This window comes from Streptomyces sp. NPDC051907, assembly GCF_040681075.1.
Taxonomy (GTDB): Bacteria; Actinomycetota; Actinomycetes; order Streptomycetales; family Streptomycetaceae; genus Streptomyces.
On record NZ_JBFAYB010000017.1, the window covers coordinates 1 to 98,950 of the forward strand.

General features: G+C 71.3%; 94 protein-coding genes and 2 rRNA genes. 44 read left to right on the top strand and 52 right to left on the bottom strand.

Features of this window, described 5'->3' with window-relative positions; all coding sequences use genetic code 11:
• Positions 1-192: 192 nt before the first annotated feature.
• Together AB0M39_RS12725 and AB0M39_RS12730 are read right to left on the bottom strand one after the other, a co-directional pair.
• Positions 193-873, bottom strand: a complete 681-nt coding sequence (locus tag AB0M39_RS12725) for a response regulator transcription factor (RefSeq protein ID WP_142217884.1) — start codon at positions 871-873, stop codon at positions 193-195.
• Positions 870-2,156, bottom strand: coding sequence for an ATP-binding protein (locus tag AB0M39_RS12730; RefSeq protein WP_365363229.1), 1,287 nt, complete (start codon positions 2,154-2,156; stop codon positions 870-872). Before AB0M39_RS12730 ends, AB0M39_RS12725 begins: the two co-directional genes overlap by 4 nt.
• 199 nt (positions 2,157-2,355) lie before the next feature.
• Here AB0M39_RS12730 and phoU point away from each other — a divergent pair, with 199 nt between their 5' ends.
• Positions 2,356-3,033, top strand: a complete 678-nt coding sequence (gene phoU, locus AB0M39_RS12735) for a phosphate signaling complex protein PhoU (protein WP_365363231.1) — start codon at positions 2,356-2,358, stop codon at positions 3,031-3,033.
• Between the two features lie 259 nt (positions 3,034-3,292).
• Positions 3,293-3,442: a hypothetical protein gene (locus AB0M39_RS12740; RefSeq protein ID WP_365363233.1), complete on the top strand. Its 150-nt coding sequence runs from the start codon at positions 3,293-3,295 to the stop codon at positions 3,440-3,442.
• A 90-nt stretch (positions 3,443-3,532) separates the two neighbouring features.
• Here AB0M39_RS12740 and AB0M39_RS12745 read toward each other — a convergent pair whose 3' ends face one another.
• Positions 3,533-4,294, bottom strand: a complete 762-nt coding sequence (locus AB0M39_RS12745; RefSeq protein ID WP_365363235.1) for a phosphoglyceromutase — start codon at positions 4,292-4,294, stop codon at positions 3,533-3,535.
• Positions 4,295-4,436: 142 nt separating this feature from the next.
• Here AB0M39_RS12745 and AB0M39_RS12750 point away from each other — a divergent pair, with 142 nt between their 5' ends.
• A complete protein-coding gene (locus tag AB0M39_RS12750; protein ID WP_365363237.1) occupies positions 4,437-5,888 on the top strand; it encodes an MFS transporter in 1,452 nt (483 codons plus the stop codon).
• Here the strand turns inward: AB0M39_RS12750 and AB0M39_RS12755 are convergent.
• Complete coding sequence (locus tag AB0M39_RS12755; protein WP_365363239.1) at positions 5,875-7,479, bottom strand: MFS transporter; 1,605 nt, start codon at positions 7,477-7,479, stop codon at positions 5,875-5,877. The genes AB0M39_RS12750 and AB0M39_RS12755 overlap by 14 nt on opposite strands.
• A 321-nt stretch (positions 7,480-7,800) precedes the next feature.
• On the opposite strand from AB0M39_RS12755, the gene AB0M39_RS12760 reads away from it, so the two are divergent.
• Positions 7,801-9,390, top strand: a complete 1,590-nt coding sequence (locus AB0M39_RS12760; RefSeq protein WP_365363241.1) for a ricin-type beta-trefoil lectin domain protein — start codon at positions 7,801-7,803, stop codon at positions 9,388-9,390.
• 190 nt (positions 9,391-9,580) lie between these two features.
• On the opposite strand, the gene AB0M39_RS12765 is transcribed toward AB0M39_RS12760, so the two are convergent.
• Both AB0M39_RS12765 and mshA read right to left on the bottom strand, forming a co-directional pair.
• Positions 9,581-10,075 carry a YbjN domain-containing protein gene (locus AB0M39_RS12765; RefSeq protein ID WP_365363243.1) on the bottom strand — a complete coding sequence of 165 codons (495 nt, stop codon included), beginning with the start codon at positions 10,073-10,075 and terminating at the stop codon, positions 9,581-9,583.
• Positions 10,068-11,408 (bottom strand): D-inositol-3-phosphate glycosyltransferase, encoded by a 1,341-nt coding sequence (gene mshA, locus AB0M39_RS12770; RefSeq protein ID WP_365363245.1) that lies wholly within the window; start codon positions 11,406-11,408, stop codon positions 10,068-10,070. Before mshA ends, AB0M39_RS12765 begins: the two co-directional genes overlap by 8 nt.
• A gap of 218 nt (positions 11,409-11,626) precedes the next feature.
• Here mshA and AB0M39_RS12775 point away from each other — a divergent pair, with 218 nt between their 5' ends.
• From AB0M39_RS12775 to AB0M39_RS12785, 3 genes are all read left to right on the top strand, one after another.
• On the top strand, positions 11,627-12,409 hold the full coding sequence (locus AB0M39_RS12775; protein ID WP_365363247.1) for a class I SAM-dependent methyltransferase: 783 nt from the start codon (positions 11,627-11,629) through the stop codon (positions 12,407-12,409).
• Positions 12,410-12,716: 307 nt separating this feature from the next.
• The gene (locus AB0M39_RS12780) at positions 12,717-13,778 is read left to right on the top strand and encodes an NlpC/P60 family protein (protein ID WP_365363248.1); all 1,062 of its coding nucleotides are present in this window, start codon (positions 12,717-12,719) and stop codon (positions 13,776-13,778) included.
• Between the two features lie 310 nt (positions 13,779-14,088).
• The gene (locus tag AB0M39_RS12785) at positions 14,089-15,462 is read left to right on the top strand and encodes a SpoIIE family protein phosphatase (RefSeq protein WP_365363250.1); all 1,374 of its coding nucleotides are present in this window, start codon (positions 14,089-14,091) and stop codon (positions 15,460-15,462) included.
• A 145-nt stretch (positions 15,463-15,607) separates the two neighbouring features.
• Here the strand turns inward: AB0M39_RS12785 and AB0M39_RS12790 are convergent, their stop codons facing one another.
• From AB0M39_RS12790 to AB0M39_RS12800, 3 genes are all read right to left on the bottom strand, one after another.
• Positions 15,608-15,946, bottom strand: coding sequence for a DUF2516 family protein (locus AB0M39_RS12790; RefSeq protein WP_365363252.1), 339 nt, complete (start codon positions 15,944-15,946; stop codon positions 15,608-15,610).
• Positions 15,947-16,108: 162 nt separating this feature from the next.
• The gene (locus AB0M39_RS12795) at positions 16,109-16,744 is read right to left on the bottom strand and encodes a hypothetical protein (protein WP_365363254.1); all 636 of its coding nucleotides are present in this window, start codon (positions 16,742-16,744) and stop codon (positions 16,109-16,111) included.
• Positions 16,745-16,769: 25 nt separating this feature from the next.
• Positions 16,770-17,201 carry a helix-turn-helix transcriptional regulator gene (locus tag AB0M39_RS12800; RefSeq protein WP_365363256.1) on the bottom strand — a complete coding sequence of 144 codons (432 nt, stop codon included), beginning with the start codon at positions 17,199-17,201 and terminating at the stop codon, positions 16,770-16,772.
• 572 nt (positions 17,202-17,773) lie between these two features.
• Here AB0M39_RS12800 and AB0M39_RS12805 point away from each other — a divergent pair.
• Complete coding sequence (locus AB0M39_RS12805) at positions 17,774-19,258, top strand: AAA family ATPase (RefSeq protein ID WP_190126397.1); 1,485 nt, start codon at positions 17,774-17,776, stop codon at positions 19,256-19,258.
• Positions 19,259-19,679: 421 nt separating this feature from the next.
• On the opposite strand, the gene AB0M39_RS12810 is transcribed toward AB0M39_RS12805, so the two are convergent.
• From AB0M39_RS12810 to AB0M39_RS12820, 3 genes are all read right to left on the bottom strand, one after another.
• On the bottom strand, positions 19,680-20,888 hold the full coding sequence (locus AB0M39_RS12810) for a hypothetical protein (protein ID WP_229869432.1): 1,209 nt from the start codon (positions 20,886-20,888) through the stop codon (positions 19,680-19,682).
• Positions 20,889-21,419: 531 nt separating this feature from the next.
• A complete protein-coding gene (locus AB0M39_RS12815; RefSeq protein ID WP_365363259.1) occupies positions 21,420-21,605 on the bottom strand; it encodes a hypothetical protein in 186 nt (61 codons plus the stop codon).
• A 435-nt stretch (positions 21,606-22,040) separates the two neighbouring features.
• Positions 22,041-22,391 carry a helix-turn-helix domain-containing protein gene (locus tag AB0M39_RS12820; protein ID WP_365363261.1) on the bottom strand — a complete coding sequence of 117 codons (351 nt, stop codon included), beginning with the start codon at positions 22,389-22,391 and terminating at the stop codon, positions 22,041-22,043.
• Positions 22,392-22,440: 49 nt separating this feature from the next.
• Between AB0M39_RS12820 and AB0M39_RS12825 the strand changes: the two genes are divergently transcribed.
• The gene (locus AB0M39_RS12825; protein ID WP_365363263.1) at positions 22,441-23,328 is read left to right on the top strand and encodes an NAD(P)-binding domain-containing protein; all 888 of its coding nucleotides are present in this window, start codon (positions 22,441-22,443) and stop codon (positions 23,326-23,328) included.
• 72 nt (positions 23,329-23,400) lie between these two features.
• On the opposite strand, the gene AB0M39_RS12830 is transcribed toward AB0M39_RS12825, so the two are convergent.
• A complete protein-coding gene (locus tag AB0M39_RS12830; protein WP_365363265.1) occupies positions 23,401-24,033 on the bottom strand; it encodes an NAD(P)H-dependent oxidoreductase in 633 nt (210 codons plus the stop codon).
• Positions 24,034-24,263: 230 nt separating this feature from the next.
• On the opposite strand from AB0M39_RS12830, the gene AB0M39_RS12835 reads away from it, so the two are divergent.
• Positions 24,264-24,872: a DUF6461 domain-containing protein gene (locus AB0M39_RS12835; protein ID WP_365363267.1), complete on the top strand. Its 609-nt coding sequence runs from the start codon at positions 24,264-24,266 to the stop codon at positions 24,870-24,872.
• Positions 24,873-24,938: 66 nt separating this feature from the next.
• On the opposite strand, the gene AB0M39_RS12840 is transcribed toward AB0M39_RS12835, so the two are convergent.
• On the bottom strand, positions 24,939-25,766 hold the full coding sequence (locus AB0M39_RS12840) for an NAD(P)H-binding protein (RefSeq protein ID WP_365363269.1): 828 nt from the start codon (positions 25,764-25,766) through the stop codon (positions 24,939-24,941).
• Between the two features lie 209 nt (positions 25,767-25,975).
• Between AB0M39_RS12840 and AB0M39_RS12845 the strand changes: the two genes are divergently transcribed.
• Entirely contained in the window at positions 25,976-26,299 is a 324-nt protein-coding gene (locus AB0M39_RS12845) for a helix-turn-helix domain-containing protein (protein WP_365363403.1), read from the top strand.
• A gap of 101 nt (positions 26,300-26,400) precedes the next feature.
• Here the strand turns inward: AB0M39_RS12845 and AB0M39_RS12850 are convergent, their stop codons facing one another.
• From AB0M39_RS12850 to AB0M39_RS12865, 4 genes are all read right to left on the bottom strand, one after another.
• Positions 26,401-27,339 (bottom strand): sigma-70 family RNA polymerase sigma factor, encoded by a 939-nt coding sequence (locus AB0M39_RS12850; RefSeq protein ID WP_365363271.1) that lies wholly within the window; start codon positions 27,337-27,339, stop codon positions 26,401-26,403.
• A 3-nt stretch (positions 27,340-27,342) separates the two neighbouring features.
• Positions 27,343-28,188, bottom strand: coding sequence for an alpha/beta hydrolase (locus AB0M39_RS12855; RefSeq protein WP_365363273.1), 846 nt, complete (start codon positions 28,186-28,188; stop codon positions 27,343-27,345).
• A gap of 91 nt (positions 28,189-28,279) precedes the next feature.
• The gene (locus tag AB0M39_RS12860; RefSeq protein WP_365363275.1) at positions 28,280-30,493 is read right to left on the bottom strand and encodes an AAA family ATPase; all 2,214 of its coding nucleotides are present in this window, start codon (positions 30,491-30,493) and stop codon (positions 28,280-28,282) included.
• A gap of 43 nt (positions 30,494-30,536) precedes the next feature.
• Positions 30,537-31,175: a TetR family transcriptional regulator gene (locus AB0M39_RS12865; RefSeq protein ID WP_365363277.1), complete on the bottom strand. Its 639-nt coding sequence runs from the start codon at positions 31,173-31,175 to the stop codon at positions 30,537-30,539.
• A 121-nt stretch (positions 31,176-31,296) separates the two neighbouring features.
• Here AB0M39_RS12865 and AB0M39_RS12870 point away from each other — a divergent pair, with 121 nt between their 5' ends.
• Positions 31,297-32,271: a zinc-binding dehydrogenase gene (locus tag AB0M39_RS12870; RefSeq protein ID WP_365363279.1), complete on the top strand. Its 975-nt coding sequence runs from the start codon at positions 31,297-31,299 to the stop codon at positions 32,269-32,271.
• A 280-nt stretch (positions 32,272-32,551) separates the two neighbouring features.
• On the opposite strand, the gene AB0M39_RS12875 is transcribed toward AB0M39_RS12870, so the two are convergent.
• Positions 32,552-33,352 carry a TetR/AcrR family transcriptional regulator gene (locus AB0M39_RS12875; RefSeq protein ID WP_365363281.1) on the bottom strand — a complete coding sequence of 267 codons (801 nt, stop codon included), beginning with the start codon at positions 33,350-33,352 and terminating at the stop codon, positions 32,552-32,554.
• Between the two features lie 151 nt (positions 33,353-33,503).
• On the opposite strand from AB0M39_RS12875, the gene AB0M39_RS12880 reads away from it, so the two are divergent.
• Both AB0M39_RS12880 and AB0M39_RS12885 read left to right on the top strand, forming a co-directional pair.
• Positions 33,504-34,484, top strand: a complete 981-nt coding sequence (locus AB0M39_RS12880; protein WP_365363283.1) for an ATP-binding cassette domain-containing protein — start codon at positions 33,504-33,506, stop codon at positions 34,482-34,484.
• The gene (locus AB0M39_RS12885) at positions 34,477-35,286 is read left to right on the top strand and encodes an ABC transporter permease (protein WP_365363285.1); all 810 of its coding nucleotides are present in this window, start codon (positions 34,477-34,479) and stop codon (positions 35,284-35,286) included. The genes AB0M39_RS12880 and AB0M39_RS12885 overlap by 8 nt, the downstream gene beginning before the upstream one ends.
• Here the strand turns inward: AB0M39_RS12885 and AB0M39_RS12890 are convergent.
• The 3 genes from AB0M39_RS12890 to AB0M39_RS12900 all read right to left on the bottom strand — a co-directional run bounded on the left by AB0M39_RS12890 (position 35,267) and on the right by AB0M39_RS12900 (position 38,184).
• The gene (locus AB0M39_RS12890; RefSeq protein WP_365363287.1) at positions 35,267-36,463 is read right to left on the bottom strand and encodes a phosphotransferase; all 1,197 of its coding nucleotides are present in this window, start codon (positions 36,461-36,463) and stop codon (positions 35,267-35,269) included. The two genes, AB0M39_RS12885 and AB0M39_RS12890, sit on opposite strands and share 20 nt — an antisense overlap.
• A gap of 96 nt (positions 36,464-36,559) precedes the next feature.
• Positions 36,560-37,276 carry an HAD hydrolase-like protein gene (locus AB0M39_RS12895; protein WP_365363289.1) on the bottom strand — a complete coding sequence of 239 codons (717 nt, stop codon included), beginning with the start codon at positions 37,274-37,276 and terminating at the stop codon, positions 36,560-36,562.
• A gap of 2 nt (positions 37,277-37,278) precedes the next feature.
• Positions 37,279-38,184, bottom strand: a complete 906-nt coding sequence (locus tag AB0M39_RS12900) for a winged helix-turn-helix domain-containing protein (RefSeq protein WP_365363291.1) — start codon at positions 38,182-38,184, stop codon at positions 37,279-37,281.
• A gap of 279 nt (positions 38,185-38,463) precedes the next feature.
• On the opposite strand from AB0M39_RS12900, the gene AB0M39_RS12905 reads away from it, so the two are divergent.
• Positions 38,464-38,652 carry a hypothetical protein gene (locus AB0M39_RS12905; protein WP_365363293.1) on the top strand — a complete coding sequence of 63 codons (189 nt, stop codon included), beginning with the start codon at positions 38,464-38,466 and terminating at the stop codon, positions 38,650-38,652.
• Positions 38,653-38,827: 175 nt separating this feature from the next.
• Here the strand turns inward: AB0M39_RS12905 and AB0M39_RS12910 are convergent, their stop codons facing one another.
• On the bottom strand, positions 38,828-40,072 hold the full coding sequence (locus AB0M39_RS12910; protein WP_365363295.1) for a GNAT family N-acetyltransferase: 1,245 nt from the start codon (positions 40,070-40,072) through the stop codon (positions 38,828-38,830).
• Between the two features lie 305 nt (positions 40,073-40,377).
• Complete coding sequence (locus tag AB0M39_RS12915; RefSeq protein WP_365363297.1) at positions 40,378-40,965, bottom strand: ABC transporter substrate-binding protein; 588 nt, start codon at positions 40,963-40,965, stop codon at positions 40,378-40,380.
• A gap of 148 nt (positions 40,966-41,113) precedes the next feature.
• On the opposite strand from AB0M39_RS12915, the gene dtd reads away from it, so the two are divergent.
• Positions 41,114-41,539 (top strand): D-aminoacyl-tRNA deacylase, encoded by a 426-nt coding sequence (gene dtd / locus AB0M39_RS12920; RefSeq protein ID WP_365363299.1) that lies wholly within the window; start codon positions 41,114-41,116, stop codon positions 41,537-41,539.
• Between the two features lie 23 nt (positions 41,540-41,562).
• On the opposite strand, the gene AB0M39_RS12925 is transcribed toward dtd, so the two are convergent.
• The 6 genes from AB0M39_RS12925 to AB0M39_RS12950 form a co-directional block, all read right to left on the bottom strand.
• Positions 41,563-42,528 (bottom strand): folate-binding protein, encoded by a 966-nt coding sequence (locus AB0M39_RS12925; RefSeq protein ID WP_365363301.1) that lies wholly within the window; start codon positions 42,526-42,528, stop codon positions 41,563-41,565.
• A 10-nt stretch (positions 42,529-42,538) separates the two neighbouring features.
• A complete protein-coding gene (locus tag AB0M39_RS12930; protein ID WP_365363304.1) occupies positions 42,539-42,964 on the bottom strand; it encodes a transcriptional repressor in 426 nt (141 codons plus the stop codon).
• A gap of 122 nt (positions 42,965-43,086) precedes the next feature.
• Complete coding sequence (locus AB0M39_RS12935) at positions 43,087-43,659, bottom strand: FABP family protein (protein ID WP_365363306.1); 573 nt, start codon at positions 43,657-43,659, stop codon at positions 43,087-43,089.
• A 336-nt stretch (positions 43,660-43,995) separates the two neighbouring features.
• A complete protein-coding gene (locus tag AB0M39_RS12940; RefSeq protein ID WP_365363308.1) occupies positions 43,996-44,985 on the bottom strand; it encodes a hypothetical protein in 990 nt (329 codons plus the stop codon).
• Positions 44,982-46,091 (bottom strand): hypothetical protein, encoded by a 1,110-nt coding sequence (locus AB0M39_RS12945; RefSeq protein WP_365363310.1) that lies wholly within the window; start codon positions 46,089-46,091, stop codon positions 44,982-44,984. The genes AB0M39_RS12940 and AB0M39_RS12945 overlap by 4 nt, the downstream gene beginning before the upstream one ends.
• A 14-nt stretch (positions 46,092-46,105) precedes the next feature.
• Entirely contained in the window at positions 46,106-46,810 is a 705-nt protein-coding gene (locus tag AB0M39_RS12950) for a hypothetical protein (RefSeq protein WP_365363312.1), read from the bottom strand.
• A 149-nt stretch (positions 46,811-46,959) separates the two neighbouring features.
• Between AB0M39_RS12950 and AB0M39_RS12955 the strand changes: the two genes are divergently transcribed.
• On the top strand, positions 46,960-47,322 hold the full coding sequence (locus AB0M39_RS12955; protein ID WP_365363314.1) for a DsrE family protein: 363 nt from the start codon (positions 46,960-46,962) through the stop codon (positions 47,320-47,322).
• A gap of 66 nt (positions 47,323-47,388) precedes the next feature.
• Here AB0M39_RS12955 and AB0M39_RS12960 read toward each other — a convergent pair whose 3' ends face one another.
• The 8 genes from AB0M39_RS12960 to AB0M39_RS12995 form a co-directional block, all read right to left on the bottom strand.
• A complete protein-coding gene (locus AB0M39_RS12960; protein WP_365363316.1) occupies positions 47,389-47,655 on the bottom strand; it encodes a DUF3099 domain-containing protein in 267 nt (88 codons plus the stop codon).
• Between the two features lie 166 nt (positions 47,656-47,821).
• The gene (locus AB0M39_RS12965; protein ID WP_046498161.1) at positions 47,822-48,109 is read right to left on the bottom strand and encodes a DUF1416 domain-containing protein; all 288 of its coding nucleotides are present in this window, start codon (positions 48,107-48,109) and stop codon (positions 47,822-47,824) included.
• 30 nt (positions 48,110-48,139) lie between these two features.
• A complete protein-coding gene (locus tag AB0M39_RS12970) occupies positions 48,140-48,979 on the bottom strand; it encodes a sulfurtransferase (RefSeq protein ID WP_365363319.1) in 840 nt (279 codons plus the stop codon).
• A gap of 142 nt (positions 48,980-49,121) precedes the next feature.
• Positions 49,122-49,202, bottom strand: coding sequence for a putative leader peptide (locus AB0M39_RS12975; RefSeq protein ID WP_350203226.1), 81 nt, complete (start codon positions 49,200-49,202; stop codon positions 49,122-49,124).
• Positions 49,203-49,501: 299 nt separating this feature from the next.
• Complete coding sequence (locus AB0M39_RS12980; protein ID WP_365363321.1) at positions 49,502-50,191, bottom strand: DUF2993 domain-containing protein; 690 nt, start codon at positions 50,189-50,191, stop codon at positions 49,502-49,504.
• Between the two features lie 219 nt (positions 50,192-50,410).
• Entirely contained in the window at positions 50,411-51,709 is a 1,299-nt protein-coding gene (locus AB0M39_RS12985) for a hypothetical protein (protein ID WP_365363323.1), read from the bottom strand.
• A gap of 10 nt (positions 51,710-51,719) precedes the next feature.
• Positions 51,720-51,974, bottom strand: a complete 255-nt coding sequence (locus AB0M39_RS12990; protein WP_365363325.1) for a MoaD/ThiS family protein — start codon at positions 51,972-51,974, stop codon at positions 51,720-51,722.
• Between the two features lie 42 nt (positions 51,975-52,016).
• Positions 52,017-52,883, bottom strand: a complete 867-nt coding sequence (locus AB0M39_RS12995; protein ID WP_365363327.1) for an alpha/beta fold hydrolase — start codon at positions 52,881-52,883, stop codon at positions 52,017-52,019.
• A 223-nt stretch (positions 52,884-53,106) separates the two neighbouring features.
• Here AB0M39_RS12995 and AB0M39_RS13000 point away from each other — a divergent pair, with 223 nt between their 5' ends.
• The 6 genes from AB0M39_RS13000 (at position 53,107) to abc-f (ending at position 60,278) form a co-directional block, all read left to right on the top strand.
• Positions 53,107-53,898 (top strand): response regulator transcription factor, encoded by a 792-nt coding sequence (locus AB0M39_RS13000; RefSeq protein ID WP_365363329.1) that lies wholly within the window; start codon positions 53,107-53,109, stop codon positions 53,896-53,898.
• Between the two features lie 24 nt (positions 53,899-53,922).
• Positions 53,923-54,945 carry a LacI family DNA-binding transcriptional regulator gene (locus AB0M39_RS13005; protein WP_365363331.1) on the top strand — a complete coding sequence of 341 codons (1,023 nt, stop codon included), beginning with the start codon at positions 53,923-53,925 and terminating at the stop codon, positions 54,943-54,945.
• A 342-nt stretch (positions 54,946-55,287) separates the two neighbouring features.
• Positions 55,288-56,298, top strand: a complete 1,011-nt coding sequence (locus AB0M39_RS13010) for a trypsin-like peptidase domain-containing protein (protein ID WP_365363333.1) — start codon at positions 55,288-55,290, stop codon at positions 56,296-56,298.
• A gap of 32 nt (positions 56,299-56,330) precedes the next feature.
• The gene (locus AB0M39_RS13015) at positions 56,331-57,056 is read left to right on the top strand and encodes a response regulator transcription factor (RefSeq protein ID WP_365363335.1); all 726 of its coding nucleotides are present in this window, start codon (positions 56,331-56,333) and stop codon (positions 57,054-57,056) included.
• Between the two features lie 36 nt (positions 57,057-57,092).
• Positions 57,093-58,532 (top strand): HAMP domain-containing sensor histidine kinase, encoded by a 1,440-nt coding sequence (locus tag AB0M39_RS13020; RefSeq protein WP_365363337.1) that lies wholly within the window; start codon positions 57,093-57,095, stop codon positions 58,530-58,532.
• A 135-nt stretch (positions 58,533-58,667) separates the two neighbouring features.
• Positions 58,668-60,278, top strand: a complete 1,611-nt coding sequence (abc-f, locus tag AB0M39_RS13025) for a ribosomal protection-like ABC-F family protein (RefSeq protein ID WP_365363339.1) — start codon at positions 58,668-58,670, stop codon at positions 60,276-60,278.
• A 33-nt stretch (positions 60,279-60,311) separates the two neighbouring features.
• Here the strand turns inward: abc-f and AB0M39_RS13030 are convergent, their stop codons facing one another.
• Positions 60,312-61,199, bottom strand: coding sequence for a phosphatidylinositol-specific phospholipase C (locus AB0M39_RS13030; protein ID WP_365363341.1), 888 nt, complete (start codon positions 61,197-61,199; stop codon positions 60,312-60,314).
• A gap of 627 nt (positions 61,200-61,826) precedes the next feature.
• Entirely contained in the window at positions 61,827-63,665 is a 1,839-nt protein-coding gene (locus AB0M39_RS13035; protein ID WP_365363343.1) for a bifunctional metallophosphatase/5'-nucleotidase, read from the bottom strand.
• A gap of 172 nt (positions 63,666-63,837) precedes the next feature.
• Here AB0M39_RS13035 and mshD point away from each other — a divergent pair, with 172 nt between their 5' ends.
• From mshD to pstB, 8 genes are all read left to right on the top strand, one after another.
• Positions 63,838-64,764, top strand: a complete 927-nt coding sequence (gene mshD, locus AB0M39_RS13040; RefSeq protein ID WP_365363345.1) for a mycothiol synthase — start codon at positions 63,838-63,840, stop codon at positions 64,762-64,764.
• 528 nt (positions 64,765-65,292) lie between these two features.
• Positions 65,293-67,521, top strand: coding sequence for an RNA degradosome polyphosphate kinase (locus AB0M39_RS13045; protein WP_365363347.1), 2,229 nt, complete (start codon positions 65,293-65,295; stop codon positions 67,519-67,521).
• On the top strand, positions 67,508-68,743 hold the full coding sequence (locus AB0M39_RS13050) for a CHAD domain-containing protein (protein ID WP_365363349.1): 1,236 nt from the start codon (positions 67,508-67,510) through the stop codon (positions 68,741-68,743). The genes AB0M39_RS13045 and AB0M39_RS13050 overlap by 14 nt, the downstream gene beginning before the upstream one ends.
• A gap of 62 nt (positions 68,744-68,805) precedes the next feature.
• Positions 68,806-69,231, top strand: coding sequence for an NUDIX hydrolase (locus AB0M39_RS13055; protein WP_365363351.1), 426 nt, complete (start codon positions 68,806-68,808; stop codon positions 69,229-69,231).
• Between the two features lie 223 nt (positions 69,232-69,454).
• On the top strand, positions 69,455-70,591 hold the full coding sequence (gene pstS / locus AB0M39_RS13060; protein WP_365363353.1) for a phosphate ABC transporter substrate-binding protein PstS: 1,137 nt from the start codon (positions 69,455-69,457) through the stop codon (positions 70,589-70,591).
• Between the two features lie 103 nt (positions 70,592-70,694).
• A complete protein-coding gene (pstC, locus tag AB0M39_RS13065; protein ID WP_365363356.1) occupies positions 70,695-71,690 on the top strand; it encodes a phosphate ABC transporter permease subunit PstC in 996 nt (331 codons plus the stop codon).
• Positions 71,687-72,760, top strand: coding sequence for a phosphate ABC transporter permease PstA (gene pstA, locus AB0M39_RS13070; protein ID WP_365363358.1), 1,074 nt, complete (start codon positions 71,687-71,689; stop codon positions 72,758-72,760). The genes pstC and pstA overlap by 4 nt, the downstream gene beginning before the upstream one ends.
• A gap of 25 nt (positions 72,761-72,785) precedes the next feature.
• Complete coding sequence (gene pstB, locus AB0M39_RS13075) at positions 72,786-73,562, top strand: phosphate ABC transporter ATP-binding protein PstB (RefSeq protein WP_365363361.1); 777 nt, start codon at positions 72,786-72,788, stop codon at positions 73,560-73,562.
• A gap of 276 nt (positions 73,563-73,838) precedes the next feature.
• Here the strand turns inward: pstB and AB0M39_RS13080 are convergent, their stop codons facing one another.
• Both AB0M39_RS13080 and AB0M39_RS13085 read right to left on the bottom strand, forming a co-directional pair.
• Positions 73,839-74,837 (bottom strand): inorganic phosphate transporter, encoded by a 999-nt coding sequence (locus AB0M39_RS13080; RefSeq protein ID WP_365363363.1) that lies wholly within the window; start codon positions 74,835-74,837, stop codon positions 73,839-73,841.
• Between the two features lie 5 nt (positions 74,838-74,842).
• On the bottom strand, positions 74,843-75,463 hold the full coding sequence (locus AB0M39_RS13085) for a DUF47 family protein (RefSeq protein WP_365363365.1): 621 nt from the start codon (positions 75,461-75,463) through the stop codon (positions 74,843-74,845).
• Between the two features lie 267 nt (positions 75,464-75,730).
• Between AB0M39_RS13085 and AB0M39_RS13090 the strand changes: the two genes are divergently transcribed.
• Positions 75,731-76,072 carry a metal-sensitive transcriptional regulator gene (locus tag AB0M39_RS13090; RefSeq protein ID WP_365363367.1) on the top strand — a complete coding sequence of 114 codons (342 nt, stop codon included), beginning with the start codon at positions 75,731-75,733 and terminating at the stop codon, positions 76,070-76,072.
• Between the two features lie 149 nt (positions 76,073-76,221).
• Here the strand turns inward: AB0M39_RS13090 and AB0M39_RS13095 are convergent, their stop codons facing one another.
• Complete coding sequence (locus AB0M39_RS13095; protein WP_365363369.1) at positions 76,222-76,410, bottom strand: hypothetical protein; 189 nt, start codon at positions 76,408-76,410, stop codon at positions 76,222-76,224.
• 90 nt (positions 76,411-76,500) lie between these two features.
• The gene (locus tag AB0M39_RS13100) at positions 76,501-77,343 is read right to left on the bottom strand and encodes a hypothetical protein (protein ID WP_365363371.1); all 843 of its coding nucleotides are present in this window, start codon (positions 77,341-77,343) and stop codon (positions 76,501-76,503) included.
• Positions 77,344-77,760: 417 nt separating this feature from the next.
• On the opposite strand from AB0M39_RS13100, the gene AB0M39_RS13105 reads away from it, so the two are divergent.
• A complete protein-coding gene (locus tag AB0M39_RS13105; protein WP_365363373.1) occupies positions 77,761-79,335 on the top strand; it encodes an FAD-binding oxidoreductase in 1,575 nt (524 codons plus the stop codon).
• Between the two features lie 212 nt (positions 79,336-79,547).
• Here AB0M39_RS13105 and AB0M39_RS13110 read toward each other — a convergent pair whose 3' ends face one another.
• The 3 genes from AB0M39_RS13110 to AB0M39_RS13120 form a co-directional block, all read right to left on the bottom strand.
• On the bottom strand, positions 79,548-80,285 hold the full coding sequence (locus AB0M39_RS13110) for a phosphatase PAP2 family protein (protein ID WP_365363375.1): 738 nt from the start codon (positions 80,283-80,285) through the stop codon (positions 79,548-79,550).
• Between the two features lie 250 nt (positions 80,286-80,535).
• Entirely contained in the window at positions 80,536-81,543 is a 1,008-nt protein-coding gene (locus AB0M39_RS13115) for a bifunctional lytic transglycosylase/C40 family peptidase (protein ID WP_365363377.1), read from the bottom strand.
• An 85-nt stretch (positions 81,544-81,628) separates the two neighbouring features.
• Entirely contained in the window at positions 81,629-82,423 is a 795-nt protein-coding gene (locus AB0M39_RS13120; protein WP_365363379.1) for an SAM-dependent methyltransferase, read from the bottom strand.
• Between the two features lie 552 nt (positions 82,424-82,975).
• Here AB0M39_RS13120 and AB0M39_RS13125 point away from each other — a divergent pair.
• The 7 genes from AB0M39_RS13125 (at position 82,976) to AB0M39_RS13155 (ending at position 92,286) form a co-directional block, all read left to right on the top strand.
• Positions 82,976-83,284 carry a hypothetical protein gene (locus AB0M39_RS13125; RefSeq protein WP_005315450.1) on the top strand — a complete coding sequence of 103 codons (309 nt, stop codon included), beginning with the start codon at positions 82,976-82,978 and terminating at the stop codon, positions 83,282-83,284.
• A 162-nt stretch (positions 83,285-83,446) separates the two neighbouring features.
• On the top strand, positions 83,447-84,307 hold the full coding sequence (locus AB0M39_RS13130) for a hypothetical protein (protein ID WP_365363381.1): 861 nt from the start codon (positions 83,447-83,449) through the stop codon (positions 84,305-84,307).
• The gene (locus AB0M39_RS13135; RefSeq protein WP_365363383.1) at positions 84,297-85,619 is read left to right on the top strand and encodes a hypothetical protein; all 1,323 of its coding nucleotides are present in this window, start codon (positions 84,297-84,299) and stop codon (positions 85,617-85,619) included. Before AB0M39_RS13130 ends, AB0M39_RS13135 begins: the two co-directional genes overlap by 11 nt.
• On the top strand, positions 85,616-87,169 hold the full coding sequence (locus AB0M39_RS13140) for an SCO6880 family protein (RefSeq protein ID WP_365363385.1): 1,554 nt from the start codon (positions 85,616-85,618) through the stop codon (positions 87,167-87,169). Before AB0M39_RS13135 ends, AB0M39_RS13140 begins: the two co-directional genes overlap by 4 nt.
• An 18-nt stretch (positions 87,170-87,187) precedes the next feature.
• Positions 87,188-88,600 carry an ATP-binding protein gene (locus AB0M39_RS13145; RefSeq protein ID WP_365363387.1) on the top strand — a complete coding sequence of 471 codons (1,413 nt, stop codon included), beginning with the start codon at positions 87,188-87,190 and terminating at the stop codon, positions 88,598-88,600.
• Between the two features lies 1 nt (position 88,601).
• Positions 88,602-90,515 (top strand): type VI secretion protein, encoded by a 1,914-nt coding sequence (locus AB0M39_RS13150; RefSeq protein ID WP_365363389.1) that lies wholly within the window; start codon positions 88,602-88,604, stop codon positions 90,513-90,515.
• A 199-nt stretch (positions 90,516-90,714) separates the two neighbouring features.
• On the top strand, positions 90,715-92,286 hold the full coding sequence (locus AB0M39_RS13155) for an amidohydrolase family protein (protein WP_365363391.1): 1,572 nt from the start codon (positions 90,715-90,717) through the stop codon (positions 92,284-92,286).
• Between the two features lie 138 nt (positions 92,287-92,424).
• On the opposite strand, the gene AB0M39_RS13160 is transcribed toward AB0M39_RS13155, so the two are convergent.
• Positions 92,425-92,973 (bottom strand): GNAT family N-acetyltransferase, encoded by a 549-nt coding sequence (locus AB0M39_RS13160; protein ID WP_365363392.1) that lies wholly within the window; start codon positions 92,971-92,973, stop codon positions 92,425-92,427.
• Positions 92,974-93,105: 132 nt separating this feature from the next.
• Between AB0M39_RS13160 and AB0M39_RS13165 the strand changes: the two genes are divergently transcribed.
• The 4 genes from AB0M39_RS13165 to AB0M39_RS13180 are packed head-to-tail and all read left to right on the top strand — an operon-like array spanning position 93,106 to position 96,845.
• On the top strand, positions 93,106-94,032 hold the full coding sequence (locus AB0M39_RS13165; RefSeq protein ID WP_365363394.1) for an ABC transporter ATP-binding protein: 927 nt from the start codon (positions 93,106-93,108) through the stop codon (positions 94,030-94,032).
• The gene (locus AB0M39_RS13170; RefSeq protein WP_365363396.1) at positions 94,029-94,823 is read left to right on the top strand and encodes an ABC transporter permease; all 795 of its coding nucleotides are present in this window, start codon (positions 94,029-94,031) and stop codon (positions 94,821-94,823) included. Before AB0M39_RS13165 ends, AB0M39_RS13170 begins: the two co-directional genes overlap by 4 nt.
• Positions 94,824-94,848: 25 nt before the next feature.
• A complete protein-coding gene (locus tag AB0M39_RS13175) occupies positions 94,849-96,183 on the top strand; it encodes a histidine kinase (protein ID WP_365363398.1) in 1,335 nt (444 codons plus the stop codon).
• Entirely contained in the window at positions 96,180-96,845 is a 666-nt protein-coding gene (locus AB0M39_RS13180; RefSeq protein ID WP_365363400.1) for a response regulator transcription factor, read from the top strand. The genes AB0M39_RS13175 and AB0M39_RS13180 overlap by 4 nt, the downstream gene beginning before the upstream one ends.
• A 33-nt stretch (positions 96,846-96,878) precedes the next feature.
• On the opposite strand, the gene AB0M39_RS13185 is transcribed toward AB0M39_RS13180, so the two are convergent.
• From AB0M39_RS13185 to AB0M39_RS13200, 4 genes are all read right to left on the bottom strand, one after another.
• A complete protein-coding gene (locus AB0M39_RS13185; protein ID WP_365363405.1) occupies positions 96,879-98,024 on the bottom strand; it encodes a DUF6596 domain-containing protein in 1,146 nt (381 codons plus the stop codon).
• A gap of 8 nt (positions 98,025-98,032) precedes the next feature.
• Entirely contained in the window at positions 98,033-98,440 is a 408-nt protein-coding gene (locus tag AB0M39_RS13190; RefSeq protein WP_365363402.1) for a YciI family protein, read from the bottom strand.
• Positions 98,441-98,678: 238 nt separating this feature from the next.
• A 5S ribosomal RNA gene (gene rrf, locus AB0M39_RS13195) occupies positions 98,679-98,795 on the bottom strand.
• Between the two features lie 81 nt (positions 98,796-98,876).
• Positions 98,877-98,950, bottom strand: a 23S ribosomal RNA gene (locus tag AB0M39_RS13200); the annotation flags it as partial.

The window sequence follows — 98,950 nt, forward strand, 5'->3', positions numbered from 1 at the left end:
CGGGGGGGCGGCGCCGCCCGCGGCGCGCCGCCCGCGCCGCGCGCGGGCCCCCCCCCCCCCCCGCCCGACCCCCCCCCCGGCCGCCGGGGGCCCCCCCCGGCGGCCCCCGCCCCCCCCCCCCCTTCTCGTATCCGCTTCCGTGCGGCTTCCGTGCCGCGTCGGGCTGGCAGCCCGCGCAGCACGGCGTGCTGTCTACGGCTCGAACTTGTAGCCCAGGCCGCGCACCGTCACCAGATACCGCGGCGCGCCCGGGTCCGGCTCGATCTTGGCGCGCAGGCGCTTGACGTGGACGTCGAGCGTCTTGGTGTCGCCCACGTAGTCCGCGCCCCAGACCCGGTCGATCAGCTGCATACGGGTCAGCACCCGGCCCGCGTTGCGCAGCAGCATCTCCAGCAGGTCGAACTCCTTGAGCGGGAGGTCGACCTTGCCGCCCGAGACCGTGACGACGTGGCGGTCCACGTCCATGCGGACCGGGCCGGCCTCCAGGGCCGCGGGGGTGACCTCCTCCGGCTCGCCGCGGCGGCGCAGGACCGCGCGGATGCGGGCGACCAGCTCCCGCGAGGAGAAGGGCTTGGTGACATAGTCGTCGGCTCCTATTTCCAGCCCGACGACCTTGTCGATCTCGCTGTCCTTGGCGGTCACCATGATCACCGGGACGTTGGAGCGGCCGCGCAGCTGCCGGCAGACTTCCGTGCCCGGCAGCCCGGGCAGCATCAGGTCGAGGAGGACGAGGTCGGCGCCGTTGCGCTCGAACTCGTCGAGCCCCTCGGGCCCGGTGGTCGCGATGGCGACCTCGAAGCCCTCTTTGCGGAGCATGTAGGACAGGGCGTCGCTGAAGGATTCCTCATCCTCGACGACGAGCACTCGGGTCACGGAAGGACCTCCGGGGCAGGGATTTCGGCGTTCGGATCAGTGTCGTAAGGCCGGTCGTCGTCCTCCTCGACGCGATCCGGACCGGTGGGTGAGCGGCGGTCCCGGCCGGCGCCCGCTTCGGGCAGCCGCAGGGTGAAGGTGGAGCCCTGTCCCTCCGAGCTCCACACGGTGACCTCCCCGCCGTGCGAGGCGGCCACGTGCTTGACGATGGCCAGGCCCAGGCCGGTGCCTCCGGTGGCGCGGGAGCGTGCGGGGTCGACGCGGTAGAACCGCTCGAAGATCCGCTCGCGGTCCTTCTCGGGGATGCCGATGCCCTGGTCGGTGACGGCGATCTCGATCAGGTCCCCGCCGGGGGCGGTGACGCGGCGCGCGGATATGCCGACGCGCGTACGGGCCGGGGAGTAGTTGACGGCGTTCTCCACCAGGTTGCCCAGAGCCGCGGCGAGCTGGCCGCGGTGGCCCCAGATGCGCAGGTCGGAGCTGCCTGAGGCGGTGCCCGAGCCGGAGGCGCCCCCGACGGCCATGTTGATCTGCTTGGTGGAGGCGGGGTGCCGGGAGCGGTCGATGGCCTCGGCGACCAGCTCGTCCACGCTCACCGGCTCGGCGTCCTCCAGCGGGTCGTCGTTCTGCACCCGCGAGAGGTCGATGAGCTCCTGTACGAGATTGGTGAGCCGGGTCGCCTCGATCTGCATCCGGCCGGCGAAGCGGGTGACCGCCTCGGGGTCGTCCGAGGCGTCCATGACCGCCTCGGAGAGCAGGGAGAGCGCGCCGACGGGGGTCTTGAGCTCATGGCTGACGTTCGCGACGAAGTCGCGCCGTACCGCTTCGATACGGCGGGCCTCGGTGAGGTCCTCGACCAGGAGGAGGACGAGGCGCGAGCCGAGCGGGGCCACCCGGGCGGAGACCGCGAGGGCCTCGCCGCGGCCGGTGCCGCGCCGGGGCAGATCCAGCTCCACCTGCCGTATCTCGCCGTCGCGCCGGGTGTCGCGCGCCATGTGGAGCATCGGCTCGACGGCGAGCTTGCCGCCGCGCACCAGCCCGAGGGCGTACGCGGCGGAGCTCGCCTTGACGACGGAGTCGGACTCGTCGAGGACCACGGCGGAGGATCGGAGCACGGACAGCACTGTGTCGACGCCGGGCGGCAGCACGGCGTCGGTGTGCAGGGAGGTGCGGGTGGGTCTCGCCTGGTCGCGTTCGCTCCAGCGGAACGCCAGCATGGCGATGACGCCGGTGCACAGCCCGGCGATCGCTGCCGCTGCGGCGACCGCCGCGTTCACGTCCATGCCTCCAGGTTATGCGTGCTCCCAGACGCTCTCCCAGCCAAACGGGTGGCGTCTCGAACAGTCGTCGCTCAGAGTTCACCAAGGGGATAGTGCCGGTTCACTTGGGAGGGAGGCGACGGACGCGTTTGCGCCACACCGTGGGAGCGTGGGGGGACGGAAGCCCCACCCGGACCCCGGTCGCATCGAGAGAGGGACACCCATGCGGGACGCGTACCACGAGGAACTGGACTCGATCGGCGAGGGCCTGGTCGAAATGGCCCGGCTGGTCGGGTCGGCGATCGGGCGCGCCACCACGGCCATGCTCGACGCCGATCTCAAGCTGGCCGAGACCGTGATCGCCGCCGACCAGAAGGTCGACGACCTCCAGCACGACCTCGAGGCCCGGGCCATCGCCCTGCTGGCCAGGCAGCAGCCGGTCGCGACGGACCTGCGGATCGTGGTGACCTCGCTGCGGATGAGCGCCGACCTGGAGCGCTCGGGCGACCTGGCCCAGCACGTGGCCAAGCTGGCCCGGCTCCGCTTCCCCGACACCGCCGTGCCGGACGACCTGCACGCCACCATCCTGCAGATGGGCCAGCTGGCCCAGCGGCTGATGGCCAAGGCGGCGGAGGTCATCATCACCAAGGACGTCGACCTCGCGCTCCAGCTGGAGACGGACGACGACGAGATGGACCTGCTGCACCGCGCCCTGTTCCAGCACCTGATGGACGACCGCTGGAAGCACGGCATCGAGACGGCCGTCGACGTGACGCTGCTCGGCCGCTACTACGAGCGGTTCGCCGACCACGCGGTGTCGGTGGCCAAGCGTGTCGTGTACCTGGTCACCGGCGAGCACGCGGACGAGCTCCAGCCGCCGACGCCGGTCGAAGGCGCCTGAAGCGCGGGTCGCAGGGCCGGGCAGCGGGGCCGGGCTGTGGGACCAGGCTGTGGGACCAGGCTGTGGGACCCGGCAGCGGGCCGGGCTGCGAGGCCGAGCTGTCGGGGCGGGCCAAGAGGTCGGGCCAAGAGGCCGGGCCGAGGGGCGTGATCGGGGCGCGGGGGCGCATACGTGCCTCCGCGCGCTGTTGATGCGCCCGTCGCAGCGGGCATGCAATGGGCAGAGGCGGCACATCTCGTACGCCCATGAGGAGGGACCCATGGCTGAATCCCCCGCGATCGAACCGCAGCAGGACACACCGGTCGAAGCGGTGTTTCTGCCCGTCCTCGGCGCCTGCGGCTGCGGCTCGGGCTGCGGCTGCGGCTGCCAGTCCGGCGCCCCCTGCCAGTGCGGCGGCTGCTGCGGCTAGCCGAGCCCTGTACAGACGCGAAGGGGCCCCGTCCGCATCGGACGGGGCCCCTGGTGCGCGCCTGAGCCGGTGCGCGTCGGACGGCTCGGGCTACTTCTTCTTGCCCTGGTTCTTGACCGCCTCGATCGCGGCCGCCGCCGCCTCCGGGTCGAGGTACGTGCCGCCCGGCTTGACCGGCTGGAAGTCGGCGTCGAGCTCGTAGTAGAGCGGGATGCCGGTCGGGATGTTCAGACCGGTGATGTCCTCGTCGGAGATCCCGTCCAGGTGCTTGACCAGCCCGCGCAGGCTGTTGCCGTGGGCGGCGACCAGGACCGTGCGGCCCGTGAGCAGGTCCGGGACGATGCCGTCGTACCAGTACGGCAGCATCCGCTCGACGACGTCCTTCAGGCACTCCGTGCGCGGACGCAGCTCGCCGGGGATCGCGGCGTAGCGCGGGTCGTCGCTCTGCGAGAACTCCGTGCCGTCCTCGAGGACCGGCGGCGGGGTGTCGTACGAGCGGCGCCAGAGCATGAACTGCTCCTCGCCGAACTCGGCCAGGGTCTGCGCCTTGTCCTTGCCCTGGAGCGCGCCGTAGTGGCGCTCGTTCAGCCGCCAGGAGCGGTGGACCGGGATCCAGTGGCGGTCCGCGGACTCCAGCGCGAGCTGCGCCGTGCGGATCGCGCGCTTCTGGAGCGAGGTGTGCAGCACGTCGGGGAGCAGGCCGGCGTCTTTGAGCAGCTCACCGCCACGGACTGCCTCCTTCTCGCCCTTCTCGGTGAGGTTGACGTCCACCCAGCCGGTGAACAGGTTCTTCGCGTTCCATTCGCTCTCGCCGTGGCGGAGGAGGATCAGCTTGTACGGTGCGTCGGCCATGCGTACGAGACTAATGGACGCGCGTGACGGGTGACGGACCCGTTCAATTGACGGACTGCGTCAATTGACTGGCGACCGAGAAGACAGCCCTTGTAAGTTGCCGATGCCTGGTAAGGCACTTACAAGCTCTGGGGGAGTCCGTATGTCAGTCGCCAGTCTGAGGCGCGCCGCGAGAGACAGCGTCTCAGGGCTTCCGCCCGCGTTCTGGTGGCTGTGGACGAGCACCCTCGTCAACCGGCTGGGCGCCTTCGTCGCCACCTTCATGGCGCTCTATCTGACGCTGGAGGGCGGCTACTCCGCCTCGTACGCGGGACTCGTCGCCGCTCTGCACGGGCTCGGCGGCGTCGTCTCGTCGCTGGGCGGCGGGGTGATGGCCGACCGGCTCGGACGGCGGCCCACCCTGCTGATCGCCCAGACCTCGACGGCCGTGTCCGTCGCGGTGCTCGGCTTCGTGCACCACCCGGTCTCCATCGCCGCCGTGGCCTTCGTCGTCGGCATGGCGAGCAACGCCTCCCGCCCGGCGGTGCAGGCGATGATGGCGGACATCGTCAAGCCCGAGGACCGGGTGCGGGCCTTCTCGCTCAACTACTGGGCCATCAACCTGGGCTTCGCGCTCTCCTCCGCGGGGGCCGGCTTCATCGCCGAGTACAGCTATCTCGCCGGCTTCCTGGGCGAGGCCGCGATGACGCTGATCTGCGCGATCGTCGTCTTCGTCAAGCTGCCCGAGTCGCGCCCGGAGCGGCCGACGACGACGAAGGGCGAGCCGGACGAGCCGCAGGTGAGCATGGCGACCGTGCTGCGCGACAAGCGTTTCATGAGCGTCGTCTGCCTCTCCTTCCTGATCGCGCTGATCTTTATGCAGGGCCATGTCGGGCTGCCGCTGGCCATGGGCGCGGACGGGTTCTCCAGCGCGGACTTCGGCCTCGCGATCGCGGTGAACGGCGTGCTGATCGTCGCCCTCCAGATCCCCGTCACCCGCTTCATCGAGCACCGCGACCCGCGCCTGCTGCTGGTCGTCTCCGCGGTGCTGGCGGGGTACGGCTTCGGGCTCACCGCCTTCGCCGGCTCGATCGCCGTCTACGCGCTGACCGTCTGCGTCTGGACGCTCGCCGAGATCGTCAACGCGCCGACCCAGACCGGACTGGTCGTGCGCCTCTCCCCCGTGCACGGCCGCGGCCGCTACCAGGGCATGTACACCCTGTCGTGGTCGGTGGCGGCGCTCGTCGCCCCGCTGATGGCCGGGTTCGTCATCGACCGGTACGGGGCTGAATGGCTCTGGGGCATGTGCGCGGCGCTGGGAACGGTCGCGGGGCTCGGGTACTGGCTGCTGATGCGGGGGCTGGAGCCGGAGGAGTCGATGCCGGAGGCCGGGCAGAAGGTCGCTGAGGACGTCGCGCAGGGGGTCGGGCCGGAGAAGTCGGCGCCGGAGGTCGGGCTGGAGCTTGGCAAGGGCGCCGACGGCATCGCGCCGGAGCTCGGCAAGGGCGTCGAGGACGTCGCGCCGGAGCTCGGGCCGGAGCTCGGGAGCCGTGAGAGCCGCGAGGGCGAGCAGGCCGCGGCCGGCAAGGACGACCGGGCCGTCACTCCTGCGTGACCCGCGTCCCCGGGTGCAGCAGCGCGCACCCGAACGCGACGGCGAGCGCTATGGCCATCCCGTAGAACACCCACTGGTTCGCCTCGGCGAAGTCCAGCTGGATCGCCTGCATGGACTCGCGGATCGACGTCGCGACCGGCCCCTCGCCGCTGGGCTGCTGCCCGTCCGGGTTCCCGGTGACGGACTCCGAGATGCTGCGGGCGGCGTCCTGGGCCGCCGCGTCCGGGACGCCCTTCGCGGTCAGCGTCTGCACGACGCGGTCGGTCGTCACATGCGTGAGGATCGTTCCGAAGACCGCCATGCCCACGCAGGCCGAGTAGTTGCGTACGGTCTGCGTGATGCCGGTGACCTCTCCGTACGACGCCCCGATCGAGCGGTTGACGGCGTCGGTGGAGGCCGGGGCCAGCAGGAAGCCGATGCCGGCGCCCGCCATCGCCGCGTACGGCCACTGGTCGTGGATCGAGAGGTCCGTCAACTCCCCCGCCCAGAGCGCGAATCCGATCGCGCCGAGCGCCGTCCCCAGTTTCATCGCGGGCCGCGCGCCCCGCTTGTCGAGGATCCGGCCGCCCCACTGGGAGGCGATGCCGAAGCCCGCGAAGAAGTACAGCAGGAACAGGGCTGCCTGGTTCGGCGAGCAGCTGAGGGAGACCTGGGCGTAGACGGAGGCGAAGAAGAACACCGGGACGAACGCCAGCATCGCGAAGAAGAGCACCAGGGTGTCGGCGGTGAAGGCCCGGTCCTTGAAGACCTGGAGCTTGACGAGCGGCTCCTCGACGCCGAGTTCGTACCGCCAGAACACCACGAGGACCAGCAGGCCGCCGGCGATGCACGCCCAGGTGGCCACCGAGCTCCAGCCCCAGGCGGACGCCTGCTGAAGTCCCAGCACGCTCAGGCCCATGCCGACGGCGACCAGGACCGCGCCGGGGACGTCGAGGCGCTCGCGGCGGGGGTTGTTCGGGATGTGGGCCAGCGCCGTCAGCACCAGGGCGACGATCGCGACGGGGACGTTGACCCAGAAGATCGCCCGCCAGGTCCAGCCGGTCAGCCAGCCGCCGAGCAGCGGGCCGATGGCGGTGAGCAGGCCGGAGACGCCGAAGAAGAGGGCCAGCGCGCGCCCGCGGCGCTCCACCGGGAACACCGCGATGACCACGGCCAGCGCCGCCGGGAACATCAGCGCCGCGCCCACTCCCTGCGTCCCCCGGAAGATGATCAGCCAGCTCTGTGCGAAGTCGCCGCTCGGCACGCATCCGCACAGGACGGAGGAGATCACGAAGACCAGCGTGCCGACGAGCATGATCCGGCGGTGTCCATAGATGTCGGCCAGCCGGCCGCCGAGCGCGAAGAACGCGGCCAGGCTGAGCAGATAGGCGTTGACCACCCACTGCATCCCGGAGGCCGAGAGGCCGAGTTCGTCGGTGATGCTGGGCGCGGCGATGGAGACGATCGTCTGGTCGATGAACGTCATCGACACCGCGAAGAGCATCGCCGCCAGGGCCAGCGTCTGGTTCGGCGCTCCCCCCTTGCCTCCCTTGCCCGCGGCGCCGGGGGGAGGGGCCGACCCGGGACTTGAAGGGTCCCTTATGTCGCTCATGGGTTGATTGTCGGCTGTACAGAAGTGTCTCGCATGTCCAGCCATGCGCTGCTCTCGCGGCAGGGACGAGGCGGGTGTCGGCGCAGGTATGGAGGCAGGTACCGAAGCACGTACCGAGGCAGGTACCGAAGCACGTACCGAAGCAGGTAATTCGGCGCTAGTCGTCGGCCGGACCGCATGGCCACTGTGTGTCAGCACGGGCTCCGGCACTCCTGCCGTCCACAGACGCCGAGCGGGCCGCCGCATCCGACCACATCCGACCCGGCAGACCGCTCACCGCGACCAGCGCAACCGCCCGACAAGGAAACGAGGCTACGCCCTGTGACAATCGATCCATCAGCAGACAGACCATACGCACGAGCGGTCAGCAGGATCCTGGCGCTGTGCCTGGTCGTCCTCGGCATCACGTTCTCGCCCGTCACCACGGAACGGGCGCAGGCCGACCCGGACTGCGAGCCGCTGCAGTGCCTGACGATCTACAGCAAGCTGGAGGCTCCCAACTGGCGGGCGCTGGACATCGCGCGGGGATGGGGCGGCGACGGCGCCAGCAACTATGGACACCTCAACGTCTGGCCCGCGAACAAACAGAGCAACCAGAAGTTCGCGTTCAAGGACGACGGCGACGGCAGCTTCCAAATGGTCGTCCACGACGGCAGGAAGTGCGTCTCCGCCGAGCACCCGGGCTGGTTGGGCGAACGGGCGTGCCAGAACACCGCTGACCAGAAGTGGTATCTCCAGCCGACGCCGTCCGGTGGCTTCATGATCCGCTCGGTCGCCAACGACAAATGCCTGAACGCCCGCGGTGGGCACAGCGGACAGAACTTCGTCTTCCGCTCGAACCAGACCCAGCTCCATGACTGCGAGATGGGCGACCAGGCATCGTTCTGGAGCATCCACGACCACTCGGGCGCCGGCGAGGCGCAGGCGAACACCTTGACCATGAAGGCCCTCGCGGCCAAGTACGCGATGACCAAGTGCGACAAGGACAAGACGTACTGCAAATGGAAGGTCGACAAGACCGGCGAGCCCGAGTATGGGACTCCGGTCTGCCGTGGGTTCTCCCGGAACGGCTCCGCCAGAGACGTGCCCACGAAACTGACCGCGACGGAGACCAGCCTCCACTCCGAGACCGTGGGAGGCAACGTCCAGGACACCAACGAGATCGGTGTCACCGTGAAGCTGAACTTCGGCGACCTCGGTGTCGACCTCGCCCAGAAGTTCATCCACAGCTGGGGAAGCAACTGGTCCCGCTCCGACACCAAGTCCACGACCTGGACCCAGGACTTCACCCTCACGCTGCAGCCGGGCGAGTGGGGCTGGATAGAGGAGACCCCCTTCGTCCAGGATCTGACCGGTCACTTCACCTTCGACCGCAACAACTGGGCGGAGTGGAGCTTCGGCGACACCGGCAGCCCGATGACCGTCAGCGTCGCCCGGGGCTCCGGCACCGACGCCAAGAGCGCCGGAATGTACGAGGTCAGGAGCTCGAAGGAGCAGCCCGACTGCGGCGGCGGCAGCCGCTCGGCCGTCTCCGCGACCAGCACCCTGGTCGGCGCCCGCTCAGGTCGCTGCCTGGACGCTCCCGACTACCGGACCGCGCCCGGCACTCGGCCGGTCGTCTGGGACTGCACCAAGGGCGACAACCAGAAGTGGACCCGCACCACCGATGGCTCGCTGACCGTCCTGGGCAAGTGCCTGGCCGCCGAGGGCGGCGGCAAGTCCGCGAGCACCAGAGCAGTCCTCGCCGAATGCGACGGCTCGGACAGTCAGAAGTGGGCTTTCGAGTCCGGCAACACGGTCCGCCAGTCGGGCCTGTGCCTGGACGCCGTCAACGGCGCCACCGCCAACGGCACCGAGCTGCAGCTGTGGCCCTGCTCGCAGAGCGACAACCAGAAGTGGAAGAGGGTGTGACGCCCCGCCACGGCAGGTGAACGGCCGTACGCCCCTCCCGCTGCACGTCACCTGGGCGCCCGACGCACAGCGGGAGCGGGCCTCCCCGAGGCGCACCGCATGCGGCCGGCCTCACCGAGGCGCACCGCATGCGGCTGCGGCCGGCCCGCACAGGCGCCGTGCGTGACTGACCCGCTCGCGGCGGAGCGGCTCAGTCGCGCGCGGTCAGATGTGTGAACGCGTCGAGGTTCCGCGTCGACTCGCCCCGCGACACCCGCCATGCGTACTCCTTGCGGATGGCGCTCGCGAACCCCAGCTCCAGCAGCGTGTTGAACGCGCCGTCCGCCGCCTCCAGCACCGTCCCCAGGATCTGGTCCAGCTCCTCGGGCGTCACCACCGACAGCGGGAGCTTGCCGACCAGATAGACGTCGCCCAGGCGGTCGACCGCGTAACTCAGCCCGTACAGCCGCAGATTGCGCTCCAGCAGCCACCGGTGCACACCCGACTCGTTCTCGTCCGGATGGCGGATCACAAAGGCGTTGACTGACAGCGAGTGCTTCCCGACCAGCAGCGAGCACGTCGTGGACAGCTTGCGCGTGCCCGGGAGCGTGACGGCGTACGAGCCCGGCGCCGCGCTCTCCCACTCCAACTCCGCGTCGTTGAGCGTCTGCTCGATGACCTGCGAAATCCGCTGTACGTCAGCCATAGAGCGAGCGTACCCGGCGGCGGTGTTCGTACATCGCCGCCGTGTAGACGTCCGCCGTCGCCGCCGCAGCCGTGTCCCAGCCGAAGGACTCGGCGTGCCGCGCCGCCGCCGCGCCCATCCGCCCCTCCAGGGAGGGGTCGGCGACGAAGCGGTGCAGGGCCGCCGCGTAGTCCGCCGGGTTGTGGCCCGAGACCAGGAAGCCGGAGAAGCCGTCGCGCACCGCGACGGGCAGTCCGCCGACCGCCGCCGCCACCACCGGCGTCCCCGCCGCCTGCGCCTCGATCGCCACCAGGCCGAAGGACTCGCTGTACGAGGGCATGACCAGCGTGGACGCGGCCCTGAACCACTCGGCCAGCACGTCCTGGCCGACCGGCGGCTGGAAGTGGACGACGTCCGCGATGCCCAGCCGCGCGGCCAGCTTCTGCAGGCCCTCGGGCTTGGCCAGGCCGCTGCCGCTCGGGCCGCCGACGATGGGCACGAAGATCCGCGAGCGCAGCGAGGGCTCGCGGTCCACCAGCAGCGCGACCGCGCGCAGCAGGATGTCGGGGGCCTTCAGCGGCTGTATGCGGCCCGCGAAGAGCGGCACGAAGGCGTCCTGGGGCAGTCCGAGGCGGGCTCGGGCCGCGGCCCGGCCGTCCGCGGGGCGGAAGCGGTCCAGGTTCACGCCGGGGTGGACGACGGCGACTTTGGCGGGCTCGGCGTCGTAGAAGCGGATCAGCTCGTCGGCCTCTTCGGCGGTGTTGGCGATCAGCCGGTCCGAGGCCCGCACGATCTGGGTCTCGCCGATGACGCGCGAGGCGGGCTCGGGGGCGTCGCCCTCGGCGAGCGAGGCGTTCTTGACCTTGGCCATGGTGTGCATGGCGTGCACCAGCGGGGCGCCCCAGCGCTCGGCGGCGAGCCAGCCGACATGGCCGGAGAGCCAGTAGTGGGAGTGGACCAGGTCGTAGTAGCCGGGGCGGTGGCCGGCCCACGCCTGCATCACGCCGTGCGTGAAGGCGCACAGCTGAGCGGGGAGCTCCTCCTTGGCGAGGCCCTCGTAGGGGCCCGCGTCCACATGCCGTACGAGGACGCCGGGCGCGAGCTCGACCACGGGCGGCAGGTCGCCGGAGGTCGCCCGGGTGAAGATCTCGACCTCGACGTTGATCGCGGCGAGGCGCTTGGCGAGCTCGACGATGTAGACGTTCATGCCGCCCGCGTCGCCCGTCCCCGGCTGGTGCAGGGGGGAGGTGTGGACGCTGAGCATGGCGACCCGGCGGGGCCTGCGGTGGCCGCCGGGGAAGCGGATGCGGGGCGCCACCAGGCTCTGGCCGAGGCGGGAGACGTACTGGCTCACGTCGTCGTTCCTCCTCGCTGCGGGCACGGCAAGCTGCCGGCGTGGCAGCCTTCCACCCGCTCACAACAGCGGACTCGTTCCTTCCATTTCCTGCCCCCTTCCGCTTTGCCAAATCATTGCCGTCCTCGTCGCCGTGTCGCCGCCCCCCAGCCGCCCCCCGCCTCCCTCCGCGCCTCCTCCCGCGCCTCCCTCCGCGCGCGAGCGCATACCCTCGCCTCATGACCCGCCCCGTCGGCGCCGCGACCCGCGGGACGACCAACCCCAATCGCCTGCGCCGTATGGACCGCTGGATCGCCGCAGCTCACGGCCCCGCACTGCGCCGCAGCGACGCCCCCGTCGCCGTCGACCTCGGCTATGGCGCCGCCCCCTGGACCGCCCAGGAACTCCTCGTCCGGCTGCGCACCGCCGACCCGCGCTGCGAGGTCGTCGGCATCGAGATCGACCCGGCTCGGGTGGCCGCGGCCAAGCCGTACGAGCGGGAGGGGCTCACCTTCCGCCACGGCGGCTTCGAGGTCCCTATGGAGAGCCGGCCGACGCTGATCCGGGCGGCGAACGTGCTGCGCCAGTACGACGAGGGCGAGGTCGCCGCCGTGTGGCGGCGGCTGTGCGACCGGCTCGCGCCCGGCGGACTCCTGGTCGAGGGCACCTGCGACGAGATCGGGCGGCGGCATGTATGGGTCGCGCTCGGCCCGGAGGGCCCGCGGACCGTCACCTTCGCCACCCGGCTCGGCTCCCTGGAGCGCCCCTCCGACCTCGCGGAGCGGCTGCCGAAGGCGCTGATCCACCGCAATGTGCCGGGAGAGCCGGTGCACGCCTTCCTCCGGGACTTCGACCGCGCGTGGGCGGCGGCGGCGCCGTACGCGTCGCTGGGCGCCCGGCAGCGCTGGATCAAGGCCGTACGGGATCTGGGCGGCGACTGGCCGCTGGCGGACGACCGGCGGCGGTGGCGGCAGGGAGAAGTCACCGTGAACTGGACGGCGCTGGCGCCCAGTCCGGGCTGACCGGCGCCCAATTCTGGATGAACAGGAGCGAAAAGCCGGCGAACGAGGGAACGCGCGGGGCGTGTTGTTCGTCCAGTCAGGGGAGTGTGGGGAAGTGATCGAACCGGAGGGGACCAGTCGGGGGGCGAACTGCCGTCTGACCCTGTCGCTTTCGCGGACGTCGTGACACCATCTCGACGTCGGAGCGTAAGTTACTGACGGTAAATCACATTTCAAGGCATGCTCGGGCGCCTGCTGTCGCCCGGTGCCTGCCTGCTGTCGTCTGGTGTTGTCGGGTGTTGTCTGGCGTTCGTCCGGAGGGGGAGTCGTGAACCGACGCCGCTGTGCCGCTGCTGCCGTCTCTGTGGTCTGCGCGCTGACCGTGCTGGCGTCCCCCGGTCTGGCCTTCGCGGCCCCCGAGCCACCCCCGGCGCCCCCGGCGTCCGCCGCCCCCGCGAAGTCCCTCGAAGAGGTGCGCGAGCAGCTCGACGCGCTCTACCGCAAGGCCGCATCCGCGACGGACGCGTACAACCTCGCCGAGGAGCGGGCCGACAAGCAGTCGGCCGAGATCGTCCGACTGGCCCAGGAGATCGTCAAGGGCGAGGCCCGCATCGAGGACCTGAAGAACCGCGCGGGCGCCGCCGCCCGCGCCCAGTACCAGAACGGCGGGCTGCCGCCCGAGGCCGCGCTGGTGCTCACCGACGACCCTCAGCTCTTCCTCGACGGGGCGGGCAGAATCCAGCAGGGCCACAAGGCGACCAAGGACCTCCTGGGCGAACTGACCAGGACCCAGGCCGACTTGGCGGCGTACTCCGAGGACGCGAGCGCCGAGTGGAAGAAGCTCGAAGCCAGCCGCGTCAAGCAGGAGAAGGCCAAGAAGGAGATCAACGACCAGATCGCCGAGGCCAAGAAGATAGAGGACCGGCTGGAGGAGAAGGAGCGCGAGCGGCTTCTCAAGCTGGAGCAGCAGGCGGCCCTCAAGGCGCAGACGGCCTGGCTGAGCTCGGGCGTGCTCAAGGAGATCGACGGCAAGGCGAGCGGAAAGGGCAAGGAGGCCCTGAAGTTCGCGACCGCCCAGATCGGCAAGCCGTACGAGTGGGGCGCGGAGGGCCCGGGGTCGTACGACTGCTCGGGGCTGACGTCCGAGGCGTGGGCGGCGGCGGGTCGAACGATCCCCCGCACCTCGCAGGAGCAGTGGCGGCTGCTGCCCCGCATCGACGTGAAGGAGATGCGTCCCGGCGACCTGATCATCTACCACGCGGACGCCAGCCATGTGGGGATGTACATCGGGGACGGCGCGATCGTGCACGCCCCGCGCCCCGGGCGGAATGTGACGATCGCGGGTGCGGGCACGATGGCGATCCTCGGAGTCGTACGCCCCGACAAGTGACGGCCGCCGACAGGCAGCGGCAAGCACCTCCGCCGACAAGCCGCCGCAAGCATGCCTCCGACAGGCCGCAGCAAGGGGCGAGACGGACAAATCGACCGTGAGCTGTGAGCGGACATGACCTCCGGGTGACGGCCCGCGTGATGTTCGTCATGGGCTCTGGAGCAAGTACCTCCCCATGCGCGGCATATGACAGCGACTCTTTGTACTTCGCCATTCCGCTCCGGCGGCGGGTGACGCTATGGTCCCCGTCTGGCAGGCGTCGATCGTCGCCCGGCCATGCCCTCGGGGGGAGGGAAGGAAACAAGCACCGATGCCCGTACCCGTACCGCGACAGCGGGGCGTCCCCGCCGCGGAGACCGCCCAAGCAAGCCCCGGGAGCTCAAGCAGCTCCGGCGGCGGCTTCGGCATGGGCTCGAACAGCCCAAGCGGCTTCGGGCCGGACTCCGGCGCCCCCGCCGGCCCCGGCACGGGCTCCAGCACCCCGGGCGGCAGCCTGGGCGCGGGCTCCAACGGCGGCGATCTGACCCTCCTGGTGATCGAGGACGACCCCGCGGGCTCCTTCACCGTCCCCGAGCTGCTCGACGCGGCCGGCACCCGGGTCCGTATCCGCAGCGCCCGCAACCTCACCGAGGCGGAGCGGCTGCTCACCGACGACGTGCACTGCATACTCGTCGACCTCGCGCTGCCCGGCTCGGGCGACGAGGAGCTCGGCCCGCTCAAACACGTGCTGCGCCTCGCGCCGCGCCACGCCGTCCTCGCCCTGACGACCTCGGGCGACCTCGAGCGCGCGGCGGAGGCGGTACGGGTGGGGGCCCAGGACCATCTCTTCCGCGACGAGCTCGACGGCCGGCTGCTGAGCCGCGCCGTCCGGTACGCGGTGGAGCGCAAGCGCGCCGACCGGGCCCAGGTGAAGCTGGCCGAGTCCCGGCTGCGCGCCCAGGAGAACGCCCGCCTGGAGCGCGGGCTGCTGCCCACTCCCCTGCTCGAGGGCTCGGATCTGCGCTTCGCCGCGCGCTACCGCCCCGGGCGCTCCCGCGCCCTGCTCGGCGGGGACTTCTACGACACCGTCCGCACCCCGGACGGCACGGTCCACGCGATGATCGGCGACGTCTGCGGCCACGGGCCGGACGAGGCGGCGCTCGGCGTCGAACTGCGCATCGCCTGGCGCGCGTTGACCTTCGCGGGCCTGTGCGGCGACGAGCTGCTGTCGACGCTCCAGCAGGTGCTCGAGCACGAGCGGGAGAGCGAGGAGATCTTCGCGACGCTCTGCACGGTCGACATCGCCCCGGACGGGCGACGGGCCGGGCTCTGCCTGGCCGGCCACCCGAGCCCGCTGATCGCACGGCACGGGCGGGCCGCGCAGCTGCTTCCGTACGAGGACAGCGGCCCGGCGCTGGGCCTGCTGCCGCGCGCCCGCTGGCCGCGCCGCCAGGTGGAGCTGGGCGCGGCGTGGAGCCTGATGATGTACACGGACGGGCTGATCGAGGGCCGTCAGGGGCCGGGCGCCAAGCAGCGGCTCGGCCAGGACGGCATGGTCGACATGATCAACCGCCAGCTGGGCGCGGGCCTGGAGGGCGAGGCGCTCTTGGAGACGGCGGTCTCGGAGGTGCGCGACCTGAACGGCGGGGAGCTCACGGACGACGTGGCGGTACTGCTGCTGAGCAGGTCGAGCTCGCGCGGCTGAGAAGGGGCGCGGGGGCGGCTTGGCGTCTGCGGGCTCGGCTGGTGCGCGAGGAGCTCCGGGGCGCGGCTGCGGGGCGTGGACGGCGAGGCGCGCGGGCCCTTGACGCTATCGGGCGGGTGACGGCGAGGCGCGCGGGCCTTCGACGCTATCGACCGCCGTTGTACGGGCCGTACGGACCGTCGCTGCTGGAGCCGCCGCCGCGGCGGCCCTTCCCGGAGACCTGCTGGAGCGCGGGCCGGACGTCCACGAAGAAGACGATGGTGGCGATCAGTCCGGCGATCGACAGGAACAGCACGGACACGAAGAGGTTCACCGCGACCGTGACGCCCAGGATGACCAGCCAGAAGGCCTTGGTCTTCTTGTCCGCGGCGCGGTAGGCGTCCTCGCGTGCCAGCGCCGCCATGACCAGCGCCGCCACGGACGTGACGACGAAGACGAGGTCGAGGACCAGCCAGAGTGTGAAGTCGAATCCCGCGCGCAACATCGCTGAGCACCGCCTAGTGAGTGGTTAGTAGCGCCTCGCGGCCAAGGTACCGGGATAACGCGCCGGGCACCCTAGGAGTGCCCGGCCCGTTTTCCGGCGTGCGTGCGCTGTGCGCGGCGGCGAGGCGCCGCGGGGCGTGTCCCCGCGAAGCCGTGCTCGGCCTTACTTGGCCGGCGGCGCGGTCTTCTTCGCCACGGGCTTGCGGGGGGCCGGGGCGGCCTTGCGGGCCGGAGCGGGCTTGGCCTCGGCCTTGGGCTGCTCAGCCGGCTTGGCCTGGCTCGCCTTGGCCTCAGCCGGCTTGGGCTGGGCCGTCTTGGCCTCGGCGGGCTTCGGCTTCTCCTCGGCGTTCGGCTCGACGGCCACGGCGATCTCGGCGATCTCCTCGGCGGCCTCGCCACGCCATGACCTCACGGCCTGCTCGCCGTGCTCGGCGACCTTCTCGTACGTCTCACGGGCCTTGACGGCGTACTCGGCGGCCACGCCGACGCCGCGCAGCGCGAAGTCCTGGGCGCTCTCGCCGAACTTCTTCAGGTCGGTGTCGAAGCTCTCGAGCACCTCGCTGACCTTGGCCTGCACGGTGGCCTGGGCCTCCTTGGCCTGGCTGGTCACCTTCTCCTGCACGACCTTGGGGTCGGCGTTGCGCACGGCCTCGATACGGCTGGGCGCCTCGGCCTTGATCTGCTCGATGATCGACGGGACCTTCTTGGCCTGCTGGAAGGCCAGATCGGCGGTTCCGGCGGCGAAGTAGAAGGGCGTCGGGTCGGTGACTGCCTTGCGGATGTCGTCGGTGATGGCCATGACTGTGGTCCTCCCGGATCGCAGGTCAGAGTTGAGGGTTGTCGGCACCGCTGCCGTCGGCCGTGCGGGGGCCGTCAGCGGCGGCGTCCATGGGCTTCGCGCTCTCGTCGTCGAGCCCGTTCTCCTTGCGGAAGGATTCGTAGATCTGCAGCAGCACCTGCTTCTGCCGCTCGTTGATCGAAGGATCGGCGAGAATCACCGCTCGCGTCTCCAGCTCCTCCCGCTCCCGCTCATCGAGAATCCCGGCGCGCACGTACAGCGTCTCGGCGGAGATCCGCAGGGCCTTGGCGACCTGCTGGAGCACCTCCGCGCTGGGCTTGCGCAGCCCGCGCTCGATCTGGCTGAGATACGGATTGGACACCCCGGCGGCGTCGGCGAGCTGCCGGAGCGAGAGCTGCGCAGTGCGCCGCTGCTCGCGCAGGTATTCACCGAGATTGCCGACGTTGAGCGATGCCATGTCCCGATGGTGCAGCACCCGCGCTAACTATTGCAAGCACATGCTTGCAAAAGTGTTCCAGACAACACTCGACTGGCCGATGTGCCTCGCAGCGATAGATGTCACTTCGCAGCGCCGCTGTCACCAGCTGGCCCGATGCGCGGGGCCCAGGGGTGCGACAGCACCTCCGCAGCCCCCCTCTCCATAACCCGTAGCGCGAGGAGCCGGCACGCCGCGTCACTCGACGAGCCAGAGGACGATCACCCGGACGAGCTCCACTGGGAAAGCGCATGCACTCGAAGACCGGACACACCTCCTCCACGCCGCGCGGCGCGCGCTCCGGGCGACCACCCCGGTCCGTTCCCAGCGAAGCTGACAGGGTCCCGGAAGGCCTGCCGCATGAGCCGAATGGACCCCGCCTGAGACATCGCCACATAGCCCACGGCGAGCCTCGTCGAGGCAGCCTTAAGCGCTCGAACCACACACCCTTGCGCGCCCAAGAGGAGTAAAGTAACGCTCGGATCGCGCGAGGCGACCCCCCTCTCGCGCGCACATAGTGCGGTAGGCCATCCACAAGCGTAGGGACGGACTCCATGGCCAGCTTCCGGAGCGAGATCCGCGAAGGCGACATCCGGCGCCTCGAAGAGAAGGTCGCCTCAACCAACTACGGGGCTTACCTGCGTCGGATCACGCTGAAGCGAGTACGCGGGTTCAAAGATCGAGTTGTCAGCTTCGACTTTCCCGTCACCGCAGTAGTGGGGCCCAACGGCGGCGGCAAGACGACCATCCTCGGAGCTGCTGGCATCGCCTATAAGGACATCGCTCCGGGCGACTTCTTTGCCAAGAGCGGCAAGTACGACGCCAGCATGAAGGATTGGGTCATCGAGTACGAGATCATCGACAAGAAGCTCAACCCACGCCTTCCCCTACAGCGGACAGCGAGTTTCCCTCAGCTGAAGTGGAATCGCAAGGCGGTCGTACGTCCCGTACTTCTCTTCGGAGTGTCGCGCACAGTTCCCGCTACCGAACGCAGGGAACTCGTCAAGGCCGTAGGAAACAAGTTCGTCGCCGAAAAGGAGGTGGCTCTTTCAGCTCCGGTAGTCGCCGCAGTGGAGAAGATCCTCGCCAAGGAGATGCAGGGCTGCAACCGCCTTTCGATCGACGCGCATGGAAGGGCTACGATGTTCGCAGCCCGAAACTCCAACGGCAGCGAGTATTCCGAATTTCACTTCGGGGCTGGCGAAGCCAGCGTCATCCGCATCGTCTCGGACATCGAAGAGGCGCCCGATGGGGCAATGATCCTGATCGAGGAGATCGAGAACGGACTGCATCCCATCGCCACTCGCCGTATCGTGGAATACCTGATCGAAGTGGCCCTGCGCAAGTCGTGCCAGGTCATCTTCTCAACGCACAGTAACGACGCCTTGGACCCACTGCCGTCTAAAGCTATCTGGGCCGCCTACAACGGCGAGGTCCTCCAAGGGAAGCTGGACATCAAAGCACTTCGAACCATCACCGGCCAGATCGACGCCAAACTTGCGATCTTCGTCGAAGATGCTTTTGCCGAACTCTTGGTGACAACTGCGCTTCGTTACCACGGAGGGATCGAGCTCGATGCGGTCAAAATCCACGGAATGGGGGGAGTCGACCCCGCGATCAAAGTCAACGAGCAGCACAACCTTGACCCCACTTCGAGTTTCCCATCTGTCTGCCTCGTCGATGGGGACCAGGCGCACAAGGCGGATCCCAAGCGTCGAATCTGGACGCTGCCCGGCGAGGGAGATCCCGAGGCCCACATCTTCGACGTCGTACTAGGGCGCCTGGAGCACGTCGCTGCGAGGCTTACGGTCTCCATGCAGCTTCCGACCAGCGCGCAGGAGCGGGTCAAGCAAGTGGTTCGCGATCGAGCCTTGACTAACCGCGACCGCCATGTCGTTTTCGAACAGATCGGCGAGGACTTGGATTTCACAGCCGGAATGGTCGTCGCCAACGCGTTCCTAGCCATCTGGGCACAGGAGCGTCCAGACGAAGTCAGCACCCTTGTAGGAAATTTCGATACCCTCATCCCCAAAAGGTGAAGTCAGCCAACAACAGTCGCCCCACATGCGCGACACGCCCCACGGAGTTGCCTTTAGGCAAGCGGAGTGACGGAATTCGCTATTCTGGTTCCGTGTGCGTGGCTTCGTGCGCCGACAGAACTGTGCTCGCGCCGGTATGACGGGCTCGAACTTGTGTCGGCGCGGCTGCTCGCGTTCTCCAGCGTCGCTCGTAGGACTCGCCGCCGAAGGATCGAGAGCTCATTGCCGCCCTGCTCATTGAGCGCCATACGGCGACTGTGGCGACGGATCCCCATCCAGCCGCAGTCCGCCGCCCCGAACGAACCCCTGGCTCAAGGCAGGCGGGCAGTCCGGCGTCGCGTTCGAAGGGAACGCGGGACCGCGAACGTCTGCCGTCCTGTCCGAGGCAGGCATGGGGACCGTATGGCCTTGTCCCTCGCAGCTACCCGCGACGTCCTCCGGTCCACCACCGGCGCCGCGGGGCGGACGGCGACTGCTCTGGGCTCGTCGGCGCCGCCGGCCGCCAAGAGGTGGCCGCGTCGCCCAGCACGGCCGTACGGATCGCCGTCCAGTCCTCGGCACGCCACCAGTTGAACAACTCCACCGTGCTGATCACCTTCACCGGCAGCGACTCCAGCGAGGCGACGAACTCCGGCCGCGAGTACACCTCCGCCGTTCTCTCCGACGGGTGCAGCTTGTGCTGATGGTTGACGATCAGCACACCGTCGGAGACCGGCTCGTCCGGCTGCAGCTGCGGCCAGGTCTCCAGATGCCGTTGGAGATGCCCGACGAGGTGCTCCTGCGCGGGCCCGGAAACGCCCTTGACCTCCACCAGACGCGCCGACACACCTTCGGCGCTGACGAGCAGGTCGGCTGACTTCGTACCGCCGAGCTGCTCGTCTAGATCGACGGTATGCATCCCAGCGTCGGCCAGGACCTGCGCCACCGCGTTGACCAGCTCGGAGCCGCTCCCGTACAGCAGCCCGTACCGCACCGGCTCCGCCTTCTCCTTGGCCTCCCGCAGCGTTCGCTCCAACTGGCGCTTTTCGTCGGCGTACTGCGCCTCCAGGTTGTCCAGGGTCTGCCGAGCGGTCTGTTCACCGACGCTCTGCAGATCGGGGTCGACGAAGTACGGCGACCGCGCCCTACGCAGTGCACCGGGCACGTACTCCGGCAGCGCCCGATGGACCAGCCAGCCCAGCACGTTGTCCCAGCTGGTGCCGTCCGGGATCACATACCAGCGCTGGCTGCCCGCAGGTGACGTCCATGCGGCGACTACCGGGTCCCCCAGGGCGTCGACCAGGATGGGGTCCAAAGCGCCTTCGGCAGGGTGGTCCTCAGAGCCGGAGCCATCGCCGCGCTCCAGGTGTACGCCGCGCAGGTGCAGGCTCCACCAGGGGGAGCCTTCCGGACGGGTCAGCAACCGAATCGCCAGGTCCCGGTCAGCTCCGCTCAAGTCCGGCGCGATCTGGGGTCGCGTCCCGGCGGGGAGGCGCTGCCCGCCGACGCTCGTGAAGAGATCCCCGACGTTCACGGACGCGTCGCCAGACCACAGCGAATTGTGCGTACGGTCCTCGTTGACCTGCCCGATCACCGCGAGCACGAGGGCGATCTCGCCGCGCTGGCGAGCGCCGGCAAGGAGCCGCTTCATCTCCGCGGCACCCCGGTTGTGGGAGTAGCCCGGCGACAGAGCTGCGGGGCAGTCGCTGCTCTCCGCCCCCAGCCACCGCGGCTGAAGGCCGTGGCTCGGCCAGTCCACGTCTGCCGGGACGCGCATCGGTGCAGGACGGTCCCGCCCATGCTCCTGCCACTGCCTCAACGTCCGATCCCGCTCGGATCCGGGCTCCGGCTGTCCAATGTGCACCGGCACCAAGCCGGAGACAGAACTGCTCATCGCCGCAGGCTAACACCAAGACCAGGCACCTGACCTGGGAAAAGCAGGTAACCCCTTCACCGTGAGCCAGGCACCGGAAGTGCACTAGACGGGCCCACACGCCACGGTGGTGCCGTTCAGAACACCCTTCGGGCAGAGAACCGCCCCGACGGCTGCGGTGTTCATTCCCGTTACCTCAGGACGGCGTCGCCCTGGCGGGCATCGCTTGCGGCGGCCACGGGGTGCCGAGCAACCATCTGCACAGGGCTGATCACGAACCTTTCCCCTGCGAGCGAGGCACCGTGGCCACTACGGTGACCAGGACGAACGGGGGATCAGCCAATGGAAGACGTACAGGACTTGCTGGCTCAGTACGGCCAGTGGCGCCGAGACGAGACCGCCTCGTACGACGATCGGGCCGAGCAGCTCGCTGACATCGTGACGTTGCTCCTGGGACAGTCCGTACCCGGTGACTCCGTCCAGCGATACGACCACGAGGACGGCCCCTGGGTCTCGCCCCTGGGCGGAAGATGTACGCGAGAACGTGCTCCGTCCACAGCTCCAGCGAACCCGCACCGTTGACGAGCACGAGGAGATTCTCCGGAGCTGGTGACAACATGATTGAGAACAGCCCAGAAGTGACAACTACTGCGCGCATCCGGTGACAGAAAGCGCTGAGATCCTCGGAAAACCGCCCAGGTCAGCGGGCGTCATCGGTGACAACAATCGCTGCGAGTCACAGCCGAGCCGGGCCGGACAGCCGTCGCGCGCCCCGAGCCGTCCGGCCCGCCGCAGCCGCGCCCGACGCCGCTCGTGGTCGCAGTGGCCACTTTTTTGTGGGTACTTGGCAGTGGATCACTGGGCGGCGAGTCTAGTGAGGGGCGGTCAGCCGGGCCCCGATCCAGGTGAGAAGGAGAGTGTCGTGTCGCTTCAGGAGGCTGATTCGGCCTCGGCGAGCCTCTCCATACGGCGGTGGCCCCAGTCGGAGAGGGGCTCCAGCAGTTCGGAGAGCTCCCGGCCGAACGGCGTCAGGGAGTACAGGGTCTTCAGCGGCAGCACGTCGTACGTCTCCCGGTGCACCAGGCCGTCCGCCTCCATCTCGCGCAGGGCCTGAGTCAGCACCTTCTCGCTGAGGCCCGTCAGCCGGCGGCGCAGTTCGCCGGGGCGGTGCGGGCCCGACTCCAGCAGCCAGAGCAGGTCCGTCTTCCACTTGCCGTCGATGACGGCGATCGCTGCGGTTACTCCACAGGCACTCGTGTCCTGGGCACGACTGCGCGTCATTTCCGTCCTATTCGTTCATATGTGTCGCTATTTTTAAGGGAGTTGAGCCATGTCCACATCCTCTGAACAGTCTGCCGTCACCGTGCTCGGACTGGGGCCGATGGGCCGGTCTCTGGCCGGCGCCTTCCTCGACGCGGGTCTGCGGACCACCGTCTGGAACCGGACGCCGGGCAAGGACCAGGACCTGGTGGAGCGGGGCGCGGTCGGCGCCCGATCGGCCGAGGAAGCGGTCGCCGCGAGCGGGCTGATCGTGGTCTGCGTCGTGAACTACGACGCGTCGGACGCCGTGCTGCGGCGTGACGCGGTCGCCGAGGCGCTCAAGGGGCGCACCGTCGTGAACCTGACCGCCGACACCCCGGCCCGGGCCCGGGAGACGGCGGACTGGGCGGCCGCGCACGGCATCCGGTATCTGGACGGCGCGATCATGACGCCGACCGCGACCATCGGGACCCCGCACGCGGTGTTCATCCATAGCGGTCCGCAGGAGCTCTACCAGGAGCATCTGCCCGTACTGGAGGCGCTCGGCGGCGCCCACACCCACCTCGGCGAGGACATCGGGCGCGCGGCGGCCTACGACATCGCGCTGCTCGACATCTTCTGGACCGCGATGGCGGGCTGTGTGCACGCCCTGGCCGTGGCGAGGGCCGAGGGCATCACCGCACGGGAGCTCGCGCCCTTCGCCAAGGGCATCGGCGCGATCCTCCCGCCCGCCTTCGAGGAGGCCGCCGAGGAGCTGGACAACGGCACGTTCTCCGGCGAGGGCAACCCGCTCACCTCGGCTGTGTCGTCCATGGCCCACATCGTGCACACCTCCGAGGCCCATGGCATCGACGCCGGGGTGATGCGTGCGGCCGAGGGCATGGCCCGCCGCGCCGTCGGACAGGGGCACGGCGCGGACGGGTTCATCCGGATCGCCGAGGTCCTCGGCCGGCGCTGAGGCCCGTCGGCGGGTGGGCGGCGGGCGCGGTCCACAGGGGGCGGGCGGCGTCGGAGCGGCGGGCGGCGTCGGCTACCGCTCCCCGGCCCCCTCCTCGTAGGGGAACCGGGCGAGCGGGGTCTCGCCCTGGAAGAACGTCTTGGCCCGGAGCACCGCCCGCCTGTCGTCCCGCACCTGGCCGGGCCGGGAGCCGTTGCCCAGCAGCACCCCGCCGAATCGCATCCGCAGATACGCCGCCGTGTGGTTGAGCGTCGTCGCCATCCCGCCGGCGACGACCTCGTCGTCGTCCGCCATGACCGTCACCCCCCACAGGGTCCGGCCCGCCATCCGCTTCTTGAAGTCCGAGCCCGGCGCCGTCAGCCAGCCCGACCAGTAGTCGAGGTAGCGCTTGGTCTGCGCGGAGAGGTTGTACCAGTACAGGGGCGAGACGAGGACGATGTCGGTCGCCTCCAGGGTGGCCTGCCGCAGCGACTCCTCGTTCTCCCCAGCTGACCAGGAGTCGGTCTCGTGCCGCCCGTCCTGGAAGTCGGGCAACGGCAGCGAGGCCAGGTCCACCCAGCGCTGCCGTATGCCCGTGGGCAGCTGCTCGGCAGCGGCGCGCGCGAGGATCTCGGAGTTGCCGTCGGGGCGGGAGCTGCCCAGGACGAAGAGGAACGAGCGGTCGGTCGCTGCCGGACCGCCGCTGGGGACGGCGATAGTGGTCATGGGGCTCTCCATCGGTACGGATTCGAGCGGACGTCGGCTGGCGGTGACGACGACGACGTACGCGCGAAACGCGGGCTGTGACGCGACGTTAAGCCTTCACATCGGTGGGAGGGTCAACCCCGGCTGGCTGTCCCCAGCTCGAGCGGCCGGTGTCAGTGGCACCCGTGGCAGTGGCGCCGGTGTCAGTGGCATCGGCGCCGGTGTCAGTGGCGTCGGCGAGGATCTCGGGCATGACGACAACGACCGCCGCCGACTACCTGTGGTTCGAAGAGCGCTTCCCGGAGCTCGCGGAAGCCTATTGCTGCACGCTCATACAGGACGTGGCGCCGACCGACCTGCTCCGCCGCCTCGACGGACGGGACGAGCCCGCGCTGACCGGAGTGGACGCGGTCGTGGAGGCGGCCTACGAGCTGTCGCAGGAGTCCGACGGCAGACGTCAGCTCATCGCCATGACCGCCGTCGGGTCCTGGACCCTGCTGATCGAGCCCAACGGATATCTCGGGGTCACCGAGGACAGGGCCCTGCCCGCCTCGGCGGGAACGCGCTGGGTGTCGCACTTCGTCAACGTCAACGGCGTCGACGCGTTCCTCTGGGCCGAGGACTGCGAGCGGCGCCTCTCGTTCGAGCCGATGTTCCCCGACGAGCGGTGGGGCGCCGCCCCCGACGGGCTGCTGGACGCCATGCACCGCATCGGGTTCCACTTCGGAGAGGACAGCCCCGAGCACGACCTCTCCCCCTTGGCGGCGTTCGCCCTCGCCGAGCATCTGACCGGCGCCGCCGTCACGCCGGAGCTGCTGGAGGACACCGCGTTCTCCTGCTTCAGCGTCGACGTGAGCTAGTCCAGCGTCGACGTGCGCCAGTTCAGCGTCGATGTGCACTGGTCGGCCGACGCCCTCCGGCACCGGTCACTTGAAGGCCGCGACGTTGCGCGCCGCCCACTCGGCGAAGGCGCGCGGCGGGCGGCCCGTGACGCGTTCGACGTCCGGGCTCACCCGCTGCTCGGCGGGCGACGGCGTGCCCAGGATGCCGAGGGTGACCTCCACCACCGGCTCGGGCATGAAGTGGAGCATCTGCGCCCGCGCCTCCGCACGGGTCTGCTCGACGAAGTCCACCGGCTCGCCCAGCGCGTCGCCGATCGCCGCGGCCTGCTGCCGAGGCGTCAGGGCGGCCGGGCCGGTCAGCTCGTACGACGCGCCTGCGTGGCCGTCCTCGCGCAGCGCGACCGCGGCGACTCCGGCGATGTCCTCGGGGTCCACGGCGGGCAGCGCGACGTCGCCGAAGGGCGCGGCGACGGCTCGTCGCGTCCGGACCGACTCGGCCCACGCGAAGGCGTTGGAGGCGAAGTTGCCCGGCCTCAGCATCGTCCACTCCAGGCCCGACCGCTTGACGACGTCCTCCAGCCCCGGGGAGTGGCGGCCGGTCCCGACGCCCAGGGAGGACAGGTAGACGACCCGCCGCAGCCCGGCCGCCCGTGCCGCCTCAAGGACGCCGCTCGGGTCGCCGCCGGTCGCCAGCAGCTCGCCGGAGGCCATCAGGAACAGCGCGTCGGCCCCGTCGAGCGCGGGCTTGAGGCTCTCCGCATCGCCCAGGTCCGCCCGCACCCGCCGTACCCCCTCGGGCACATCAGGCGCACCGACCCCTCGCGAGACGGCCGTCACCTGCTCGCCCGCCGCCGCCAGCGCCCGCACCAGCGGCCGCCCGACATTGCCCGTCGCTCCCGTCACCACGATCATGTTCGCTCCAAGTCGTCGATTCCTACGCGGACTTGGCTTGTCCACGTACTCAACGAAAGCTACTGGCGCAGGCATAGTAGGTACCTAGAGGAAAGTAATGGAGAGAGGGGCTCTTTGTGACCGACGCCACACCTCCCACGACTCGTACGGCGACCGGCGGCGGCGTCCCTGCGGCCCCTGCCTGGACCGGCGCCCAACAGGCCTGCCCCATCTCCCCGGTGGTCGACATCGTCTTCAGCCGGTGGACCACGCCGATCCTGTGGGCGCTCCACGAGTACGGACGCCAGCGCTTCGTGGAGCTGGAGCGCCGCATCGGCACGATCACCCCCAAGGTGCTGACCCAGCGGCTGCGGCAGCTGGAGCGCGACGGGCTCGTCCTGCGCACCTACTACTCCGAGGTCCCGCCGAGGGTCGAGTACGAGATCAGCGAACTGGGCCGCAGCCTCGCGCCGCTGTTCGCGACCCTGGCCGAGTGGTCCGCCGGCCATCTGGACGAGGTCGAGCAGGCGCGGGTGGAGTACGACGCGAAGTAGGGGATGGAGGGAGGGGGGGACGGGGAAGGGGGCGGGGAGACGGAGCCGGCCCCGCGCCCCCGGGACCCCACGTCCCCTCGTCCCCCGCCGTCGGCCCCGGCTCAGTCGTCGAGGACGGCCAAGTCCAGGCGGCCCACCCGCTCCGGGTCCGCCAGGATGTCGATCTCGACGATCTTGCCGCCCGCGATCGTGAAGCCCATGACCGCCATCGGCCGGCCGTCGACCACCGTGACCACGCCGGCCCCGCCGTTGACCAGAGCGGGCCGCGCGAAGCGGGAGGCGTGCTGGAACATGAGCGCCCGGCCGGCGACCGCCGTCGCGCCCCGGACCTCCCGGGCCATGCCGAGCATGTCCGCGCCCGTGTCGGCGCGGAGCACTGCCTCGGGGTCGAGCAGCGAGACCAGCGCGTCGAAGTCGCCGCCCCTGGCCGCCGCGAGGAACGCGTCCACGACCTCCCGCTGACGCGCCAGATCGTCGACCGGCGCGGCGGCCGCGCCCTGCACCCGTCGGCGGGCCCGGCTCGCCAGCTGCCGCGCCGCCGTCGGCGTACGGCCCACCATGGGGGCGATCTCGTCGAACGGCACCGCGAACATGTCGTGCAGCACGAACGCGAGGCGCTCCGCGGGAGACAGCGTCTCCAGAACGACCAGCAGCGCCAGGCCCACCGAGTCGGCCAGCAGCGCCTGGTGCTCGGGGTCGACGCCGTCCGGGCTGCCGACCACCGGGTCGGGGACGCGTACGTCCAGGGACTCCTCGCCCCTCGACCTGCGCGAGCGCAGCATGTCCAGGCAGACCCGCCCGACCACCGTCGTCAGCCAGCCGCCCAGGTTCTCGACGTCGCTCGTGTCGGCGCGGTCCAGCCGCAGCCAGGCCTCCTGCACCGCGTCGTCCGCCTCGCTCAGCGAGCCGAGCATCCGGTACGCCACCGCTCTCAGATGGGTCCGGTGCGCCTCGAAGCGCTCCGCCAGAAACTCGTTCCCGTTTCCGTGCACGTCCCCGTTTCCGTTCGCGTTCGCGTCCTCGTTCTGGTTCGCGTCCATCGCTCACATCCCTCGTCGCGGTTCTTCAGAGCGCTGACGAACGAAACCCAGAGGATGTGACAGGAAGCGGAGCAGCACGTCGTTGAAGGCCGCCGGGCGTTCGAGGTTGGGCATATGGGCCGCGCCCTCGATGACATCGAGCGCGGAGCGCGGGATCAGCGCCGCCATGGCCCGCGCCTCGTCGACGGGCGTGTACGTGTCGTCCTCGCCGACCACGACCAGCGCCGGCACGGTCGCCGCGGCCAGCGACTGCCGGTGGTCCGGCCGCTCGGCCCGCCCGCGCAGGGCCGCCGCCGCGCCCTCGGGGGCGGTGGAGCGCATCATGCCGAGGACGTGCCGGGCGACCTCGGGGAGCGCGGCGACGTTGTACGGGGCGATCATCTTGGCGATCACCTCGTCCGCGTAGCCGCCCATCCCATCGGCGAGCAGCCGGTCGGCCATGGCGTTGCGGACCGCCTTGCCCTCCTCCGTCTCGGCGACCGGAGAGGTGTCGGCGAGGACGAGGGCGCTCACACGCTGCGGAAAGAGCCGGTGGAACTCCATGGCGATCTGCCCGCCCATGGACAGCCCGCCGACCACGGCCCTCTCCACGCCGACCCGGTCGAGCACGGCGGCGGTGTCCCGGGCGAAGTCCGCGAACTCGGTGACTCCGGGGACGACCGCGCTCTCGCCGTATCCGCGCAGATCGGCGGCGATCACCCGGTAGCCGGCGGCCGTGAGCGCGGCGGTCTGCGGGGCCCACATGCTGCGGTCGAAGGGATGACCGTGAACGAGGACGACGGGCGTACCGTCGGCAGGGCCCTGGTCGTCGTAGCGGATCGAAGTGCCGTTCACCGTCAGCGAGTTCATGGGGATCACCCTAGTCAGGGCCATTGGCCGTGGGGCGGGCACTCCGCCAGCTCCCCGCCCGTACTTCGCCCGCAGCCCGCCCCCTCCCCCGTCAGTCCGCGCCGAGTTCGGCGGGGAGCGCGCCCGTGTGCAGGACGTCAAGGCGCGAGACAGCCCGCGTCAGGACCACGTACAGCCGGTGCAGCCCCCGCCGCTCCGATCCCGCGATCGAGGACGGCTCGGCGACCACCACATGGTCGTACTCCAGCCCCTTGGCCACGCTCGCCGGGAGGACCGTGACGCGGGCGTCCGCCGACAGCTCGTCCGCCGACGCCGTCGCGATGCCCGCCGCCGTGAGGGCCGCGCGCAGCCGGGCGGCGTCCGGGGCGGTCGCGATCACGCCGATCGAGCCCTCGTACGCCAGGGCCGCCCGCACCGCGTCGACCGTGGCCGCGGCGAGGTCGTCCACGCGGCGGATCGCCAACCGGCCGTCGGCGCGCAGCGACCGCGCCGGCGGTACGTCCACGTCCAACGCCGTGACCAGCCGGTTCGCCAGGGCCACGATCGCCGCCGGGACGCGGAACCCGGTCGTCAGCGGGACGACCGGGGCGTCTTCCTTGCCGAGGTGGGCGAGTTGGCCGGGCCAGCTGCGGGCCGCCCAGGGGGTGGTGCCCTGGGCGAGGTCGCCGAGGACGGTCAGCGAGCCGAAGCCGGCCCGGCGGCCGATCGCGCGGCACTGCATCGGGGAGAGGTCCTGCGCCTCGTCGACGACGACATGGCCGTAGCCGTCGGGCCGTTCGATCAGGCCCGCGAGCTCGTCGAGCAGTACGAGGTCCGCCGCCGACCACTTCGCCGAGCGGTACGAACGCGGGGGCCTCGCCCAGCGGATCGCCTCCTGCTCGCGCGCGGTGAGGAGCGGATCGGCGGGGTCGGCGAGCAGGTCCGCCAGCACCTCCTCCGGCCGCGCCTTCGGCCAGGCCGCGTCGACGAAGGCGGAGACCGGGCGCGCCCTGCCGATCTTCTGCACCCACGCGTTGCCCATCGGCCCGGCCCGCCGCTCCGCCTGGAGCTGGACGGCTCGTACGACGCGGCTGCGGACGCGCTCGCGGCCGACGGCGTACGGCGGCGCCTCCGCCCGCACCTGGGCGACGATCCGCTCCAGCTCGTCGAGCGGGACGCGCCAGCGGTACGAGCCGTCGGGCACGGCCACCTCGTCGGCGGGCGGCGACACCCTCGCGTACAGCGCGCGGTGCAGGACGTCCGCCATCCGGGCGTCGTGCTTGACGGCGGCGGCCCCCTCGCCGTCCTCGTACCCCACCGGGTGGCGGGCGATCTCCTCGTCGATCGTCGACTGCCGGACGCCGACCTCGCCGAGCGAGGGCAGCACTTCGGCGATGTAGGAGAGGAAGGTGCGGTTGGGGCCGAGGATCAGCAGCCCGCGGCGCTGGATGCGCTGCGGATAGGTGTAGAGGAGGTACGCGGCGCGGTGCAGGCCGACCGCCGTCTTGCCGGTGCCGGGCGCGCCCTGCACGCAGAGGGTCTCGGTCAGCCCGGACCGTACGAGGTCGTCCTGCTCGGGCTGGATGGTGGCGGCGATGTCCCGCATCGGGCCGACGCGCGGGCGCTCGATCTCGCCGGCGACGATGGCGCTGGCGGGGGCGGGGGCGAGTGGGCTGGCCGGGACTGGGGCGGGTGCGGTGTCCGGGACTGGGGCGGGTGCGCTGTCCGGCCCCGGGATTGGGGCGATCGCGCTGTTCGAGTGTGCGGCGGGTGCGCTGCCCGGCCCGCCCGGCCTGCTGGCTGACGCGGGCCCGCCCGGGTCGCTGGCTGCCGCACGCCTAGCCCGCCCGCCGGCTGCCGCGGGCCCGCCCGGCTCGCCCGCCGCCAGGTGTTCGTCCTCGAAGCTGGTCAGGTCCGCCGAGTCGCCCTTGCTCCAGGGCGCCCAGCCGAAGCGGCGGCGTACCAGCACGCCCTGCGGATCGCGGGCGCTCGCCTGGTAGAAGGCGCGCGAGACGGGTGCGCGCCAGTCGACCACCAGGGGCGGGGCGGCGGGGTGCTCGGAGACGCGGCGGCGGCCGATGTGGTGGCTCTGGCCGTCCTCCTGGTCGAGTCTGCCGAAGAAGAGGGGGCTCTCGGGCAGTTCGCGCAGCTCCTTGGCGTAGCTGCGCAGGTAGTAGCCGAGGGCTTCGGCGTCGGCGCCGGACGCGGAGACGTCCGCTCCGGTGACGACGTGGTGGGCGGCGCCGTCGACCATGGCGGTCATCGCGGCGCGGCAGGCGTCGTGGTAGTCGCGTTCCTCGCTGAGTGCATGCTCGAGTGCCGTCATTCCATCGAGAATAACGTAACCGAGTTACATTTTTTACTGAGTTCTACGAGATCTGCCCCAGGCCCCTGCGCAGCTGCGCGAAGGCCAGCTCCGCCGCGTCGACCGCCTCCGGCAGGACCTGGTCGGCGCTCTCCCCCGCCGCGATCCGCCGCACGTTCTCCTCGGCGAGGATCCGCTGCACGGCGACGATCTGCCCGGCCGCGAGACGCGCGCCGACGCCGTCGCCCAGGGTCCCGCCCAGGGCCCGCGCGAGCGCCTCCTCGGACCGGCGCTGGTACCCGTGCATACCGGCCACCAGGCTCGGAGTCCCGTACAGCATGCGCTGGAAGGCGAGCACGTTCACGTCGTCGTTGAGTCCGGTGATCGGGTCGCGGCGCTCCAGGCCGTCGAGGAGGCGCCGGTGCAGCGCGTCCAGCGGGGAGACGCCGGCGGGCCGGCCCGCGACGACCCGGGCGGCCTCGTCCTCGTGGTCGGCGAACCGGTGCAGGACCAGGTCCTCCTTCGCCGGGAAGTACCGGAAGAGGGTCGGCTTGGAGACGTCCGCGGCGGCGGCGACCTCGGCGACGGACACCCGGTCGAAGCCCCTCTCCAGGAACAGCCCGATGGCGGCGTCCGAGATGGCGCTGTACGTCAGTCGCTTCTTGCGCTCGCGCAGACCCATTCCACCCTCGTCAGCACTCATGCTCCGCAGCCTACGTCGACGGCGAGAACCCCTTGACCTCAAGCCGTCTTGAGGTTCCAGACTCTTGCTGCGGGCGCCGGAGAATCCGGAGACGCCCGCCCTGACAGGGGGAGTGGACAGCATGCGCGTGGCACAGGTGAGCGAGTTCGGCGGCCCGGAGGTCCTCGTCCCGGCGGAAGCCCCGAACCCGCAGGCGGGGCCCGGCCAGGCGGTGGTCGCCGTCTCCCACATCGACACGATCTTCGTGGAGACGCAGGTGCGGGCGGGGGCGTTCGACGGGTACTTCCCGGTCGAGCCGCCGTACGTTCCCGGCGGCGGCGTCGCCGGGACCGTGCGGACGGTCGGCGACGGCGTGGACGAGTCGTGGGTCGGCCGCCGCGTCGTCACCGCCCTCGGCTTCACCGGCGGCTACGCCGAGCAGGCCGCGGCCGACGCCGCCAAGCTCGTCGCCGTCCCCGACGGGCTCGGACTGCGCGAGGCCGCGGCCCTGGCCCACGACGGCGTCACCGCCACCGCCCTGATGGAGGCCACCGGCATCGCAGCCGGCGAACGGGTGCTGATCCTGGGCGCGTCGGGCGGCATGGGCGTCCTGCTGGTCCAGCTGGCGAAGGCGGCGGGCGCGCGGGTCGTCGCGGTGGCGCGGGGCGAGCGGAAGACGGCGCTGGTACGGGAGTTGGGCGCGGACGCCGTCGTCGACGGGGCGCGCCCTGACTGGACCGACCAGGCCCGTTCGGCGCTCGGCCCGGCCGGAGCGGACGTGGTGCTGGACGGCGTCGGCGGCGAAGTCGGCCTGGCCGCGTTCCCGTTGACCGCCGACGGCGGCCGCTTCTCGGCGCACGGCGCGCCGACGGGCGGCTTCGCGCCGGTCGACGAGGCGGAGGCGGCGCGCCGGGGAGTCAAGCTGACGGGCATCGCCGAGCTTCAACTGCCGGACGAGGAGTACACCCGCCTCGCGGCTCACGCCCTCCGCTTGGCGGCGGAGGGCGGCCTGCGTCCGGTGATCGCCGAGACGTTCCCCCTGTCGGGTGCGGCGGAGGCGCACCGGGCGATCGAGGGGAGGGGTCTGGTGGGGAAGGTTCTCCTGCGAACGGAGTGAGGGGGGTGGGGTGCGGGCAGCCGCGGGGCGCTGCCCCGGACCCTGCGCCTCAATCGCCGGGGAAACCCAGCCCGTCCGGCGATTGAGGACACGGCCGAAGGCCGTACGAGGGCGCCCCCCGGGGGCGCGGGTGCGTGCCCTGCGCGGGCAGCCCGCGGGGCGCTGCCCCGGACCCCGCGCCTCAAACGCCGGCGAGGCTGAGTTTGCGCCTCAATCGCCGGGGGGGCTGAATGCGCGCCTCAAACGCCAGCGGGGCTGGTTTTGGGGGCGGAGCCCCCAGTTACGGAACCGGGCGGGGTGGGGGACAGCCGCCGCCGCGCCCAGCGATCAGCACGTCCACCCCATCCAGCACCCTCTCCAACCCCCACCTGAACTCGTAGTCCGGCGAATCCGCCTCGTACAGCACGTTCGACTCCAGCAGGCGGACCAGCGCCGGGTGGCGTTCCGGGTCCGTCAGGCGTTTCAAGGTGGTCGCCGTGCGGGTCAGCGTCTGTTCGGGGGTCAGGCCGCTCGCCGCCATCGCCGCGCCGAGGTCCGCCATCAGCAGCGCCTCGTTCCGGACGAAACCGCCGACGAGCAGGACGACCGAGATCTTCTCGCCCTCGCTCAGCCCGGTGGACTCGAGCGCCTGGAGGCCCTGTTCCCACCAGGCCACCGAGTTGGGGGAGGCCGGGGGGCCTGAGATCGGGATGCGGAGCATCCAGAGGTTGCGGTGGACCACCTCGCGCTGCGCCCACGCCCATGCCGTCAGCGCCTCCCGCCAGCCCGCCTCGGGCCCGGGGGGCGCTGGCGGCGCTCCCGTGGCCGCCTCCTGCATCAGGATGTAGAGCTCGTCCTTCGCGGCGACGTACCGGTAGAGCGACATCGTCGAGACGCCGAGCTCCTTGGCGACCCGCCCCATGGAGACCGCCGCGAGCCCCTCGGCCGCCGCGAGGGAGACCGCCGCCTCGACGATCCGGTCCAGGCTGAGGCCGGGCTTGGGGCCCTTCGACGGGCGCTCGCGCAGGCCCCACGCGGCTTCGAGGCTCGCGGGCAGCCCCGTCTCATCTCCGTCGCGACCGCTGCCGCTGCTGTCCGTCATCGCCCTCCGCCCTCCGCCTTCTGCCGCTCCCCCGCTTGACGCACATCCTAGTAATGCGTAACCCTTACACAGTAACGCGTATGTCATACGCAGTGCCGATCGCGGGTTCATCGCGGGTCCATAGCGGGTCACCAGAAGGAGCGCCACAGCCATGCCTCAACCACCGGGACAGCACGCCCCCGAGCCCACGTCCGACTCCGACACGGCCATCGAGGCCCACGGCCTGCGGAAGTCCTACGGAGAGGTCGAGGTCCTCGACGGCATGGACCTGCGCGTCGAGCGCGGCGCCGTCTTCGCGCTCCTCGGCCCCAACGGCGCAGGCAAGACGACGACCGTACGGATCCTCGCCACCCTCACCGCCGCCGACGCGGGCCGTGCGCGGGTCGCCGGGTACGACGTCGTCGCCGACCGCGCCCGCGTGCGCCGCGCCATCAGCCTCACCGGCCAGTTCGCGGCGGTCGACGAGAAGCAGACCGGCGAGGAGAACCTCCGCATGATGGCCAGGCTCAGCGGCCTGTCCCGCCCGGCCGCCCGCCGCCGCGCCGCCGAGCTGCTCGAACGCTTCGGCCTCGCCGACGCGGGCCGCCGCCAGGCCGTCACGTACTCCGGCGGTATGCGCCGCCGGCTCGACCTCGCCGCCGGCCTGGTCGGCGACCCCGAGGTCGTCTTCCTCGACGAGCCGACCACCGGCCTGGACCCCCGCAGCCGCCGGGAGCTCTGGGAGGCGGTGCGCGAGCTGTCCGCGCGCGGTGCGACCGTCTTCCTCACCACGCAGTACCTGGAGGAGGCCGACCAGCTGGCCGACCGCGTCGCCGTCGTCGACCGCGGCCGGCTGGTCGCCGAGGGCACGGCCCAAGAGCTCAAGTCGACGGTCGGCGGCCACCGCCTCGACCTGGTCTTCCGCGACGCCGACGGGTACGGCCGCCACGCCTCGCGCGCCGCCGTCCACCGCTCCCCCGAGACCCTCACGCTCGGCCTGCCGACCGACGGCAGCGCGGCGCACGTCCGAACGCTGCTCGACGAGATCGACCCCACGCGGTTGGAGGTGGCCCGCTTCTCGCTGCACACAGCCACCCTCGACGACGTGTTCCTCAGCCTCACCGACGCCCGCAGGGAGCCCGCGCATGTCTGACGTCCTCGCCTCGCCGACGCTGAGCGCGCCGGCGCCGAACCCTGCGGCCCGGGCCCCGCTGACCGCCGCGCTCACCATGACCGCCCGCAGCGTCCGCCTCAGCCGCCGCAACGTCGACGCCGTCATCACCTCGATGATGCTGCCGCTGATGCTGATGCTCGTCTTCGTCTACTTCTTCGGCGGCGCCATCGACACGGGCACGCAGTACGTGACCTACGTCCTGCCCGGCATCCTCATCCTGTGCGCCGCCTTCGGCGCGGCCTCGACCGCGGTGAGCGTGAGCGAGGACATGAAGGGCGGCATCATCGACCGCTTCCGCTCGCTGGACGTGAGCGGCACGGCGGTGCTGGCCGGGCATGTGGCCGCCAGCACCGTACGGAACCTGTTCTCCACGCTGCTCGTACTCGGCGCCGGCCTCCTCATCGGCTTCCGCCCCTCGGCCTCCCCGCTGGGCTGGCTCGCCGCCGCGGGCGTCCTGGTCGCGTTCCTGCTCGCGATCTCCTGGCTCTCGGCCGCGGTCGGGCTGCTCGCCAAGACCCCGGAGGCGGCGGCCGGGTTCACCTTCTTCATGATGTTCCTGCCCTACCCGAGCAGCGCGTTCGTACCGATCCACACGATGCCCAGCTGGCTCCACGGCTTCGCCGAGCACCAGCCGGTCACACCGCTGATCGAGTCCCTGCGCGGCCTGCTCCTCGCCCAGCCGGTGGGCACGGCGCCGTGGACGGCGCTGGCGTGGTGCGCGGGGATGCTGGCGGCGGCGGTGGGGGCGTCGGGGGTGCTGTTCAAGCTGCGTACGGCATAGGGCGATCGCCCTCCGGACCCGACGGACCACCCGCCGGACCCGACGGACCACCCGTCGGACCCGCGGGACCGCCCGCCGGACCGCCCGCCGGATCCGCGGCCGTGCGCCGCCACTCGGCGCAGGCCAGCGCTATCCGCCCGGCCCCGGGCGTCCTGCGCGCCCCCAGCGGCCCGCGCGCCGCCCGCAGCACCGCCTCGATCCCCGTCGCCGTCCGCTCCAGAGCGTCCCGGTCGGGGCGGCGGGCGAAGGACAGGGCCAGTCGGATCACATCGATGTGGACCGACTGGAGCCGTTCGAAGTCCAGATAGATCCGCAGCGCGCGGCGGTGCCCGGCGAGCGCGGAGGGACGGCTGTGGGCGAGCGCCGTGCGCCAGGCCCGCAGCGCCGCCTTCCGCTCGGCGCGCCGGGCGTACCGCGTCCGGGCCAGATGAGAGGCGATCTCGTAGACCGGATCGCCGAACAGGGCGAGCTCCCAGTCGATCAGGGACAGCCGCCCGTCCGGGCCGACGATGAGATTGCCCCGGTGGACGTCGGTGTGCAGAAGCGTGAACGGCCGCTCCCCCAGCTGCGACGACGCCCGCTCCAGCAGCCGCCCGAACGCGTCGTCCGGCACGTCCAGCGCGGCGAACAGGGTGTGGAAGGCCTTGCCGTGCCGCCCCTTCACCTCGCTCTCGGTGAAGTCGACGAGCGTACGGAGGAAGCCGGCGCAGTCGCCGTCCGCGGGCCAGTCCTCGGGGCAGGGCGGCAGCAGCCGGGACGGGACGGCCGCCGTCTGCCGGAACAGCTCGCCGAGCGAGTCGATGTACGGACGCCCCACCGGCCCCTGACGCCCCACCAGCTCCAGCAGCGGATCGCCCGAGGCGAAGGAGTGCACCGTGAAGCCGGGCCGCTCGGCCAGCACCCGCGGGCTGCCGTCCACCCGGTCCCCGATGGCCGCGAGGAGCTCGCTCTCCGGCCAGATCCGCAGGTTGAACTGGACGGCGTCGGTGATGGGCGCTCTCAGCTTCACGGGCGTGCCCGCGGGCAGGGCCACGGAGCCGGCGAGCGCGGGCGGGAGCTCCACGCAGTAGTTGCGGTGGTAGTAGCCGGTGAGGGGAGTTCCCTCACCGGCCGCTCGGTACAGCGACTCCCAGCTGTCCACGACCCGGCCGGAGGCGCTGCGGGCTACATCGGGCATGCGGCTCCTGCGCTCTCGAGGCCGACGTCACGACTGACGGCCGTCCCCGGCCGCCGGTCACCTTCATACCCAAGAGCAGTGAGCGCATCAAACCCCTTACCGCGAGGGAAAGTTGACGGTCTGCGGCAGCATGGCCGCGAGATCCTCGGCGAAGTGCTCGGCGCCGGCCGCCGCCAGCCGCGCCCGCTTGTGCGGTCGCGGGTGGTAGCCGATGAACCGCACGCCCGCCGCCCTCGCCGCCTCGGCGTCGGCGGGCGAGTCGCCGATCATCACGCTGTCCGCGGCGGCCGTGCCGGTGGCGTGCAGAAGCCGTACGAGGCTGTGCGGAGCGGGCTTCATCAGCTCCGGGTCGTCGGGCCGGCCGACGACCCGGTCGCCGAAGTACTCCTGGAGCCCGTGCAGCGCGAGGTGGGCGCGGATCGCCGGCTCGCAGTTGTTCGAGGCGACGGCGAGCAGCTTGCCCTGGTCGCGGAGCCACGCCATGAGCTCCTCGGCGCCGTCGGTGGGCACGGCGGTCTCGGCAGCCTCCGTCTCCGCCTCGGCGAGGTGCTTGCGGACCGCGGCGAACAGCCCCCGCGCGTCGTCGGGGTGGGCGGCGTACGTCGTGAGCAGCACTTCGAGGGGGTCGCTGACGCCCGCGACACGGGCGGCCAGCGCGGGGTCGGCCGCATGGACGATCTCGCGCAGCTCGGCGGCGATGCCGGGCGCGGTGCGGTGGGCGAACAGACGGCACACGGGTCCGTCGAAGTCCCACATGACAAGGGAGGCACGGGAGAGCAGCTCCCGCAGTCGAGAAGGGGAGGTGAGCAACACGATCAGTCGCCAAAGTCCGCATCTTGGGCCAGGAGGTCCCAATAGGAGTCGAAGAACGATTGCGCTGTCTCCACCTTCAGTGCCTGGTCAGGCTTGGAGTACGGAAAGAGCGTGGCGCCGAGGCCGAGCGAGTTGAGGGTTGTGCCCTCCTGCTCCTCCCCCTCGACGGGATCGGGATCCGTGCCCTCCAGGGTGTAGTAGCCCTCGAGCAGCAGATCCTTGTTGAGGAGATACATCTTGCTGGTCGGCGTGAGGCGTACGGTCCTGATCTGGACCGAGACCTCGTGGACGAGCCGCTGTCGCTTGAGGGTACGCAATTCATGGCGCAACGACTTGGAGCAGCTGATCAGCGTGGCACGGTGTCGCTGACGCGGCCGCTCGTCGTCCGGGTCGTGCAGGGACACGGGGAAGGCGAGCTTGATGGCGGGGTCGGGCAGCATCAGCCGCAGAGAGATGCTCCGCGGGCGGATCCTGCCGTCGTGGATGCGGGTGATCTGCGCCCCCAGTTGCCGATTCATCGTCTCCGAGGTGAGGGAGAAGACGTCCATAGTGATGTCATCGGCTTCGAAGGCGGCTTGAAGATGGGGCTGGAGCGTCTCCAGCGCGGGCCGCGCGAAGGCGGGGGCGGAGGATCCGGTCTGGTGGCCCGCGGGCGCCGCGGCGCGGCCCGCGCCGGGCAGCACGCGGGCGCCGCTGCCCTGGCGTGAGGCGATCAGCCCCTCGGCCTTGAGCAGGTCCAGCGCCCGGGAGACGGTCGCGCGGGACACGTCGAAGGTCTTCATCAGCAGCCGCTGCGGGGGCAGGAGCTTGTCCGCGCCGTACTCGCCGCTGCGGATGCCGTCCCTCAGCTTGGCGGCGACGTACTCGTACTTCCTGCCGTCTTCGTCTGGCGGATCGTGAGTTGCCACCGTCCCACCGTACAACTCCCCTACCCCCGGGCGTAATTGGTCTGCCGCAAGAGGCAGGTTCAGGCCACTTGCGTCCGACCGGTCAATTTCCGGTCAACTACCCGATCCAATAGTCGTACAAGTTTGCCGGTCACTGAGGAGCGGGAAGACAAAAGACAAGTCAACCAGCCTAATTTGTCTGCAAGTTGACTGCTTGACCGACTCTCACGGGGCGCCCGAGCGAGTACAACGGCGTGCGGGCACAGGCGCTCCCCGCCCTTTCTGAAGGAGGGGACCCCCATGCCCTTGCTCGCCCTTGTACTGGCCGTATTCGCCCTCGGCTTCGAGCAGCTGATCCAATGGCAGTTCGGCGCCATGGGGGTGGTGGGCCTCGCGATGCTGACCGTCGGCCTGAAGGCCAAGAACACGACGTGCACCAGCATCGGCGCGGTCATCCTCGTGCTGCTGATGGCCCAGCCGGGTCAGTGACCGCCGATGACCAGGCCGATGAGCAGGCCGCTGTCCAGGCCGGCGGACGACCAGAACCCGCCGACGGACCACAACCCGCCGACCGACCAGAATCCGCCCACGGACCAGAACCCGTCGAGCGCTTAGAGCACGTCGACCGCTCGGAGGGCGTGAGCGCTCAGAGCACGTCGACCGCTTAGAAGACGTCCGGGCACCATGCGCGGCGGGCCGTGCGGAACACCGCGTCCGCGACCGCCGCCGCACCGGGCGTCTCCTCGGCGACGCGGCCCAGCGCGGCGAGCCGCTGAGCGGACTCGTCGCCGAGGTAGAGCGTCCCCAACTCCCTTACGTCCAGCACCAGATCGGGCGATGCGGCGGACGGGGCGCAGACCGCGCCGTCGGGCGAGGCGTCCAGCCTGAACCGCCCGTCGGCCAGGCCCGCGGCGTCGTGGAGCTCCAGCGTCAGCGTCGCGGACACGGTGTACGAACGGGCTTCCAGGGCGCGTACGACGTCGAGGATCCGCACCCACAGGAAGTCCGCCTGCGTACGGACGTGGGCGGCACGCGGGTCGGGGAGGAGGAGAGGGAGGAGGTCGTCGGGGGCGCGGTAGCCGGACTTGACCGTGGTGATCCAGTCCACCGAGCAGACGAAGTGCCACAGGGCGCGCTCGGCGGCGGGCGTCAGCGCGATCAGATCGCGGACGGTGGCGGTGTTGAGCGGCTGCTTGGCGTCGCCCCACTTCTCGTCGGCGTGGTAGACGATCATGCCGTCGACCTCGCCGGTGGCGGAGCGGTACAGCGCGTAGTACGGCTCGGTCCAGGGGTGGCCGGGATCCTGGGCCTGGCCGGTGTTGATCTGCCACCAGCGCTCGTCGCGGCTGACGACGCCGTGCTGGCGGGCGGCGAGACGGGCGTGGAGCTCGGGCCCGAACTTGCGTATCTCGTCGCCGTCGGCGAGATCGATCCGCCCGCCGTCCCAGGGCCCGGCCCACCGGGGGTCGAGCCCGGCACGCGGTACGTCGACGGACCACTCGGTCATCCAGGCGGCGGGCCCGAAGCCGTACCGTCCGTAGATCGGGTACTCGGCGGCGATCAGCGTCGAGACGACGTCGCCCCGCTCCTTGGCCTCGCCGAGGTCGGCGGCCATCAGCCGGCTGAGGAGCCCGCGGCGGCGGTGGGTGGGCGAGACGGTCACATTCGACACGGCGGAGGCGGGTATGGAGGCGCCGCCGACGGCGGTGAGCCGCTGCTCGAACGACCGGAACGTCGCGACGCAGCGCCCCTGCTCGAAGGCCCCTCGCACCCGGCTCATATCGGTATGCGCGAGCCGCGAGGCGACCTCGTCGTCGCCCACGACGGGGGTCCGCAGAAACCCGGTGTTGAGGGCCCGCAGCCAGGCGGGAAACTCGACTTCACTGACGATACGGGTGTCGACGCTCATAGGGCCACGCTAGGCACGGGGGGCGGTGAGATGCACGTGGGTTTTCTGGGACGGGTGGGGAGCGGGCCCTCGGGGGACGGTGCGTGCCCTGTGCGGGCTGCCCGCGGGGCGCTGCCCCGGACCCCGCGCCTCAATCGCCGGCGAGGCTGACTTTTCAGCCCGTCCGGCGCTTGAGGACACGGCCGAAGGCCGTACGGGGCGCAGCCCCCCGGGGCTAGGGCGACGTGCCCCGCGTCAAACGCCGGCGGGGCTGAAGTTGCCCGCCTCAAACTCCCCCAGAGGCTGAAGTCGGGAGACCAGGTCGCTCAGGTGAGCAGGTCGTCTACCTGCGCTTCGCCCTCGCGGTACCTGCGCGCGATCTCTCCGCTGCAGTCGTCCGTCGTCCGCTGCAGTTGCTGTCGGCGCCGTGAGACCTGCTGTTCGTAGCGGACCAGCCGGCCCATCGCCGCGTGGAGCTCGTCGTCCGTGCGCGCCTCGAGGTCGGACAGCTCCACCTCGGACAGCATCTCCGCCGCCAGCCGCCGGTACTCCTCGCCGCGGGGCGTGGAGAGCGTCACATGCCGGGCCGACGTCCGGTGCCGAGACGGCGCGTCCGCGAGGATCTCCGAGAGCCGGTCGACGACCGGGGTCTCGGGGTCCGCGCGTCCCGCCAGCTCCGCGCGCAGGATGTCGATCCGGCCCTGGAGCAGCCGCCGCACATAGCTGAGGTCCGCCTCGTCGCGCTGCGAGTCGCGCCGCAGCGTCCGCAGCTCGGGGAGCCGGAGCGCGGCCAAGTCGTGCTGGGTGTGCTCCGGCAGCACGTCACCGCTTCTCTGCATCGGCGGCCTTACGGCACGAGTCGTCGTGGGCGTGGATACGGGACCGGGCGACTGCCCGGCGCCAGATGTGCTCATATGCCTAGATCCGTCCCCTCGACCGGTGCATGGGGTCTCCCCCAGCCCGGAGGGCCGAGGGGAAGCACCGCCTCCCGTGCATCGTGCCACTCGCAAGGTCCCGACGCAGGCGCTCTGCACCCGTTCGGCCCCAGATAGGTTGGTCTGTATGCGTGCAGTGGTGCAGAGAGTCGACGGCGCGAAAGTCGTCGTGGCAGGCGAGACGGTCGGCGAGATCGTCGGCGAGGGACTGTGTGTGCTGGTGGGAGTCACCCACGAGGACACCGTGGAGAAGGCGGCGCAGCTGGCCCGCAAGCTCTGGTCGGTCAGGATTCTGGAGGGTGAGAAGTCCTGCTCGGACGTGAATGCGCCCTTGCTGGTGATTTCGCAGTTCACTCTCTACGGGGACGCCCGGAAGGGGCGCAGGCCCACCTGGAACGCCGCCGCGCCCGGCGATGTGGCCGAGCCGCTCGTCGACGAGGTGGTCGCCCAGCTGCGGGCGCTGGGGGCGCACGTGGAGACGGGCCGGTTCGGAGCGGACATGCGCGTCTCGCTCACGAACCACGGCCCGTTCACGGTGATCGTCGAGGTGTGACCCCCAAGAGACAGCGGCAGTGGCTACGGCTCGACCACGAGCTCCTGCGCCGCCGCCGTGTCCCCCGCCATCAGCTCCGCGTCCACCGGCACATTGCGCTTGACCAGCGCCAACGCGATCGGCCCCAGCTCGTGGTGGCGCGCCGACGTCGTGATGAAGCCCAGCTGGCGGCCCTCGTCCCCGTCCGCCGCGAGCCGGATCGCGGTGCCGTGGCCGGGCAGGAGCACCTCGCTGCCGTCCAGGTGCAGGAAGACCAGCCGGCGCGGCGGCTTCCCCAGGTTGTGGACGCGCGCGACCGTCTCCTGACCGCGGTAGCAGCCCTTCTGGAGGTGGACCGCGCTGCCGATCCAGCCCAGCTCGTGCGGGATCGTGCGGTGGTCGGTCTCGAAGCCGAGCCGCGGGCGGTGGGACTCGATGCGCAGCGCCTCGTACGCCAGGATTCCGGCGGCCGGCCCGTTCCCGGCGGCGAAGGACTCCAGGTCGGCGCGCGGCAGGAACAGGTCGCGCCCGTGCGCGGTCTCCCGTACGACGACGCCCTCCGGCGCCTCCGCGATGGAGCCGGCGGGCAGGTGCACCACCGCGAACTCCTCGGTACGGTCCGTCACTTCGACCCGGTAGAAGAACTTCATCGACTCCAGATAGCCGATGAGGGCCTCCTGCGTGCCCGGCTCCACATGCGCCCAGACCGTCTCGCCGTCGTCGACGAGGTACAGGGCGTGCTCGATGTGGCCGTTCGCGGAGAGGATCAGCGCCTCGGTGGCCTGGCCGGGCGGAAGGTCGCTCATATGCTGGGTGAGCAGCAGGTGCAGCCAGCTCAGGCGGTCGTCGCCGGTGACGGCGACGACGCCGCGGTGCGAGAGATCGACCAGGCCCTTCCCGTCGGCCAGTGCGCGCTGTTCGCGGAACAGATCGCCGTAGTGCGCGGCGACGCCTTCGTCACGCCCCTCGGCGGGGACCGCGCCGGGCAGGGACAGCAGGGGGCTCTTCATGCAGATAAGCCTACGACTCGGTAGCCGAGCATTTCTTGCAGCGTCCGAAGATCGCGAAGTGCTTCATGTCCGTGTCGAAGCCGAAGGTCTCGCGCAGCTTCGCCGTGAACTCGGCGGCGACGGAGACGTCCGCCTCGATCACGTCGGTGCAGTCCCGGCAGACCAGATGTATGTGGTGGTGGCGGTCGGCGAGGTGGTACGTCGGCGCGCCGTGGCCGAGGTGGGCGTGGGAGACCAGGCCCAGCTCCTCCAGGAGCTCCAGGGTGCGGTAGACGGTGGAGATGTTGATCCCCGCGGCGGTCTTGCGCACCTCGCCGAGGATGTCGTCGGGCGTCGCGTGCTCCAGGGTGTCCACAGCCTCGAGGACAAGCTGGCGCTGCGGAGTCAGCCGGTAGCCGCGCTGCCGCAGATCGCTCTTCCAGTCGGTGCTCACCACGCCGTCCAGTGTAGGTCCGACGCACATCGCCGGACCGGCTGATTTCACAGCCGGTCCGGCGATCGGGCACAGACCGGGTACAGCAGGACGCGGGCGGCCGGGGCGGCGGCTACGTGCGGCGCCTACTTGAAGAAGGCGATTCCGTCGTCCGGGAGGTCGCCCAGGCTGCGCGCCATGTCCGCGACCTCCTCCGGGGTGACGACCTTCTTCAGGTGCGCCGACATGTACGGACGCAGCGGAACCTCGGGCGTGGACTTCTCGCCGACCCACATCAGGTCGCTCTTCACATAGCCGTAGAGCCGCTTGCCGCCACTGTACGGGCCGGAGGCCGGGGTGCGGGCGACGGCGTCGGTGACCAGGTCGATCTGCGGCTTCTTGTCGGCCAGCTCGCCGTACCAGATCTCGACGACGCCCTGGTCGCGGACCATGACGACCTCGACCTTGCGGTCCTCGTCGATGCGCCAGTAGCCGGACTCGGACTCCAGGGGGCGGACCTTCTTGCCCTCGGCGTCGAGCACCCAGGTGCGCGAGACGTACTCGATGAAGTCCCGGCCGTCATGACTGAACGTGACGGACTGGCCGAAGTTGCACTTCTCCGCGCCCGGGAAGTCGGAGACGCCTGCGCCCTCCCAGGTACCGAGGAGGAAGGCCAGCGGCACGAGGCTGGGGTTCAGGTCGGAGGGGATCTCGATCATGGAGGCTCAGTCGATCTGTAGAGGTGTGGTGGCGCGATCTGCGGTGGCGCTGATCAGCGCTGGCCCTGGTACAGCTTCTTCACGGCCAGTCCGGTGAAGGCGAGCACGCCGACGCAGACGAGGACCAGAAGGGCTTCGAAGAAAACGATCACGGGGTGCTCCTCGAATGAGCGGTACGGGCGGAACGGGCCGGACCCCAGCTTAGTGGGCGGGGGCCCGGCGCTCTCGGCGAGGTCGGCGTGGGCGGGCGACGAGGTGGGCGTGCGCGGGCGGCGAGGTCGGCCTGGGCGGGCCGCGAGGTCGGCCTGCTCGGGCCGCCGGGGGCTCGCTTCCCGGTCAGCCGAGGAGCTGGTTCTGAAGGATCAGGGTCTGCTGGAAGGGCACGCGCGCGGCCTCGCCCTCCCTGTCCTGGACGACGAGGGCGAGGGTGTCGCCCGCGAGGATGTACGCCTGCCGCACCTGGCGCTCGTCGTACGGCTTCGGCTCCAGGTACACGTTCGACGTCGTCCCCGGGACCGCGCCGGACGCCTCGTACGTCTCGTCCAGCTCGGTCGTCGGAGCGCCGGTCAGGGCGGCGCCCCCGGTCACGCCGATGCCCAGCTCCTGGTCCTTGAACGATTCGGCGAACGCGACCGAGTTGAACTGGAGCAGGTAGACGCGCGCCGACGTCCCGTCGGGCATGGTCCAGCCGCGGGCGGCGACATGCCGTACGGAGTAGTCGACGAGGGCCTGCCGGAGATCGGCGCGCTGGTCCTTCGCGTACTCGGAGAGGTAGCGCTCGCTGGGGACGAACCCGCCGTCGAGCTTCTCGTCGACGCGGGCGCCGCGGGGCGCGGGGATCAGGAGCTTGCGCAGGTCGGCGTGGTGGACCTCCGCCTGGTTCGCCTCGGTGAAGGGGCGGGGCGCGCCGGCGGGCAGCGCGGGGAGGGAGAGCGCGGGATAGTCCCACCGCCCGTCGCTCCTGGTCCCGAGCCCGGGGACGTCGGTGCGGTCCAGGGAGGCGATGCCGAAGGCGGTCCCGCTGCCGACCCCGGCGAGCACGATCAGCGCGACGGCCCACGGCACGACGCGCCGGAGCCGGCGAGCGAGGGCGGAGGGGGGTGCGGGGGCGGGGGGCGGTTCGGGGGCGGGGGCGGCGGCGGCCGGCTGCGGCGCGGCGGGCGTGTCCGTCGCGGCGGTGTCGGTTGTGGCCGCGGCCGTGTCCGTCGCGGGCGCGTCGGTTACAGCCGTGTCCGTCGCGGCGGTCTCCGTCACAGCCGTCTCCGTCGCGGCGGGCTGCTCCGGGGGCACGGCGTCCGTGCCCTCCCGCCTGGTCTCGTCCGTCATACGTACTCCCCCGGGGACGCGATGTGGTCCAGCTGTTCCTTCGCCAGGTCCGCGGCCGCCGACGTGTCCAAGGGCGCCGTGCCGTACGCGGTCAGGCCCACGATCAGGTCGCCGTCGTACGCCACGCACCTCATCGCGTCGAGGTCCAGCTCCGGCGTCTCGGGCTGGAGGAAGCACTTCGCCTTCTTGTGGCCCTCGATCGCCGGGCCCTTGCGGAGGCCCTCCGTCGACTCCGGGTCGAACTGGGACGCGTACCAGCTCTGGACCGCCTGCTTGTCCTTCATCCGGCCGACGTAGACCTCGACCACGAGGTCGTTCCCGTCCGAGGTGTACGAACGCATCGCGAAGCCCTGAAGCCCCGCCTCCTCCACGCGCTTCTCGTACTCCCTGCGCTGCTTGCCGGACAGGCCCTTGCCCATCGTCTTGAGCAGGGCCGCGGCCTCCTTGCCGGAGAGCTCGCCGTCGTTTCCGTACGCCTCGATGTCCGGCCCGAGCCGAAAGCCCTCGGGCACGGGGGCCAGCCTGCGGCTGAGCGGGGTGTCCGTGCGGCCCTTGTCCGCGTTCTTCGCGGGGTCCTCGGACGGCTTGCCGTCGGGCTTCTGCCACACGCGGGTGGGGACGGTGCGGTCCGCGCCGTCGATCGCGTACGTCGTGTACGCGAGCCCCCCGCCGACCACGCCGAGCACCAGTACGACGGCCAGGACGCGAGAGACGAGGAAACGCTTCCTCGCACGCGTCACCGCCGCCACGGGCTCGCCTGGCTGGACTGGCTCCACCGGCGGCGCTGGCTGCGCCGACTCGACTGGCGCGACCGGCTGCTCGGCCTCGGCGAGCACAACAGTCTCCGCAGGCTCTGCGGGCAGCGCAGGCTCCGCGGGCACAGCAGGCACCGCAGGCTCAGCGGCCTCCGTGGTCCCCTCAGGCCCCATGGGCTCTGCGATCTCCGCAGGCCCCGCGCGCCCCGCGGGCTCCGCAGCCCCTACAGCCTCGGCCGGCTCCATCGGGACCCCGGACTCGACCGGCTCCACCGGCTCCGCCCCGTCCAACAGCTCCGCCGCCGGCACCGGCACCCGCGCCGCTCCGTCCCCCGACTCGATCGAGTCCATCCGCTCCCCCGTCATCACAGCCGCCCCAACTGCCGCTCGGCCAGCGTCCGGATGTCCTTCTCACTGATCGGAGACGTGTCCGACATCGATACCTCGACCGCCACATCGCCTCGGTACGCGATCGCCCAAGCCCGGTGCAGCGGCCAGTAGTCCGACGGCTCCTCGCTCTCCACCACGTAGTACCGGCCCGTTCCACTGCCCTTGAGCGCGCCTTCGGCGCCGTCGGACATCGCGCTTTCGTCGTCCAGGTACGACATCTGCTCGTCCGCGTACTCCGACGCGCTCATCCAGGTGCCCGAGCGGAACTGGATCAGGACGACGTCCGTCTCCCGGTGCTCCCCCTCGTCCCAGGACGTCGCCGCGATCCGCCGCACGTCCGCCTCCGCCAGCGACTCGAACACGTAGTCCTGGCCTCCGAAGCCCATGGCGTACGCGTCCAGCCGCAGCAAGCCGTCCCCGAGCCACGGCCGGACCGCCTTGCGCGCGCCGGCCGGCTTGGCGACCAGCAGCTTGCGCAGATCCCCGTCCGTCCGCACCCGCCGGTCGTCCTTCGCGGTCAGCGGCTCCGCGGCCGCCTTCCCCTTGGGGAGCGGCGGCGGGTACGCGAGGTCGCGCTGCGACAGGGGCGGCAGCGGGGTCGGCGGGCGTTCGGCCTGGACTCCGTAGCCCACGGCCGTCCCGCCGACGACGCCGAGCAACGCGGCCACGGCGATCAGCACAGCGGTACGACGACGCCTGCGCGGCGCCGGTGCTTCCTCTTGCAAAGGGTCCCCCCACGAGACCTGAACCGCGAGTTCCGTAACTCGCGCACAGAACTGACCCACGAGGGGTCAACGAGGTTGTACCCATGCGCATTACAGTTCGGTATATGGCGAAGAAGCTCGTGATCAAGGTGACCGCCGGGGCCGACGCACCCGAGCGCTGCTCCCAGGCCTTTACGGTGGCGGCCGTCGCCGTGGCCAGCGGCGTGGAGGTCTCGCTCTGGCTGACCGGCGAGTCCGCGTGGTTCGCGCTGCCGGGCCGCGCCGCGGAGTTCGACCTGCCGCACGCCGCGCCGCTCCCCGAGCTGATCGAGTCGATCCAGGCGGCCGGGCAGATCACCCTCTGCACGCAGTGCGCGGCGCGCCGGGACATCACCGAGAAGGACGTGCTGGAGGGCGTGCGGATCGCGGGCGCGCAGGTCTTCGTCAGCGAGATCGTGCCGGACGACGTCCAGGCCCTGGTCTACTGACCGGTCTGCTGACCCACCCCAGCGGGCCCTGAGCCCTGAGCCCCGGGAAGCCGAGCTTCAAGGAGCCTAGGGCGGCGAGTCGCGCTTCTTGCCGTCGAGCTCGTCCCACCACTCGTCCGACTGCGGATCGCCGGACGGGTCGTCCCACCACCGGTCGTCCGGCCCTCGGCGGTTGGCCACCATCGCGGCGAGCGGCGGGATGACCATGGCGACCACGCACATGCCGACGGCGGCCGGAGTCGACCAGAGCCGCACGACGGCCCAGGCGGAGACGAAGAGGATGACGCATCCGCCCATCAGCAGGAAATACCAGCGCCGGCGTCGCGCGTACATGCTTCCAATGTACGGCTGAAGGGCCCGCCCGGCCCGAGCACGCGCCCCAAGCACGCCCGGACCCGCCGCTGCAGGGAACGACCGAAGGGCCGCACCCCGCCAGTGAGCGTCCAACCCCCTGGGGTGCGGCCCTTCGGCCGGTACGAGACTGATCAGTCGAGACGGATCAGACCGCGATGGCGACCTCCGCCAGACCGCCCGTCTGCGCGACGACCGTACGGTCCGCCGTGGCGCCGGGGACGAGTGCGCGCACCGTCCACGTGCCCTCGGCCGCGTAGAAGCGGAACTGTCCGGTCGCCGAGGTCGGGACCTCGGCCGTGAACTCGCCGGTCGAGTCCAGCAGACGGACGTAGCCGGTGACCGGCTCGCCGTCGCGGGTCACGCTGCCCTGGATCGTGGTCTCACCGGGCTTGATCGTCGAAGCGTCCGGGCCGCCGGCCTGTGCTCCACACATGAGTACTCCTTGAAGGTCGGGGGTCCGGGATTACTTGTTCGCGCCGAGCTCGATCGGCACGCCCACCAGCGAGCCGTACTCGGTCCACGAGCCGTCGTAGTTCTTGACGTTCTCGACACCGAGCAGCTCGTGCAGCACGAACCAGGTCAGCGCGGAGCGCTCGCCGATACGGCAGTAGGCGATGGTGTCCTTCGACAGGTCGACCTGCTCGTCGGCGTAGAGCGCCTTGAGCTCGTCGTCCGACTTGAAGGTGCCGTCGTCGTTGGCGTTCTTCGACCACGGGATGTTGCGGGCGCTCGGGATGTGGCCCGGACGCTGCGACTGCTCCTGCGGAAGGTGCGCCGGGGCGAGCAGCTTGCCGCTGAACTCGTCGGGCGAGCGCACGTCGACCAGGTTCTGGTTGCCGATCGCGGCGACGGCGTCGTCGCGGAACGCGCGGATGGAGGTGTTCTGAGCCTTGGCCTTGTACTCGGTGGCCGCGCGCTGGGGCACCTCGGCGACCAGGTCGCGGGAGTCGAGCTCCCACTTCTTGCGACCGCCGTCGAGGAGCTTGACGCTCTCGTGGCCGTAGAGCTTGAAGTACCAGTAGGCGTACGAGGCGAACCAGTTGTTGTTGCCGCCGTAGAGGACGACCGTGTCGTCGTTGGCGATGCCCTTCGCGGACAGGAGCTTCTCGAAGCCCTCCTGGTCGACGAAGTCGCGGCGGACCGGGTCCTGGAGGTCCTGCTTCCAGTCGATCCGGACGGCGTTGGTGATGTGGTTCTTCTCGTACGCCGAGGTGTCCTCGTCGACCTCGACGATGACGACCTTCGGGTCGTCGATGTGGGCCTCGACCCAGTCGGCGTCTACCAGGACGTCGCTGCGGCTCATGTGCTGTCTCCTCCGGGGCAGTGTGCGGCGGTGGTGCGAAGAGGGGTGTGCGGGTACGCCGAGGGCAGGGGCGTAGGTGGCGCACGGGGTGGCCCTGACTGCGGTCAAAGGGCCCGGGGAATACGGGTGTCGGGGACCCCGCTCAGACAGTGCGACAGAGCATGGCGGCGACGCGGCACAGGTCTACTGCCCGCCGCTTCGTGAGATCCGCCTGTCGCTTCATGCCACCGATCGTAGGGACGTCTCGGCCGCGATGTCACCGGTGTGTCGAATAATGAGACGCGATCATCCACTATCTGGTACGAATAATCGCTTCGGCAGACCCCGCCTGCCCCCGCGAGCCCTTGCGCCCCATAGCTTTCTGCCCATCGGACACGACCGTCTCAGTATGCGGCCGCGCTCCAAGGGAAAAGCGGCCGCACACCGCCGATCGAGCACTTTCGGCCACCGAGCGGGCGGGCGCCGCTCAGCAGCTCAGCAGCTCGGCCCCGCAGGTGCTCGACCGCGCAGATGCTCGACCGCTCAGCCGGCCAGCACGATGTCCTTGCCGGCGACCGTGAACACGACGCCGTCCTGCCTGGCCTCGACCTTCTCGATCTTGAGGCCGGCCGGCAGGCCGTTGATCTGCCGGTCGAAGTCGGTCTTCTTGCGGACCAGCTCCTCGATGCCGGGGATGCCGCCGCCCGGGACGGCGTCGGCGCGCACCCGGATCGTGGTGCCGCCGACCAGGCTGACCGAGGAGACGACGCTACGCGTGACCGTGCGGCCCAGCACCTCGACCGAGCCGGTGACCTTGACCTTGCCGTTCTGGCCGTAGGCGACGGTGACGCCGTCCTGCGCGGCCTTGGTGAGGTCCTCGTACGAGATCCGCGCCTCGCCCTCGGCGCGGCTCGCGGTGGCGCTGGAGTACCCGTCGCCCAGGCGCACTTCGAAGAGGTCGGCGGACATCTCGCTGATGCGGACCGGGCGGCCGTTGGCGCTCGCCTCGATGCCGGTCATCGTGACCCCGACCTCGTCGAGCTCCTTGCCGGCGACCTGGGTCAGGAAGGGGAAGCCCTTGATCGAGACCTCGGTCGAGCCGGCCCGACCCTGCTGGAGCTTGATACGGCCGGCGGCCTCGTCCTCCGCCATGTTGACCGCGATGCGGTCGAGGGCGACGAAGACGCCTCCCACGATCACAGCGATGATCAGCAGTATTCGCAGTGCACGCATTGCTCGTTGTCCCCCACCCTGGTCTGGCCCCCGTGACGCCCGCGAGCTTATAACCGTCGGGTAACCATCGGGACGACGTGGTCTCTGCAATCCCTGAAATCTCTGCAGAGGCAGTAGTCACGGCAGACACAGCAGACACAGTCGTCGTCTCTACGGCGTCTGCGGCCTCCGCAGTCACTCGGAATGATCGACGTTCGCCCGAGTCCTTTGGTTCCGCGGTCAGACCAGGGCGCGGCCGATCAGGTAGACCGCCGGGGCCGCGGCCGTCAGCGGCAGGGCCACGCCCGCCGTCATGTGCACGAACCGGGACGGGTAGTCGTAGCTGGCCACCCGCAGTCCGATCAGCGCGCACCCGCCGGCCGCGAGGCCGAGCAGCGCGCCCTGCGCGCCGATGTCGGTGAGAGCGCCCGCGGCGATGCCCGCGCCGGCCGCGACCAGCAGGGCGACGGCGACGGAGGCGATGGAGGGCAGCGGCAGCGCGCGGGCCACGACGGCCGCGGCCACCGCGACGCCGCCGATCACGACGGCGTCCGAGGGGGCCGCGAGATGGCCGGCGGCCAGGACGGCGAGCGCGGCCGAGGCGACGGTCGCCATCAGGCCGTACATCCGCTCGTCGGCGCCCGCGTGGCTGCGCAGCTGGAGGACGAGCGTGAGCAGCACCCACACCCCGAGGGTGCCGACGATGGCGGCGGGGGCGTTCCCCCGGCCGACCGCGAGCAGGACGACGTCGGCGGCGAGGCCGCCCGCGAAGGCGAGGGCGATGCCCTGCCGGGCGGGCCACATGCCGTTCAGCCGGAACCAGCCGGCGGCGGTGACGGCCTGGAGCAGGACGAGCGGCACGACCAGCGCGTACGCGCCGACGGCCGCGCCGCCGGCGAGCAGCAGGCCCAGCGCGGCGGTCAGGGCGGCGGGCTGCATGCCGGGCGCGATGATCTGCGAGCGGCCCTCGGCGCGGGCGCGCTGGGCGGCGGTCATCGGGGCGCCGCCGCCGACGGTGGTGGGGGCGCTGTACTCGGGCGCGGCCGCGGGGGTCGCGTACGGCTGCGCGGCCGGGACCTCGGGCGGCAGCGGGGAGGCGGCGTGCGTCGCGTACGCGGCGTCGGCGGCGAGGTGCTGCGCCGGCTGCGCGGGCTGCATGGGCTGCACGGGAAGCTGAGCCGCCTGGACGGGCTGCTGGTGCGGCTGGTGGTGCGGCTCAGCGGGGCGCTGCACGACCGGCTGGTAGTGGGTGTCCCAGGTCTCGGCCTGCCAGGTCTGGGTCGCGCCGGAGTCGTACGACTCCTGGTGGCCCTGATGGCCCTGGCCCTGGCCTTGGTACTCGTGGTGCCCCTGGCCCTGGCCTTGGTACTCCTGGTGACCCTGGCCCTGGTACTCCTGGTGACCCTGGTACTCCTGCTGGGGGTCCTGGTAGTCCGGGTAGTACGCCTGCTGCGGCTGCTGGTACGCCTGCTGCGGGTGCGGCTCGTGGGGCTGCGGCTGGTGCGGCTGCTGATACGGGTACTGCTGATCGCTGCTCATGATGTGCGGTTCACCCTCCTGCGAACGGCGGGAGCACCTCGACCGTGCCGCCCTCGGCAAGCCGTACGGTCTCATGGCCCCGAGTCCCCACGGGGTCGCCGTCGACGAGGAACGAACACCTCTGGAGTACGCGCACCAGCTCGCCCGGGTGCCTCTCGCGCGCGGCTGCCAGCGCCTCGGCCAGGCTCTCCGCGGCGTACGGCTCCTCGGCGGTCCCGGCGGCGGCCTTGGCCGCGGCCCAGTAGCGGATGGTCCCCGCTGCCATTGCGGCGCTCCTTTCCTCGGCGTTCGTCGCCACCATCATGGGCTATGCGCGTACGAGCCAGTCCGCGAGGCGGGCGAGCAGCTCGTCGTCCGCCGCGTTCTCGGCGTGGCCCATGCCCGCTTCCAGCCACAGCTCCGCGTCGCCCGCCGCGGCGAGCATGCGCGGATGGTCCAGCGGGAAGTACGGGTCGCGGTCGCCGTGGACGACGAGCAGCGGGGTCGGGGCGATCAGCGGGACCGCCTCGACCGGGGAGAGCGGGACCGGGTCCCACTGCCTGGGATGGATGCGGGTGCCGAATCCATAGCGGCCCACGATCCGGCCGACGGGCCGGGTGACGATCCAGTGGAGCCGCCGCATCGGCGCCGTGCCGCGGTAGTACCAGCGTGCCGGGGCGCTGACGGCCGCCACCGCGTCCGTTCGCGCTTCTTTGCGCCCCCCGTGCTCCGGCTCGCGCTGCGCGCTGTGCGCGGCGGCGTGGCGCAGTACGACCGATCCGCCCATCGAGAAGCCCACCGTGGCCACCCGGGTGTGTCCCAGAGTCCGTGCCCACTCCACCGCGGCCGCCAGATCGAGCACCTCCCGATCGCCGACCGTGGAGCGTCCGCCGGAGCCGCCGTGCCCCCGGAAGGAGAACGTCACGACCGCCGCACGCTGCGCGAACACCCGCGCCGCCCGGCGTACGGCGGGCCGGTCGACCGCGCCCGTGAAGCCGTGCGCTACGACGATCGCGGGGGTGCTCGCCGGGTCGGCCGCGGGGCCGCCGAATGTGCCCCCGGCGCCTGCCGTACACCGCTCGTACACCGCTTCGATCCGGACGCCGTCGGCCGTGCGCAGCATGGCCCGAAGCGGGTCCTGCGTGAGCGAGGGAACACGTGATCTGCGAAAAGAACCCTCTGCCTCCGAACTCATGTGGGCTATTCTGCTGGGCAGAGGATCCGGGCAATGTCGCCCCCGGGTCCTTTTGTGTTTCCTGTCCGTTGTTTCAGGCAGGTGAACGGCGGGCCCCAGGGCGCGGGGGCCGCCACCCGAACGAAGCAGTGCCGCAACGTCCTCGCAGGGACCGAGGAGGAACCGACGTTATGGGCGAGCGAACCGTGCACGACCGCAAGACGACCCGGGCAGGTGGGGAGCGATGAGCTCACTGCTGCTCCTCACCAATGCCCTTCAGCCGTCGACGGAGGTGCTCCCTGCTTTGGGACTGCTTCTGCACAACGTCCGGGTGGCGCCGGCCGAGGGCCCCGCCCTCGTCGACACCCCCGGCGCGGACGTCATCCTGATCGACGGCCGCCGCGACCTGCCTCAGGTGCGGTCGCTGTGCCAGCTGCTGCGGTCCACCGGCCCCGGCTGCCCGCTGATCCTGGTCGTCACGGAGGGCGGTCTCGCGGCCGTCACCGCCGACTGGGGCATCGACGACGTACTGCTCGACACGGCGGGCCCCGCCGAGGTCGAGGCCCGGCTCCGGCTCGCGACGGGCCGCCAGCAGATCACCTCGGACGACAGCCCGATGGAGATCCGCAACGGCGATCTGTCGGTCGACGAGGCGACGTACAGCGCGAAGCTGAAGGGGCGGGTCCTCGATCTGACCTTCAAGGAGTTCGAGCTGCTGAAGTATCTGGCGCAGCACCCCGGACGGGTGTTCACCCGGGCCCAGCTCCTCCAGGAGGTCTGGGGATACGACTACTTCGGCGGCACGCGCACGGTCGACGTCCATGTGCGGCGGCTGCGGGCGAAGCTCGGCCCGGAGCACGAGTCGCTCATCGGGACCGTGCGCAACGTCGGCTACCGATTCGTCGCTCCGGAGAAGGTCGAGCGGGCCGCGGAGGAGGCCAAGGCGAAGGCCGCGGCGGGCTCGGCGCCCTCGATCGGCCATTCGGAGGACCCGGCCGAGCAGCACGAACCAGCCGTACGCCCTGCCCAGAGGTAGGTCACCCCGCGTAGACTGCCGCGCGTGGCCAAGGTGACGCGGGACGATGTGGCGCGACTGGCGGGTACTTCGACCGCGGTCGTGAGCTACGTCATCAACAACGGACCGAGGCCGGTCGCCCCGGCCACGCGCGAGCGGGTTCTCGCAGCGATCAAGGAGCTGGGGTACCGGCCCGACCGGGTCGCCCAGGCGATGGCGTCGCGGCGGACCGACCTCATAGGCATGATCGTGCCGGACGCGCGGCAGCCGTTCTTCGCGGAGATGGCGCACGCGGTCGAGCAGGCGGCGGCCGAGCGCGGAAAAATGGTCCTCGTCGGCAACTCCGACTACCGCGACGAGCGCGAGGTCCACTATCTGCGCGCCTTCCTCGGCATGCGCGTCTCCGGACTGATCCTGGTCAGCCAGGGCCCGAGCGAGCGCGCGGCGGCCGAGATCGAGGCGTGGGACGCACGGGTGGTGCTGCTGCACGAGCGCCCGGAGGCCATCGACGACGTCGCCGTCGTCACGGACGACATCGGCGGCGCGCAGCTGGCGACGCGGCATCTGCTGGAGCACGGGCACCCCTACGTCGCCTGTCTGGGCGGCGTGGAGTCGACCCCCGCGGTCGGCGACCCGGTGGCGGACCACGTCGAGGGCTGGCGGCGGGCGATGCAGGAGTCGGGCCGCTCGACGGAGGGACGGCTCTTCCAGGCGCCGTACAACCGCTACGACGCCTACCGGGTGGCTCTCGAGGTCCTCGCGGGCCCGAACCGCCCGCCGGCGATCTTCTGCTCGACGGACGACCAGGCGATCGGCGTGCTGCGCGCGGCGCGCGAGCTGCGCATAGACGTGCCGGGCGAGCTGGCGGTGGCGGGCTTCGACGACGTGAAGGAAGCGGCCCTGACGGACCCGCCGCTGACGACGGTGTCCTCGGACCGTCCGGCGATGGCCAGGGCGGCGGTGGACCTGGTCCTGGACGACGGCCTGCGGGTCGCGGGCTCTCGCCGGGAGCGGGTGCGGCAGTTCCCGTCGGGCCTGGTGATCCGCCGGTCCTGCGGGTGCGCGTGACGGCGGGCTGCGCGTGAGGGCGGAGCTGCGCGTGACGGCGGGGCTGCGCGTGACGGCGGGGCTGCGCGTGACGGCGCAGACGGGTTGACCGGCTGCCGAGCTGACGGGTTGCTCGGTCGGCGAGCTGACCGGGCGAGGGCTGCCCGGGCGAGGATTGACCGGGCGGCGGGCTGACAGGGCGAGTGAGGGGCTGACGCGTCGGGACCGGGTCCCGGCGCGTGGGCCCTATGGCCCCTGTCGCGGCGCTCCCGCCCGCTCCCTTACATGGGGCATACGACCTTCTGTCGGGCTTCTCACGGCGTCCTCAGACCGTTCTCATCCAGCGCGCCCAGAGTCGTACTCATGACGGACGACTACACGTACCCGCCCCAGAACCAGCCGCAGGCGCAGCCGTACCCGCAGCCGCCGCAGGCCTATGCGCAGGCGCCCGCCCCGCACGCCTACCCGCCTCCTCCCCCCTTCGCCCCCGCCCCCGAGCACGGGCGGCGGGCCAGGGCCAAGCGGCCCGTCGCGCTCATCGCCGCCGTCGCGATCGTCGCCGCCGCGATCGGCGGAGGCGCCTCCGTACTCCTCGAGCGGCTCGCCGGCGGCGACGGCGGCTCGAGCGGCAACGCCGTGAACGGGACCACCGTGGCGCAGAGCAGCAAGGGCACCGTCGCCGGCGTCGCGCAGGCCGTCTCGCCGAGCATCGTGGAGATCGCCGCCAGCACGGGCGCCGGCCAGTCCACCGGCTCGGGCGTGATCGTCACCTCCGACGGCGAGATCGTCACCAACAACCACGTGATCGCCGGCGCGGACGCCGTCAAGGTCCGGCTGAGCGACGGCAAGACGTACACCGCCGACGTCGTCGGCACGGACCCGGACAAGGACCTCGCGCTGATCAAGCTCCAGGGCGCGAAGGGCCTCAAGGCCGCCGCGCTCGGCGACTCCAGCAAGGTCAAGGTCGGCGACGAGGTCGTCGCCATCGGCTCGCCCGAGGGCCTGACCGGCACCGTCACCAGCGGCATCGTCTCCGCGCTCGACCGCGACGTGACCGTCGCCAAGGACGAGGAGCGGCAGCAGAGCCCACGCGAGGGCTGGCCCTTCGAGTTCGGCGGTCAGCAGTTCAACGGCGACACCGGCGAGTCCAAGACCACGTACAAGGCCATCCAGACCGACGCCTCCCTCAACCCCGGCAACTCCGGCGGCGCTCTGATCAACATGAACGGGGAGATCATCGGGATCAACTCGGCCATGTACTCGCCCAGTTCCGCGACCGGATCCACCGCAGGCAGCGTCGGTCTCGGCTTCGCCATCCCCGTGGACACCGTCAAGGCGGACCTGGACGACCTCCGCTCCGGCGGCGACAGCTGAGAGCCGCGCAGGGAGCGTGCGAGGCTGAGGCCATGACGACCCACCGTGAAGGCGAACGCATCCTGATCGTCGACGACGAGCCCGCCGTGCGCGAGGCGCTCCAGCGCTCGCTGGCCTTCGAGGGGTACGCCACCGAGGTCGCCGTCGACGGCGTCGAGGCGCTCACCCTGGCGGAGGACTACGCGCCCGACCTCATCGTCCTCGACGTCCAGATGCCCCGGATGGACGGCCTGACCGCCGCCCGCCGGCTGCGGGCCTCCGGGTCGACGACGCCGATCCTGATGCTCACCGCCCGCGACACCGTGGGCGACCGGGTGACCGGGCTGGACGCGGGGGCGGACGACTATCTGGTCAAGCCGTTCGAGCTGGACGAGCTGTTCGCCCGGGTGCGGGCGCTGCTGCGGCGCAGCTCGTACGCGAGCGTCGCCGGCGCGTCCGCCGTCGACGAGGACGTGCTCGCCTTCGCCGATCTGCGGATGGACCTCGCCACCCGCGAGGTCCACCGGGGTGTGCGCCGGGTCGAGCTGACCCGTACCGAGTTCACGCTCCTGGAGCTCTTCCTCGCGCATCCGCGTCAGGTGCTGACCCGGGAGCAGATCCTCAAGGCCGTGTGGGGCTTCGACTTCGAGCCCAGCTCCAACTCCCTGGACGTGTACGTGATGTATCTGCGCCGCAAGACGGAGGCGGCCGGCGAGCCGCGGCTGGTGCACACCGTGCGCGGCGTGGGGTACGCGCTGCGGTCGGGCGGCCCCGAGTGAGCAAGAGGTTCGACAAGTGATCAAGAGGCTCCCCGAGTGATCAAGAGGTTCCGCACCCTGCCCCTGCGGTCCCGGCTGGCGCTGCTGGTGGCCGTGGCCGTGGCGGTGGCGGTCGCCGCGGTGTCCACCACGTGCTGGTTCGTCGTGCGCGGCAAGCTGCTCGACGAGATCGACTCCAAGCTGAAGGCGCAGACCGCCCCGCTGCGGACCACCGACGCCGTCGTGACGCTGCGCGACTGCTCGCAGGCCCCGGCGCGGCAGACCGACTACGGCCCCAAGCCCGTCTACTACGTCCAGCTCGTCCGGGCGGACAACGACGACGCCTGCGTCTTCCCCCGCTCCGCCGGCACCGTCAAGGTAGACGACGTCGACCAGCGGGTGGCGAGGGACGCGGACCCGACCGTCCTGACGTTCCGCAACGGCACCGACTCCGAGGGCAGGGACGTACGCGTCCTCACCATCGCGGCCGTCGTCGACGGCGGCTCGGCCGGCGGGGTCGTCGCGGACACCGCGCTGCTGATCGCCTTCCCCCTCAAGGAGACCGAGGGCACCCTCGACGATCTGGCGCTGCTGCTGCTCATCGTGTCCGGCATCGGGGTCGTGGCCGCCGGCGCCGCCGGCCTATGGGTCGCGCGGGCCGGCCTGAAGCCGGTGGACCGGCTGACCGGGGCCGTCGAGCACGTGGCGCGGACGGAGGATCTGACCGTGCGCATCCCGGTCGACGGCGAGGACGAGATCGCGCGGCTGTCCCGGTCGTTCAACTCGATGACCGCCGCGCTCGCCTCCTCCCGCGACCGTCAGGCGCAGCTGATCGCGGACGCCGGGCACGAGCTGCGGACGCCGCTGACCTCGCTGCGGACGAACATCGAGCTGCTGGCGCGCAGCGAGGAGACCGGCCGGGCGATCCCGCCCGCGGACAAGCGCGCGCTGATGGCATCGGTCAAGGCGCAGATGACCGAACTGGCCGCGCTGATCGGCGACTTGCAGGAGCTGTCGCGGCCGGACGCCGTCCAGGCCGAGCCGTTGAAGGTCGTCGCGCTGCACGAGATCGCCGAGGCCGCGCTGGAGCGGGCGCGGCTGCGCGGGCCCGAGCTGAGCATCGAGGCGGAGCTGGAGCCCTGGTACGTACGGGCGGAGCCGGCCTCGCTGGAGCGGGCGCTGGTCAATGTGCTGGACAACGCGGTGAAGTTCTCGCCGCCGGGCGGCCGGATCGACGTGTCCCTCACGGCGGGCGAGCTGACGGTACGGGACCACGGGCCCGGCATCCCCGCGGACGAGCTGCCGCACGTCTTCGAGCGGTTCTGGCGCTCGCCGTCCGCCCGCGCGCTGCCCGGCTCCGGCCTCGGCCTGTCGATCGTGGCGCGCACGGTCCAGCATGCGGGCGGCGAGATCGCGCTGGGCCCCGCGGAGGGCGGCGGCGCGCGGGCGGTGATCCGGCTGCCGGGGGCGTCGACTCCGCCGCCGGCGGCTCCCTGAGACCTGAGAACCCGAGAAGTCAACGAGACGCTGCGTCTTGCGGGGTGCGGTCGGCGGTGCTACGTTGACGGTCATGCGAGACGGAACGGTTCGTCTCCGTCTCGTGCCAGCCGTCGCCCATGAAAAGAGGACCGCTTGTTCCCAGTCACCGCCGTCTCCCCGCTCGCCGTCTCCCAGCTCACCGTCGCCGACGTCACCAAGCGCTACGACGACCGCCTCGTCCTCGACCGCGTCTCCTTCACCGTCCGCCCGGGTGAAAAGGTCGGCGTCGTCGGCGACAACGGCTCCGGCAAGTCCACGCTGCTGCGCCTCCTCGCCGGACAGGAGCAGCCCGACAACGGAACGCTCACCGTCGCCGCCCCCGGCGGCGTCGGCCACCTCGCCCAGACGCTGGACCTTCCCGGAGACGCCCTCGTCGGCGACGCCGTCGACCTCGCGCTCGCCGAGCTGCGCTCCCTCCAGCGGCGGATCCGCGCCGCCGAGGCGGACCTGGCAGCCGGAGGGGACCCAGACGAGGCCTCGTACGCGTACTACGCCGACCTGGTCGCCGAGTTCGAGGCGCGCGGCGGCCACGACGCCGACCGGCGGGTCGAAGTCGCCCTGCGCCGGCTCGGCGAGACGCGGCCCCTGGACCGGGCCCGCCCGCTGGCCACCCTCTCGGGCGGGCAGCGCTCCCGGCTCGCGCTGGCCGCGACGCTCGCCTCCGCGCCCGAGCTGCTGCTGCTCGACGAGCCGACCAACGACCTCGACGACCAGGCCGTGGGCTGGCTGGAGGAGCAGCTGCGGGCCCACCGCGGCACGGTCGTCGCGGTCACCCACGACCGCGCGTTCCTCGACCGGGTCGCCTCCGCCGTCCTGGAGGTGGACCAGGACCTGCGGACGGTACGGCGGTACGGCAACGGCTACGACGGCTATCTCGCCGCGAAGGCCGCCGCGCGGGCGCGCTGGACCCGCGAGCACGAGGAGTGGCGCGCCGAGCTGGCCCGCAGCACCGCGCTGGCGGAGTCCAGCATCGGCCTGCTCTCGGCCATCCCGCGCAAGGCGCCGGCCGCCTTCAGCGGCGCGGGCGCGTTCCGCGCGAGGTCACGGGCGCACGGCGCGATGAGCCGTATTCGCAGCGCGCGCGAGCGCCAGCGCCGGCTGACCGAGAACCCGGTGCCGCCGCCCCCGGAGCCGCTGCGCTTCGCCGGGCGGATCGAGGGGCGGGCGGACAAGGGCGTCGAGCTGACCGGCGTCCGCGTGCCGGGCCGGCTCGCCCTGGAGGAGCTGAGCATCGCGCCGGGCGAGCGGCTGCTGATCACCGGGCCGAACGGGGCCGGCAAGTCCACGCTGCTCCAGGTGCTGGCGGGCGAGCTGACGCCCGCGTCGGGCACGGTGAGCAGGCCGGACCGGGTCGGCTTCCTGCGCCAGCACACCGAGCAGGTGCTCGACGGCCGCACCGTCCTCGAGGCGTACGGCGCCGAGCGCGCCGAGGAGCTGCTCGCGCTCGGGCTGTTCCGCGCCGAGGACCTCGCCTCCCCCGTGCGGACACTCTCCACCGGCCAGCGGCGCAGGCTCGAACTGGCCCGGCTGGTCGCCGAGCCGGCCGACCTGCTCCTGCTCGACGAGCCGACGAACCACCTCTCCCCCGCGCTGGTGGAGGAGGTGGAGGCGGCGCTCGCCTCCTACACCGGCTCGCTGGTGGTGGTTACGCACGACCGGCGGATGCGGGCTGCGTTCGGCGGGCGGCGACTGGTCATGTCCTAGCGGGACGAGCCTGTGCTGGTCCGTCCTCGCGGGCTAGTTGTGCCGCAGCAGCGAGTCGACCAGGCCGGAGCGGGTGGCGGGGTAGTCCATCGCCACGATGCCGAGCCCCCTCCAGCCGCTCGCCTCAGGGCCGTCGACGAAGGAGTGGACGCGTGGGTTGAGGTAGTCGGAGTTCCAGCGCGGGGGCAGGCTGGCGGAGGTGGAGACGTAGTTGACGAACAGCTTGCCCGGCTGCTGGACCGCCTTGCGCAGTTGCGCCTGGATCTTGGGGAGCTTGGCGCCCGGCAGCGCGTTCCAGTCGTCCTGGACGTCGAAGAGCGCGCCGTCGGCGTAGCGCACGCCGGGCAGTCCGCCGTTGTCGGCGAGGAGGACGACCTTGCCGCGGGCCTCGCCGAGGGCGGGTATCCCCTCGCCGATCCGGAACAGCGGACGCCAGCCCTTGACGTCCAGATAGGTGTCGAAGATCCGGCGGAAGGTCGCGTCGCTGTCGCTCGAGTACTCCTGCTTGACCCGCATCAGGACCGTCTCGGAGGGGCGGGCGGCGAGGAAGTCGCGGCAGGCGATGAGGACGTCGCCGAACATCATGTTCTGGAAGGCGGGGCCGTGGTGGATGGCGAAGGAGTCGCCGGTGACCCGGCACCGGACATCGAGGAAGCGGACTCCGCTGTTCAACTGCTGGGCGATGGTGGTGTTCTGACACTCCGCCCACGGACCGCCGAAGCGTGCGCCCGAGTCGTGGGTGCCTGGGATGGTGAGCCGCTGCAGGGGCGTCGAGTCGCCGTGACCCGCCATCCAGTCCTGCGCGGAGAGCGTACGGCGAGGCGCGGCGAGGGCGCTCGGCGCGCCGATAAAAGCGGCCACGGAAAAGGCGCCCGCGCCCACGAGAAAGCTCCGTCGGTCCAGTCGGTCCAGTCGGTCCATGGCCGGAATTATGGCGGGTTCACGTCAAGAGGGGGAGAGTCTGGACTGGCCAGTAATAAACGGCTGGATCGGCACGCCGGGGGCGGGCGGGTCGGGGCCCCGCTCCGTCCACCCGGCGGGGGCGGCCTCCAAGGCCGGGCGAGCTGAACTCCCCGCCGCCTCGGCGGCGATGCGTGCCCGGCGCGGACGGCGCGGGGCGGATACGGCGAGTGCCCCGTCACGTACGCCCTGCGGGCGCGGCCCCCAAGGCCGGACAGGCTCCCCCCTCCGCCGGGGCGGCATTGCTTGCCCGGCGCGGGTAGCACGGACGGCGGTGCGCGGGCGACGCGCCCGGCACGAGCGGCGCGGGGCGGAACGACCAACCCCGCCCCGTACGCCCTACAGGCACGGCCCCCAAGGCCGAACGGGCTGAACTCCCCGCCGCCTCGCGGCGACGCGTGCCCGGCGCGACCGGCTTCCAGAGGGGCCGCAGCAAGACGGGGCGGTGGGCACCTAGCCCACCGCCCCGCTCGTTGGCGTCTCGCCACCCCGCCAGCCGGCCGCCCGCCTCCTCGCCGGCAGCCCGCCAGCCCGCCAGCCCGCCAGCCGAGCCGCATCGTTCCTGCTCGGCCGACGGCCCAGGCAGGGTTACTGGATGACCGTGATCCGGTTCGCCGCCGGCGGCGTGATCGGCTTCGCAGCCGTCGAGTTGGCCGCCAGGTACGCGTTGAAGACGTCCAGGTCCGACGCGCCGACGAGCTTGTTCTTGTGCTCCTTCAGCACCGCGAAGCCGTCGCCGCCGCCCGCGAGGAACTCGTTCATCGCGACGCGGTAGGTCTTGCCCGGGTCGATCGCCGCGCCGTTCAGCTTCACCGAGTCCACCACGACCCGCGCCGCGCCCGTCTTGGTCAGGTCCAGGGTGTAGGTGAAGCCCTGGGAGACCTGGAGGATCTTCGGCGACGCCTCGTTCGGGCCGCTGACCTGCTGCTGGAGCGCGGTGATCAGCTGCGCGCCGGTCAGGTCGACGACGTTCATCATGTTGGTGAACGGCTGCACGGTGAAGGACTCCCCGTACGTCACCACGCCGTCGCCCTCGCCGCCGCTCGCCTTGTAGACGAGGTCGGAGCGGATGCCGCCGGGGTTCATCAGCGCGAGCTGCGCCCCGCCCTTGTCCGCCGGGGCCAGGCCCTGCAGCTGCGCGTCCGCGATCAGGTCGCCGAGCGGCTTCTCGGGCGCGGTGGAGCCACGGCCGTTGATGTCGGCGGAGATCCAGCCCTGCGGGCGGCTCGCGATCGGGCCGGCCAGCTTGCTCCAGCGCTCGATGAGCGAGGTCATGTCCGCGGCCTTGGCCTGGTCACGGCTGACGATGCGGTTCGCGGACTTCACCGACGTGCGCACGATGTCCTTGGTGCGCCGGTCGTAGGTGAGGGTGGTGTCCGTGAAGAGCTTGCCGTACGAGGACGCCGAGGTGACCATGCGCGGCTTGCCGGACGGGTCCGGGATGCTGCACACGTACGCCTGGTGGGTGTGGCCGGTGACCAGCGCGTCGACCTTCGGCGTGACGCCCTTGGCGATGTCGACGATCGGCCCCGAGATGCCGTCGCCCGCGCCCGGGGAGTCGCAGTCGTAGTTGTACGAGGTCGAGGCGGGCGAGCCGCCCTCGTGCAGCAGCGCGACGATCGACTTCACGCCCTTGCGGTCGAGCTCCTTGGCGTACTTGTTGATCGTCTCGATCTCGTCGTGGAACTTGAGACCCTTGATGCCGTTGGCGTTGACGATGTCCGGGGTGCCCTCCAGGGTCACTCCGATGAAGCCGATCTTCACACCCTTCTTCTCCCAGACGGTGTACGGCTTCAGGATCGGCTTGCCGGTCTTCTCCTTGGTCACGTTGGCCGCGAGGTAGGGGAAGTCGGCGCCCTTGAACTTCTTCCCCTTCTCGAAGCAGCCCTCGACCGGGTGGCAGCCGCCGTTCTGGAGGCGGGCGAGCTCGGCCGCGCCCTCGTCGAACTCGTGGTTGCCCACCGACGTCACATCGAGGTCGATCTTGTTGAGCGCCTCGATGCTCGGCTCGTCGTGGAAGAGGCCGGACAGCAGCGGGCTGCCGCCGACCAGGTCGCCGGCCGCGGCGGTGATGGAGTACGGGTGGCCCTTGCGCGCGGTGCGCAGCGAGGTCGCCAAGTACTCGACGCCGCCCGCCGGTATGGCCTTGACCGTGCCGTCGGGCTGCTTCTCGCTGACCGTCCCGGCCGAGCCGGCCGGCGGCTCCAGGTTTCCGTGGAAGTCGTTGAAGGAGAGCAGCTGCACATCGACGGTGCGCATCTTGTGCCGCCAGTCGCCGCGGCCTTCCCCGGCGGCCGCGCCCGGCGTCGCGCTCGCGCCGGCCGGCATCGCGGCGACGAGCGCGCCCACGGTGGCCAGTCCCGCGGCCACGGCGAGCACGCGCCGGTTCCGTCGGGTCGCGCGGTTCTTCTGTTGTGTCGCCGACATCTGTCCCCTTGTCAGTTCAGCGTGGTCTGAGGGTGCGAGCGGCAGCCTAGAGTCAACGCGCGTAGCGCGACAGGGGAGAACGGGTTACGACCTGGTTGCCTTCATTCGCCAATGGGCGTTTCTTCGCGTATCGCCCGCCCGTGGCGCGCATCCCCCGCCGTACCCTCGAGACATGACGATTGACGTACCAGCCCTGGAGCCCGGCCGGCACATCCAGACCCTTGACGAGCTCACCGCCGACCAGGCCCAGGACGTGCTCGGCATGCTCGAGGCGGCCGCCCAGTCCGACGGCACGCAGGCCGTCTCCGAGCAGGGGCGGCTGCAGCTGCGCGGCGGGCGGCGGGAGGGCGTCCGCCACTTCCTGCTGACCTACGACGGGGAGCTCATCGGGTACGCCCAGCTGGAGGACACCGACCCGATCGAGGCCCCGGCCGCCGAGCTCGTGGTGCACCCCTCCCACCGGGGGCGCGGCCATGGGCGGGCGCTGGGCTCGGCGCTGCTCGGGGCCTCCGGCAAGCGGCTGCGGATGTGGGCGCACGGCGGCAGGTCGGCGGCCCGCCATCTGGCCCAGGTCCTCGGCCTGACCCTGTTCCGCGAACTGCGCCAGCTCCGACGCCCGTTGACCGCCCCGCTGGACATCGCCGAGCCGGTGCTCCCGCCCGGCGTGAGCGTGCGCGCCTTCGTGCCCGGCCAGGACGACGCCGCCTGGCTCGCCGTGAACGCCGCCGCCTTCGCCCACCACCCCGAGCAGGGCGCGCTGACCCAGCGCGACCTCGACGACCGCAAGGCCGAGCCGTGGTTCGACCCCAAGGGGTTCTTCCTCGCCGAGCGGGAGGGGGAGCTGATCGGCTTCCACTGGACGAAGATGCACGCCGCCGAGCAGCTGGGGGAGGTGTACGTCGTCGGCATCCGGCCCGACGCCCAGGGAGGCGGCCTCGGCAAGGCCCTGACCGCCATCGGCCTGCGCCATCTGGCGGCCGAGGGCGCGCCGACCGCGATGCTCTACGTCGACGCGGACAACACGGCGGCGCTGACGGTGTACGAGCGGCTGGGCTTCGTCACCCACGAGGTCGATCTGATGTACCGAACGGAGTCGTGAGCCGTGACCGGCTGAAAGCCCGGGGCGGGGTCGCCGCGCCCGCAGGACCGCCTCCGGAGCGTAGGGGGCGGTCCGGTCGTGGACGGGCCGCCGGGACGGGCCCTCGGAACGGGCCATCGGGGACGGTCTGGACGGGCTGCTCCTCGCTGGGCCCACCTCACTGGACCCTCCTCGATCGGCCGCTCGTAGACGGTCCGCATCCGGCCCCCATCCGGACCGCTCGCGACGGTCCGCCCAGGACGGTATCCGGCCCCCGTCCGGACCCCTCGTAACCGTCCGTCTCCGGTCCGCATCCCCGCCCGCTCCCCCGCCGTTCCCGCCCCCCGGCCCACGCCCGTAAGGCCTCAGCCGGGCTCCGCTCATCACGACCGCGCCTGCATGTCATGTCGCCGTTACCGGGCATTCAGACATCCTTGCGACTCTCTCTCAATGCAGCCCGCTGTGCCCGACCCCCTCCACGGGAGAAACGCTCTTGTCCCGGCCCTCTCCGACGCGCCTGTTACGCCGTCCACGCGGAAGAATGGGTTCATGAGCCAGCAGCCCGCCGAGGTACCGGTCCAGCACCCCCAGCCGTCCGTCGCTTCCATCGCGGCGCACCGCCCCCATACCGTCGCGGCCACAGTCTCCGATCTGGAGCCGGACATAGACGCTGACCTGGACGGATACGAGGAGGAGTACGCCGGGGGGGCCGGCGAGCTGCCTCAGGGCCGGTTCCTGGACCGGGAGCGCAGCTGGCTCGCGTTCAACGAGCGAGTGCTCGAGCTCGCCGAGGATCCGGCGACGCCCCTCCTCGAACGGGCTAACTTCCTCGCGATCTTCGCGTCCAACCTGGACGAGTTCTTCATGGTCCGGGTGGCGGGACTCAAGCGCCGCATCGCCACGGGCGTCGCGACCCGCTCCGCCTCCGGTCTGCAGCCCCGCGAGGTCCTCGACCTGATCTGGACCCGCTCGCGCGAGCTCATGGCCCGGCACGCCGCGGCCTACCAGCAGGACGTGGCGCCCGCGCTGGCGGAGGAGGGCATCCACCTCATCCGCTGGCCGGAGCTGACCGAGAAGGAGCAGGCCCGCCTCTTCACGCTGTTCCGGCAGCAGATCTTCCCGGTGCTCACTCCGCTGGCCGTGGACCCCGCGCACCCCTTCCCGTACATCTCCGGCCTCTCGCTGAACCTGGCCGTCGTCGTCCGCAACCCGGTCAGCGGCCACCGCCACTTCGCCCGGGTCAAGGTGCCGCCGCTGCTCTCGCGCTTCCTGGAGGCCTCCCCGCAGCGGTACGTCCCGCTGGAGGACGTCATCGCGGCGCATCTGGAGGAGCTGTTCCCCGGCATGGAGGTGCTCGCGCACCACATGTTCCGGGTGACGCGGAACGAGGACCTGGAGGTCGAGGAGGACGACGCCGAGAACCTCCTCCAGGCGCTGGAGAAGGAGCTCATGCGGCGCCGCTTCGGCCCGCCCGTGCGGCTCGAGGTCGAGGAGTCCATCGACCCGTACGTCCTGGACCTGCTGGTCCGCGAGCTGAAGGTGTCGGACGCGGAGGTCTACCCGCTGCCCGGGCCGCTGGACCTGACCGGCCTCTTCGGCATCGCGGCGCTGGACCGGCCCGAGCTGAAGTACCCGAAGTTCGTCGCGGGCACCCACCGGGACCTCTCCGAGGTCGAGTCGGCGTCCGCGCCGGACATCTTCATGGCGCTGCGCGAGCGCGACGTCCTGCTGCACCACCCGTACGACTCCTTCTCCACCTCCGTGCAGGCCTTCCTCGAACAGGCCGCCGCCGACCCGGACGTCCTCGCCATCAAGCAGACGCTGTACCGGACTTCGGGCGACTCGCCGATCGTGGACGCGCTGATAGACGCGGCCGAGTCCGGCAAGCAGGTCCTGGTGCTGGTGGAGATCAAGGCGCGCTTCGACGAGCAGGCCAACATCAAGTGGGCCCGCAAGCTGGAGGAGTCCGGCTGCCATGTGGTGTACGGGCTGGTGGGCCTGAAGACCCACTGCAAGCTGTCGCTGGTGGTCCGCCAGGAGGGCGAGACCCTGCGCCGCTACTCGCACGTGGGGACGGGCAACTACCACCCCAAGACGGCCAGGCTGTACGAGGACCTGGGGCTGCTGACCGCGGACCCGCAGGTCGGCGCGGACCTCTCCGACCTGTTCAACCGGCTGTCGGGGTACTCGCGCCGGGAGACCTACCGGCGCCTCCTCGTCGCGCCCAAGTCCCTGCGCGACGGCCTGATCTCGCGAATAAACAAGGAAGTGGCGCACCACCGCGCCGGACGCCCCGCCTCCGTGCGCATCAAGGTCAACTCGATGGTGGACGAGGCGGTCATCGACGCCTGCTACCGGGCGGCGATGGCGGGCGTGCCGGTGGACATCTGGGTACGCGGCATCTGCGCGATACGCCCCGGCGTCGCCGGCCTCTCGGAGAACATCCGGGTGCGCTCGATCCTCGGCCGCTTCCTGGAGCACTCCCGGATCTTCGCCTTCGGCAACGGCGGAGAGCCCGAAGTGTGGTTCGGCAGCGCCGACATGATGCACCGCAACCTCGACCGCCGTATCGAGGCACTGGTACGGGTCGCCGACCCGGCCCACCGCGCGGCCCTGACCCGGATGCTGGAGACGGGCATGTCCGACAGCACGGCCTCCTGGCATCTCGGCCCGGACGGCGCGTGGACCCGGCATGCCACCGACCCGGAGGGCCAGCCGCTGCGGCACGTACAGGAGATGCTCATAGACGCCCGGAGGCGCCGGCGTGCACAACCCTGATCTCTCCCGGCGGGCAGCCGCCCCCGTCCCGGCCCACCCGGCCCCGGCGACGGCAGGCGACGCCCTCGCCCGGTATCTCCACGCGCAGGCGGGCGAGTTCCTGCGCAGCCTGAGACTGCACAGCGAGAGCGGCGCGGACACCGCGGGGGCCGCGGAGGCGGCGCGGGCGCTGCGCCGCTCCTCCCGTCGCATCAGCGGCGCGCTGCACACGTTCCGCGCGCTGCTGGACCCGGCCTGGGCGGACGACCTGCGCACCGAGCTGGCCTGGCTGTCCGCGACGCTGGGCCAGGAGCACGCGCACACCTCCCGCCTCGCCCGCCTGCTGGACGCGCTGTCCCGGCTGTCGGGGGCCGCTCCGCTGCCCCCGGCCAGGTCGGAGCTGCGGGCCTGCCTGCCGCAGGGGACGTCCGCGGCGCCGCTGGGCGATCTCGGGGGCGGCCCCGGGGACGACGGCGGGCCCGCCCGGCGTACCGCCGGGGCGCTGACCGTGGGGGCCGCGCGGGCCGGGGCGCTGCTGGAGCGGCAGCTCACCCTCGCCCGGACCCGGGCGCACTCCGCGGCGCTGCAGGCGCTGGGGTCGTCCCGGTTCCACGCCGTCGCCGACGCCGTCGCCGTGCTCGCCTCCGAGCTGCCGCTCGGGGCGGTCGCCGCGGCCCCGGCCGCCGAGGCGCTGACGCCGCCCGCCGAGGTCGCCGAGCGGCGGCTGCTGGAGGCCGTCGCCGCCCTGCCGCTGGGCCGCGCCGCCCATCCGTACAACGCGGACGCCCTGGTCAACGGCCTGGCCGCGGCCCCCGGCGGGGAGGCCCAGGACGCCCCCTGGCACCAGGTGCGGCTGCTGCTGCGACTGCACCGGTACGCGCAGGAAGTCCTGCGCCCGGCCTCGGGCCGGGGCCCTGACCGGGTCCCGGAGCGAGGCTTCGACCGCGGCTTGGACCGGGGCTTGGACCGCGGCTTGGACCGGATCCCCGACCGAAGTCTGGACCGGGGCCTGGACCGGGGCGGCGAGACGGTCCTGTGCCAGGCGGGGCTCCTCCTGGACCGGCACCGGGACGCCGCCGAGGCCGCGACCGCCGCCGCCACGGCCGCCCGCACCCCGCGGATCGCCCCGGCCACGGCGTACGCGCTCGGCGTCCTGCACGCCGACCAGCGGCACGAGGTCGAGGCGGCCCGGTTCGCCTTCCAGCAGGTGTGGCGGCAGCGGACCGGCGCACCGGTGTCATGAGGGCCGCGTCATGAGGGCTGCGTCAACGAGAGACGTGGGGGACGTGTCATGAGGGCTGCGTCATGAGAGACGTGGAGACCGACACCGTGCTGGCCGCCGGGTGCGTGCTGTGGCGGCACTCCCCCTTCGGCGACGAGGGCATCGAGATCTGTCTCGTGCACCGGCCGAAATACGACGACTGGTCCCACCCCAAGGGCAAGCTCAAGCGGGGCGAGGACCCGCTGGCCGGGGCGCTGCGCGAGGTGCTGGAGGAGACCGGGCACCGCTGTGTGCCCGGCGTCCGGCTGCCCACCGCGTACTACGTGGCCAACGGCCGGCCGAAAAGAGTCGTCTACTGGGCCGCCCAGGCCACCAGCGGCTCGTTCGCCGCAGGCGACGAGGTCGACCGGATTGTGTGGCTGTCCCCCGCCGCGGCCAGAAATCGCCTTACCCAGCCGCGCGACCGCACCCTCATAGACGCCTTGCTGCAGGAGCTGCACTCCGCGTGAGGCGGCGGACGGGTTACGGGGTCAGACTCGAAGGCGGGCACCCATCCGCCCGACACGGTTCACTTTCCGTTCACTCTCCCCCGTTGGCCGCTTCATCTCATCTGCCTAATTTCGGCGGTGCACGGTGACCGGCACAGTGCCGGTCCCCCCACCCCGACACACACGCCGCCTCAGACGCAGACGCAAGTCGGCCACGGCGGCTCCTTGGAAGGAACACCCGAAAGTGAAGCTTCAGCGCAAGAACGGGCTTCGCGCCACCGCGCTCGGCGCCCTCGCCGTCTCCGGCGCCCTGGTCCTCACGGCGTGTGGTTCGGACGACAACGCCGGAGGCACCGGCGGCAACGGCACCAAGACGAGTGCCGCGTCGAACATCAAGTGCGACGGCGCCAAGGGCCAGCTGCTCGCCGCCGGCTCGACCGCGCAGAAGAACGCCATGGACCTGTGGGTCAAGAACTTCCAGGCCGCCTGCTCCGGCGTGGAGATCAACTACCAGGCCATCGGCTCCGGCGGCGGCATCACCAAGTTCAACCAGGGCCAGGTCGCCTTCGCGGGCTCCGACTCCGCGCTCAAGGAGGACGAGGTCGCCGAGTCGAAGAAGATCTGCAAGACCGGCCAGGGCGTGAACCTGCCCATGGTCGGCGGCCCGATCGCCATCGGCTACAAGCTGAGCGGCGTGGACAACCTGGTCCTGGACGCCCCGACCCTCGCCAAGATCTTCGACTCGAAGATCACCAAGTGGGACGACGAGGCGATCAAGAAGCTGAACCCGGACGCGAAGCTGCCCAGCACCAGCATCCAGGCCTTCCACCGCTCGGACGAGTCCGGCACCACCCAGAACCTCGGCAAGTACCTCAGCGAGGCCGCCCCGAGCGACTGGAAGTACGACCCCAAGACGAAGTCGTGGCCCGCCAAGGGCGGCCAGGCGGCCAACGGCTCCTCCGGCGTCGCCACCGCCGTGAAGGACGCCGAGGGCGCGATCGGCTACTTCGAGCTGTCGTACGCGACCGCCAACAAGATGAGCACGGTCAAGCTGGACACCGGCGCCTCCGCCCCGGTCGAGGCCACCACCGAGAACGCCTCCAAGGCCATCGGCGCCGCCAAGATCAAGGGCACGGGCAACGACCTGGCCCTGTCGCTCGACTACAAGACCAAGGCCGAGGGCGCGTACCCGATCGTCCTGGTCACCTACGAGATCGCCTGCGACAAGGGCAACAAGGCCGAGACGCTGCCCGCTCTCAAGGCGTTCCTGAACTACGCGGTCAGCGAGGACGGCCAGAACGTCCTGAGCGACGCCGGCTACGCCCCGCTGCCGCCCGAGATCGCGACGAAGGTCCGCGCGATCGTCCCCACCCTGTCCTGATTCCGACCGGGGCCGGTCCGTGTCGCGACACGGACCGGGCCGGCCCCGGCATCCGGTGCACCGCCGCCAGGAGCCTCACGGCTCCGCAGACCGGAGAGTCCCGATGGTTACGACCCACCCGACTGAAACCCCACCGCCCGCCCCGAGCGGCGGCATACGCACGTCCAAGGGCAGCACCCGCCCCGGCGACCGGATCTTCCTGGGCCTGTCCCGCGGGTCCGGCATCACGCTGCTGGTGATCATGGCCGCCATCGCGGTCTTCCTCAGCTACCGCGCCGCCCTCGCGATCTCGAAGGACGAGGCGAACTTCCTCACCGCCTCCGAGTGGAACCCGGCCGGCAACCCTCCGGTCTTCGGCATCGCGGTCCTCGCCTTCGGCACGGTCGTCAGCTCGGTCATCGCGATGATCATCGCGGTGCCGGTGGCGATCGGCATCGCGCTGTTCATCTCGCACTACGCGCCGCGCAGGCTGGCCGCCCCCATCTCGTACGTCGTCGACCTCCTCGCCGCCGTGCCGAGCATCATCTACGGCCTCTGGGGCGCGATCTTCCTCGTCCCGTACCTCGACGGCCTGAACCAGTGGCTGAACGAGTACTTCGGCTGGACGTACATCTTCGACAAGGCCAGCGACGGCGTCGCCCGCAACCTCTTCACCGTGGGCATCCTGCTGGCGATCATGATCCTGCCGATCATCACCAACGTCACCCGCGAGGTCTTCCTCCAGGTCCCGAAGATGCACGAAGAGGCCGCCCTCGCCCTCGGCGCCACGCGCTGGGAGGTCGTCCGGATGTCGGTGCTCCCCTTCGGCCGCTCCGGCATCATCAGCGCCTCGATGCTCGGCCTGGGCCGCGCGCTCGGCGAGACGATGGCCGTGGCCGTGGTGCTCTCCCCGAGCTTCATCTTCTCCGGGCATCTGCTCGACCCCGGCGGCGGCACGTTCGCCCAGAACATCGCCGCGAAGTTCAACGAGGCCAACGAGTTCGGCAGGGACGCCCTGATCGCCTCCGGTCTGGTGCTCTTCTTCATCACGCTGCTGGTCAACGGCGCCGCACGGTGGATCATCGCGCGCCGCAAGGAGTACTCGGGGGCCAACGCATGAGCAACGCCATCCAGGACAGGCGACCGGCCACCGTCGTGCGCCACGACGCCCTGACCCACGCCCGCATGCCCCGCTGGGCCCCGGCCGCCATCGCCGTCGGGTCGATCGCCGCGGGCTGCGGCGCCGGCCTCGCCGCAGGCTGGCACAGCAGAGTCCAGTGGGGCCTGCTCTCCGCGCTCTTCTTCGTGCTCGCCAGCTACGTGATCACCACCCTGGTCGAGGGCAAGCGCCAGGCCAAGGACCGCGTCGCCACCAGCGTCGTCTGGGTCTGCTTCATCCTCGCCGTGATCCCGCTGCTCTCGCTGGCCTGGGTCACCGTGAGCAAGGGCATCGAGGTCCTCGACGGGTACTTCCTGACCCACTCGATGAACGGCGTCCTCGACGCCGAGGCCGGCGGCGGCATCTACCACGCGCTCCTCGGCACCATCGAGCAGGTGCTCCTCGCGACCCTGATCGCCGCGCCGATCGGCATGCTGACCGCGATCTACCTCGTCGAGTACGGCCGCGGCCGCCTCGCGCAGGCCGTCACCTTCTTCGTCGACGTCATGACGGGCATCCCGTCGATCGTCGCGGGTCTGTTCATCCTCGCCACCTGGAACCTGATGCTGGGCTTCGGGCCCTCCGGGTTCGCCGGCTCGATGGCGCTCGCGATCCTGATGATGCCGGTGGTCGTCCGCTCCACCGAGGAGATGCTCAAGCTCGTCCCCAACGAGCTGCGCGAGGCCTCCCTCGCCCTGGGCATCCCCAAATGGCGGACGATCCTCAAGGTGGTCCTGCCCACCGCGATCGGCGGCATCACCACGGGCGTCATGCTCGCGGTCGCCCGTATCACCGGCGAGACGGCCCCCGTGCTGCTGCTCGTCTTCGGTACGAAGCTGATCAACGACAACCCCTTCGAGGGCGCGCAGTCCTCGCTGCCGCTGTACGTGTACGAGCAGTACGCAGTCGGCACCGACGCAGCGATCGACCGCGCCTGGGCCGCCGCCCTGGTCCTGATCGCCTTCGTCATGATCCTCAATCTGGTGGCCCGCGGCATCGCCCGCTGGAAGGCCCCGAAGACCGGCCGCTGAGGCCAACGGAAGTGAAGTGAACCCCATGGCCAAGCGAATCGACGTCAGCGGCCTGACCGCCTACTACGGCTCCCACAAGGCGATCGAGGACATCTCGATGACCGTGGAGCCCCGCTCCGTGACGGCCTTCATCGGCCCGTCCGGCTGCGGCAAGTCCACCTTCCTGCGCACCCTGAACCGGATGCACGAGGTCACCCCGGGCGGCCGCGTCGAGGGCAAGGTGCTGCTGGACGACGAGAACCTCTACGGCTCCGGCGTCGACCCGGTCGCCGTGCGCCGCACGGTCGGCATGGTCTTCCAGCGCCCGAACCCGTTCCCGACGATGTCGATCTTCGACAACGTGGCGGCGGGCCTGCGGCTCAACGGCAAGTACAGCAAGCGCCAGCTCGCGGAAGTCGTCGAGAAGTCCCTCAAGGGCGCGAACCTCTGGAACGAGGTCAAGGACCGTCTGAACAAGCCGGGCTCCGGCCTCTCCGGCGGCCAGCAGCAGCGCCTGTGCATCGCCCGCGCCATCGCGGTCGAGCCGGACGTCCTGCTGATGGACGAGCCGTGCTCCGCGCTGGACCCGATCTCGACGCTGGCGATCGAGGACCTGATCGGCGAGCTGAAGGAGCGCTTCACGATCGTCATCGTGACGCACAACATGCAGCAGGCGGCACGCGTCTCGGACCGCACGGCCTTCTTCAACCTGGCGGCCGTGGGCCAGCCGGGCCGACTGATCGAGATCGACGAGACGGAGCGCATCTTCGCGAACCCGTCGGTCCAGGCGACCGAGGACTACATCTCGGGCCGCTTCGGCTGACCCTCACACGTCCTGCGGTGCTGCATGGCGGTGCCACCGCAAGACGAAGGGCCCGCCCCCTCTCCCAGGGGGCGGGCCCATCTGCCTTCTGGCACCCATTGCAGCCCGTCCGGCGTTTGAGGACTGGGGGGGTCCGGGGCAGCGCCCCGCGGGGCAGGCCGACCCTTCAAGCCCCGCCGGCGTTTGAGGCGCGATTCAGCCTCGCCGGCGATTGAGGCGCGGGGTCCGGGGCAGCGCCCCGCGGGCAACCCGCACCCACACCCACCCCTCGCCGCGCTAGCCGAAGATCAGATACACAACCCCATAGCTGACCGCCGCCACCAACGCCGCCGCCGGCATCGTGATGAACCACCCCAGGATGATGTTCTTCGCGACCCCCCACCGCACCGCGTTGACCCGCTTCGTCGCCCCCACACCCATGATCGCCGAGGTGATCACATGCGTCGTCGAGATCGGCGCGTGGAAGATGAACGCCGACCCGAACATGATCGTCGCCCCCGTCGTCTCCGCCGCGAACCCCTGCGGCGGATCCAGCTCGATGATCTTGCGGCCGAGCGTCCGCATGATGCGCCAGCCGCCCGCGTACGTACCCAGCGAGAGCATCACCGCACAGGCGATCTTCACCCAGACCGGAATCTGGTCGCCCTGATCCTCGACGTCCGCGATGACCAGGGCCATCACGACGATGCCCATCGTCTTCTGCGCGTCCTGCAGACCGTGGCCGAGCGCCATGCCCGCCGCCGAGACGGTCTGCGCTATACGGAAGCCGCGCTTGGCCTTGTGCGGGTTGGACTTGCGGAACATCCACATGATTCCGACCATCACCAGATAGCCGGCCAGCAGGCCGACGATCGGCGACAGGAACATCGGGATGACGACCTTCTCGAGGACGCCGGTCCAGATCACCTCCGTGCCGCCGGCCAGCGCCGCTCCCACCATGCCGCCGAACAGCGCGTGCGAGGAGGAGGACGGCAGCCCGAAGTACCAGGTGACGAGGTTCCAGACGATCGCTCCGACCAGCGCGGCGAAGAGGATGCCCATGCCCCGCGAGCCCTGGGGCGTCTCGATCAGACCTTCGCTGACGGTCTTGGCGACGCCCTGGCCCAGGAACGCTCCGGCGAGGTTCATCACCGCGGCCATCGCCAGCGCCGCGCGAGGCGTCAGCGCACGCGTGGAGACCGAGGTCGCGATGGCGTTCGCCGAGTCGTGGAAGCCGTTGGTGTACGTGAATCCGAGCGCGACGCCAATGGTCACGATCAGAGCAAAGGTGTCCACGTGGTTCAGGACTCCTTGACCGCGATGGTCTCCACGGTGTTCGCCACATGCTCGAAGGCGTCGGCGGCCTCTTCCAACACGTCCACGATCTGCTTGAGCTTGAGCACTTCCATGGCGTCGTACTTGCCGTTGAAGAGATGCGCGAGGAGCTTGCGGTGGATCTGGTCCGCCTGGTTCTCCAGCCGGTTGACCTCGATCCAGTACTCGGTGAGGTTGTCCATGGTCCGCAGGTGCGGCATGGCCTCCGCCGTCAGCTCCGCCGCCCGCGCCAGCACCTCGATCTGCTGCTCGACTCCCTTGGGCAGCTCGTCGACCTGGTAGAGGACGACCAGGTCGACGGCCTCCTCCATGAAGTCCATGATGTCGTCGAGCGACGAAGCGAGGGAGTAGATGTCCTCACGGTCGAACGGCGTGATGAAGGAGGAGTTCAGCTGGTGGAAGATCGCGTGGGTTGCGTCGTCTCCGGCATGCTCCGCCGCCCGCATCCGTTCCGCGATCTCGACTCGGGCGGACGAGTCCGCTCCGAGAAGTTCCATGAGGAGCTTCGAGCCCGTGACGATGTTGTCCGCGGACGCGGCGAACATGTCGTAGAAGCTCGTCTCCCTCGGGGTCAGACGAAATCGCACGTGGGGTCCTCAGGGTGCTCTGGGTTGGGTCAGGCTGATGCTAGGCGCATCATCCGGCCACGGCTAACCGGCAAGTCCCCAGTGTCGCCCATCAGCCATGGGGAACAGCACGGGGCCCCGGTCACGATCCTCCACGATTCGTTACCATATACCCACGAGGGGTATGCAGGCCCTTTTCGGACAAGGGCTGTCGGGCAGCAGTCGGACAGCAGCGGACAGCAGCGGACAGCACAGTCAGGCAGCACAGGCGGACAACGGGAGGACGCGATGACGACCACCGAGGCGGCCGGCCCCCCGGTCACGGACCACGACAGCGGCCACGGCGAGACGCACGGCTACCACAAGCAGAAGGACGAGCACCTCAAGCGGCTGCGCCGGATCGAGGGTCAGATCCGCGGACTGCAGCGGATGGTCGACGAGGACGTCTACTGCATCGACATACTCACCCAGGTCTCGGCGTCCACGAAGGCGCTGCAGTCGTTCGCGCTCCAGCTGCTGGAGGAGCATCTGCGCCACTGCGTCGCGGACGCGGCGGTGAAGGGCGGCGAGGAGATCGACGCGAAGGTCGAGGAGGCGACGAAGGCCATCGCGCGCCTTCTGCGCACCTGACACACGTGCACCTGACACGCGCGGGCCGGGACGCTCGCCGTCCCGGCCGCCCTGTCGCCCGAAACGCCCGGTCTGTGCCCCTGGTCACCTGAGCCCCGGTCTGTGCCCCGGCCGCGCGGTCGTCCGACCTGGGCCGCCCCGGCCCCAGGTCACTCCTTGGCGGAGGTCGCCGCGGCGGACCGCTCCGCCGCCACCTTCAGCACCTCGTCGATACGGTCCGGGCTGAGCCGGTCCTCGTCGGCGGCCGACGCCGCGATCATCAGCTCGCCGCACAGCTCGATCTCGGCGAGGGCCACGTGGTCCTGGACGGTTGCCGTACTGGGCGGAGCCACGTGCATTCACCTCTTCCTGCTGGCGGATCCTGCCGGTGTGTCGACTTCCTAGCGTAGGGAGTGATGAACGGACCGCGCATGGCACGTCTGGACCATTTAGGCCCTGACCTTCCCGGCGTAGATGTCCCGTTCGTCGGGCAGTCGCACGGACACGGGCGCGCCGAAGTCGTACAGCAGCGTGGTCGACGTCACGGCCGCCGTACGCCCTCGATTGGCGAAGCTGAACTGGTGGCGCACCTTGCGCAGCAGGCCCTCTTCGTCGAGGTAGACGTCGAAGGGAACGGTGTCCGTGGCGAACCCTTTCGCCGCCGCCGCGAGCGACGCGCGGGCGTGCGGCCCGGCGACGCGGGCCGCGTGGGCGATGTCGGCGGTGCCCCGGAAGTGGCGCACCGTGGCGCCGGAGAGCTCCTCCTCCCCTACGTACTCGATGTCGCGGGCGCTGCGGAGCAGCTCGGCGGCGGCCAGCGGATCGGTCACACCGCCGGTGACGAGGTTGCCGTCCTCGAGGGCGGTCGTGTCGACTCGTACCCATTTGTCGGCGGGGACGCCCGCGCCGCGGTTCTTCATATAGAGCGCGCCCGGGGTGAGCAGCTCGGTGACCGGCCGGTGCTCCACCGCGCCGGAGGGGTCCTTGGGCAGGACCACGACGAGCCGGCCCATGCGCCGCTCGAAGTCGTACCCGCCCTCCCCGCGGATGGTGACGCGGGTGCCGCCGATGGCCATCTCCATGGACGTGCGCGCCTTGGAGCTGCCGGCCACGGCGAGCGCGTCGGCGGCCCCGCGGACCTGGTCTGCGTGGGCGCCCGCGCCGTGCCGGTCCTCGGCCGCGGCCCCGCCGCCGGAGCATCCGCTGACCGCCAGGACTCCCGCCACGGCGGCGGCGACGGCGGCTGCCCCGCCCGTGCGCGCCTGCTGCCGACTGTGCTGCTGCACTGCCATCGCCTGCCAACCCCCAACACGGGACGCCTGCTGCTACGAAGACCCCACCCGTCCCGGATAACGACAGCCCTGCCCCCTCGTCACGCGGGGCGCCGACCACGCCGGGGCGGCAGTACCGTGGAGGCGTGCCCCCGCATGACGCTCCGGCAGACGCCCCGCCCCACCGCATCTCCACGATGGAACGGGGCTCGTTCTGCATAGCCCGCTGTTCCTGCGGCTGGTCGGGCGCCGCCCGCAGATCCCGTGACCGAGCCCGCACCGACGCCGAGTCGCACCAGACGACCGCAGGCCCAGAATCCTGACCCGCGGGGCGGACAGCGCCCCGGCCCCCTGCCGGCAGACGACGACGGCCGAAAGTCCCCGCAGCCGACCGGAACCCCGCGCTCCCCGGACCCGTCTCCTCCCCCAGGAGGCCCCATGGACCGGCGCGCACTGCTCACCACCGCTATAGCTCTCTCCGCCACCGCCTGCACAGGCAGCGGCACCGCCGCATCGGCGCCGCCCGGCTCGTCCCCGGGAGGGACGGCCCAGTCGCTGGGCCGCGCCCCCGCGCGTACGGCGGCCGCGGCAGCCGCGGCGGACTGGAGCGCACTCGCCCGCGGGCTGGACGGCACGCTCGTACGGCCCGGGGACGCCGCCTATCCGACGGCCCGGCAGCTCTACAACACGCGCTTCGACTCCCTCAAGCCCGCCGCCGTCGCGTATGTCGCGGGCGAGGACGACGTCAAGGAGTGCCTCGCCTACGCCAAGGCCCACCGCACCCCGGTCTCCATCCGCAACGGCGGCCACTCCTACGCGGGCTGGTCCTCCGGAAACGGCCGCCTCGTCATCGACGTCTCCTCACTCAACCGCGTCTCCGCCGACGGCTCCATAGGCGCCGGCGCGAAGCTCATCGACGTCTACCACACCCTCGGCCGCAAGGGCCGCACCATCCCCGCCGGCTCCTGCCCCACCGTCGGCGTCTCGGGCCTCACCCTCGGCGGCGGCCACGGCGTGACCTCCCGCGCCTACGGGCTGACCTGCGACAGCCTCCTCTCCGCCACGATCGTCACGGCCGACGGCAAGCAGCTGACGGCGAGCGCCACCGAGAACAAGGACCTCTTCTGGGCGCTGCGCGGCGCGGGCAACGGCAACTTCGGCGTCGTGACCCGGCTCCGCTTCCGTACGCACCCCGCTCCGCCGAGCGTCACCGCGTATCTCACCTGGCCCTGGTCGAAGGCCGCCGCGGTGCTCACCGCCTGGCAGCGGTGGGGCCCGGCCCAGCCGGACGAGATCTGGTCGTCGATCCACCTCGCCGCCGGCCCCGGCGGCACCACCCCCACGCTCTCCGTCGCCGCGTTCACGCTCAGCAGCGAGAGCGATCTGCGCAACGCGCTCGACCGGCTCGCCGACACGGCGGGCTCGCCCGCGCGCTCGGTCTCGGTGCGTCCCCGCGGCTACCTGGACGCGATGCTCGGCTACGCGGGCTGCTCCACGGTCGGCCAGACCCAGTGCCATCTGCCGGGCAAGACCCCGGGCCGCGCGCCGCAGGGCGTGCTGCAGCGGGAGACGTACGCCGCCGCGTCCGACTTCTTCGACCGGGACCTGTCCCCGGCCGGGGTGCGCGCGCTGATCGGCGCGGTCGAGGCGTTCACCGCGATCAAGCCGAGCCAGGGCGGGGGCGGCGGCTCGATCGCGCTGACCGCGCTGGGCGGCGCGATCAACCGGGTGGATCCGCTGGCGACGTCGTTCGTGCACCGGCGTTCGCGGATGCTGGCGCAGTACATCGGGGCCTGGCGCGCGGGCACCGCAGGCTCGGCGCAGCAGGCGTGGCTGAAGTCCGCCCATGGGTCGATGCGGCGGTACGCGTCCGGCGCCGCGTACCAGAACTACATCGACCCGACGCTGAAGGACTGGCGCACGGCGTACTACGGCCCCGCGGCGGACCGGCTGACCCGGCTGAAGAAGCAGTACGACCCGAACCGGCTGTTCGACTTCCCGCAGGCGCTGTAGGCGGTGGGCGGGGGCATCGGGCTGGCGGGCGCTATAGCGGTCGGGTTCCTCACGACGGCTATGGCTCACGCGGCGCGGGCTCGCTCGGTGCGGGCTCGCTAGGGTCGGCGCGCCTCGCGCCCGGCTTGCCTCGCGCCCGGCCTACCTCGTGCCCGCCTACCTCGTCGCCCCGGCTCGCCTCGCGCCCGCTCGTTCTACGCCGCGAGGTGCTTCTACGCCGCGAGGTCCTTGTCGTCGGGGCCCGCGCCCTCGGTCCTCGGCTCCGGGATGTCGAGCGTCTCGTGCCGGTCGGCCGCGCCCGCGGTCGCGACCCGCTTGGACCGTACGAGCCAGGAGAGCCGGCTCGACCCGGCGACCGCCGACATCACCGGCGTCAGCAGGGCGAGGGCGAGCGGCGCGAGCAGCAGCGCGACCGCCGTGCCGAGCGCGAACCCGCCGACGACGTCGGTGGGGTAGTGCACGCCCATGTAGACGCGGCAGAAGCCCTCGGCGAGCGCGAGCCCGAGCGCGGCGAACCCGAACCTGCGGTGCGCGACGAAGACGCCGGCCCCGATCGCCATGGCCATGGTCGCGTGGTCGCTCACGAAGGAGTAGTCGGTCTTGCCGCCGACGAGGACCTCGAGACCCTGGTGGTCGAGGAAGGGCCGCGGTCTCTCTACGAAGCCGCGGATGGGGATGTTGACCAGGAGCGCGATGCCGGCGGCGAGCGGCGCCCAGACCAGACTCGCGACGGCGGCCACCGAGTCCTCGCGCGTGCCGCGTCGGCGCACGCTCCACCAGCACCACAGGACCAGCAGGACCATCGCGAGCATGATTCCGTACTCGCCGACGAACTCCATCGCGCGGTCGAACCACGACGGGGCGTCCCTGGCCAGGCCGTTGATGTCATAGAGCAGGCTGACATCGGGGTTCGACCCATCCGCTGCCAGTTCAGCTGCGAGCCCAGCCATCCGCTGCCCCTTGCCTTGTGCCTACGCGCGGCGCGCACCTCGGTTCTACGCCGCTTCTACCAACCCCCGTGGTCAGTGCGATGTCTGCTGCATGGTCAGTGTGCGGCCGTCCTCGTTCAGGGAACGGCTCTCCTCATAACTACGTTCCACTCTCCACCGAACGATCACCATGACGTTACCGAAGAGTGATGCATCGTCCCAGCTCAGGGCCTGTGCCCAGGGAAGAGTTCCGGCCATCTCAAACGACAAATCACGTTTCCGGGGATGCTGGGAGGTCCGTAGGCAGCGCTTTCGCGCCATCCTCGGTGACCCGCGTCGCGCCGAAGTAGTCCGGAGTGTCGATCTTGTCGAAGCGGATGACGGCGCCGGTGTACGGCGCGTTGATCATGTACCCGCCGCCCACGTAGAGCCCGACGTGGCGAATGGCGCGCGAATTGGCGAGGTCGTCGGAGAAGAAGACGAGGTCGCCGGGGAGCAGCTCGTCGCGGGAGGGGTGCTCGCCCGCGTTGTACTGGTCGTTGGCCACACGCGGCAGCTCGATGCCGACGGTGCGGTACGCGGCCTGGGTGAGCCCCGAGCAGTCGAACCGGCCGCCCTGCTCGGGCGTGCCGTTGCCGCCCCACAGGTACTTCGTGCCGAGCTTCTTCTGTGCGAAGTAGATGGCCCCGGCGGCCTGCCGGGAGGGCTCGACGCGCCCGACGGGCTTGGCGAAGCTCTTCTCGAGGGTGCGGATGACCTTCACATAGTTCTGCGTCTCGCGGTACGGGGGGACGCCGCCGTACTTGATGACGGCGTACGCGCCCGCGTTGTACGCGGCGAGCATGTTGTCCGTGGGGTCGCCGGGCGCCTTCTTCACGTACCCGGCCAGCTCGCAGTCGTAGGAGGCGGCGGACGGGATCGCGTCGGCCGGGTCCCAGACGTCGCGGTCGCCGTCCTTGTCGCCGTCGATGCCGTGGGTGGCCCAGGTGCCCGGGATGAACTGCGCGATGCCCTGCGCGGCGGCGGGGCTCTGGGCGCGCGGGTTCCAGCCGCTCTCCTGGTAGAGCTGGGCGGCGAGCAGCGCGGGGGTGATGGCGGGGCAGAGCGTGCCCCACTTCTGCACGAGCGGCTGATAGAGCGCGGGCACGGCGCCCTTCGCCAGGCCGACCGCCCGGCCGCCCTTCGCGTCGGCCATCAGCCCGGCCGCAGCGGAGTACGTGCCGACGACGAGCAGCGCGACGAAGCTCAGGCAGAGCCCGATCCCGATTCCACTGGCCATCCATACTTTCCGCACTGCTCAACCCTCCCTCATCGCGACGCCGTTCCCCCTCGTTTCCGCGTTTCCGCGTTTCCGCCCGCGTGCCCTATGGCTTGCGTCCCACTCCGCAGTACATGGCGACTTCGTCGGCCGGCTTCTCGGGCCGCCATAGCGAGCACGACACGATGCCGGGGTCGAGCACGTCGAGGCCGTCGAAGTACCGGGCGATCTGCTCGGGGGTGCGCTGGGTGAGCTTGGGCGTGCCGTGCTCGTTCCAGAACGCGACGGCTTCGTCGACGTCGGGCATGGCGGGGCTGGTGATGGTGTGCGAGAGGACGAGGTGGCTGCCGGCGGGCAGAGCGTCCATCAGCCGGCGCACCACGCCGTACGACTGGTCGTCGTCCTCGATGAAGATGGCGACGCCGAGCAGCATCAGGGCGACGGGCCGCGTGAGGTCGAGCGTGTCGGCGGCGCGCTCGAGGATCGTGTCGACGTCCCGCAGATCGGCGTCGAGGTAGTCGGTGCGCCCCTCGGGCGAGCTGGCCAGCAGGGCGCGCGCGTGGGCGAGGACGAGGGGATCGTTGTCCACGTAGACGATCCGCGCCTCGGGGGCGACGCGCTGGGCGACCTCATGGGTGTTGTCGGCCGTCGGCAGCCCGGTCCCGACGTCGAGGAACTGGCGGATGCCGACGTCCTGGGCCAGATGGTGCACGGCCCGTCCGAGGAACAGCCGGTCGGCGAGGGCGTACTCCCCGATCCCGGGGTGCAGCCCGCGAATCTGGTCCCCGGCCTCGCGGTCGACGGGGTAGTTGTCCTTGCCGCCGAGCCAGTAGTTCCAGATACGGGCCGTGTGCGGGCGGCTTGTGTCAATTCTGGAAAGTAAGTTCGCGTTGTCGGTCACACCGCCCAAGATATCCAACTCTGGTGACGACGGCGGGGGTTGGACGGCCAGGCCGGAGGCAGCCGGGAGGCGCGCGGTCCCACACGACGGGCGCATACGGCGGGCGCACTGCCCGCGCGGCCATAGCTCGCTGGGGGACGTAGCCCCCTCGGGGCGGGGGCGGACGGGGGGCGGACGGAGGCATACGGGTGACAGAACCGGCCGACCGAAGCACGGAGGCAGCACCGCTGGCGGTCCGTCACCTCACACTGCGTGGTGCACCCGTAACGCTGATGGGCGTATGCGGTGTGTGAGCCGCACCCCAAAGGTGGAACAACGACAGTCATTGCCCGGAGTCACCCTCCGTGATACACAGAGTGACGAAACGTGTACTCACACCGTCCATAGCCGCGCTGCCGCAGGTCAGGGCAGCGAGGTCGGTCATACGTGCGGAGATCGGGTAAAGAGACCCGCCAAGTCGGCTTACGCGAGCGGTTTCATCAGCGAAGATAGAACGACAGCCCATGCCGAGGGGCACGGGCACTGAACAACCCAACAGGGGCGGTGAGTTACATGATCCTGGCAGCCGAAAAGGGCGATATCACCACCATCATCGGCGGAATCGCCCCGAACTGGGGGCCGTTCGGGAGCCTGGGCAACGAGGCTCGAGTGATGATCGAGGTCGTGATGGCCATTGCCATCCTCCTCTGCCTCGGCATCGCGATCTGGGGCGCGGCCAAGCAGCGCATCGGAGCGACGGCCCTTCGCGACACCTTCAGCGCCGAGCAGGGCAAGGGCCTGATCGTCGCCGGACTGACCGGCGTCTTCATCATCGGCTCACTGGGGACCTTGTTCACCATCGTGTACGGGATGGCTGTCTAGCCGCCCGCCGTCCTCTCCGGGCGCGCCCGGGCCCATCCCTTGAGGTTGCGTTTCCCTGATGTCGAGTCACCACACCGCGCCCATGCGGAAAGCAGCACGACTACCGTCGTACCAGGCGCGGCACTCCGCGGAACTGCAAACGGTTGAGGGGGCGTACGCACGATGAGCCTCGGTGACGAGTCCGGCTACGGAGCGGAGTCGGCCGGCCGCACGGACGAGCGCTTCGGCGGCTCGGGCCAGACCCGCACCCGCCTGCCGGGCGGCGGCGGCCAAGGCGACGACGTCTACGGCGGCGCGCGCCGCCCCCTGCGCAGCTCGCGCTCCCTCATCACGGTGGTGGGCATCGTGGTGCTCCTGATCGCGGCTATCGCGTTCGCGAACCAGGGCGGCGGCGACGAGGACGCCCCGGGCGAGACGACGAAGGGCGCGGCCTCCCAGCCGACGGCGGCGACGGGCGTGAAGCCGGTGACGGGGAAGGACGGACAGATCCCGTCGGGGTACGCGAAGGACGAGCAGGGGGCGCAGAGCGCGGCGGCGAATTACGCGGTGGCGCTGGGTTCTGACGGCATGTTCAAGTCCGGGACGAGGCGGGACATCGTCCAGACCATCCACGATCCGGCGGTCGTGACCGGCCTCCTGAGCAGCTTGGACAAGGCCTACTCCCCCGGCTTCCTCGCCAACATCGGTCTGACCGCAGACGGCGCCGCGCCAGCAGGTCTGACCTTCGTCTCCCGCACCGTGCCCGTCGGCACCAAGGTGACCGGGCTGAACGGAGACAAGGCGACCGTCGAGGTCTGGTGCACCGGACTCGTGGGCCTCGCGGGCAAGGACTCCACCAAGCCCGTGACCGAGACCTGGTTCACGATCACCCAGAACCTCACATGGGTAGGCAACGACTGGAAGATCGTGTCTTCGACCCAGAAGGAAGGCCCGACCCCGGTCAACGGTGACAACCGCGCCTCTTCCGCGGACGAGATCGCTGGAGCTGTAGCGGGATACGGAGGCTTCACCTATGCCCGTTAGCAGGCGCCCGCGCGCCCTCGCGATCACGGCTCTGACCAGCCTTTCCGCATCGATCACGCTGTTCGCCTCGCGGGCATCGGCCGCTCCGACACCCACGCCGGCGCCCTCGCCCTCCAAGAGCGACAACCCTTGCGACCTCATCGTCGGGCTCGCGAAGGACTACTGCGAGGACGGCGAAAAAGCCGGCGGCGCCCCCCGCTCCACCCCCTCCAACCCCACCGACACCCTCGACCCCCTCGCCTCCCTCGCGCGTGGGTGCGCCGACGCCGCCGCGTGGACCGTCGAGACGCTCTCCAAGGCCGTGAAGTCCACCGCCACCGTCGACTTCACCAACGGCGCCTTCCTCTCCCAGTACGCCATCGTCTTCGCCGCCGCCACCATCCTCACCCTCCTCCTGTGGCTCCTCGCCGTGGCCAAGCGCGCCATCCGCGGGGTCCCCCTCACCACCGCCGTCTCCGAGGCCATCGGCTTCCTCTGGCTGACCGTCCTCGCGTGCGCCTTCACCCCGCTGATCCTCTACACGCTCGTCTCCGTCACCGACAGCGTCACCGAGGTCATCGCGGGCGGCACCACCGGGCAGACCGACATGTTCTTCGGGAACTTCTCCGGCGCGCTCAAGAAGGGCACCGACATCGGCGGCGGGCCGATCATGCTGATCGTCGTCTCGCTCGTCACGATCCTCGCCGCCGGGATCCTCTACCTCGAGCTGTTCATCCGCGCCGTCCTGCTCTACGTCGGCGCGCTCCTCGGCGTCATCGTCTACTCCGGGCTCGTCGACAAGAACATGTGGGGGCACGTACGCCGCTGGGCCGGGATCATGATCGCGATCATCCTGGTCAAGCCGGTCATCGTGATCGTCCTCGGGCTCGCGGGCGCGCTCTCCGCCGACAAGGGCCCCGACTCCTTCTCCGCCGTCGTCTCCGGCCTCGCGATCATCCTGCTCGCCATCTTCGCCTCCGCGATGATCTACCGTTTCGTCCCCGGCTTCGGCGACGAGATCGCCGCCTCCCGCAACAACCGCCTCCAGAACGGCGCCGAGAACGCCGCGGCCGCCGTCATCAGCTCCCCCGCCGCCCTCGTCTCCCAGGGCATCAAGACCCACAGCAGCCGCGGCAACGCGGGCGGGGACAGCGGCGGCGGCAGCGCCCGCCCCGCCAACCCCATCAGCGGAGGCGTCGCGGCGCACAGCAGCCGCGGCGCCGGAGCGGGCGGCGGCGCCTCGTCCGCCGCTCCCCCGCCGCGTAACAGCAGCAGTCCCACCAGTGGCACCCCGCACAGCAACCGCAAGAGCACAGGAGGTGGAGGGCGTTGACGACCCAGTCCCAACCCATCACGCCCCGCCGTACGTATCTGATCGGCCGCGCCCGGCCGAACGCGATCGTCGGCAAGAACCGCGAGACGGGCGAGATCGCGCTGATCATCGCCGGCGCGTTCCTCGGCATGATGAGCGGGCTGCTGGTCCCCGTCCTGTCCCTGCGGATCGTGCTGCTGATGGGCTTCCCGATGCTCGCGCTGGCCGCGGTGTACGTCCCGTTCCGCCACCGCACCTTCTACAAGTGGTACGAGATCAACCGCAGCTATAAGCGCACCCTGCGCCAGGGCACCCTCTACCGCTCCTCCGCCGCCGAGGCCGGAGTCCGGCTCGACGGCCGCGAGGTCGAGATCGGCCCGCCCCCCGGCATCGGCCGGATCAACTGGCTCGCCGCGCCCTTCGGCCCCGACGAGATCGCCGTGCTGCTGCACGCCGACCGCCGTACCGTCACCGCCGCCATCGAGATCGAGGGACCCGGCGTCGGGCTGCGCGACAGCGAGGACCAGGAAGCCCTGGTGGACCGTTTCGGCACGCTGCTCAAGCATGTCGCCAACGGCGACGGCTTCGTGACCCGCCTTCAGATGCTGGCCCGCACCCTCCCCGCCGACCCCGACGCGCACGCCAAGGACGTCGCCCAGCGCGGCGACCAGCAGTCCCCCGGCTGGCTGCGCGACTCCTACGACCAGCTCCAGTCGATGGTCTCCACCTCCAGCGAGCAGCACCGCGCCTACCTCGTCGCCTGTATGCACTACACCCGCGAACTGGCCGCCGAGGCCCACGCCATGGCCCGCGCCGCCCGCCAGTCCACCGGCGCGCGCAAGCTCGACAAGGACGCCGGACTCGCCGTCGTCATGGCCCGCGAGCTCACCGACATCTGCGCCCGCCTCGCCGAAGCCGACATCCGCGTACGCCAGCCGCTGGGCCAGGGCCGCCTCGCCTCACTCGTCCACTCGATGTACGACCCCGACCACCCCATCGACCACATCCAGGCGATGACGAAACGGAACGCCTGGCCCGCCGAGCTGGACGCCATGCAGCCCACGTTCCTCCAGGCGAAGACCCGCGAGTCGTCCACCCGCGCCCCCTGGTGCCACTCGACCGCCTGGGTCAAGGAGTGGCCGATGACCCCGGTCGGCGTCAACTTCCTGGCGCCGCTGCTCGTCCACACCCCCGACGTCATCCGCACGGTCGCGGTCACGATGGACCTCGAGCCCACCGAGGTCGCCATCGAGCGGATGCTCACCGAGAAGACCAACGACGAGGCCGACGCCAGCCGCGCCGCCAAGATGAACCGCACGGTCGACCCGCGGGACATCGCAGCGCACGGCAGGCTCGACCAACGGGGTGAAGATCTCGCCAGCGGTGCGGCAGGCGTCAATCTCGTCGGGTACATCACCGTGTCGGCGCGTACACCCGAGGCCCTGGCCCGGGACAAGCGCACGATCAGGGCCTCGGCCGGCAAGTCCTATCTGAAGCTGGAGTGGTGCGACCGCGAGCACCACCGTGCCTTTGTGAACACCTTGCCGTTCGCGACCGGCATCCGACGCTGAACGAGAGGGCAGTCCGCCATGCGAGATCCGCTTTCCGTCTTCACGGATGCCTTCACCTCCTTCCTCTTCGGGAAGGTGGAGACCACCCGCCTGCCCGTCCGTACGTCGACGGGCCAGGCGCAGGCCGTCTACCTCCCCACCGCCGCGCCCGGCCTGGGCGACTCCGGCGTGATCATCGGCCGCGAGGTCTATAGCGGGAAGGGCTACATCTACGACCCCTTCCAGCTGTACGGCCAGCAGCTCCCCGCCCCCCACTGGCTGGTGCTCGGCGAGTCCGGAAACGGCAAGTCGGCGCTGGAGAAGACGTACGTACTGCGGCAGCTGCGCTTCCGCGACCGCCAAGTGGTCGTGCTGGACGCGCAGGGCGAGGACGGCGTCGGCGAGTGGAACCTCGTCGCGCAGGAGCTGGGGATAACCCCTATCCGGCTCGACCCGATGACCGCGCTGGACGGCGGCATCCGGCTCAACCCGCTGGACCCGGCGATCACCACGACCGGCCAGCTGGCGCTCCTCAGGACGATCATCGAGGTCGCCATGGGGCACGGTCTCGACGAGCGCGCCGGCTTCGCGCTGAAGGTGGCGCACGCCTACGTCAACGAGACGATCCTGGACCGCCAGCCCGTTCTGACGGACATCGTGGAGCAGCTGCGGCACCCGGAGCCGGAGTCGGCGGAGGCGATGAACGTCGATATAGACGATGTACGGGCCTGGGGCCTGGACGTCGCGCTCGTGCTGGACCGGCTGGTCGACGGCGACCTGAGGGGCATGTTCGACGGCCCCACGACGGTCGGCATCGACCTGGACGCGCCGCTGATCGTCTTCGACCTCTCGCACATCGACCGGAACTCGATCGCGATGCCGATCCTGATGGCGATCGTGGGGGTGTGGCTGGAGCACACCTGGATCCGCCCCGACCGGAAGAAACGGATCTTCCTGGTCGAGGAGGCGTGGCACATCATCAACAGCCCGTTCGTCGCCCAGCTCTTCCAGCGGCTGCTGAAGTTCGGCCGCCGTCTGGGCCTCTCGTTCGTCGCGGTCGTCCACCACCTTTCGGACGTGGTCGACGGGGCGGCGGCGAGAGAGGCGGCGGCGATCTTGAAGATGGCGTCGACGCGGACGATCTACGCCCAGAAGGCGGACGAGGCGAGAGCGACGGGCCGGGTGCTCGGCCTGCCGAGATGGGCGGTCGAGATCATCCCCACGCTCACGCCGGGCATCGCGGTCTGGGACGTCAACGGCAACGTCCAAGTGGTCAAGCACCTGGTGACGGAGGCGGAGAGGCCACTGGTCTTCACGGACCGCGCGATGACCGAGTCGTCCGGCCCGGCGCTGCCCGAGGACATCGCAGCCGCGGAGTGGGAGGCGGAGCAGCGCGCGGCCCTGATCGAACGACAGCAGATGGACGCGTCGTCCGAGTCGACGGTGGCATGACATGCGGGACCGTCGCCGCCACCCGCACGACCGCGAAGAGGAACGGGGCATCCCGGACGGCCTGTTGCTGGGCCTGCTGGGCTTCCTGCTCGGCCTGACCCTGCTGGTCTGGACGGCCACCGGCCTGGCGGGCGTGCTGGTGCACGGGTCGTGGCCGACGGGCGTGACCTTCGGGAACACGCCCCTGGCGATGCGCGCGCTGGCCTCCCAGCCGCAGGACCTCCCCGCGGCGTGGCCGAACACCCCGGCGGCGGAGCTGTCGGGGTACGGGCTGTTCTGGGGCCTGGCGATCGGCGAGCTGATGGTGCTGACCGTCCTGACGATCTTCGTCCTGGGCACGCTGTCCCGTTGGAGAGCGGTCCGCGCGAACAGGCGAGAGCAGGAACGGGAGCAGGAAGAGGCTTCCGGCGCTCGCGGCGCGGGGCGGGGAGACCGCGGGGGACGTACGGACGGCAGCCGTACGGATCGCAAGGGTGGCAGCCGTACGGGTCGCAAGGGTCGTACGAGCGCCCCCGGGGCCGCCTCAGCCGCCACAGGGTCCTCAGCCGCCTCCGACGCCGCGGACCGCGAGACCCGCAGGGACGAGTGGGACTTCCCGCCGGAGCGCACCGCCGGCCCCTCATCGGAGACGGCGCACACGGAGACGGCGCACACCCCCCGGCGCGGCGCCGACCGTGCGGCCGGGGCAGCCCACGGCGCCGCGGACGCCGACGGGCTCGCGCAGCCCGGCGGCTGGGAGCACCCCGCCGAAGGCAGCGGCGCCCCCGCCGGCCCGCCCCACACCGGCGCGTCCGCCCATGAGGCGGCCGGCCGGGAGCACCCCGCCACCCCAGACGGCGCCCCCGCGAAGACGCCCCACGCAGCCCCCACCCGGCACGCGCAGCAGGAGACGGCCGCCTGGGACGCCGTCGCCAACCCCCTGGGCGGTACCGGCAGTCCCCTGGGCGGAGCCGACAGCCCTCTGGGCGGCGCGAGCCCCCTCCCCTCGCCCCGGACCCCCCGTCTCCTCTTCGGCGCCCCCGCCACCCGCAAGCCCACCACCCTGCGCGCCGTCCTCGACGCCGACGGGCCCGCGCTCGTCGTCACCTCGGACCCCACCGTCTGGGCCGAGACCAAGGACGCCCGCGCCAAGCTCGGCCCCGTGCTCGTCTACGACCCGGGCCATCTGTGCGACACCCCCGGCCGCCTCCACTGGTCCCCCACCGCCCGCTGCGAGGACCCCGCCATCGCCCAGGAGAGAGCCGCGGCCCTCCTCGCCCCCGTACGCCCCCGCGCTCTCCTCGACGCCGCCATGGCCGACACCGCCGAGACGCTCCTGCGGTGCTGGCTGCACGCCGCGGCCGTGGACGGACGGCAGTTCAAGCAGCTCCTGCGCTGGGCGCAGGGCACGGGCGCCCACGAGGCCGTACGCATCCTGCGCACCCACCCCAAGGCCGTCCACAGCCTCGCCGGACTCCTCGAGTCCGCGCTCACCGCCCACCCCGAGCGCCGGGAGATCGCCCAGCAGCTGGTCGCCCGCGCCCTCGCCTCGCTCTCCTCGATCCACATCCGCGAGGCCTGCACGCCCAACCGCGCCGATTCCCTCGCCTTGGAGTCATTCATAGACGAAGGGGGCACGCTCTATGTGGTGGGTGAACCCATCGAGGATCCCCGCACCCACCCTGGTGCGATGCCGCTGCTCACAGCGCTCGCCTCAGACGTGGTCGAGCACGGCCGCCGCATGGCCGCACGGTCATCCGCCGGCCGGCTCGACCCACCACTGACGCTCGTCCTCGACGACGTGGCCGCCGTGGCGCCCCTGCCCCGCCTCCCGGAGCTGCTGGCCGCCGGCCAGGACCACGGCCTGCCGACGCTGGTCCTGCTCCGCTCCGCCGAACAGGCCCGCTCCCGCTGGACGGACGCCCTCACGCAGTAAGAAGGCGCAGCAGGGAAAAGCGCAGCGGGGAGCAGGACACAGTCGGGAGAACCGCCCGCGCGGTGGCCCCAGACCGCACCCGGGGGTGGTGCCAGCGACACCCCCCAACCTGCCTGCTACGCCCACTGACCCACGGCCCCCGCCACGGCAGAGTCATAGGCACGCCAACCAGCGCACCACGACTCAGGGGGTCCCGCTCATGCCTACTCGCCGCCACGTCCTCGGTACCGCAGCCGCTCTCACCGGAACGGCGCTGATCAGCGCCGCCGCCGCGACGTCGGCCACGGCAGCGTCGACAGCCAAGGCGGCCAAAACGGCCACGGCAGCGGCCGGCGCGCAGCGCCCCGCCCGCCGCGGCGACCTCCTCGCCCTCACCCACGCCACCGTCGTCGAGGGCAACCGCGCCACCCCCGACCAGACCCTGCTCGTCCAGGACGGCCGTATCGTCCGCTCCGGCCCGAGCGCGCACATCGTGATCCCCCGCGCCGCCCGCACCGTCGACCTGCGCGGCAAGTACGTCATCCCCGGTCTGATCGAGTCCCACGCCCACACCACCGGCCCCGACGAGGTCGCCGCCCCCGTCTTCCCGCTGGCGGGCGTCACGGCCGTACGGGAGATGTGGGGCGCCCCCGCCCACCACGAGCGCCGCCAGAAAGTCGCGGCCGGCAAGCTCCTCGGCCCCCACTGGACCATCGCCAGCCCGATCGTCGACGGCCCGCCCACCCTGTTCACCCAGGACACCGGCAACCAGGTGATCGAGGCGCGCGACGAGGCCTCCGCCCGCCGCGCCGTACGGGAGGCCAAGCGCTCCGGCGCGGACTTCGTCAAGGTCTACTCCCGCCTGACCCGCCCCGCCTACCTCGCCCTCGCCGACGAGGCCCGCCGCCAGGGCATCCGCTTCGCCGGCCACTGCCCCGACTCCATGACGGTCGCCGAGTGCAGCGACGCCGGCCAGCAGACCATCGAGCACCTGCACGCGCTGCTCCTGGCGACCTCCTCCAAGGAGGAGGAGATCCGCCGCCGCCTGGCGGAGGTGCGGATCGACCCGAACGAGCCCTCCAGCCTCGCCCGTTACAACGCCTGGTTCCGCCAGGTCCACGAGCTCGAGTACGAGGCCGTGCGCAGCTACGACCCCGTCCGCGCCCGCGCCCTCTTCGAGCGCCTCGCCGCCAACGGCACGCGCGTCGTCCCCACGCTCTCCGTCCACCACGCCCTGGAGCGCCCCGAGGAGATCCCCGCCCGCCAGGACGAGGCCAGGTACGTCCCGTCGGGGACGGCCGACAGCTGGCCGGCCACCTGGGAGGCCCTGACCGGCGGCCGCACCCCCCGCGAGGCGACCCGCATCCGCCAGATCTACGCACACCGGCTGCGCCTGGTCGCCGAGATGCACCGCGCGGGCGTCGAGGTCCTCGCGGGCACCGACACCGGCACCGGCTACCTCGTCCCCGGCTTCTCCCTGCACGACGAGATGGCACTGCTCGCCGAGGCCGGCCTGCCCGCCCACCGGGTGCTGGAGTCCGCGACGACCGCTCCCGCCCGGATGCTGGGCCTGGACGACCGCCGGGCCGACCTAGTGGTCCTGGACGCCAACCCGCTCGACGACATCCGGAACACCCGTTGCATCGACTCCGTGGTCGTCGCCGGCCGCCACATCAGCCGCGCCGAGCGCGGACGGCTGCTGGCCCAGGTCGAGCAGGCCGCCGCCGCCAGCCGGCCGCCCGCGACCACGGCCGCCCCGGCGTCCGCCCTGCCCCTGCGCCCCTGCTGCTAGGACGACGGGCCATCGCCCCGGTGCTCCGCCACAGCCCCTCGCCGCCAGCCCCCAGGCCGCCCCTGCCGCTCGTCCATAGACGCTCGCGGCTCTCCGTACGCCCTCGACGCTCCAGACGCCCGCGGCCCTCCCTCAGACCTACCGCCAGATCTCCAACTCCCGTTCCCGTGCCGAAGGATCACCCGGCACGGGAACACTCTCGCCGCTGGGCACGAAACCGATGCGCCTATAGAACGCGGCAGCACGCGCGTTCCGCTCGTCCACATACAGCCGCACCCGCTCGATCCGCGGCCCCTCAAGCGCCCACGACCACTCCATAGCGGCCTCGAACAGCCCCTTAGCGACCCCGGTGCCCCGCGCCTGCGGCCGTACGAACACCCCGACCACATGCGTCTGGTCCCTCTTGGCGGCCTCCCCGAACCGCACCTTGCCCGCCGGCCGCTCCACCAGCACGGTCAGCGTCCCCAGCCACCGCCCGTCCCCCGCCTCCGCGATGAACTGCCGCGCGACGACGCCCTCCCCGACAGCGGCCGCCCGATCCCGCCAGAACGCGTCCGGCTTCTGGACGGCCTGTTCGTACGTCTCCAGGAAAGCGAAGGGCGCCGCCGGATCCTGAAGCGCGGCCAGCCGGATCTCCCGGGCCTTCGCCCACTCCTCGGCGCGCACCGCGCGGATGACATGGTCCATCCGCCGATAGTGGCCGCGTCCGGCGCCCCGAGCAACGCGGCCCCGCCGTCGTACCCCGGTACTACCCGCCCGCGCCGAGCTCCCGTCCCCGGTCGGACGAACCGCCGCCGCCCGCTCCGTAGCGTCGAAGCCATGATCAAGGCATCGGGACTCACCAAGAAGTACGGCGACAAGACCGTCGTCCAGGACCTGAGCTTCACCGTCAAGCCCGGCTCGGTCACCGGCTTCCTCGGCCCCAACGGCGCGGGCAAGTCCACCACCATGCGCATGCTGCTCGGCCTGGACAAGCCGACCCGCGGCCGCTCCACCATCGGCGGACGCGCGTACGTCGCCCACAACGCCCCGCTGCACGAGGTCGGCGCGCTCCTCGAAGCCCGCTCCGTGCACCCCGGCCGCTCCGCCTACCACCATCTGATGGCGCTCGCCCACACCCACGGCATCCCCAAGAGCCGCGTCCAGCACGTCCTGGACCTCGCCGGGATCAGCCAGGTGGCCGGCAGACGCGTGAAGGGCTTCTCGCTCGGCATGGGTCAGCGGCTCGGCATCGCCGCCGCCCTGCTCGGCGACCCCGCCGCCGTCATCCTCGACGAGCCGGTCAACGGCCTCGACCCGGAGGGCGTCCTGTGGATCCGCAACCTCCTCAAGTCCCTCGCCGCCGAGGGGCGCACGGTCCTCGTCTCCTCCCATCTGATGAGCGAGATGGCCCTGACCGCCGACCATCTGGTCGTCATCGGCCGCGGCCGGCTGCTCGCCGACACCACGGTCGCGGACTTCGTACGCGACTCCGGCGCCGCCGCCGTCAAGGTCGTCACCCCCGAAGCGGCCCTGCTGGCCCAGCACCTCGCCGCCCCCGGCGTCGAGATCGCCCCCAGCGCCCCGGGCGTCCTGGAAGTCCGCGGCACCGACAGCGAGCACATCGGACGCACCGCCGCCGCCCACGGCATCCCGCTGTACGAACTCACCCCGCACACCGCCTCGCTGGAGCAGGCGTTCATGGACCTCACCCGCGACACGGTCGAGTACCAGGCCACCGCCACCCCGACAGGAGCAGCAGCATGACCGCCGCCACCCCCACCGCCCTCGCCCCGACCGCGTACCGTGTGACGCCCGCGCGCGTCATGCGCTCCGAGTGGCACAAGTTCTGGTCGCTGCGCTCCAGCTGGATCACGCTGTTCTCCGCGTACGCCGTGATCCTCGCCGTCGGCATCACCATGGGCACCACCTACGACGGCGACGACTCCGAGATCGACACCGTCACCCTGATCCTCCTGGGCACCCAGCTCGCGCAGATCGCCCTCGCGGTGCTCGGCATCCTGGTCACCGCGGGCGAGTACTCGACCGGCATGATCCGCGCCTCCCTGACCGCCGTGCCGCAGCGGCTCCCGGTGCTGTGGTCCAAGGCGGCGGTGTTCGCCGGCATCGTCTTCAGCCTCTCCCTGGCCACGGTCCTCGCCACCTTCCTCACCGCGCAGGTCTTCCTGGAGGGCACCGACAAGGCCGCCTCCCTGAGCGATCCCGGCATCGCCCGGGCGCTGCTGGGAAGCGCCGCCGCGATCACCCTCCTGGGGATGACCGCCCTGGGCCTCGGCGCCCTGCTGCGGTCGGTGCCCGGCGCGATCGGCGCGTACATCGGCGGCGTGCTGATCGTGCCCGAGATCGTCGGCATGCTGCCGTACGACGTCGTGGACACCGCCATGAAGTACTTCCCCTCCAAGGCGGTCGAGGCCCTCGGCGCGTCCCAGCAGCTGCCGGGCGCCGCCTCGCCGGGCGCCGCGCTGCTCGTCCTCGCCCTATGGGCGGCGGCCTCGGTCGGCGGAGCCGGACTGCTGCTCAAACGACGCGACGTGTGACCTGTCCGTGTACGAGGATGATCACGTGACGCAGGAGCCGCACACACGCCGGGGCGCCCAGGACCAGGACTGGTCCTCGGGCGCCCAGCCGCTGACCCGCCGCTTCAAGGCGTTCAGCGAGCGCGTCCGCGCGTTCGACGCCCGCCGCCCCCGCGTCTGGGACGCCGTGCTCACCCTGTTCTTCCTCGGGGCGACGCTCACCGACGCCTCGGCCGGCTGGCGCAACGTCGCCTTCGACCCGGACGCCTCGCAGCAGCTGGTCGTCGTGATGTCCCTGGGCTTCGCGATCCCCGCCTTCTGGCGCCGCCCGCACCCCTTTGCCGCGTACCTCGCCACCCTCCCCTTCCTCCTCCTCAACAGCTGGACGGGCGCCCAACTCCAGTCCGGCTATCTGTTCCTGGTCTGCTTCTTCCACATCGCGCTGCGGCTGCCGCTGCGCACGCTCGCCTGGGCCTTCGCGCTCGGCCTGGTCCCCCTGACGGTCAGCGCGATCCGCTTCCCGGCGGAGAGCTGGGACCACTCCTTCCTGCCCACCCTCTACGGCGACGCGATCGTCGCGCTCCTCGGCCTCGCCGTCCGCACCCGCCAGGAGTACACCGCCTCCCTGGTCGAGCGCGCCCGCCAGCTCGAAGTAGAGCGCGACCAGCAGGCCCAGATCGCCGCCGCCGCCGAACGCACCCGCATCGCCCGGGAGATGCACGACATCATCGGCCACAACCTGTCGGTGATCACCGGGCTCGCGGACGGCGGAAAGTACGCGGCGGCCAAGAACCCCGAGCGCGCCGGCCAGGCCCTCGACGCCATCGCCACCACCAGCCGGCAGGCGCTCGCCGAGCTCCGCCGTCTCCTGGGCGTCCTGCGCGAGGACTCCCCCACCGCCGAACTCGCCCCGCAGCCCTCGCTGTCCGACCTGGACGCGCTGGTGGAAGGCGTGGACACGGCGGGCCTGCCGGTCCGTATGACGGTCGAGGGCCGCCCCGACTCGGTGCCGGCCGGAATGCAGCTCACCGTCTACCGGGTCGTCCAGGAGGCCCTGACGAACACGCTGAAGCACGGCGGCCGAGCGGCGACCGCCACGGTGGCCCTGGCGTACGGAGACGAGGGCGTGACAGCGACGATCACGGACACGGGCGCCGGCGGCGGCGAGGGCGCCCATCCGGCCGAAGGCCGTGGCATCACGGGAATGCGCGAGCGAACGTCCCTGTACGAAGGGACACTTGAGACCGGCCCGCTGCCGGCGCCGACGGGCGGCTGGCGCGTCCATATGCGTCTGCCGCACCCTCGTGTCCCCTCGCCCCACGCACCGCCTCACGCACCGCCTGTCCAGCCGTCTCGACTCCCGGAGGGCACAGCCCCGTGACGACCGTGGTCATCGTCGACGACCAGCCGATGCAGCGCTTCGGCTTCCGCATGCTGCTCGAGAGCCAAGACGACATGGAGCTCCTCGGCGAAGCCGGGGACGGCGCCGAGGCGGTGCGCCTGGTGGCGCGGCTCCACCCGGACGTGGTCCTGATGGACATCCGCATGCCGGGCCTCGACGGCATCGAGGCCACGCGGCGCATCGTCGCCGCCGGAGCCCGCACCCGCGTCCTCATCCTGACCACGTTCGACCTGGACGAGTACGCGTACGCCGGGCTGCGCGCGGGAGCCAGCGGATTCCTGGTGAAGGACGCCCTCCCGGAGGAGCTGCTCTCGGGAATCCGCGCCGTGGCGAGCGGCGACGCGGTGGTCGCGCCGAGCCTGACGCGCCGTCTCCTCGACACCTTCGCCCACCGTCTGCCGGTCGCGCCGAACGCGCCGCAGGCCCCCGACCCTCGGCTGGCCGGCCTCACCGAACGCGAACGGGAGATCCTCACCGTCATCGGCCAGGGCTGGACGAACACCGAGATCGCGACCCGTCTCCACCTCGCCGAGTCGACGGTGAAGACGCACATCAGCAGAATCCTGTCGAAGACGGGGGCCAGGGACCGCGTGCAGGCGGTGATCCTGGCGTACGACGCCCGTCTGGTGAACCCGGCCTAGACCGGGCCCCGCAGGCCGACGCCGTACGTCCCGTCAGCGACCCCGGCGGGCGTTGAGCCGGGCGGCCTGGCGCGTGAGATGGTCGCGCTCGGCGAGGTTGGCAGCCTTCTGGGCTGCCTCGGCGTACAGCCGTGCCGCCGCCTCCAGGTCGCCGTCGCGCTCGTGGAGGTACGCCGCCACCGCGGTGTGGCGGGGCAGAGAGTCGTCCAGCGCGGCGAGCGCCGCCAGCCCGGCGCGCGGTCCGTCGGCCTCGCCGACGGCCACCGCGCGGTTGAGCCGGACGACCGGGCTGTCGGTCAGCCGCGCGAGCTCGTCGTACCACTCGACGATCTGCACCCAGTCGGTCTCCTCGGCGGTGGGCGCATCCGCGTGGAGGGCCGCGACGGCTGCCTGGGCCTGGAACTCGCCCAGCCGGTCCCGTGCGAGGGCCGCCTGGAGGATCTCGACGCCCTCGGCGATCGACTCGGTGTCCCACCGGCCGCGGTCCTGCTCGGCGAGCGGCACCAGGCCGCCGTCGGGCGCGGTCCGGGAGGCGCGCCGGGCGTGATGGAGCAGCATGAGGGCGAGCAGGCCCGCCACTTCGGGGTGGTCGATCGCGGCCGCGAGCTGCCGGGTGAGCCGGATGGCCTCGGCGGCGAGGTCGACGTCGCCGGAGTAGCCCTCGTTGAAGACCAGGTAGAGGACGCGCAGCACGGTGGCGACGTCGCCGGGCTGGTCGAACCGCACCCCTGACACGGTCCGCTTGGCCCGGCTGATCCGCTGCGCCATGGTCGCCTCGGGCACCAGGTAGGCCTGGGCGATCTGGCGGGTGGTCAGCCCGCCCACGGCGCGCAGCGTGAGCGCGACCGCGGACGAGGGCGTCAGCGACGGGTGGGCGCACAGGAAGTACAGCTGGAGCGTGTCGTCCGTCGCGGGCGCGGGCCCGGGCGCCGGCTCCTCGTCGACGAGTTCCTCCCGCCGACGGCGGGAGGCGTCCGCCCGGGTCGCGTCGAGGAACTTGCGCCAGGCCACGGTGACCAGCCAGCCCTTCGCGTCCCGCGGAAGGTCGGCCGGCCAGACGCGGACCGCCTCGATCAGCGCCTCCTGCACGGCGTCCTCGGCCGCCGCGAAGTCGGCTCCGCGGCGGACGAGGATCCCGAGGACGCTCGGCGTGAGGCTCCGGAGCAGGGCCTCGTCCATCGGTGAGGTCACTCCGTGATGGTGGGCGGCGCGGTCAGGAAGGGGCGCAGCTCGAGCCATTCGTGGATCGGCTTGCCGCCCGCCCCGGGGGCGGCCGACAGTTCCCCGGCCAGCTCGACGGCGCGGTCGTAGCCGTCGACGTCGATGATCATCCAGCCGGCGATGAGGTCCTTGGTCTCGGCGAACGGGCCGTCGGTGACCGGCGGACGCCCTTCGCCGTCGTAGCGGACCCACGCTCCCTCGGGAGCGAGCGCCTGACCGCCGACGAACTCGCCGGTCTTCTCCAGCCGGTCCGCGAAGTCCTGCATGTACTGCATGTGCGCCGAGATCTCCTCCGGCGTCCACCGGTCCATCGGCACGTCGTTGACCGCCGCCGGGGCGCCGCGGTAGTGCTTCAGCAGCAGGTACTTGGCCATAATGCCTCTCCTCAGTGCTGGTGCTGCGACCCATTGTGGTCGCGTTCACTGCGGGGACGGAGCCGGACGCGGGTTCTCGACATCGCCGGCGGAAGTTTTCTCAGGAAGGTTCGCCCGGCGGTCTGCCGTGGCCGGCACGGCCAGGTCCGCCACGACGTGAACGGGCCCTGTCCGCGTAATGGGCCCTGAACGCAGAAAAGCCCCGCACCATAAGGTGCGGGGCTCTCCCACAATGATTGTTCGGCGGCGTCCTACTCTCCCACAGGGTCCCCCCTGCAGTACCATCGGCGCTGAAAGGCTTAGCTTCCGGGTTCGGAATGTAACCGGGCGTTTCCCTAACGCAATGACCACCGAAACTCTATGAAATTCTGACCGGAGCCACCATGGGCTGCAGACGGTCGTTACTTCAGAACTGACACAGTGGACGCGAGCAACTGAGGACAAGCCCTCGGCCTATTAGTACCAGTCAGCTCCACCGGTTGCCCGGCTTCCACATCTGGCCTATCAACC

Excerpts from the sequence above, each read along its gene's own strand:
- AB0M39_RS13130 (WP_365363381.1), top strand. The coding sequence starts at position 83,447 with ATGAGCCTCGGTGACGAGTCCGGCTACGGAGCGGAGTCGGCCGGCCGC.
- AB0M39_RS13115 (WP_365363377.1), bottom strand. The coding sequence starts at position 81,543 with ATGGCCAGTGGAATCGGGATCGGGCTCTGCCTGAGCTTCGTCGCGCTG.
- AB0M39_RS13010 (WP_365363333.1), top strand. The coding sequence starts at position 55,288 with ATGACGGACGACTACACGTACCCGCCCCAGAACCAGCCGCAGGCGCAG.
- AB0M39_RS13155 (WP_365363391.1), top strand. The coding sequence starts at position 90,715 with ATGCCTACTCGCCGCCACGTCCTCGGTACCGCAGCCGCTCTCACCGGA.
- mshD (WP_365363345.1), top strand. The coding sequence starts at position 63,838 with ATGACGATTGACGTACCAGCCCTGGAGCCCGGCCGGCACATCCAGACC.
- AB0M39_RS12915 (WP_365363297.1), bottom strand. The coding sequence starts at position 40,965 with ATGAGCACATCTGGCGCCGGGCAGTCGCCCGGTCCCGTATCCACGCCC.
- AB0M39_RS12860 (WP_365363275.1), bottom strand. The coding sequence starts at position 30,493 with ATGACGGCACTCGAGCATGCACTCAGCGAGGAACGCGACTACCACGAC.
- AB0M39_RS12840 (WP_365363269.1), bottom strand. The coding sequence starts at position 25,766 with ATGATCGTGGTGACGGGAGCGACGGGCAATGTCGGGCGGCCGCTGGTG.
- AB0M39_RS13165 (WP_365363394.1), top strand. The coding sequence starts at position 93,106 with ATGATCAAGGCATCGGGACTCACCAAGAAGTACGGCGACAAGACCGTC.
- AB0M39_RS12995 (WP_365363327.1), bottom strand. The coding sequence starts at position 52,883 with ATGAGTTCGGAGGCAGAGGGTTCTTTTCGCAGATCACGTGTTCCCTCG.
- AB0M39_RS12755 (WP_365363239.1), bottom strand. The coding sequence starts at position 7,479 with ATGAGCGACATAAGGGACCCTTCAAGTCCCGGGTCGGCCCCTCCCCCC.
- pstC (WP_365363356.1), top strand. The coding sequence starts at position 70,695 with ATGGTTACGACCCACCCGACTGAAACCCCACCGCCCGCCCCGAGCGGC.
- AB0M39_RS12740 (WP_365363233.1), top strand. The coding sequence starts at position 3,293 with ATGGCTGAATCCCCCGCGATCGAACCGCAGCAGGACACACCGGTCGAA.
- AB0M39_RS12800 (WP_365363256.1), bottom strand. The coding sequence starts at position 17,201 with ATGGCATCGCTCAACGTCGGCAATCTCGGTGAATACCTGCGCGAGCAG.
- AB0M39_RS13035 (WP_365363343.1), bottom strand. The coding sequence starts at position 63,665 with ATGTCGGCGACACAACAGAAGAACCGCGCGACCCGACGGAACCGGCGC.
- AB0M39_RS12880 (WP_365363283.1), top strand. The coding sequence starts at position 33,504 with ATGCCTCAACCACCGGGACAGCACGCCCCCGAGCCCACGTCCGACTCC.
- AB0M39_RS12970 (WP_365363319.1), bottom strand. The coding sequence starts at position 48,979 with ATGAGCCGCAGCGACGTCCTGGTAGACGCCGACTGGGTCGAGGCCCAC.
- dtd (WP_365363299.1), top strand. The coding sequence starts at position 41,114 with ATGCGTGCAGTGGTGCAGAGAGTCGACGGCGCGAAAGTCGTCGTGGCA.
- AB0M39_RS13110 (WP_365363375.1), bottom strand. The coding sequence starts at position 80,285 with ATGGCTGGGCTCGCAGCTGAACTGGCAGCGGATGGGTCGAACCCCGAT.
- AB0M39_RS13095 (WP_365363369.1), bottom strand. The coding sequence starts at position 76,410 with ATGCACGTGGCTCCGCCCAGTACGGCAACCGTCCAGGACCACGTGGCC.
- AB0M39_RS13125 (WP_005315450.1), top strand. The coding sequence starts at position 82,976 with ATGATCCTGGCAGCCGAAAAGGGCGATATCACCACCATCATCGGCGGA.
- AB0M39_RS12945 (WP_365363310.1), bottom strand. The coding sequence starts at position 46,091 with ATGGACTCGATCGAGTCGGGGGACGGAGCGGCGCGGGTGCCGGTGCCG.
- AB0M39_RS12745 (WP_365363235.1), bottom strand. The coding sequence starts at position 4,294 with ATGGCCGACGCACCGTACAAGCTGATCCTCCTCCGCCACGGCGAGAGC.
- AB0M39_RS12990 (WP_365363325.1), bottom strand. The coding sequence starts at position 51,974 with ATGGCAGCGGGGACCATCCGCTACTGGGCCGCGGCCAAGGCCGCCGCC.
- pstB (WP_365363361.1), top strand. The coding sequence starts at position 72,786 with ATGGCCAAGCGAATCGACGTCAGCGGCCTGACCGCCTACTACGGCTCC.
- AB0M39_RS13090 (WP_365363367.1), top strand. The coding sequence starts at position 75,731 with ATGACGACCACCGAGGCGGCCGGCCCCCCGGTCACGGACCACGACAGC.
- AB0M39_RS12925 (WP_365363301.1), bottom strand. The coding sequence starts at position 42,528 with ATGAAGAGCCCCCTGCTGTCCCTGCCCGGCGCGGTCCCCGCCGAGGGG.
- AB0M39_RS12875 (WP_365363281.1), bottom strand. The coding sequence starts at position 33,352 with ATGACGGACAGCAGCGGCAGCGGTCGCGACGGAGATGAGACGGGGCTG.
- AB0M39_RS13170 (WP_365363396.1), top strand. The coding sequence starts at position 94,029 with ATGACCGCCGCCACCCCCACCGCCCTCGCCCCGACCGCGTACCGTGTG.
- AB0M39_RS12910 (WP_365363295.1), bottom strand. The coding sequence starts at position 40,072 with ATGAGCGTCGACACCCGTATCGTCAGTGAAGTCGAGTTTCCCGCCTGG.
- AB0M39_RS12905 (WP_365363293.1), top strand. The coding sequence starts at position 38,464 with ATGCCCTTGCTCGCCCTTGTACTGGCCGTATTCGCCCTCGGCTTCGAG.
- AB0M39_RS13045 (WP_365363347.1), top strand. The coding sequence starts at position 65,293 with ATGAGCCAGCAGCCCGCCGAGGTACCGGTCCAGCACCCCCAGCCGTCC.
- AB0M39_RS12830 (WP_365363265.1), bottom strand. The coding sequence starts at position 24,033 with ATGACCACTATCGCCGTCCCCAGCGGCGGTCCGGCAGCGACCGACCGC.
- AB0M39_RS13055 (WP_365363351.1), top strand. The coding sequence starts at position 68,806 with ATGAGAGACGTGGAGACCGACACCGTGCTGGCCGCCGGGTGCGTGCTG.
- AB0M39_RS13135 (WP_365363383.1), top strand. The coding sequence starts at position 84,297 with ATGCCCGTTAGCAGGCGCCCGCGCGCCCTCGCGATCACGGCTCTGACC.
- AB0M39_RS12865 (WP_365363277.1), bottom strand. The coding sequence starts at position 31,175 with ATGAGTGCTGACGAGGGTGGAATGGGTCTGCGCGAGCGCAAGAAGCGA.
- AB0M39_RS12870 (WP_365363279.1), top strand. The coding sequence starts at position 31,297 with ATGCGCGTGGCACAGGTGAGCGAGTTCGGCGGCCCGGAGGTCCTCGTC.
- AB0M39_RS13145 (WP_365363387.1), top strand. The coding sequence starts at position 87,188 with ATGCGAGATCCGCTTTCCGTCTTCACGGATGCCTTCACCTCCTTCCTC.
- AB0M39_RS12805 (WP_190126397.1), top strand. The coding sequence starts at position 17,774 with ATGGCCAGCTTCCGGAGCGAGATCCGCGAAGGCGACATCCGGCGCCTC.
- AB0M39_RS12775 (WP_365363247.1), top strand. The coding sequence starts at position 11,627 with ATGACCCGCCCCGTCGGCGCCGCGACCCGCGGGACGACCAACCCCAAT.
- AB0M39_RS12810 (WP_229869432.1), bottom strand. The coding sequence starts at position 20,888 with ATGAAGCGGCTCCTTGCCGGCGCTCGCCAGCGCGGCGAGATCGCCCTC.
- AB0M39_RS12935 (WP_365363306.1), bottom strand. The coding sequence starts at position 43,659 with ATGATCGAGATCCCCTCCGACCTGAACCCCAGCCTCGTGCCGCTGGCC.
- AB0M39_RS12820 (WP_365363261.1), bottom strand. The coding sequence starts at position 22,391 with ATGACGCGCAGTCGTGCCCAGGACACGAGTGCCTGTGGAGTAACCGCA.
- AB0M39_RS12985 (WP_365363323.1), bottom strand. The coding sequence starts at position 51,709 with ATGAGCAGCGATCAGCAGTACCCGTATCAGCAGCCGCACCAGCCGCAG.
- pstA (WP_365363358.1), top strand. The coding sequence starts at position 71,687 with ATGAGCAACGCCATCCAGGACAGGCGACCGGCCACCGTCGTGCGCCAC.
- AB0M39_RS12825 (WP_365363263.1), top strand. The coding sequence starts at position 22,441 with ATGTCCACATCCTCTGAACAGTCTGCCGTCACCGTGCTCGGACTGGGG.
- AB0M39_RS12790 (WP_365363252.1), bottom strand. The coding sequence starts at position 15,946 with ATGTTGCGCGCGGGATTCGACTTCACACTCTGGCTGGTCCTCGACCTC.
- AB0M39_RS12850 (WP_365363271.1), bottom strand. The coding sequence starts at position 27,339 with ATGGACGCGAACCAGAACGAGGACGCGAACGCGAACGGAAACGGGGAC.
- AB0M39_RS13105 (WP_365363373.1), top strand. The coding sequence starts at position 77,761 with ATGGACCGGCGCGCACTGCTCACCACCGCTATAGCTCTCTCCGCCACC.
- AB0M39_RS12785 (WP_365363250.1), top strand. The coding sequence starts at position 14,089 with ATGCCCGTACCCGTACCGCGACAGCGGGGCGTCCCCGCCGCGGAGACC.
- AB0M39_RS13015 (WP_365363335.1), top strand. The coding sequence starts at position 56,331 with ATGACGACCCACCGTGAAGGCGAACGCATCCTGATCGTCGACGACGAG.
- AB0M39_RS12885 (WP_365363285.1), top strand. The coding sequence starts at position 34,477 with ATGTCTGACGTCCTCGCCTCGCCGACGCTGAGCGCGCCGGCGCCGAAC.
- AB0M39_RS12835 (WP_365363267.1), top strand. The coding sequence starts at position 24,264 with ATGACGACAACGACCGCCGCCGACTACCTGTGGTTCGAAGAGCGCTTC.
- AB0M39_RS12855 (WP_365363273.1), bottom strand. The coding sequence starts at position 28,188 with ATGAACTCGCTGACGGTGAACGGCACTTCGATCCGCTACGACGACCAG.
- AB0M39_RS13030 (WP_365363341.1), bottom strand. The coding sequence starts at position 61,199 with ATGGACCGACTGGACCGACTGGACCGACGGAGCTTTCTCGTGGGCGCG.
- AB0M39_RS12980 (WP_365363321.1), bottom strand. The coding sequence starts at position 50,191 with ATGCGTGCACTGCGAATACTGCTGATCATCGCTGTGATCGTGGGAGGC.
- AB0M39_RS12940 (WP_365363308.1), bottom strand. The coding sequence starts at position 44,985 with ATGACGGACGAGACCAGGCGGGAGGGCACGGACGCCGTGCCCCCGGAG.
- AB0M39_RS13160 (WP_365363392.1), bottom strand. The coding sequence starts at position 92,973 with ATGGACCATGTCATCCGCGCGGTGCGCGCCGAGGAGTGGGCGAAGGCC.
- AB0M39_RS12965 (WP_046498161.1), bottom strand. The coding sequence starts at position 48,109 with ATGTGTGGAGCACAGGCCGGCGGCCCGGACGCTTCGACGATCAAGCCC.
- AB0M39_RS12975 (WP_350203226.1), bottom strand. The coding sequence starts at position 49,202 with ATGAAGCGACAGGCGGATCTCACGAAGCGGCGGGCAGTAGACCTGTGC.
- AB0M39_RS12890 (WP_365363287.1), bottom strand. The coding sequence starts at position 36,463 with ATGCCCGATGTAGCCCGCAGCGCCTCCGGCCGGGTCGTGGACAGCTGG.
- AB0M39_RS12795 (WP_365363254.1), bottom strand. The coding sequence starts at position 16,744 with ATGGCCATCACCGACGACATCCGCAAGGCAGTCACCGACCCGACGCCC.
- AB0M39_RS13100 (WP_365363371.1), bottom strand. The coding sequence starts at position 77,343 with ATGGCAGTGCAGCAGCACAGTCGGCAGCAGGCGCGCACGGGCGGGGCA.
- AB0M39_RS12765 (WP_365363243.1), bottom strand. The coding sequence starts at position 10,075 with ATGGCTGACGTACAGCGGATTTCGCAGGTCATCGAGCAGACGCTCAAC.
- AB0M39_RS12960 (WP_365363316.1), bottom strand. The coding sequence starts at position 47,655 with ATGTACGCGCGACGCCGGCGCTGGTATTTCCTGCTGATGGGCGGATGC.
- AB0M39_RS12955 (WP_365363314.1), top strand. The coding sequence starts at position 46,960 with ATGGCGAAGAAGCTCGTGATCAAGGTGACCGCCGGGGCCGACGCACCC.
- AB0M39_RS13000 (WP_365363329.1), top strand. The coding sequence starts at position 53,107 with ATGAGCTCACTGCTGCTCCTCACCAATGCCCTTCAGCCGTCGACGGAG.
- phoU (WP_365363231.1), top strand. The coding sequence starts at position 2,356 with ATGCGGGACGCGTACCACGAGGAACTGGACTCGATCGGCGAGGGCCTG.
- AB0M39_RS13185 (WP_365363405.1), bottom strand. The coding sequence starts at position 98,024 with ATGGACGAGGCCCTGCTCCGGAGCCTCACGCCGAGCGTCCTCGGGATC.
- AB0M39_RS12730 (WP_365363229.1), bottom strand. The coding sequence starts at position 2,156 with ATGGACGTGAACGCGGCGGTCGCCGCAGCGGCAGCGATCGCCGGGCTG.
- AB0M39_RS13150 (WP_365363389.1), top strand. The coding sequence starts at position 88,602 with ATGCGGGACCGTCGCCGCCACCCGCACGACCGCGAAGAGGAACGGGGC.
- AB0M39_RS13190 (WP_365363402.1), bottom strand. The coding sequence starts at position 98,440 with ATGGCCAAGTACCTGCTGCTGAAGCACTACCGCGGCGCCCCGGCGGCG.
- AB0M39_RS12750 (WP_365363237.1), top strand. The coding sequence starts at position 4,437 with ATGTCAGTCGCCAGTCTGAGGCGCGCCGCGAGAGACAGCGTCTCAGGG.